Here is a 107,310-nt window from a genome sequence, read left to right as displayed (position 1 = left end):
CTTGAGTTTCGCCTGACCCAAAGCTGGCATGGATCGGGCGTTCGTCAAACGAAAAAATCCGTGCGTTTACGCCGCGGAAGGGGATTGTTGCCGAAGCCTGACAATCAGGCGGAACGGCAGCAGGGCGATCAAGGTGAGGGCGATCTTCACACACCAGTCGGCCACGGCGAGCGACACCCAGAGCGGCGCCAGCGGCCCCGCGGTCAGGAAGGGCACCGCCTCCTGCGCCCAGGTCACATGCGCGTCGGCGCCGGGCACGATGCCGTTGAAGACGCCGGCGAAGGCGATCGAGAAGAAGAGCGCGGTGTCCACCGTGGCGCCCGCCACCGACGACACCAGAGGCGCGCGCCACCAGCTGCCCTCGCGCAGGCGGTCGAACACGCCGATGTCGAGAAGCTGCGCCACCAGGAAGGCGGTGGCCGAGGCGACGGCGACGCGCAGCGTCACGGCGGGCCCGTATTCGAGCATGACCTGCGTGCCGATCAGCGAGCAGGCGATGCCGGTTACGAAGCCGGCCAGCACGACCTTTCGCGCGTCCTGCGCGCCGTAGAAGCGGTTGGTCAGGTCGGTGACGAGAAAGGCGAAGGGGTAGGTGAAGGCGCCCCATGTCAGCAGACCGTCGAGGATCAGGAACTGCACGAGGATGTTGGAGGCCAGCACGATGGCGGCCATGGCGATGATGCCGGGAAGAAGTCGCATTGCAGGGGTCCGTTTTGGCAAGGGTGCGGCACTTGGCCCCCGCGCGCGGGGACAAGGGCAGCTACACCCCCGGACCCCGCGCGTCAATCTTGCCGCTCAACGGCCCCTCACTCGGCCGGCAGCGCGTATTCCACGAACTCGGTGGTCTGGAAGAAGCGGAAATTGTCGTCGGAGACCATGGTGAGGCGGATCCGGCCGGCCGCGTCCTGCCAGACCGACAGCCCCTCGAGGTTGTCATGCACGCCCACGCCGGTCTCGAGCAGCACCTCCTCGTTCGAGCCGTCCAGCGCGAAGCGGCGCACCCGGCTGCGGAAGCCGACCCCGACGAAATCCCGCTCGAGCAGGTAGAACCGCCCGTCCGGCCCGATATCGGCCCCGGTCACCAGGAAGGCGTCGCGCCGCGGGACCTGGAAGGCCTCGTCCCAGGCGCCGGCGCGCCAGCGATAGACCGGGAAGGGCCGGTCGACCCGGCCGGAGCGTTCGGGGATGGTGTAGAGCGCGCCGTCAGAGCCCACCGCCAGCGCCTCGAGCGCGCTGTTGAGCTGCATCTCGCGGAAGGCCGCGGGCTCGGGCAGAAGCTCCGGCCCGTCGCGGCCGGTCTCGGCCCGCACCCGGGCGCGGCCCTCGAAGGAGATCCAGCGCCGGCCCGAGGCGTCGATCGCCAGCCCCTCGCTGTCGGCGTGCGGCCCGCTCATCAGCCCGTCGGGCCCGTTGCGCAGCGGGCCCTCCTCCTCGATCTCGACGCCGGTAATCCGGCCCTGTTCGTCGCGCAGGAAGCGCCCGTCGAGCATCCGGGCGCGGTCGCTCAGCATCACGAAGCCCTGTCCCTGCGCGTCGGTCTCGAGCGCCGAGAAGCCGCCCAGGCCATGCGCCTCCTCGGGCCAGGTGTAGCTGCCCAGATAGGTCGCCGGCTGCTGCGACGGCGCGCCGCCGAGCAGCATCGCGGCCAGTACGAGTGGTTTCATCGGGTCAGTCGCTCGTCAGCACGGAGGCGCATTGCGCGGGCAGGTCGGACATGCGGGTCTCGCGCTTGGGCGCGGGCGGCGGCGCGTCGGGGTCCGGCGGCGGCGGGTTGAGGATGTTGCGCTGCCATTCCCGCGCCTCCTCGCAGCCGTCGCCCGGCGGCGGCGGCTCCTGCCCCTCGCAGGACGGGTCGCCCGGCAGGCAGTTCAGCCGCACGTGGAAATGCGTGTTGTGCCCGTACCAGGGCCGGATCTTGCCGAGCCACGACCGGTCGCCCGTGGCGCTGTCGCACATCGCGACCTTGGCGCCGGGGAAGATGAAGATCCGCGCGGTGCGCGGGTCCGAGGCCGCGGCCTTCAGAAGCGCCTCATGCGCCGGCGTCCAGTTGTCGTTGGTGTAGGCGCCGCCGCGCGCCTGCATGTCGATCGAGGAGATGGATTCGCGCTCGGCCACCGAAAGGTCGAGCCGGTCGGCGGGGCGCAGCCAGATGTCGATGTCGATCCCGGTCTGATGGCTGGCATGGCCGGTCAGCATCGGGCCGCCGCGCGGCTGGCTCATGTCGCCGACATAGATGCCGTTCCAGCCGGGCAGGGTGGCGGCGACGCGGCTCAGGTCCTGCACGTAATCGAGCGTTTCGGGCTGGGCCCAGTTGCGGTTGCGCGACAGCCGCATCGCCTGCCAGGTCGGGCCGGTCTCGGCCAGCTGCGCGCCGCCGGCCATGCAGCCCTTCGAGTAGAAGCCGATCGATTCGGAGCGCTGCGACGAGGCGGTCGAGATTCGGCCGAACAGCTCCTTGGCGACGCGCTGGTCCTGCGCGTTCTGGGTCGAGATCATGGCGCGCGGGGCCGGATCCTCGCGCCCGCAGGCAACGAGGCCGAGCGCCAGTAGGGCGGCGGCGAGGGGGCGGATCATGCTGCTCGATCTCCGTTTCTATCCACCCAGCGTAGCAGAAACAGCCCAAGGGCGAACAGCACGATCACCGGGATCAGCCCGGCGCGCGTCGATCCGCTCATCCATGTGGCGAGCCCGATGCTCATCGGCGCGAGAAAGGCCGTGGCGCGGCCCGACAGCGCGAAGAGACCGAAGGCCTCGGTGGCGCGCGTCGGGTCGGCATGGCGCACCATCAGGCTGCGCGAGGCCGCGTAGAGCGCCCCGCCCGCGCCGCCGATCAGCGCGCCGCAGAGGTAGAACAGGATGTCGGGCAGGCGCGAGCCCTCGGCCAGCGTGACGCCGAACAGGCTATCGCGGCTCATCGACACCACCAGCACCGAGACGCCGATCAGCACCCAGCAGCAGAAGCGGATCACCGGCTTGGGGCCGAGCCGCTGGTCGGCCAGGCCGCCGGCCCATGTCAGCACCGCCGCCGCGATCGCGCCGATGATGCCGAACACGCCGATCTGGATCACCGACCAGCCCAGCACCAGCGTCGCGTAGATGCCGCCGAAGGCGTAGACCGCCGCCAGCGCGTCGCGATAGAGCATCGAGGCGCCGAGAAAGGCCGCGAGGCTGGGCCGCCGCATCACGTCGCGCAGCACCTCGCCGAGCCGCGACATGACCACGCGCGGCGTCACCTTCGCCCGCGCCACCGGCCCCGCGTCGCGCACCCAGGCGAAGAAGGGGATGATGAAGACCGCGTACCAGATCGCGATCACCGGCCCGACCGCGCGGGTGCCCTCGCGCGCCTCGGGGTCGAGCCCGAAGGCCGGCGGGCGACCGAGCAGCGTCACGCCCCGGTCGTTCTCGGCCAGAAGCAGAAGCATGATGATCAGCGAGGCGACGCCGCCCCAGTAGCCCAGCGCCGCGCCCGAGCCCGAGATCCGGCCGATCATCGGCCCGGTGGCGAGCGAGGGCAGCAGCGCGTTGTTGACGTTGGTGGCGCTCTCGGCGGCGACGAAGCCCGCGAAGAACAGCGCCAGCGCCGGCACCAGCATCGACCCGTCTGGCGTGAGCATCCACAGCAGCGCCGCGCAGATCACGGTGATCACCGAGAAGCCCGCGATCCACGGCATCCGCCGCCCCGAGGCGTCGGCCATCGCGCCCAGCACCGGCGCGGTGAAGGCGATCACCAGCCCCGCCACGGTCTGCCCCGAGGCCCAGAGCGACTGCGCGCGGGCATCCGCCAGGCCGGGGTCGAGCCCCTCGCGGGCGAAGCGCTCGGTCGCCACGGCGGCGAAATAGGGCGCGAAGATGAAGGTGAGGCCGAGCGTGGCATAGGGCTGCTGCGCAAGGTCGAAGATCATCCAGCCCCAGATGCGTTTCCTGCTCGCCATGCTTCGTCCCCGCGCCTCTCGTTGCCGCGGATCAGACAGGCGGACGGGCCGGGGGGCAACCGCCGGCGGGGTGCAAGGGGGCAGATCGCGGCCGGGCTGCGGCAGCCGTGCCGCCCTCTCGGGACGCTTGCGGGAAGATCGGGGCGCGCCTAGCATCCTCATTGCGCGGAACGGCCCCGACTCGGGCCAGAGTCGGACCGGGCCGCGCCCTGCCAGAATCACCGCCCTGACGAAGGTCAGGCAACCTTGATTTGCATCGGGAACGGTCCGTCCGGCCTGTCGCCGGGCGGAGATGTCAGCATGCGGGATCACGATGGGCAAAGGCGACCACAGACGCGGCAATCGCGAAGCGAAGAAACCCAAGCAGGAAAAACCGAAGGTCCTGGCCACCGCCAATTCCGGCGCGGCCAAGCCGGTTTCGCTCGGGGAGAAGAAGGGCCGCTAGGGGCCCCGTGCCGGGCGGGGGCGTCGCGCCCGCCCGGCCGTTCCCTATTCCGCCGCCATCGCCTGCGCCGCGTCGTCGGCCATCGGCGGCCAGGGGCGCTCGTTCTCGGCGCGCACCCAGTCGGCGATCCAGCCCGGCATCGGCGGCGAGACCGGGTCCAGCCCCATCGATTCCATCAGACGCGCCGGGGCGACGGTGCCGCCCTTCTTGCGGTCGGTGACGGCGAGCCGGACCATGGCATGGCTGGTCGCCTCGCCATCGGCGCGGAACATCGCCTGCTCGGTGTAGACGAAGCGCTCGTCCCAGCAGACCGCGCGGCTCTTCATGGTGATGCGCGCGAAGCCCTGCACCCGGCGGCGGTAGCGCACCGAGACCCCGGCCACCACCATGCCCCAGCCCTCGCGCCTCAGCGCCGGGATGATGCCGGCGCGCTGCGACAGCGGCATCCGGCCCATGTCGTAGAGCGTCAGCGTGCGGCCGTTGTTCAGCTCGTTCCAGAAGTCGAGATCCCAGGGCAGGACGATGTGCCGGCTGACATGCGTGCCCGTCACCGGCAGCGCCGCGTCGTCGCGATGCCGCCAGAACTGCCAGATCATGCGGATGAAGGGATACATCGAATACTCCGGGCCTTGGGTCGCGGCGAAACTGGGCGAGGCTGACGCCAAGGTCAACATTGACGCGGGGGACGGCGCGTCGCGGATCACGAGGATTGCCCTTGGGCCGGCCGATCCTTACCTGTCTAGGCGACCAAAGCCGGACGGGACCGCCGATGACCTCGCTCTACCAGATCCTGATGTTGATCCTCGACATCGCCACCTTCCTCATCTTCGCGCATTTCATCATGAGCTGGCTGATCAGCTTCCAGGTGCTGAACCTGCGCCAGCCGCTCGTGGCGCAGATCTGGGACGGGCTGTCGCGCCTGCTCGAGCCGCTCTACGGCCCGGTGCGCCGCATCCTGCCGCAGATGGGCGGGCTCGACCTCGCGCCGCTGGTGGTGCTGGTCGGCATCTACGCCATCGAGATCGTGCTGAGGAACAACGCCGCCGCGTTCTACTGACGCGGCGCGCGGGCCCCGCCGCCGGGGCCATGAGTATTTTCAGAGCAAAGTAACCAGATGCCGCGCCCCCTGCGAGCGGCATGACCCAGCCCGAGGTGACGCCCAAGATGAGCCCGGTGAGCTTCCTGCGCGACGTGTTCGGCTTCGACGCCTTCCGCCCCGGGCAGGAGGAGATCGTCGACGCCGTCACCGCCGGGCGCGACACGCTGGCGATCATGCCCACGGGCGGCGGCAAGTCGTTGTGCTACCAGCTGCCCGCGCTGGCGCGCGACGGCGTCACGGTGGTGATCTCGCCGCTGATCGCGCTCATGCGCGACCAGGTGCGCGGCCTGCGCGAGGCCGGGGTCGAGGCCGGCGCGCTCACGTCGGGCAACACGCCCGAGGAGACCGACGCGGTGCTCGAAAGCCTGCGCGAGGGCCGGCTGAAGCTCCTTTACATGGCGCCCGAGCGGCTGGCCTCCGGCGCGACGGTGCCGCTCTTGCAGCGCGCCGGCACCTCGCTCATCGCCGTCGACGAGGCGCATTGCGTCAGCCAATGGGGCCACGATTTCCGCCCCGACTACCTGCGCATCGGCGAGCTGAAGCGCCAGCTCGGCGTGCCGCTCGCCGCCTTCACCGCCACCGCCGACGCCGAGACCCGCGAGGAGATCGTGCAGAAGCTCTTCGGCGGCACCCAGCCCGAGACCTTCCTGCGCGGCTTCGACCGGCCGAACATCCACCTCGCCTTCGCGGTGAAGGACAGCCCGCGCCGGCAGATCCTCGACTTCGCCGCAGCCCGGCGCGGCCAGTCCGGCATCGTCTATTGCGGCACCCGCGCCAAGACCGAGAGCCTCGCCAAGGCGCTGTCGGAGGCCGGGCATTCGGCGCTGTACTACCATGGCGGCATGGAGGCCGACGCCCGGCGCGAGGCCGAGACCCGCTTCCAGCGCGAGGACGGGCTAATCGTGGCGGCGACGGTCGCCTTTGGCATGGGCATCGACAAGCCCGACATCCGCTGGGTCGCGCATGCCGACCTGCCCAAGAGCATCGAGGCCTACTATCAGGAGATCGGCCGCGCCGGGCGCGACGGCGCGCCGTCGGAAACGCTCACGCTCTACGGCCCCGACGACATCCGCTACCGCCGCCAGCAGATCGACGAGGGGCTGGCCCCGCCCGAGCGCCGCGCCGCTGATCACGGCCGGCTCAACGCGCTGCTGGGCCTCGCCGAGGCGCTGGATTGCCGCCGCAAGGTGCTTCTGGGCTATTTCGGCGAGGCGCCGGGCGAGCCCTGCGGCCATTGCGACCTCTGCGACAAGCCGCCCGAGACCTTCGATGCCACCCAGCCGGTGCGCATGGCGTTGTCGGCGGCGCTGCGCACGGGCGAAAGCTTCGGCGCGGGCCATCTGATCGACATCGTCATGGGCAACGAGACCGAGAAGGTGCGCCAGCGTGGCCATGACGGCCTGCCGACCTTCGGGGTGGGCAAGGGCCATTCCAAGGCGCAGTGGCAGGCGATCTTCCGGCAGATCATGGGCCGCGACCTGATGCGCCCCGACCCCGAGCGCCACGGCGCGCTCAGGATGACCGAGGCCGCGCGCCCGATCCTGCGGGGCGAGGAAAGCATCGTGCTCCGCAAGGACACGATCAAATCCGCACGCTCCGGCCCGAAGGTGCGGGCCATGGTGTCAGAAGAGGATGCTCCGCTGCTTTCCGCGCTCAAGGCCAAGCGGCGCGCGCTGGCCGAGGCGGCGAACCTGCCGGCCTACATCATCTTCACCGACCGCACGCTGATCGAGATGGCCGAGACGAAACCTTCGACGCTCGACCAGATGGCGCGGATCGGCGGGGTGGGGGCGAAGAAGCTCGAAAGCTACGGGCGCGAGTTCCTCGCCGTGATCACCGGCGCCGAGGAAGAGGTGCACCCGGCGCGGCGCAGGCTGGCGGGGCGCGAGGCGGGCTCGCTCTACGACCGGCTGATGGCGGCGCAGGCCGACCTGCATCGCGGACCGGACGGGATGGAGAAGCCGATGAGTTGCTCGGCCAAGGAGCTGGCCCGCGTCGCCAGCGCCAAGCCGCGCGACATGGCGGCGCTGGAGCGGCTGATCGGCCCGCGCCATGCCGAGCGCTTCGGCCGCGCCTTCCTTCAGCTTTTGGAGGACAGCTCCGAGGCGTCGTAGGCCACGAGTTCCACCGTGTTGCCCTCGGGGTCGGTGATGAACACGCCGCGCCAGCCGATCCAGCCGAAATGCTCGACCCGGTAGGGCTGGCCGATCTCGTCGTACCACGCCATGGCCTGCTCCTGCTCGGCATGGTCCATCGACAGCGCGAGGTGATGCAGCGACGAGCCCGCCCCGGTCGCGGGGCGGCCGCCGGGCGCGGGGACCGCGACACCGCCCGCATCGAACCGGAACAGCGCCACCACGGCCGTGTGACCCGCATATCCGTCGGCCACCTTCAGGAAGATGATCGGGGCGTCGTCTTCGCCGGACAGGCGCTCGAGACCGATCACCTCCTCGTAGAAACGCGCCATGCGCGTCGGATCGGCGCAGCGGATCGCGATCTCGCCGATCGCGCGGGGGCGGAACGGGCGGGGGCGGAGCGGGGGTGCCATGGCGCGACGTTACGGGACGGCCACAGGCCCGGCAAGCAGCGGCGTGGACAGGCGCGCATGGGCCGTGCCACCATTTCGCAAGGCGAAAAGCGAGTCTTTCCATGCCTGTGGAGCGTTCCGCATGACCGGCACCACCGTCGCCAGCGTGATCTGGCACCGTCTCGACCGCGATGGCACCGACCGTTGCCGCATGGCCCGGGTCGAGGGCGGCTGGCTGCTGGTGGGACATGCCCGCTGGGACGAGGCGGGCGAGGTGGTCGCGCTCGACTACGCGCTGCGCTGCGACGTGGGCTGGCGCTGCACCGGCGCCGACGTGACCGGTTTCCGCGGCGAGCGGCCGGTGGCCTACCGGATCGCGCGGCGCGACGGCGGCTTCGCGCTCGACGGGCAGGAGGCGGTGCCGGGCGAGGATCTCGATCTCGGCTTCACCCCGGCCTGGATGGCGGTGCCGCTCAACCGGCTCGACCTGCCCGAGGCGCGGCCGCTCGAGGTGGCGACGGCGCGGCTGCGCGCGGCCGATGGCGGCCGGCTCGTGGCGCTGGAGCACGGCTTCTGCCGGGTGCGCGGCGGGCTCGACCACGCGATTCCGGGGCTCGGGCGCGACGCCCGGCTCGGGCTGCACGAATCGGGCTTCGTGACCGAGGATCCGGGCCTGTGGCACGGCGCGGTCCACCCCGGCGACTGAGCCGCGGCGCAATTTCGCGTGTGCCGTGCAACCGGCCCGGCGCCGGGGGATTGGAAGCCGTGCCCGGTCGCGATATCACCGCGTCGACTGGGGCAACGGTCATCGGGATATCCAGGGAGACATCCATGCAATCGCTGAAACGCGCGGTCATCGCCGCGCTGGCCGCGCTGGCCGCCGCACCGGCCCTGGCCCAGGACATCGCCAATGGCGAAACCCAGTTCAGCCGGCAATGCGTCGCCTGCCACGTGGTCCGCGACCCCGGCGGCGCGGTGCTGGCCGGGCGCACCGCTCGCACCGGCCCCAACCTGCACGGGCTCGAGGGCCGGGTGATCGGCGATGTCGAGGAGTTCCGCTACGGCGAGGCGATGGACCGGATGCGCGAGCGCGGCGTCACCTGGACCGCCGAGCGCTTCACCGGCTACCTGCAGGATCCGACCGGCTGGCTGCGCGACGAGCTCGACGACCGCCGCGCCCGCGGCAAGATGGCCTACCGGGTGCGCGACGCCCAGACCGCGGCCGACATCTGGGCCTATCTGCAGAGCCTGTCGGCCCGGTGAGCCGCGGGGCCCACGGGGCTCATGGGGCCTGCGGGGCTCAGCCCAGCAGCCCCTCGGTCGCGGCGTAGATCCGGAGCCAGGGCGTGTAGCGTTCGGGGCGGGCCGCGATGTCGGCCCGCAGATCCGCCAGCGCCATCCAGGCCGTGTCCTGCACCTCTTCGGGGTTGGGGCGCGGCTCGGGCGGCACGGGGCAGTCGGCCACGAACAGCGTCACCACCTCGTGCTCGGTCATGCCGCCGCCGACATCGGCGCGGTATTCCAACTCGCCCGCCGGGCGCAGCTCGAGCCCGTCGAGGCCCAGCTCCTCGCGCAGCCGCCGACGCGCGCAGTCGAGCGGCGCCTCGCCCCAGAGCGGATGGGTGCAGCAGCTGTTGGCCCACAACCCGGGCGTGTGGTACTTGCCGGCCGCCCGCCGCTGCAGCAGCGTGCGCCCCTGCGACATCACGAAGACGCTGACCGCCGGGTGGCGCAGGCCGCGCCGGTGCACCTCGACCTTGCCCACCGGGCGCAGCTCGTCCTCGACCCAGGCCGGGATGGCGATGTCCCGGTCCGCCGGCATCGGCGCCGCCTCGGATCGTTGCGCCATGCCTAGAAGGTCGCCGGGGCGGGGCGGGTCTTGACCACCATCTGGCTCATCAGCGCGTCGCAGGTCACGGTGACCGTCTCGGCGCCGTCGATGAAGCGCACCATGCGCTGCTCGGAGGTCTCGACCAGCACCGCCGGGGCCTGGCCGATCCGGTCGGCGGTGGCGTCGATCCGCTCGAGGCATTGCCCGAAGGGCATCGCCACCGCCTGGTCGGGGGACGTGGCGGGGGCGCAGCCCGCCAGCGCCAGAACGAGCGCCGCAGCCGCGGGCGCGAGGGGGGAATGCATCGTCGTCTCCTTCAGTCCATCGGGTCGCGCGCATCCGCCGACGGCGACAGCAGCCGGGTGAAACCGGCCTGCAGGCTGCGCTTGGTATAGGGTTTCTTGATCACCGGCGCGCCGGGAAAGGCCTCGGCGATCGCCTCGGTCGCGCCGTAGCCCGTGGCCAGCACGAAGGGCACGCCATGGGCGGTCAGCGCCTCGGCCACCGGGGTCGAGGTCTCGTTGCCGAGATTGACGTCGAGCAGCGCCAGATCGAAGCCGTTGCTCTCGATCAGCCGCAGCGCCTCGCCCACGCCGTTGGCGGTGACCGCCTCGGCGCAGCCCAGCTCGGTCAGGATGTCGGCGCCGTCGAGCGCGATGATCATGTTGTCCTCGACCACCAGCGCCCGGCCCGAGAGCCGCTGCTGCGCGGGGGCCTCGGCCGCGGGCGCCGCGTCGCCGGCCTCGGGCGCGTCGCTGACATGGCGGGCCGGGATCACGAAGCGCGCCTCCACCCCGGTCAGCGCGAAGCGCAGCTCCGCCTCGCCGCGCAGCTCGAACGGCACCGAGCGCTCGATCACCGTGGTGCCGAAGCCGCGCCCCTCGGGCGCCTTCACCGGCGCGCCGCCGCTCTCGCGCCAGCCGATCACGAGCGCGCCGTCGGTGCGCCGGTCGAGCGTCACCTCGACCCGGCCGTGCGAATCCTGCAGCGCGCCGTATTTCGCGGCGTTGGTGACCATCTCGTGCAGCACCAGCGCCAGCGTCGCATAGGCCTCGGCCGAGAGCAGCACGTCGGCGCCCGTCAGCTTCACCCGGTCGCGCTTGCCCGACAGGAAGGCGTCGATCTCGGTCTCGATCAACCCCTTGAGCGAGGCGGCGCGCCAGTCGGTCTCGGTCAGCTGGTCATGCGCGCGCGCCAGCGCCTCGACCCGGCCGTCGAGGATGCGGACATACTCGGCCACCGAGCGCGCGCCGGGCCGGCTCTGGGCGATCAGGCTGCGGATCAGGTTGAGCACGTTGCGCATGCGGTGGTTCAGCTCGGCGATCACCAGCTCCTGCCGCTCCTGCGCGCGCTTGCGCTCGGCGATGGAATCGTCGGCGATCTTCAGCACCGTCTCGATCAGCGCCACGCGCAGCGTCTCGGCGGCGGCGATCTCGCCGCGGCGCCACGGCGCGCTGCGGCCGCGCACCGTCTCGGACCAGGCCTCGAAGCTCTGGCGCGGGCTGACGCGCAGGCCGTTCGGCCCCTGCGTGACCGCCTTGCGCGGGTCGCCCGCCCAGTTGACCGTCTCGACCTGCTCGCGCCGGAACAGCACGAGGTAGTCGCCCGGCCCCTGGCTGATCGGCAGGCTCAGAAGCCCCGCCGCGCGGTCGGCGAAGCCGGTGCCGGCGGGGTGGATGTCGGTCAGGCAGTCGCTGGCGAAGGCGCGGCCGTCATCGGCGGCGCGCAGCGGCCCCAGAAGCCCCATGAACTCGTCATGGCTCGGCGTCGCGCCGTGGCGCAGGTAGCGCCCGCCGATCCACATCGCGATGCCGTCGCAGGGCACCACGGCGGCGATGTCGCGCGCGATCGTCTCGAACTCGCGAGCGATGGTCGCGCCGTCGCTCATGCGCGCGGGCAGCGTGCCGTGCAGCGCGCGGGCGCGCTCGGCCTGATCGCGCTCGGCCGCGCTCTCGACGGCGGCGATCTCGTAGGCGAAGAGCTGGGTGAACAGCTCCGCCGCCGAGCGGGTCTCGTAATCGACGTAATGCGCGGCGCCGTGGTGGCAGGCGATCAGCCCCCAGAGCCTGCCGTCGCGCAGGATCGAGACCGACATCGAGGCCGCGACGCCCATGTTGCGCAGGTATTCGAGATGGATCGGCGAGACCGAGCGCGTCACCGACAGCGACAGGTCGAGCGGCTCGCCCTCGGGGTCGAGCGCCGGGCGCACCGGGCAGGGCACGGCGTCCACGTCCATGATCAGCCGGATCGGGTTGCGGATGTAGAGCGCGCGCGCCTGGGGCGGGATGTCGCTGGCCGGGTAGCGCAGCCCGAGGAAGGGCTCCAGGCCGGGGCTCGCGGCCTCGGCGATCACCTCGCCGCTGTCGTCGGGGTGGAAGCGGTAGATCATCACCCGGTCGAAGCCGGTCATCGCCTTGACGGCGCGCGCCGCCTCGCGCGCCATCGCCGGGATCTCGCGCCGCCGCCGCACCCGCGCCATCAGCGGCTGCACCAGCGTCATCTCCTGCCGGTTGCCGTTGCGGGTGCGGTGCTCGGCCTCGATCAGGTAGCCGTGCCCGGTGGCATGCACCGAGACGTCGAAGCGCGGCCCGTCGCCGATCAGGTCGATCCCGTAGAGCCGGGCCGGGCCGCTGTCGGGGCCGATCATCTGCACCCGGCCGCGCAGGTCGTGCACCGCATCGCGCGGCAGCAGCTCCGACAGCCGCGCGCCGATCGCCGCCTCGGGGTCGAGGCCGAGCATCTCGTCGAGATTGGCCGAGACGTGGCGCACCTCCCACTGGTTCGACACCGCGATCAGGCAGCCATAGGGCTGGACGTGGCCCAGCAGGTGGATCGGCTCGCGCGCGCAGCTGTCGAGATCGGTGCCGGGATCGGGGAGGGTGTCGCTCATGCCGCCCTCCGGGCCTGCGCCCCCGCCGCTTCGCCGGCGGCGTGGAACAGCGCGAAGAGCGCGGCCGCCTCGGCCAGCACGGCCGCCGCGCGGGCGTCGTCGCCGGGCAGGCGGTCGGCCATCTCGCAGAAGCCGCGCCATTCGGCGGCCATCGGCGGCAGCGACAGGTAGCGCCCGGCTGTGCGGGCGCGCGGGTCGCGGCCCTCCGCCCAGCGCCGGGCCAGCACCTGCGTGCCGAGCCGCGAGCCGAGCAGCACGTAGTCCTGCGCCAGCGGCTCGCGCAATTCGAGCAGCGGCAGGGCGGGGCCGGGGGCGCGGCCCAGCGCGGCGAGATCGGCGTCGAGCGCGGCGGTCATCCGGTCGAGCAGCGCCCCTCCGGTTGCGCCGCCCGGCGCCGGGCGGATTGCCGCGAAGGCCAGCCGGTGCGCGGCGAGAAAGCCGCCGAGATCGTCGGGGTCACGCAGGTCGAAGCCCGAGAACAGCGCGTCCAACCGGTCGTGGACCGGGGCAAGATCGCTCTTCAGTCGCCGCCGGAGCGGCATCGCGGGCAAGTCCAATGTCGTGCGGTCCCTCGTGGCGGAGGCGCCAAGCCCCCGTATTGTTGTAAGGAAACTCAACGTGCCCGGGAAGGGGGCGGTTCCCTCCCGGCAGCGTACCCTGCGACTGCGACGATCTGGTGGCGGCGGCGCCATTTCCCCGGCCGATCTTCGGTTTAGCTTGGACCCCATGCTGATGCGACTGCGCGACATCCACAAGAGTTTCGCCGGGGCCGAGGGGCCGGTGCCGGTGTTGCGCGGCGTCGATCTCGAGCTCGCGGCGGGCGAGACCCTGGCGCTGACCGGCGAGAGCGGCTCGGGCAAGTCGACGCTTCTGCATCTCGTCGGCGGTCTCGACCGGCCCGATTCGGGCCGGATCGAGGTGGCCGGGACCGAGGTGACGGCGCTCGACGACTCGGGCCGCGCGAAGCTCCGGCGCGGCACGGTCGGCGTGGTGTTCCAGCAGTTCAACCTGATCCCCTCGCTGAATGTCGGCGACAACATCGCCTTCCAGGCCCGCCTCGCCGGGCGGCACGAGCCCGAGCAGGCGCAGGCCTTGGCCGAACGGCTGGGTCTCGCGGCGCATCTGTCGAAATACCCCGAGCAGCTGTCGGGCGGGCAGCAGCAGCGTACCGCCATCGCCCGCACGCTGGCGGCGAGGCCCGATCTCGTGCTGGCCGACGAGCCCACCGGCAATCTCGACGAGGCCACCGCCGAGGAGGTGCTGGGGGCGATGCTGGCGCTGGTCGAGGAGACCGGCGCGGCGCTGATGATGGTCACCCATTCCGAGCACCACGCCGCCCGCATGGCGCGGCGGCTGCATTTGTCGGGCGGGCAGGTCGCGTGACCCGGGCGGTGCTTGCGGCGCTTCTGTCGCACTGGAAGCGCGCGCCGCTGCAGCTCTTCACCCTGATCGCCGGCCTGGCGCTGGCCACGGGGCTCTGGTCCGGCGTGCAGGCGATCAACGCCGAGGCGCGGGCGAGCTATGACGCGGCAGCCGCGACGCTGGGCGAGGGGCGCTTCGACCGGATCGAGGCGGCGGCGGGGGGCGGCGTCGCGCTTTCCGACTACGTCGCGCTGCGCCGCGCCGGCTGGCAGGTGAGCCCGGTGGTCGAGGGGCGGCTCGCGGGCGTGCGCGTGGTCGGGCTGGAGCCGCTGACCGCGCCGGGCGGGCTCGGGCCGGTGGCGAGCGAGGACGCCGACGTCGCGGCCTTCCTGACCGGCGGCGGGCAGCTCTTCGGCCGGGCCGAGGTGCTGGACGCGCTGCCGGCGGACGGGCCCGAGAAGGTCGTCTCGCCCGACGTCGCGCCCGAGACCGCGATCACCGACATCTCGGTGGCGCGGCGGCTGCTGGGCCGCGAGGATCTCAGCTTCCTGCTGGTCGCGCCGGAGCAGCCGCTGGGCCGGCCGGACCTTGCCGAGATCGCCCCGGACCTCGCGCTGCGCCCGGCGCAGGCGGGCTCCGAGGTCGGGCGGCTGACCGACAGCTTCCACCTCAACCTCACCGCCTTCGGCCTGCTGTGCTTCGCGGTCGGCATCTTCATCGTGCACGGCGCGGTCGGCCTCGCCTTCGAGCAGCGCCGCCCCGTGCTGCGGACCCTGCGGGCGCTGGGCGTGCCGCTGAACCGGCTGGTGGTGCTGATGGCGGTGGAGCTGCTGGGCTTCGCGCTGATCGCGGGCACCATCGGCGTGGGCTTGGGCTGGCTGCTGGCGGCGAGCCTGCTGCCGGACGTCGCCGCGACCTTGCGCGGGCTCTACGGCGCCGAGGTGGCGGGCGGGCTGCAGCTGCGTCCGGTCTGGTGGCTCTCGGGCCTCGGCATCGCGCTCTTCGGCACGGCGGTCGCCGCGGGCGCGGCGCTGTGGCGGCTCGCCACCATGCCGCTTCTGGCCGCGGGCGGGCGGCGGGCCTGGGCGATGGCGGATGCGCGCTCGGCCCGGGTGCAGGCGGTGGCGGCGCTGGGGCTGCTGGCGCTGGCCGTCGGACTCGCGGTCTGGGGCGAGGGGCTGACGGCGGGCTTCGCGCTCTTGGGCACCGGCCTCGTCGGCGCGGCGCTGTTGCTGCCCGTGGCGCTGGGCGCGGTGATGCGGCTCGGGGCGCGCATGGCGCGCGGGCCTCTGGCGCAGTGGTTCTGGGCCGACACCCGCCAGCAGCTGCCGGGGCTGTCGCTGGCGCTGATGGCGCTTTTGCTGGCCATGGCCGCCAATATCGGCGTCTCGACCATGGTGTCGTCCTTCCGCGAGACCTTCACCGGCTTCCTCGACCAGCGCCTCGCGCCCGAGCTCTACATCGAGACCGCCGACGAGGATCAGGCCCGCGAGGTCGTGGCCTTTCTCGAGCCGCGCGTCCGCGCGGTGCTGCCGCTCGCCTCCGTCGAGACCGAGGTGGCGGGGATGCCGGCCTCGCTCAACCTCGCCCGGCCCGACCCGACCTACCCGGAGAACTGGCGCTTCCTGCAGGCGGTCGAGCGCCCTTGGGAGAAGCTCGCCGCGCAGGAGGGGCTTCTGGTCAACGAGCAGCTGTCGCGCCGCGCCGGTCTGGGGCTGGGCGATGCGGTGCGGATCGCGCCGGGGGTCGAGCTGCCGGTGCTCGGCGTCTATGGCGATTACGGCAACCCGCAGGGCGAGGTGATCGTCACCGAGGCGCTGTTCGGCGCGCTCCATCCCGGCATCGAGCCGCGCCGCTTCGGCCTGAGGCTCGAGCCCTCGGAGGTGCCGGCGCTGCGCGAGGCGCTGGTCGGGCAGGGGCTGCCGGCCTCGGCGATCACCGACCAGGCGGCGGTGAAGCGCTTTTCGCTGCAGGTGTTCGAGCGCACCTTCGCGGTGACGGCGGCGTTGAACGTGCTGACGCTGGCGGTGGCGGGCTTCGCGATCCTGATGTCGCTGCTGACGCTGGCGGCATTGCGCCTGCCGCAGCTCGCCCCGGTCTGGGCGCTGGGCCTGACCCGCCGCCGCCTCGCCGCGCTGGAAATGGCGCGCGCGGTGCTGCTGGCGGCGCTGACCGCGCTCTTCGCGCTGCCGCTGGGCCTCGCGCTGGCCTGGGTGCTGCTGGCGATCGTCAACGTCGCGGCCTTTGGCTGGCGGCTGCCGATGTTCCTGTTTCCGGCGGATTACGCGCTGCTCGGGCTGTTCGCGCTGCTGGCGGCCGGCCTCGCCGCGCTCTGGCCGGCGCTGCGGCTGGCGCGCACCCCGCCCGCCGCGCTGCTGGGGGTCTTCGCCAATGAACGCTAGATGGCTCGCCCCGCTTCTGCTGCTCTGCCTGCCGGGCCTCGCCCAGGCGCAGGGCTTCGCGGGCCTGGGCGGCGAGGCCGAGGCCTTCGCGCTGCCCGAACGCGGCGCGCCGCCCGTCTTTCCCGAGGATCACGGGCCGCATCCCGAATTCCGCATCGAGTGGTGGTACGTCACCGCCAACCTGAGCGGCCCGGATGGCACGCCCTACGGGTTGCAATGGACGCTGTTCCGCTCGGCCATCGCGCCGCGCGAGGCGGCGGGCTTCGACAGCCCGCAGGTCTGGCTCGGCCATGCCGCCGTCACCGGGCCGGACACGCATCTCTTCACCCAGCGGCTGGCGCGCGGCGGAATCGGGCAGGCGGGCGTGACCGCCCAGCCCTTCGAGGCCTTCATCGACGACTGGCGCATGGCGGGACCCGACTTCGACGACCTGCAGCTTTCGGCGACCGGCCCGGACTTCGCCTACGACGTGTCGCTCGCGGCGCAGGGGCCGCTCGTTCCGCACGGCGAGGAGGGCTACTCGGTCAAGTCGGCCGAGGGGCAGGCGAGCTACTACTATTCACAACCCTACTTCGCGGTGGAGGGCGTTCTGACCCTGCCCGAGGGCGAGGTGCCGGTGACCGGCACCGCCTGGTTCGACCACGAATGGTCCTCGCAGCCCTTGTCCGAGCGGCAGACCGGATGGGACTGGTTCTCGCTCTCCTTCGCGGGCGGCGAGAAGCTGATGGGCTTCCGGCTTCGCGAGGGCGAGGCGGGCGGTTACACTTACGCCAGCTGGATCGAGCCGGGCGGCGCGCTCACCCCCTATGTCGGGGCCTTCGAGGCCGAGCCTCTGGACCGTGTCGATCTCGACGGGATATCGGTGCCGGTGCGCTGGCGGGTGCGGCTGCCGCAGGAGGGGCTCGACGCCGAGGTGGCGGCGCTCAACCCCGAAAGCTGGAACGCGCTCTCGCCGCCCTACTGGGAGGGCCCCGTGACGGTGAGCGGCAGCCATGAAGGGCGGGGCTATCTGGAGATGACGGGCTATGAGTGAGCACGATCACACGACACTGGCGGGGCTTCTGGAGCTGGCGCGCGACCGGCTCGAGGCCGGGCTGCACGACAAGGACGCCGCCGCGCGGCTGCCGGTGCTGGCGACCCGCGACGCGCAGGGCTGGCCCTCGGCCCGGACCATGGTGCTCAGGGGCTTCGATCCGCGGGAATGGACGCTCGACATCCATTCCGACGCCGACGCGGCCAAGGTGCTGCAACTCACCGACGGGCCGCGCGCCGCGATCCATGTCTGGGACGCCGAGGCGAGCCTGCAGATCCGGATGCGCGCCCATGTCGTGCGCCTGCCGCACGAGGAGGAGAAGGTGTTCTGGGAGGACGTGCCCGAGCCCTCGCGCGCGCAATACGGCGCGGTGCCGCCGCCCGGCACCCCGATCGCCGCCGCCGACGCCTGGCGCCCGAACCCGCGGCCGGCGCGCTTCGCGGTGCTGCGCGCCCGCATCCTGCGGATCGAGGCGCTGCATATCGGCGAGATCCATCGCCGCGCCCGCTACGAGCGCGAGGAGGGCTGGCAGGGCAGCTGGCTGGTGCCGTGAGCCCGCGCGCTCTGGCAAGGCGCGGCCCGGAGGGGTAGATCGCCGCGCATGACGCCCCTCATCCCCCTGACCCGCGACCTCGTTCTGATCGGCGGCGGCCACGCCCATGCGCTTTTGCTGCGCCGCTGGGGCATGGACCCGCTGCCCGGCGTGCGCGTCACGCTGATCGATCCCGGCCCGCTCACCGCCTATTCCGGCATGCTGCCGGGGCTGGTGGCCGGGCATTACGACCTGCCCGAGACGCAGATCGACCTCGTCCGCCTCGCGCGCTTCGCCGGCGCGCGGCTGGTGCTGGGCCGGGCCGAGGAGATCGACCTCGCCGCGCGCGAGGTGGTGGTGGCCGGACGCCGCATCGGCTTCGACGCGGCCTCGATCGATGTCGGCGTGACCTCGGCCATGCCGCAGCTCGAAGGCTTCGAGGAACACGGCGTGCCCGCCAAGCCTTTGGGCCGCCTCGCGCGCGACTGGACCGCCTATCGCGACGGCGCGGGCCCGGCCCGCGTCGCGGTGATCGGCGGCGGCGTGGCCGGGGCGGAACTGGCCATGGCCGCCGCGCATGGCCTGCGACACCGCGAGGCCAAGGTCACCGTGATCGATCGTGAACGGCTCCTGTCCGAGACCTCGGAGGAGGCGCGCCGGCTGGTGAGGGACCGCATGGCGGGTCTCGGGGTCGAGGCGGTCGAGGGCACCGATGTCGCGCGGGTCGAGGCCGGGCGGGTGGTGCTTGCCGACGGGCGCGAGGTCGCCTCCGACTTCACCATCGGCGCGGCCGGGGCGAAGCCGCAGGGCTGGCTCGCGGAGACCGGCCTCGCCCACGAGGACGGCTTCGTCACCGTCGGCCCGACGCTGGAGACGAGCGCGCCCGGCATCTTCGCCGTGGGCGACTGCGCCCACATGGCGCACGACCCGCGCCCCAAGGCCGGGGTCTACGCCGTGCGGCAGGCACCGGTGCTGTTCGACAACCTGCGCGCCGCGCTCTCGGGCGGGCGGCTGCGCGACTACCGGCCGCAGAAGGACTACCTCAAGCTGGTCTCGCTCGGCGGCAAGGCGGCGATGGCCGAGAAATGGGGCCGCACCTACGCCAACCCGCTGCTCTGGCAGTGGAAGGACCGGATCGACCGCAAGTTCATGCGCAAGCTCTCGGACCTGCCGGAGATGAAGGCTCCGAAGCTGCCCGACCCGGTGGCCGAGGGCGTGATCGAGGCGCTGGGCGACAAGCCGATGTGCGGCGGCTGCGGCGCCAAGGTCGGGCGCGGCGCGCTGCGCGAGGCGCTGGCCGGTCTGCCGCCCGTGACCCGCGACGACGTCGTGCCGCTGCCCGGCGACGACGCCGCCGTGATCCGCACCGGTGGCGCGCGGCAGGTGATCTCGACCGACCACCTGCGCGCCATGGTCGAGGATCCGGCGCTGATGACAAGGATCGCCGCGATCCACGCGCTGGGCGACGTCTGGGCCATGGCCGCGCGGCCGCAGGCCGCCACGGTCAGCCTGATCCTGCCGCGCATGAGCGCCGAGATGCAGCGCCGCACCATGGCCGAGATCATGGCAGCGGCCCGCGAAGTGATGGACGAGGCGGGCGCCGCGATCCTTGGCGGGCACAGCTCGCTCGGCTCGGAGCTGACGGTGGGCTTCACCGTGACCGGTCTGTGCGATGCCGAGCCGGTGACGCTCGCGGGCGCGCAGCCCGGCGCGGCGCTGATCCTGACCAAGCCGATCGGCTCCGGCACGATCATGGCGGCCGAGATGGCCCGCGCCGCACCCGGACCGGTGGTGGCCGAGGCGTGGGAGGCGATGGTGCAGCCGCAGGGCCGGGCGTCCGGGATCCTCGCCGGCGCGCAGGCGATGACCGACGTCACCGGCTTCGGCCTCGCCGGGCATCTTGCGGGCATCTGCGAGGCCTCCGCCTGCGGCGCCGAACTCCGCGTCGCCGACGTGCCCTTGATGCAGGGCGCGCTGGAGCTGGCCGAGGCGGGCACGCGCTCGACGCTCTTCGCCGACAACCTTGCGGGCGCCGGCGCGGTGATCGCCGGTTCGGGCGGCGCGCGCCACGACCTCATGTTCGACCCGCAGACGGCAGGGGGATTGCTCGCGGCGGTGGCGGCGGATCAGGCCGAGGCGCTTCTGGCGCGGTTGCGGGCGGCGGGCTATCCGGCCGCGATCGTCGGGCGGATGACCGAGGGCGGCGGGCTGCGGCTGGTCTGAGGCGCGGTGGCCGGCCTGGGGGCGAGTATTTGAAGAGCGAAGTCGCCCATGGCCGGGCGCGGGCGCTGCCCCGGCTTGCGCCCGCGCCGTCCCCGGCGTAAGGCCGCGCGCCATGTTCACCGTCGCCGCCCTCTACCATTTCGCCCCGCTGCCCGACGCCGCGCTGCGCCGTGACGCGCTCTTCGCCTTCTGCGAGGCGCGCGGCATCGCCGGCACGCTGATCCTCGCCCATGAGGGCATCAATGGCACCGTCGCCGCGCCCGGGCGCGACGCGATCCTCGAACTGGTCGCGCATCTGCGCGGTTGGCCCGGCTTCGAAGCGCTGGAATGGAAGGAGAGCGCCGCCGACACCGCGCCCTTCCGCCGCCTCAAGGTGCGGCTCAAGCGCGAGATCGTCACCATGGGCCAGCCCGATGTCGACCCGCTGGGGCAGGTCGGCACCCACGTGCCGCCGGCCGAGTGGAACGCGCTGATCTCGGCCCCCGACGTCGTCACCATCGACACCCGCAACGACTACGAGGTGGAGATCGGCAGCTTCGCCGGCGCGGTTGACCCGGGCACCGGCAGCTTCCGCGAATTTCCCGGCTGGTGGGCGGCCAACCGCGAGCGGCTGCAGGGCAAGCGCGTCGCCATGTTCTGCACCGGCGGCATCCGCTGCGAGAAGTCCACGAGCTTCCTCAAGGCGCAGGGCGTCGAGGAGGTCTACCACCTGCAGGGCGGCATCCTGAAATACCTCGAGGAGGTGCCCGAGGAGCAAAGCCTGTGGCAGGGCGAATGCTTCGTCTTCGACGAGCGCGTCGCGGTGCGGCACGGGCTCGAGCAGGGCAGCCACGATCTCTGCCGCGCCTGCCGTCGCCCGGTCGCGCCCGGGGCCAAGGCCGACCCGGCCTATGTGGCGGGCGTGTCCTGCCCGGCCTGCGCGGGCGAGACCTCGGAGGAGGACAAGGCCCGCTTCGCCGAGCGCCAGCGCCAGATCGAGCTGGCCCGCGCCCGCGCCGCGCAATCGGGCTGACCCCCTACACCTTGACCCGGGGTCGGGCTAAGTGGGGCGACATGGATGTTGTCGTCACGTATCTGCGCGGCCTCGTGCCGGGCCGCCGGGCGCTGTTCGCGCTGGCCATCGGCGCGGTCTGCGGCTGGCTCGCCGCATTGGCCGGGATGCCGCTGCCCTGGATGCTCGGGCCGATGATCGGCAACACGCTGGCCGCGGTGCTGGCGCTGCCGGTGCGCGGGCCCGACCGGCTGCGCCCGCTGGTGATCCCGGTGATCGGCGTCATGCTCGGCTCGGCCATGTCGCCCGAGATGTTCGGCGCCGCCGGCCGCTACGCCGCGAGCTTCGCGCTGCTATTGCCCTTCCTCGGGCTGACGGCGCTGGTCTCCTACGCCGTCTATCGCCGGCTCGGGCGCTACGACCCGGTCACGGCCTTCTTCTCGGCCATGCCGGGCGGGCTGAACGACATGCTGATCCTCGGCGGTGCGGCGGGCGGCAACGAGAAGCGCATCGCGCTGGCCCATGCCGCGCGGGTGCTGCTGGTGATCCTCTTCGTGGTGCTGTTCTACGGCTACGCGCTCGACGTGACCTCGGACGAGGTGTCGCGCGGCACCGCCGCCACGGCGCTGGCGCCGCTCGACTGGCTGCTCCTGGGCGCGGCGGCGGTGGCGGGCGTGCCGCTGGGCAAGCTCATGCGGATGCCGGCGCCGCAGATCGTCGGGCCGATGCTCCTGAGCGGGGCGATGCACGTCACCGGCCTCGTCACCGTCGCGCCGCCGGGCTTCCTGATCGTGGTGGCGCAGGTGGTGATCGGCACGGTGATCGGCTGCCGCTTCCTCGGCACCACGGCGCGGCAGATCGGCCGCGACCTGAGCCTCGGCGCGGTGTCGTCGCTCGCCATGATCGCGGTGGCGGTGGGCTTCGCCACGGCGCTCACCGCGCTCACCGGCATCCCGCTGTCGCTGAGCTTCCTGGGCTATTCGCCGGGCGGGCTGACCGAGATGAGCCTGCTCGCGCTCGCGATGGGGCAGGACGTGGCCTATGTCTCGGTGCTGCACCTGGTGCGGATCATGCTGGTGATCTTCGCCGCGCAGCCGGTGTTCCGGCTGACGCGGCCCAGATCCGGACGGCCGGCTCAGAGCGGCGCGAAGCCGCCGCGCTCGGGGTCGTAGCACTCGAGGCTGCCGCCGCCGATATCGGTCCAGAGCCCGTGCAGCGTCAGCCGGCCCTGCTCGACCGCCTCGGCCACGAAGGGGAAGGTCATCAGGTTCTCGAGCGAGACCAGCACGCCTTCCTTCTCCAGCGCGGCGAGACGCTCTTCGGGCGTGCCCTCGGGCAGCCGGTCGTAGCCGGGGCGCAGCAGGTCCATCCAGCGGCCGACGAAGCTCGAGGTCTCCTCCAGCGCCGGGGCGTGGCCCTCGCACATGTCGTAGCAGCCCTTCACGCCGCCGCAGCTCGAATGGCCGATCACGATCAGATGCGGCACCTTGAGCGCGGTCACCGCGTATTCCACCGCCGCCGAGGTGCCGTGCTGCTGCCCGTCGGGCGCGTAGGGCGGCACGAGGTTGGCGATGTTGCGGTGCAGGAAGAACTCGCCCGGATCGGCGCCGAAGATCGAGGTGACATGCACCCGGCTGTCGCAGCAGGAGATCACCATGGCGCGCGGGTGCTGGCCTTCGCTGGCGAGCTTCTGGAACCAGCTGCGGTTCTCGGCGTAGGACGTGGCTTTCCAGCCGTGATAGCGCTTCACGAGGTAGTCCGGCAGCGGCCTTGCGACGGTCATTGGCGTCTCCTTGCGTCGGTTCGTTCTGAAATAGGCAAATTCGCGCCTTCTTTCGAGCCTTTTCCACGCCGGTCTCAACCCTTTTGCAAGCCCTCCGGCCGAAGCATCGGTCGCATGGACCACGCCTACCCGACATTCTCCGCCTCGGTCTGCGACCTTCTCGCCCGCCTGCCGGTGCCGCCGCCCCCGGCCGCGCCGCTGCCGCGCCCCGGCGCCCTGCGGCTGGCGCGCCGGCTCGCGCGGCTGCACGCGGCGCTGGACGGCGGCGCCTTCGCCCGGCTGGAGGCCGAGGCCCGCGCGATCGAACGGCTGGCCCGGTCGGCCGGCCATGCCGAGATGGCCCGCCTCGCGGCCCGGGTGACGGGCGGCATCGCGGCCGCGGACGCGGCGGCGCTGGCCGCGCTGGTGGCGCGGCTGTCGCGCAGCGGCCGGGCGGCGCTGGCCGCGCCCGAGGCACCGCGCGGCCGGCGGATCTGAGCCTTCCGGCTTGCGGCGGCGCGCGGCGCGGCTAGTCTCTGCGCCGACCCCAGCAGACGCACAGGACGCCCGCCATGCCGCATGCCGATTTCGCCCCCGCCAGCGCCGAGGCGCGCCCGCTGCATCTTGTCGCCGCCGACCGGCTCGACGCCGCTCTGGCCGCGCTGCCGGCGCCGGCCCGCGCCTGGGCCGAGGCGCAGGGCTTCAAGGCCGCCGCCGGCGCCGTGCTGCCGCTGCCGGACGGGGCGGGCGGCCTGTGGGGCGCGCTGGTGGGCCTCGGCGACGCCAAGGCGCGGGCGCGCGGCCGTTTCATCGCCGCCGGCGCCGCCTCGAAGCTGCCCGAGGGCGACTGGCGGCTCGACGGCGAGACCGACCCGGCGCTGGCCGAAGAGACCGCTCTGGGCTGGCTGATGGAGAGCTACCGCTTCGACCGCTACGCCAGGCAGGGCGCGGCGAAGGCCCGCCTCGTCGCGCCCGAGGGCGTCGACGCCGACCGCATCCGCGCCATCGCCGCCGGCGAGGCGCTGACCCGCGATCTGATCAACACGCCGGCCGCCGACATGGGCCCGGCCGAGCTGGAGGAGGCGGCCGAGGATCTGGCGGAGGCCTATGGCGCGCGGCTCGCGGTCACGCAGGCGGGCGACCTGATCGCCGCCAACCTGCCGCTCATCCACACCGTCGGCCGCGCCGCCGCGCCGCACCGCGCGCCGCGGCTGATCGACATGCGCTGGGGTGACGCGGGCCCGACGCTGACGCTGGTCGGCAAGGGGGTCTGCTTCGACACCGGCGGGCTCAACCTCAAGCCCGGCGCCTCGATGGGGCTGATGAAGAAGGACATGGGCGGCGCGGCCACCGTGCTCGGCCTCGCGCAGATGATCATGGCGCTGGGGCTGAAGGTCCGGCTGCGGGTGCTGATCCCGGCGGTGGAGAACGCGGTCTCGGGCGACGCCTTCCGCCCCGGCGACATCCTGCAAAGCCGCAAGGGGCTGACGGTCGAGGTCAACAACACCGACGCCGAGGGGCGGCTGGTGCTCGCCGACGCGCTGGCGCTCGGGGCCGAGGAGAACCCCGACCTGATGATCTCGATGGCGACGCTGACAGGCGCTGCGCGGGTCGCGGTGGGCGCCGATCTCGCGCCGTTCTACAGCGATGCCGACGCCGATGCCGAGGCGATCGCGCGCGCTGCGCGCAAGGTGGCCGACCCGGTCTGGCGGATGCCGTTCCACGACCCCTACGAGCCGATGATCGAGCCCGGCATCGCCGATCTCGACAACGCGCCCTCCGGCGGCATGGCGGGCTCGATCACCGCCGCGCTGTTCCTGCGCCGCTTCGCCGAGGGCACGCGCTACGCGCATTTCGACATCTACGGCTGGAACCCCAAGCCCGCCCCGGCGCGGCCCAAGGGCGGCGTCGGCATGGGGGCGCGGGCGCTTCTGGAGGCGATGCCCGAGCTGCTGGGCCTCGGGGCATGAGCGCGATGGACCGCCGCCTCACCCCCGCCAATGGCCGCGTCGCGGCGCTGGAGCTGCAGGGCCGGGTCGAGGCCGAACGCTTCGTCGCGCCGATGGCGGCGCGGGTGGCGCGCCCGGTGCTCGACCTTCTGGCCGCGCCCGGCGGCGCGCGCGAGCGGCAGCTCTTGTCGGGCGAGGCGGTCGAGCTGTTCGAGACGCGCGAGGGCTGGGCCTTCGTCCGCGCCGCGCGCGACGGCTATTGCGGCTATGTCGCGGCCGAGGCCCTGGCCGAGCCGCGCGATGCCACCCACATCGTCGCCACCCCCGCCACGCATCTCTATGCCGAGGCCGACATCAAGTCGCCCGACCTCGCGCATCTGAGCTTCGGCAGCCGTGTCACCGTGACGAACGAGCTGAAGACGCTCTTCGAGACGCCAGAGGGTTTCATCCCCAAGAAGCACCTGCGCGAGGTCGACCGGCCGTTCCAGGACCCGGTGACGGTGGCGCAGATGTTCTTCGGCACGCCGTATCTGTGGGGCGGCAACTCCAAGCTCGGCATCGATTGCTCGGGGCTGGTGCAGGCGGCGCTTCTGGCCTGCGGCATCCCCTGCCCGGGCGACAGCGACCTGCAGCAGGCGCTGGGCCGCGACGTGGACGGCGAGGCGCCCGAGCGCGGCGATCTGTGGTTCTGGAAGGGGCACGTGGCGATGCTGGTCGATCCCGAGACCATCATCCACGCCAACGGCCACGCCATGGCGGTGACCTACGAGGATGCGCGCAAGGCCGCGCTCAGGATCGAGGCGCAGGGCGACGGGCCGGTGACCCACCGCCGCCGGCTCTGATCTACTCGATCACCCGGAAGCGGCGCGCGTCGAAGACCTTGAGCACCTGCGCGATGTCGTCGCCGCGCCGCAGCACCTGTCCCTCGGGGCCGACCACCGAGAACTGGCCCTGTTTCAGCCGCAGCTTCGGGCGCTTCTCGATTCGGTAGAGCGGGATCTCGGCGGTGCGGCGGAAGATCGAGAACACCGCCATCTCGCGCAGGCTGGCGATCGCGTAGTCGCGCCACTCGCCGGCGGCGACCATGCGCCCGTAGACCGACAGGATCGGCCCCAGCTCGGTCCGGTGGAAGGCGACCTGCTCGTGGGGGCGCGCCGGGAACGGCGTTGGGGGCTGCAGCGTCATGGCTCCAGAGTTACGCGGGCCGTGCGTCATTTCAAGGGCGAGGCGTCCGCCACGCGATTGCCGCGAAATCACCCCCGGCCCGACCGTGGCGCACCGCATCGCCGCCGCGCGGGGCCGGCAAGAAGGGGTCAGCGGCAGGCTCCCGCCCCGGCGCGGCGATCATCAGCCCCCACCTGACCCGCGAAGGGACGGGGCCTGCTTGCGCATTTTCACGGCCCGGACGCCCCGGCGTCCGGGCCGTCTCGCGTTCAGCCGCAGAAGATCCGCGCGATGCGCCCGGCGGCGTCGATCTCGAAGTTGAGCCGCGTCGGCAGGAAATCCATCGTCACCGCGTCGCCGGGGCGGATCACCCGCACCGGGCGCAGGATCAGCTCGCGTTCGAGCGCGGTGGCGTCCTGCCCGATCAGCCGGGCATAGGGCGCGGCGGCGCAGCTGTCCTCGACCGGCATCTGCGGCCTGTCGGGCGGCGGCGGGGCCGCGGGCGCGCTGGCGCAGGCGGCGGCGAGAAGCGGGGCGAGGAGCAAGAGGCGATGCATGGCCGGAGCCTGCCGCGCCGCGCGGACCCGCGCAAGGGCGCACAGAGGCTGCGCAGGGGCTGCGCGGGGCCTCTTCGACGCGGATGCGCGGCGCCGCTCCCATTGATCTTCCTGCGCCTTTCCGCGACGCTTCGCCCCGACGCGCGCCGCTCTTCGGCGCGCAGCCATTCCCGGAGGTATCCCATGCGCACACGTGCCGCCGTCGCGACCGAGGCCGGAAAGCCGCTCGAGATCATGGAGGTGAATCTCGACGGCCCGAAAGCCGGCGAGGTCATGGTCGAGATCAAGGCCACCGGCATCTGCCACACCGACGAGTTCACGCTCTCGGGCGCCGACCCCGAGGGGCTGTTCCCGGCGATCCTCGGCCATGAGGGCGCGGGCGTGGTGGTCGAGGTGGGCGAGGGCGTGACCTCGCTCAAGAAGGGCGACCACGTCATCCCGCTCTACACGCCGGAATGCCGGCAATGCCCCTCCTGCCTGAGCCAGAAGACCAACCTGTGCACGTCGATCCGGGCCACGCAGGGCCAGGGCCTGATGCCCGACGGCAGCTCGCGCTTCTCGACGCTCGATGGCGACCCGATCCTGCACTACATGGGCTGCTCGACCTTCGCCAACCACACCGTGCTGCCCGAGATCGCGCTGGCCAAGGTGCGCGAGGACGCCCCTTTCGACAAGATCTGCTACATCGGCTGCGGCGTCACCACCGGCGTCGGCGCGGTGATCCACACCGCGCAGGTCGAGATCGGCTCCACGGCGGTGGTGTTCGGGCTGGGCGGCATCGGCCTCAACGTGATCCAGGGCCTGAAGCTCGCGGGCGCCGACATGATCATCGGCGTCGACATCAACGACGACAAGAAGGAATGGGGCGAGCGCTTCGGCATGACCCATTTCGTCAACCCCAAGGAGATCGGCGAGGACATCGTGCCGTATCTCGTCAACCTGACCAAGCGGCGCGGCGACCTGATCGGCGGGGCGGACTACACCTTCGACTGCACCGGCAACGTCACGGTGATGCGGCAGGCGCTGGAAAGCGCGCATCGCGGCTGGGGCGTGTCGGTGGTGATCGGCGTGGCGCCGGCGGGGGCCGAGATCTCGACCCGGCCGTTCCAGCTGGTGACGGGCCGCACCTGGAAGGGCACCGCCTTCGGCGGCGCGCGCGGCCGCACCGACGTGCCGAAGATCGTCGACTGGTACATGGAGGGGAAGATCGAGATCGACCCGATGATCACCCACAAGCTCAAGCTCGACGACATCAACCAGGGCTTCGACCTGATGCACAAGGGCGAGAGCATCCGCTCGGTCGTGGTCTACTGACCCCTTGCCGGTGGCCGGCCCGGGGCCGGCCACCGCGCGTCTCTCAGGCCTCGACCACGGTCTCGAAGCCGCCGAAGATCATCCGCTTGCCGTCGAAGGGCACCTTGTCGGGGGCGAAGACCTCCCAGCGCGGATCGCTCTCCATGTTGGCCATGCAGGCGTCGCGCGCCGCGCGGTCGGGCCATTCGATCCACGAGAACACCACCGTTTCCTCGGGCGTCTTCTTCACCGCCATCGGAAACGAGGTGACCTCGCCGTCGGGCACGTCGACGCCCCAGCATTCGCGCATCGAGACCGCGCCGTATTCCTTGAACAGGGGCCAGCAGTCGCGCGACAGCGCGATGTAGTCGTCCTTGCGGGCGTTCGGCACCGCGACGACGAATCCGTCGATGAAGCTCATGGGTCCGTTCCTCCTTGCCGGTCCGCCGGGACCGCGCGGCAAGCCTACGCCCGGCCACCTGAGTCCCGCAAACGAAAAGTTCACCATTCGTTCCGGTGCGGCGCATGGCTTCGGCTTGACGCGCGGCGTCAGGGGGGCGATGGCCGAAGGCAACCATTGATGGAGGCCCGCGATGCCCGAGACCCGCCCGCTCTACGCCGTGCTGATCGACGCCGACAACATCCCGGCGCGCTTCGCCAAGCCGATCCTCAAGGAGATCACCTCCTTCGGCGAGCCGGCGCTGCGCCGGGTCTATGGCGACTGGTCGGCCGAGCGGCTGCGCGGCTGGGCCGAGAACGTGCGCGCGCTGGGCCTCGTCGCGCATCAGGAGACCGCCAACACCAAGGGCAAGAACGCCTCCGACATCGGGCTGGTGATCGACGCGATGGACATCCTGCACACGGGCCGCTTCGACGGTTTCGTGCTGGTCTCGTCCGACAGCGACTTCACGGCGCTCGCCAACCGCATCCGCGAGCAGGGGCTCGACGTGATCGGCATCGGCGAGGCCAAGGCGCCGGAGAGCCTGCGCAAGGTCTGCAACCGCTTCGTGCTGATCGAGAACCTGGTCGACGAGCCGGCGCCGCAGAAGACCGGCGAGCCCGCCGGCGAGACGCCCGCCCCCTCGGGCAAGAAGCCGCCTCTGGAGGCGGTGCCGCTGATCCTGCGGGCGATGGACAAGATCGAGCAGGACGACGACGAGTGGTACCCGCTCGGGCCGATCGGCCAGTACATCACCGCCGACAACCCGGATTTCGACGTGCGCAGCTACGGCAAGCGCAAGCTGTCGGACCTGGTGCTGGACCTGAAGCGCTTCGAGACCCGCCGGGTCGGCAACCAGCTGCAGGTCCGGCGCAAGGACTGATCAGGCGCCGTAACGCGCGAGGAAGGTCTCGACCGCGCCGCGGGTGACGCGCTGGCATTCCTCGGGCGTGAAGTCCTGCGTGACGTTGAAGATCGCGCGGTAGAACAGGTCGGCGCGGCACAGCTCGTGGAACTGGTCGGCGGCAAGCGCGAAATCCTCGATCTCGACCTCGCCGCGGGCGGCGGCCTCCTCGAGGTAGCCCACCATGTGGCCGCGCGCCATCTCGGGACCCGAGCGGTGGAAGGCGCGGCCGATGTCGGGAAAGCGCGCGCTCTCGGCCACGAAGACGCGGAACATCCGCAGGCCGAACTCCGAGGTGTAGAAGGCGACCATGCGCTCGGCCGCGTCGGTGAGCACCTCGGCCACCGGGCGCGAGGTGTCGATCTTGGCCATGGCGTTGGTGGCGCGCTCCGAGCATTCGGTGCGCGCGACCTCGAGGAACAGCAGCCGCTTGTCGGGGAAGTAGCTGTAGAGCGTGGCCTTCGAGACCCCGGCGGCACGGGCGATGTCGTCGACGCTCGCGCCTTCGAAGCCTTCGCCCATGAACACCTCTCGGGCGCCGGCCAGCACCTGATCGTATTTGCGACCCTTGCGGATCTCTTGCGGTTGCGCGGTCATCGCCTCTCCCGGTTGCGCGGACAAGTCTAGCGCGGTGCCGCGCGCTCCGCCAGCAATGGGGCTTGTCACGACGGTGCGCTCTGGTAGTTTGGAATCATTCTAAAGTGCTGGAGTTGCCATGATCCCCGGTTTCTCGTCCCGTCGCCGGTTCAACGATCTGTCGGAACAGGAGGTCCTGGCGCTCGCGATTTCCTCGGAGGAAGACGACGCGCGGATCTACCGGCTCTATGCCGAGCGGCTGCGCGCGGGCTACCCGGCCTCGGCGGCGGTGTTCGACGGCATGGCTGCCGAGGAGGACGGGCATCGCCGGCAGCTGATCGACCTGCACCGGTCGCGCTTCGGCGAGGTGATCCCGCTTCTGCGGCGCGAGCATGTCGCGGGCTTCCACGCCCGCCGCCCGGTCTGGCTGGTCGAGAATCTGAGCCTCGACACGATCCGCGCGCAGGCGGCCGAGATGGAGCGCGAGGCCGGAGCCTTCTACGCCCGCGCCGCCGCCCGCGCCGGCGACGCGGCGACGCGGCGGCTGCTGGGCGATCTCGCCGCCGCCGAGGCCGGCCACCAGGACACGGCGCAGGCGCTGGAGGAGGAGCACCTGACCGACGGCGCGCGCGCCGACGAGGACCACGCGGCGCGGCGGCAGTTCGTGCTGACCTACGTGCAGCCGGGGCTCGCCGGGCTGATGGACGGCTCGGTCTCGACGCTGGCGCCGATCTTCGCCACCGCCTTCGCCACGCAGGACACGCACACCACCTTCCTCGTCGGCCTCGCCGCGAGCGTCGGCGCCGGCATCTCGATGGGCTTCACCGAGGCGGTGTCCGACGACGGCCAGCTCTCGGGGCGCGGCTCGCCGATCAAGCGCGGCTTCGCCACCGGCATCATGACCACCATCGGCGGTCTGGGCCACGCGCTGCCCTACCTGATCCCGCATTTCTGGACCGCGACGATCACCGCCATCGTGATCGTCTTCATCGAGCTCTGGGCGATTGCCTGGATCCAGAGCCGCTACATGGACACGCCGTTCTTCCGCGCCGCCTTCCAGGTGGTGCTGGGCGGCGCGCTGGTCTTCGCCGCGGGAGTGCTGATCGGCGGCGGCTAGGGTTCACTTCACTCCGCAAATACGCATGGCCCGCCGCCCCGGGGTTCGCGCCGCGCTTCGCCTTGCGCCCGTCCGCGCCATTGGCGAGAGTGCCCGGCAAGAGGGGGAGGGACCGATGACCGCGATGGAGATCAGCTACAGGCCGCTGCCGCTGCCCGACCGGCGCGAGATGAGCGACGACGAGATGGTGGCCGCCGCGCGGGACCATTTCGCGGCGATGGCGACGCGCCACAGCGTGCGCGACTTTTCCGACCGCCCCGTGCCGCGCGAGGTGATCGAGACCGCGATCGCCACCGCCGGGCGCGCGCCCTCTGGCGCCAACCAGCAGCCCTGGCACTTCGTGGCGATCTCGGACCCGGCGATGAAGGCGAAGATCCGCGCCGCCGCCGCCGAGGAGGAGGAGAAGTTTTACGGCGGCGGCGCGCCCGACGAGTGGATCGCCGCGCTCGAGCCCATCGGCACGGGTGCCTCGAAGCCGCATCTCGACATCGCGCCCTGGCTGATCGTGGTCTTCGCCCAGCGCTGGGGCGAGCGCGACGGCGAGAAGGTCAAGCACTACTACGTCCCCGAGAGCGTCGGTCTCGCCACCGGCTTCCTGATCGGCGCGCTGCATTTGTCGGGGCTGTCGGTGCTGACCCACACCCCCAACCCGATGAAGTTCCTGACCGGGCTCTGCGGCCGGCCCGAGGCCGAGAAGCCGGTGATGATCCTCGCGGTGGGCCACCCGGCCGAGAGCGCTACCGTCCCGGCGGTGGCCAAGATGAAGAAGCCGCTCGACGAGATCATGACCGTGATCGGGGCGGGAACGGAGAACGCATGAAGACGATCAGCGAGAACACCTGTTTCGGCGGCGTCCAAGGGGTCTACTCGCACATGAGCGAGGCGACCGGCACCGAGATGACCTTCGGGCTCTACCTGCCCGAGGAGGCGCAGGAGGGGCCGGTGCCGGTGCTGTGGTTCCTGTCGGGGCTGACCTGCACGCATGAGAACGCGATGACCAAGGCCGGCGCGCAGCGCTGGGCGGCCGAGCAGGGGATCGCGCTGGTCTTTCCCGACACCTCGCCGCGCGGGGCGGGCGTGGCCGATGACGACGCCTTCGACATGGGGCAGGGCGCGGGGTTCTACCTCAACGCCACCGAGGAGCCGTGGGCCGCGCATTACCGGATGTGGGACTACGTCGCCGAGGAGCTGCCGAGCCTGCTCGAGGGGCAGTTCGCCATCGACGAGGGGCGGCAGTCGATCACCGGGCACTCGATGGGCGGGCATGGCGCGCTCACCATGGCGATGCGGCTGCCGGGGCGGTTCCGCTCGGTCTCGGCCTTCGCGCCGATCTGCCACCCGACGCAGAGCGAGTGGGGCCGCAAGCAGTTCACGGCCTATCTGGGCGCGGACGAGGCCGCCTGGGCGCGGCACGACGCGACGCTGCTGATGACCAAGACCGGCTTCGACGGCCCGCTGCTGATCGACACCGGCACCGCCGACCAGTTCGGCGACAAGCTCGGGACGGAAGCCTTCGCCCGCGCCATGGCCGAGCGGCGCCAGCCCGGCACGCTCAGGCTGCAGCGGGGCTACGACCACAGCTACTTCTTCGTGTCGTCCTTCATCGAGGATCACGTGGACTTCCACGCGAACGCGCTCTGGTCGTGATCTATGTCGACGCCGATGCCTGCCCGGTGAAGGCCGAGGCCGAGCGGGTCGGCACCCGCCACGGGCTGCGCGTGGCCTTCGTCTCGAATGGCGGGCTGCGCCCGTCGCAGAACCCTCTGGTCGACACGGTGATCGTGCCCGAGGGGCCGGACGTGGCCGACATGTGGATCGCCGAGCGGGCCGGCCCCGGCGACGTGGTGGTGACGGGCGACATCCCGCTCGCGGCGCGCTGCGTCGAGGGCGGCGCGCTGGTGATCAAGCCCAATGGCGAGACGCTGGATGCGCGCAATGTGGGCCAGGCGCTGGCGGTGCGCGACCTGATGGCCGACCTGCGCGCCGCCGACCCGTTCCGGCAGGGCGGCGGCCGCGCGTTTTCGAAGGCCGACCGCTCGCGCTTTCTCGACGCGCTGGAGCGGCTGGTACGCAAGGCGAAGGGGGCGGCATGAGCAGCATCGCGGCGGTGGTGTTCGACATCGGCAACGTGCTGATCGAGTGGAACCCCGAGCGGGTCTACGACCGGCTGATCGGGCCTGCGCGCCGCGCGGCGCTGTTCGACGCGGTCGACCTGCACGGCATGAACGCCCGGGTCGATCTGGGCGAGGCGCTGGGCGAGGCGGTGGCGCATCTGGCGCGGGCCGAGCCCGACTGGGCCGACGAGATCGCGATCTGGCACGACCGCTGGATCGAGATGGCGAGCCCGGCGATCCCGCGCTCGGTGCGGCTCTTGCGGGCGCTGCGCCGGGCCGAGGTGCCGGTCTTCGCGCTGACCAATTTCGGCGCCGACACCTTCGCGCTGGCGGGCGAGCATTACCCGTTCCTGACCGAGTTCGACGCGAGCTTCGTCTCGGGCCGGCTGCGGATGGCGAAGCCCGAGCCCGAGATCTACGCCGCGCTGGAGCAGGGCACCGGCGTCGCGCCGGGGCGGCTCCTGTTCGCGGACGACCGGGCCGAGAACGTCGCAGCCGCCGCCGCGCGCGGCTGGCGCACCCATCACTTCACCGGCCCCGATGGCCTGGCCGAGAGGCTGGTCTCCGAGGGGCTTCTGACCGAGCAGGAGGCCGCATGACCGAGATCGTCCCCTTCGAGGCCGAGGAAAAACTCGACTGGATCGCGCTCAGCGACGCGATCTGGGAGGGCCACCGCCTGCCGCCGGCGCAGGTCAACGACAGCTTTCTCTACCGCGGCGACGACACGCTTCTGAACCGCTCGGCCTGGATCGACGGGCTGGGCATCGCGGTGAAGGTCGCGGCGATCTTTCCGGGCAACAAGCAGGCCGGCAAACCGAGCGTCAATGGCGCGGTGACCCTCCTGTCTGACGTGGACGGCACGCTCGAGGCGGTGGTCGACTTCGCGCTGGTGACCAAGTGGAAGACCGCGGGCGACAGCCTGCTGGCGGCGCGCAGGCTCGCGCGCCCCGACAGCCGCGAGATCCTGATCGTCGGCGCGGGCAACGTCGCGGCCTCGCTGCGCGAGGCCTATGGCGCGGCCTTTCCGGAGGCGCGCTTCACCGTCTGGAACCGCTCGCGCGAGGGGGCGGAGCGGCTGAAGGAGCGCCACCCGGACATCGAGATCGCCGAGGATCTCGAGCAGGCGGTCGGCCGGGCCGACATCGTCACCTGCGCGACCATGGCCAAGCAGCCGGTGATCCGCGGCGACTGGCTGAGGCCCGGTCAGCATCTCGACCTGATCGGCGCCTTCACGCCCGAGATGCGCGAGGCCGACGACCGGGCGCTGCAGCGGGCGCGGGTCTTCGTGGATTCGAAGGCGACCACCTTCGACCATATCGGCGAACTGAAGATCCCGCTGGAGAGTGGCGCGATCCGCCGCGAGGACGTGGTGGCGGAGTACACCGACCAGGACCGCTTCGCGCGGGGCGGCGAGGACGAGATCACGCTGTTCAAGAACGGCGGCGGCGCGCATCTCGACCTGATGGTGGCGCGGCACATCCTCGAACGCTGGCGTTCGGCCTGAAGGATTTGCGCTGGCGTTCGGCCTGAAGGATTTGCGCTGGCGTTCGGCCTGAAGGATTTACGCTGGCGTTCGGCCTGAACGTCTTACGCCGGCGTTTGGCCCGAGCGTCCTGCGCCGGCGCGCGGCCCGGCGGCCCCGCGCCGGTTCAGTCCGCGAGCCCCGGCTGGTCGAGCAGGGTCCGGCCTTGCCGGTCCTCGACCTCGATCACCCAGAGATCGGGGTCGAAGCGCTTTTGCCGGTCGATCGCGGCGTCGACCTCGGGCTCTTCCCCCTCGGCCAGCACGATCCAGGTGCGCGCGCCGCTCATCAGGTCGAGGCTGCGCTGGTGGCAGCGCGCCTGACCGTCGAGCGTGTTCGACTTGACCAGCACCGCGCCCGCCGTCTCGTCGCCCCGGGCGGTGACGAAGGCGGGGATGTCGTGCAGGCGCAGCCGGGCGAGATAGGCCGAGACCCAGATGCCGGCGGCGAGCCGCGGCTCAGCCATTCCCGTCCTTGTAGTCGAGCCCCATCTCGGAATAGCGCTCCTTCTCCTCGAGCCAGTTCGGGCGGACCTTCACCTGCAGGAAGAGATGCACCTTGCGGCCCAGGAACTCGGTCAGTTCCTCGCGCGCGGCCTTGGAGACGGCCTTGATGGTCTCGCCGCCGCGGCCCAGCACGATGCCCTTGTGGCCCTCGCGGGCGACGTAGATCATCTGGTCGACCCGGGCCGAGCCGTCCTCGCGCTCCTGCCAGCTCTCGGTCTCGACGGTGAGCTCGTAGGGCAGCTCCTGATGCAGGCGCAGCGTCAGCTTCTCGCGCGTCATCTCGGCGGCGATCATCCGGAGCGGCAGGTCGGCGAGCTGGTCCTCGGGGTAGAGCCAGGGGCCCTTGGGCATTTCCTGCCCGAGCCATTCCTTGAGATCGGCCGCGCCGTGGCCGCGCTCGGCCGAGATCATGAAGGTCTTCACGAAGGGGTGCGCGTCGTTGAGGTCCTGCGCCAGCTTCAGGAGCTGCTCGGACTTCACCTTGTCGATCTTGTTGATCGCGAGCGCCACCGGCTTGCGGCCCAGCCGCTCGGGCAGCGCGTCGAGGATGGCGCGCACGCCGTCGGTGATGCCGCGATGCGCCTCGACCAGAAGCACCACCATGTCGGCATCGGCCACCCCGCTCCAGGCGGCGGCGACCATGGCGCGGTCGAGCCGGCGGCGCGGGCGGAACAGGCCCGGCGTGTCGACGAAGACGATCTGGCTCTGCTCCTCCATCGCGACGCCGCGGATGCGGGCGCGGGTGGTCTGCACCTTGTGCGTGACGATCGAGACCTTGGCCCCGACCATGCGGTTCAACAGGGTCGACTTGCCGGCATTGGGCTCGCCGATCAGCGCCACGTAGCCGGCGCGGGTCTCGCCCTCGGGGCCGCCGATCGGGGCGGCCGGTGTGATGTCGTCGTTATCGCTCATTCGCTCACCCGTTTCAGCAGCGCGGCCGCCGCCGCCTGTTCCGCCTGCCGCTTGGAGCCGGCGGTGGCGCTCTCGGCCGGCCCGGAGGCCAGTTTCACTTCGATCGTGAAGACCGGCGCGTGGTCCGGTCCTTCGCGCGCGGTCTCGGCGTAGGAGGGCGGCGGCTCGCCGCGCGCCTGCGCCCATTCCTGCAGCGCCGTCTTGGGGTCGCGGGCATCCACCTCGACCCGCTTCACCCGGTCGCCCCAGAGCCGGCGCACCACGGCGCGCGCCGTCTCGAAGCCGGCGTCGAGATAGACCGCGGCGATCACCGCCTCCATCGCGTCGGCCAAGAGCGCCTCCTTGCGGCGACCGCCCGACTTCATCTCCGAGCGGCCCAGCCGCAGCACGGTGCCGATCTCGATCTCGCGCGCCACCTCGGCGCAGGTCTCGCGGCGCACCAGCGCGTTGAAGCGCGGCGCGATCTGGCCTTCGGTCGCGGCACGGTCGGCCTCGAGCAGCGCCTCGGCCATCACCAGCCCCAGCACCCGGTCGCCCAGAAACTCGAGCCGCTGGTTGTCGTCGCGCATCGGCCCGGAGATCGAGCCATGCGTCACCGCGCGCGACAGCAGGTCGGGCCGCGAGAACTCGTGGCCCAGACGCGCCGCGAAGGCCTTCATCTCGGCCGAGAGCTTCATTCCACCGCCTTGAAGAAGCGGTCGCCGCGCCAGGTCCAGAAGGCCAGCATCGAGCGGCCGGCCGAGGAGAACATGATCCGGTCGGCGCGGCCGACGAGATCGGCGAAGGGCACGAAGCCGACGCCGCGGGCGTTCTGCGGCACCCGGCTGTCGGTCGAGTTGTCGCGGTTGTCGCCCATGAAGAACAGGTGATCCTCGGGCACGGTGTAGACGCCGGTATTGTCGGAAGACTGCGGCGCGATGTCGAGCACCGAGTGCGAGACGCCGTTGGGCAGGGTCTCGACATACTTGGTCTTCTCGCAGGCCGCGCCCATGCCGACCGCGCCGTTGCGGCAGCGCGGCATCAGGCCCTGCGGCCCCTGCCGCTCCATCACCTCGGTGAAGGTGCCGTCGGGCTCGTAGCCCACCGCCTCGTCGTTGAGATAGAGCTGGCCGCCCTGCATCTGGATGCGGTCGCCCGGCAGGCCGATCACCCGCTTGATGAAGTCCTCGCCGGTGACGGGGTGGCGGAACACCACCACGTCGCCGCGCTCGGGGTACTCGCCCCAGAGCCGGTCGCCGTCGCCGCCCTTGGCCCAGCCGCAGACATCCTCGGCCGAGACGTCGATGCCGAGCGCGCCGATCCGCACCGAGGGGCAGGAGGCGTAGGAGTAGCCATAGGCCATCTTGTTGACGAACAGGAAGTCGCCGATCAGCAGCGTGTCCTTCATCGAGCCCGACGGAATCCAGAAGGGCTGGAAGAACAGCGTGCGGAACACGCCCGCGATCAGGAGCGCCCAGAACACGGTCTTCACCGTTTCCCAGATGCTGTGGACGATGCCGTGCTTCTCGGCGTCGGGTCTGCTGGCCATGCGTCGGTCCTTCGGGGTTTCGGCGCTACATGCGGGGGGGCGGGGGGCGAGTCAAGGAAACGCCCCGCGGGACGCCCCGCCGAAGCGGTCTAGCGCGACCGGAGCCGCAGCGACAGCCCCAGCGCCACCAGCGCGATCACCAGCGTGACCGATCCGCCCGCCACGAAGGCGGCCCCGACCGAGATCGCCTCGGCCAGCGCCGCGCCGAGAAAGGGCGCGGTCAGCAGCGCCACGGTGTTGGCGGCCTCCGACAGCGCCGAGACCCGGCCGATGCCATGCGCCCCGGCATGCGACTGGATCAGCGCCCGGTAGGGCACGAGCGAGAAGGACGAGACCAGCCCGGCGAGGCCGAACAGCGCCGCCAGCAGCCACAGCGGCGCGATCCAGCCGGCGATCTCGGCCAGCCCGATGCCGCCCAGGATCAGCGCGGCGGCGGCGTTGCCCGCGGCGATGGTGGCGAAGGCGCCCCCGGTGCCGCGCGCGCCGCCCATCAGGAGCCCGCGCAGCACCCCGCCCGCGCCCAGCGCGGCAAGGCAGAGCCCGAGCGCGGTCTCGTCCTGCCCCAGCGCCTTGATCAGCGGCGCGATCAGCGTGTCGTAGAAGAAGATCGCGAAGAAGCCCGCCGCCATCAGAGACAGGGTGGAGCGCAGCACGAGGCTGCCGCGCACCAGCGCCAGCCCTTCCGCGACGTCGCGCAGGATCGGGCGCGGCGCGCGGGCCGGGCCCTCGCGCTCGAACCGGTCGAGCCGCGACAGCACCAGCGCCGCCAAAAGCGACACGGCAGCGTTGATCGCGAAGACGCCCTGCGGGTCGAGAAAGGCCAGCAGCGCACCGCCCAGCGCCGGGGCGACGATCTTGCTCGACTGGTTGATCGAGTGGCTGAGCCCGTTGGCGAAGATCAGGTCCGGCTCCGTCGTGCGCGCCTGCAGCGCCGCCTGCTTGGCCGGGCTGAAGAAGGCGTCGGCGCAGCCGCGCAGGAAGACGATCCCGACCAGCATCTGCCAGCCCGGCGCGAAAATCATAAGCGCGGTCGCCGCGGCGCGGCCGATGTTCGACCAGACCAGCACGCGGTTCAGGCTCAGCCGGTCGACCAGCGCGCCGGCGAAGAGCCCGACCGTCAGGTAGGGCAGGCCGAGGCCGACCGCGAGCCAGGCGAAGGCGTGGGTCGGCGCCGACCACGTGAAGGCCAGAAGCGCGCCGATGGCGACGAAGTCGAGCCAGTCGGCGAAATCGGCGGGCACCTGCGCGGCGAGCAGCGGGCCGAGGCCGGGATTGCCGCCGAGCCGGGCGCGCGTCGCCGCGAACATCAGCGCCCCGCCAGCGGGCGCGCCTCGATCAGCACGAAGGCCTGCGCCCAGGGGTGGTCGTCGGTCAGGGTGACGTGGATGATCGCCTCGTGGCCCGGCGGCGTCATCGCGTCGAGCCGCTCCTTGGCCCAGCCGGTCACCTCCATCACCGGCTGGCCGGTGCGCAGGTTCGACACCGCCATGTCCTTCCACGCGATGCCCATCCTGAGCCCGGTGCCGAGCGCCTTGGAGCAGGCCTCCTTGGCGGCCCAGCGCTTGGCATAGGTGCCGGCGACGTCGCGGCGGCGCTCGGCCTTGCGCTGCTCGGTCTCGGTGAAGACGCGGTTGCGGAAGCGGTCGCCATGGCGTTCGAGCACGCCGGCGATGCGGTCGATATTCGCGAGGTCGGTGCCGATGCCGAGGATCATGTCACATCGCTAGACGATCGGCAGGGAGGCGGCAACCGGCACGAGAAAAGGCGCCGCCCCGCCGGGACGACGCCTTCGGAACCGAAAGGGCCGCGGCTCAGGCGGCGCGGGCCTTGGCCTCGGTCAGCGCCTTCTCGACCTCGGCGCGCTGGGTCGGCAGGAAGCTCCATTCCGGCAGGCCGGAGGTCGCCTTGATGGCGTCGTCATAGACCTCGAGCAGCGCCTCCTCGCCGTTGACGATCTCCTGGTAGACGGCCTTCTCGTCGCTGCCGGTCACGGCGTCCTTGAGCGACAGGAAGCCGCGATGCGCGGCGGCGGCGGTCGAGCCGCTCTCGCTCACCTCGACGCCCTCGGCGCCGAGCTGGCGGTGGATCTGGGTGTGGAACTGCTCGCGCTCGGAGATGCGGCGGTCGAACAGCGCGGTGAAGCCGTGGTCGTCGGCGATCTGCTCGCGTGACTGCTTGTAGCCGTCGCGGCTGTCGATGACGCGGGTGTGCAGCTTCTTCACGGTGTCGGCGTGGTGGCTCATGAGAGTCCTCCAATCGTTGCGTGCGGCCCCGTCGGGGGCTTCGGGGCGACAACGCATGGCGGCGGCCCGCGATCCTGATTCGGGGCGGAAAATCCGGTCGCGGGTACGCTTGTGCACACGCAAAACGCCCGGCCATGGGGCCGGGCGTCCGCGGGGCCGGGAAAGGGGGGGGGGAGGGAGGGATCCCGGCCGTTGCAGCCTACAACGCGGCACCCCGGCCCGCGTTTCGGGGCGGCGGCGGACCTCGGCGGAAAGCCGCGCGGCTCAGTCCTGCCGCAGCACCCGGCGCGCGGCCTCCATGCGGCGGCGCATCTCGGCGATGGCTGGGGACAGGCCGCGGAACACCGCCTCGCCGATCAGGAAATGGCCGATGTTGAGCTCGCGCATCTCGGGCAGGGCGGCGATCGGGCCGACCGTGTCGTAGGTCAGCCCGTGGCCGGCATGGACCTCGAGCCCGAGCGACTGCGCCAGCGTCGCCATCTCGGTGATGCGGGCCAGTTCCGCGTCGCGCGCGGCGGTGTCGCCCTCGGCATGAGCGTCGCAATAGCCGCCGGTGTGCAACTCGATCACCTGCGCGCCGACCCGGGCGGCGGCCTCGACCTGCGCGGCCTCGGCGGCGATGAACAGCGAGACCCGGCAGCCCGCCGCCGTCAGCGGCGCGATGAAATCGGTGAGCCGCGCGGCGTCGCCCGCCACCTCGAGCCCGCCCTCGGTGGTGCGCTCCTCGCGCTTCTCAGGCACGAGGCAGACCGCGTGCGGCCGGTGGCGCAGCGCGATCGCCTGCATCTCCTCGGTGGCGGCCATCTCGAAGTTCAGCGGCACCTTCAGCGCCGCCATCAGCGCCTCGATGTCGGCGTCGCGGATGTGGCGGCGATCCTCGCGCAGATGCGCGGTGATGCCGTCGGCCCCGGCCTCTTCGGCGAGCTTGGCCGCGCGCAGGGGCGAGGGCAGCGCGCCGCCGCGGGCGTTGCGCAGCGTCGCCACGTGGTCGATGTTCACGCCTAGTCTGAGGTCCGTCATGGGCAAAGGTCTCCTTCGCCCGGGATCCTAGCCCGGCCCCTGCCCGTCGTCAGCCGTTTCCGGAAGGTTTTTGCCCAGTTGCTGGAGCTTGGCGCGCAGCTTGCGGCGGCGGCGGTTCTGGTAGGCGGTGATCACCGGCACGAACAGCCAGTAGCAGGCGGTGGCCGAGATCAGCCCGGGCAGGATGCCGCCCACGAGATAGGGCAGGAACACCTCGTGATAGAACAGTCCGAGCCCGGCCCAGTCGGTGCGGGCCGGCGTGAACAGCGCCCCGAGATTGTGCCACAGGTCTTGCCCGGCGGCGCCGAACTTGCCCATCAGGGAGGTCTCGATCTCGCGGCCGGGCGGGCGGCCGAGCATGAAATGCCCGGTCTGCAGCGCCACCACGCCGATCGGCACGTAGGTGAGCGGGTTGCCGAAGAAGGTGCCCAGCAGCGCCGCCAGCATGTTGCCGCGGCCGATCTTGGCGAAGATCAGCGCGATCACGAAATGCAGGCCGTAGAAGGGGGTCCAGCTGGCCAGCACCCCGGCAAAGATGCCGCGGCCGATCTTCTCGGGGGTGTCGGGCAGGCGCTGCAGCCGGTGCTTGACGTATTCGAAGGCGCGGCGCCAGCCGCCACGGGGGTAGAGCGTCTCGGCCATCGCGCGGCCGACCGATCGCCGGTCGCGGCGCTTGAAGACCACGGCGCCGCCTCAGGCGCCCGCGGGCGCCGCGGCGGTGGCGGGCAGGGCGCGCGCGGGGTCGCTGTGGCGGGCGATCGAGGAGACCTGGGTCTCGGCCTCGAGCGCCGTCATCACCCGGTGCAGATGCTCGGCGTCGCGCAGGTCGACATCGACGAGGATGCGGTAGAAGTCCGGCTTGCGGTCGAGGAAGGCCATGTCCGAGATGTTGGCCGACTGCTCGCCGATCAGGGTGCAGATCCGGCCCAGTACGCCCGCGTCGTTGGTCAGCGTCAGGTCGAGGCTCACCGTGTTGACCGGGGCGTGCGTGCCCTCCTGCCAGCGCAGGTCGAGCCAGCGCTCGGGCTGTTCCTCGTAATGCTCGAGCGCGGGGCAGTCGATCGCGTGGACCACCACGCCCTGGCCGCGGAAGGTGATGCCGACGATGCGTTCGCCGGGCACCGGCTGGCAGCAGGGCGCGCGGCGGAAGGACTGGCCCTCCGACAGGCCGGCCACGGCGCGCTCCTGCGCCACTTCCTGGGCGTGGCCCTGCTCGGCCAGCTCGGGGTAGATCGCCTGCACCACCTCGCGGGTGGTCATGTCGGCCGAGCCGAGCCGCGCCAGAAGCTCGGTCATGCCGTCGAGCCCCAGCGCCCGCGCGGCGGTCCTGAGCGCCTTGTCGGTGGCGCGCCGGCCGACATTCTCGAAGGCCACGCGCACCAGCTCGTAGCCGAGCTTGACGAAGCGCTCGCGGTCCTCCTCGCGCAAACTCCGGCGGATCGCGGCCTTGGCGCGGCCGGTGACGGCGATCTCGAGCCAGCTGGCCTGCGGGCGCTGGCCGTCGGCGGTGATGATCTCGACCGACTGGCCGTTCTTCAGCCGGGTCCAGAGCGGCACGCGCAGCCCGTCCACCTTGGCGCCGACGCAGGCGCTGCCGATGCGGGTGTGGATCGCGAAGGCGAAGTCGATCGGCGTGGCGCCGCGCGGCAGCTTGATCACCTCGCCCTTGGGCGTGAAGCAGAACACCTGGTCCTGGTACATCTCGAGCTTGACCGCCTCGAGGAAGTCCTCGTCGTCATGGCCCGTTTCCAGCCGCTCGGTCAGCTGCGCGATCCAGCGCGCCGGGTCGACCGCGAAGCGGTTCTCGACCCGCAGGCCGTCGCGGTAGGACCAGTGCGCCGCCACCCCGGTCTCGGCCACCTCGTGCATCTCGCGGGTGCGGATCTGCACCTCGACGCGCTTGCCGTCGCGGCCCGAGACGGTGGTGTGGATCGAGCGGTAGCCGTTCGACTTGGGCTGGCTGATGTAGTCCTTGAACCGGCCCGGCACGGCGCGCCAGCGCTGGTGGATCACGCCAAGCACGCGGTAGCAGTCGGCCTCGGTCTCGGTGATGACCCTGAAGCCGTAGATGTCCGACAGCCGCGAGAAGCCCTGGTCCTTCTCCTGCATCTTGCGCCAGATCGAGTAGGGCTTCTTGGCGCGGCCGAACAGGTCGGCGCGGATGTCGGCGCGGTCGAGCTCGAGCCGCATGTCGGCGGTGATCCTCTCGACCACGTCGCCGGCTTCCTTCTGCAGCATGATGAAGCGGCGGATGATCGAGTTGCGGGCCTCGGGGTTGAGCACTTGGAAGGCCAGGTCCTCGAGCTCCTCGCGCATCCACTGCATGCCCATGCGGCCTGCCAGCGGCGCGTAGATCTCCATCGTCTCGCGCGCCTTCTGCGCCTGCTTCTCCGGCTTCATCGAGCGGATGGTGCGCATGTTGTGCAGGCGGTCGGCGAGCTTCACCAGCGTCACCCGCAGGTCGCGCGAGGTCGCCATGAACAGCTTGCGGAAGTTCTCGGCCTGCTTGGTGCGGATCGACGACAGCTGCAGGTTGGTCAGCTTGGTGACGCCGTCGACCAGCTCGGCGATCTCGCGGCCGAAGCGCTTCTCGACCTCGGAGAAGGAGGCGCGGGTATCTTCGATCGTGTCGTGCAGCAGCGCGGTGACGATGGTGGCGTCGTCCATCTGCTGCTTGGCGAGGATCTCGGCCACGGCGACCGGATGCATGAAGTAGGGCTCGCCCGACTTGCGGAACTGCCCCTCGTGCATCTCGGCGCCGAAGGCGAAGGCGTCGCGGATCAGCGCGTCGCGCGTGGCGGGGTTGTAGCTGCGGACAAGAGCGATCAGCTCGTCTGCCGTCATCATCGGACCTGTCGCACCCCCGTCGGTCTGTCGGGCGGGCCTCAGCCCTCTTTCTGGACCTGCATCAGCTCGCGCAGCAGGCGCTCCTCGCTCATGTCGTCCTCGGCCGGCTTGTCGGCCTCCTGGCTCATCAAGAGCGACATCGAGTCGGCCTCGGGCTCGTCGACCTCGATCTGGGTCTGGTGCGCCTCGATCATCCGCTCGCGCAGGTCGTCGGCCTGCTGTGTCTCGTCGGCGATCTCGCGCAGCGCCACGACCGGGTTCTTGTCGTTGTCGCGCGCCACGGTCAGCGGCGCGCCCGAGGTGATCTCGCGGGCCCGGTGCGCGGCGAGCATCACCAGCTCGAACCGGTTCGGAACCTTGTCAACGCAATCTTCGACTGTCACGCGGGCCATCGGACGACTCCCATTCGGCTTGGCAAGGGGCCGCCGCACGCGGAATCGCGCAGCCGGCCTCGAAAGGGCATAGCTACAGCCCATCGCCGGGATTGACAAGGCGGCGCGCGCCGCCTTCCGGGGCTAGAGCGGCCGCACCGCGGCGCGGTCCGCCTCGGGCAGCGCGTCGCGCATCGCCCGCACGCTGAGCCCGGTCGCCGGGTGGCGCCAGTCGGCGGCCACCTCGCACAGCGGCACCAGCACGAAGGCCCGGTCCTGCAGCCGCGGATGCGGCAGGATCAGCCGGTCGGGCGCCTCGCGCGCCTGCCGCTCGGGGGCGAGGTCGCGCCAGGCGCTCCAGCCGGCGAGATCCGGCAGGATCAGCCCGTCGAGCGCCAGCAGGTCGAGGTCGAGGCTGCGCATCCCCCAGCGCGCCAGCCGCTCGCGGCCGAAGCGGGCCTCGATCGCGTGCAGCTCGGCCAGAAGCGCCTCGGGGGCGAGGCGGGTCTCGAAGGCCATCGCGGCATTGACGAAGTCGGGCCCCGCCCCGGCCGGGAAGGCGGGGGTGGTGAAGAGCGGGCTGCAGCGCGCCGCGCGGCCGAGATCCGCCACCGCCGCCATCGCCGCCCGGACCGTCGCGGCCGGCGGCCCGGCCGGCGAGGCGGCATTGCCGCCAAGTGCCACCAGGGCGCGGCAAAACTGACCTTGGGAGTTGTCGATTTGGCCGAGTTGCGGCATGGGGGGTGTCCCTTGATAAAATGAAAGGGCCCCTCGGGGCTAACAAGAACGGGCGGCGGCGGTCGCCGGATTTTGGACCGCGCCGGCGATATTTGAAGAAAAGGATTTCCGCAATGTTCTACCGCGACGAACGTCTCGCGCTCTTCATCGACGGCGCCAACCTGCACGCCGCCGGCAAGGCGCTGGGCTTCGACATCGACTACAAGCTGCTCAAGCAGGAGTTCCTGCGCCGGGGCCGGCTGGTCCGGGCCCATTACTACACCGCGCTGCTCGACGGCGACGAGTACTCGCCGATCCGGCCGCTGGTGGACTGGCTGCAGTACAACGGCTTCACCATGCGCACCAAGCCCGCGCGCGAGTTCACCGACGCGCAGGGCCGCCGCAAGATCAAGGGCAACATGGATGTCGAGCTGACGATCGACGCGATCGAGCTGGCCGATCGGATCGACCACGCGGTGCTGTTCTCGGGCGACGGCGACTTCCGCGCGCTGGTCGAGGCGCTGCAGCGGCGCGGGGTGCGGGTCTCGGTGGTCTCGACCATCCGCTCGAGCCCGCCGATGATCGCCGACGAGCTGCGCCGGCAGGCCGACAACTTCATCGAGCTCGAGGATCTGCGCGAGGTCGTGGGCCGCGCGCCGCGGCCCGAGCGCGGCGCCGAGCGCGAGGAGTGACGTGGCGTCCGCGGCTGGACCTCGGGGCCTGCAGGGCTTAGCTGTCGGGGACGACCCCTCCCCGACAGGCCAGACAGCCGAGGCCCGTATGACCGACCGCCTTCCGCCGCTCACGCTCCATCTCGCCGCGCCGCGCGGCTTCTGCGCCGGCGTCGACCGCGCGATCAAGATCGTCGAGATGGCGCTCGAGAAATGGGGCGCCCCCGTCTATGTGCGCCACGAGATCGTGCACAATCGCTACGTGGTCGAGGACCTGCGCGCCAAGGGCGCGGTCTTCGTCGAGGAGCTGGACGAGGCGCCCGACGACCGCCCGGTGATCTTCTCGGCGCATGGCGTCGCCAAGGCGGTGCCCGCCGAGGCGACCCGGCGCGGCATGATCCAGGTCGACGCGACCTGCCCGCTGGTGACCAAGGTGCACAACGAGGCGGCCCGGCACTCGACCGAGGGGCTGCAGCTGATCATGATCGGCCATGCCGGCCACCCCGAGACGGTCGGCACGATGGGCCAGTTGCCCGAGGGCGAGGTGCTGCTTGTCGAGACCGAGGCCGACGTCGCCACGGTCGCGGTGCGCGACCCCGAGCGGCTGGCCTACGTCACCCAGACCACGCTCTCGGTCGACGACACCGCGGGCATCGTCGCGGCGCTGAAGGCGCGCTTCCCGGCGATCAAGGGGCCGGGCAAGGAAGACATCTGCTACGCCACCACCAACCGGCAGGAAGCGGTCAAGGCGATGGCGCCCGACTGCGACGCGCTTCTGGTGGTCGGCGCGCCGAACTCCTCGAACTCCAAGCGGCTGGTCGAGGTCGCCGCCAGGGCGGGCTGCTCCTACGCGCAGCTGGTCCAGCGCGCCGCCGAGATCGACTGGCGCGCGCTCGAGGGCATCCGCTCGCTCGGCCTGACCGCCGGGGCAAGTGCGCCCGAGGTGCTGGTCGAGGAGGTGATCGAGGCCTTCCGCGCCCGCTACGACGTGACCGTCAAGCTGGTCGAGACGGCGCGCGAGACGGTCGAGTTCAAGGTGCCCCGCATCCTGCGCGAGCCCGCGTGATCCCGCGCGCGGCGCTGCTGCTCGGGCTGGCGGGCGTCCTGCCCTTCGCCTGGGGCGCGCTGAGCTCGTGGCTGCCCGGCCTCGCGCCGGGCTGGCTGCCGCAGCGGCTGGTCGGGCCCTACGTGCAGGTCTTCTACGGCAGCGTCATCCTGAGCTTCATGTCCGGCGTGCTGTGGGGCTTCGCCACCAGGGCCGAAGGCCGCCGCGCCGCGATCGGCTACGCCGTCTCGGTGCTGCCGGCGCTCTGGGTCGCCTTCCTGGTGGGGGGCGGCTGGGAGCGGTCGAGCGTCGTGCTGATCGCGGGCTTCGTCGGCCTTCTGGCGCTGGATCGCGGCTTCCAGAGGCAGGGCCTCGCGCCGGGCTGGTGGCTGCGGCTGCGGCTCTTGCTGACCGCGTTCGTGGTGGCCTGCCTGGCGCTGCCGCTGCTCTGAGCGCTGCTACTTTACTCCGCAAATACTCATTCCTTGGTGGAGGCACGCGCCGGACCGCGGGTCGGCGGACGCCGCCGGCCATGAGTATTTGAAGAGTGAAGTCCGAAGAGGCGCGCCACGTTGCCGAACGGCGGTGCTTGGCCTAAAGCGGACGCCCGAGCGATCCGAGGAGCCCCGCCATGCCCGACATCTTCGCCTTCACCGACGGCGCCTGCTCCGGCAATCCCGGGCCCGGCGGCTGGGGCGCGCTGCTGCAGGCCAAGGACGGCGAGACCGTCACCAAGGAGCGCGAGCTCAAGGGCGGCGAGGCGGTGACCACCAACAACCGCATGGAGCTGATGGCGGCGATCTCGGCGCTGGAGGCGCTGGGCAAGCCCTCGACGCTTACCGTCGTGACCGACAGCGCCTATGTGAAGGGGGGCATCACCGAGTGGATGGCGGGATGGAAGCGCAAGGGCTGGAAGACCTCGGCCGGCAAGCCGGTGAAGAACGAGGACCTGTGGCGCCGGCTCGACGAGGCGGCGGCGCGGCACCGCGTGCGCTGGCAATGGGTCAAGGGCCATGCCGGCCATCCCGAGAACGAGCGCGCCGACGCGTTGGCCCGCGCCGGCATGGCGCCGTTCAAGCCGGGCCGCGCCAAGGCCTGAGCCCGGAGCGGTCCGCGCCGTGATCGAGTGGCGCGAGGAGGGGGCGCTTTTGCGGGTGCGCCGGCACGGCGAGGGCTCGGCCATCGTCGAGGTCTTCACCCGCGGCCACGGGCTTCATGCGGGCGTGATCCGCGGCGGCGGCTCGCGCCGCATCGCGCCGCTCCTGCAGCCCGGCGCGCAGCTCGACCTGACATGGCGCGCCCGGCTGGCCGAGCACATGGGCAACTTCACCTTCGAGCCGGTCCGCTCGCGCGCCGCGCAGGTCATGGACGACCGGCTGGCGCTGGCCGGGCTGAACGCGGTGGCGGCGCTTCTGGTCTCGGTGCTGCCCGAGCGCGACCCGCACGCGCCGCTCTACGACCGAACCATGGCGCTGCTCGACCTCTTGGGCGAGGACGAGCTCTGGCCGCTGGCCTACCTGCACTGGGAGCTGGCGCTCTTGGAGGAGATGGGCTTCGCGCTCGACCTTTCGGCCTGCGCGGTGACCGGCGCGACCGAGGGCCTCGACCTCGTCAGCCCGAAATCCGGCCGCGCCGTGAGCCGCGCCGGCGCGGGCGAATGGGCCGACAGGCTCCTGCCGCTGCCGCCGGTGCTGCGCGGCGAAGGCGAAGCTGGCCCCGGCGACATCGCCGCCGCGCTGGCCACAACCGGCTGGTTCATCGAGCACCGGCTGCTGCCCGGATCGGGCGAGCGGCCCCTGCCGCCGGCGCGGGCGCGGCTGGTCGAGGCGATCGCCCGGCAGGGCTGACGGCGAAGCCCCGCCGCATTGGCCGAAACACCCCGTTGCGACACGGCGATGTCGCGTTCGGCACAGCCCGGCCCCCGGGTCGGGGCGCAAGGAGGAGGTGTCCCCGGCCTTCACGAGTCGCCTCATGGTCACGCCACGCGCCCCCATATACCTCACCCATTCGCCGACCCCGAGGATCGCCGATTTCGCGCGGCTGGCGGCGCTCGAGGCCGGGGTGCGGGCGCTGATGCTGTCGGTGATGCCGCTGGCGCTCTACCGCGCCTTCGGCGACGCGGCGCTGATCAGCGCGATCTACCTCGCGGTGGGGGTCTCGTCGCTTTGCGCCGGGCTCATGCTGCCCTGGATCAACCGCCGCGTGGCGCGGCGCTGGCTGTTCAGCGGGGTGGGGCTGTTCTACGGCCTTGGCTGCGGGCTGGCGCTGACCGGGCGGCCGGGCCTTCTGGCGCTGGGGCTCGCGGCCAACGCGCTGGCCACGGTGCTGTGGATGGTCTGCTTCAACGCCTACGTGCTCGACCACATCGCGCGGGTCGATCTCGGGCGCACCGAATCGACGCGGCTGGTCTATTCGGCGGGCTCGTGGATGGTCGGCCCGGCGCTCGGCGTGCTGCTGCTCGACTGGTGGTACCCGGCGCCCTTCCTGCTGGCCGGCGCGCTGGCGCTGGTGGTGGTGGCGGTGTTCTGGCGGATGCGGCTCGGCAACGGCCGGCAGATCGCGCGGGCGCGCGGACCCGCGCCGAACCCGCTGGCCTTTCTCGGGCGGTTCCGGGCGCAGCCGCGTCTGGTGGCGGGCTGGCTCTTCGCGGTGATCCGCTCCTGCGGCTGGTGGGTCTACATCGTCTACCTGCCGATCTTCTGCATCGAGGCGGGGCTGGGTGACCGGCTGGGCGGGATCATGCTGTCGGTGTCGAACGCGCTTCTGTTCACCACGCCGCTGATGCTGCGGATGGTGCAGCGCACCAGCGTGCGCTTCGCGGTGCGCGCCTCCTTCGCCGCGAGCGCGGTGCTGTTCGTCGCGGCCGCGCTGGTCTCGGGCGCGCCATGGGCGGCGCTCTCGGCGCTGATGGCGGGCTCGGTCTGCCTCGTCATGCTCGACGTCTGCGGCGGGCTGCCCTTCCTGATGGCGGTGAAGCCGTCGGAGCGGACCGAGATGGCGGCGGTCTATGCGAGCTTCCGCGACGTGTCGGGCATCCTGACGCCGGCGGTGGCGGGGCTCTTGCTGACCGTGGCGCCGGTGGCGGCGGTCTTCGCGGCCTGCGGCGCGGGGATGGGCGTGGCCTCGGCCATCGCGGCGAAGCTGCATCCCCGGCTCGGCGCGCCGCGGCCCCTGAACGCCTGAGCGCGAACCCGGGGCCTGGAGAGGGCCGCCCGCGATGCGCGCGGCCCTTGCGTGTCTCAGCCGACGAAGACCCGGCTGGGGTGCAGTTCCGGCCCCATCACCCGGCCCACCGCCACGGCGCGGCCGTCGAGCGCGGCCCAGGCCTCCTCGCCGTAGTCGAGCCCCTGCGAGACCACCGGCGCGGGGTTGCCGTTGCGGAGCCGCGTCGCGGCGGCTTCGTTGCAGGTCACCTTCGGCAGGTCGGCCAGACCGTCCTCGAGCGGGCGCAGGAAGCGGTCGAGCGCCTCTGACTTGGCCTCGGCCTCGATCTGCTCGAGCGTCACGCCCTCGGCGGCGGTGAAGGGACCGGACCAGACCCGGCGCAGCCTGAGCACATGGCCGAGGCAGCCCAGCGCCTCGCCGAGATCGCGGGCGATCGAGCGGACATAGCCGCCCTTGCCGCAGACCATCTCAAGCACGGCGTGGTCGGCGTCGGGCCGCTCCATCAGGATCAGGCTCTCGACCCAGAGCGGCCGGGCGGCCAGCTCCACCTCCTCGCCGGCGCGGGCCTTGGCATAGGCGCGCTGGCCGTCGATCTTCACCGCCGAGAAGGCCGGCGGCACCTGCTCGATGTCGCCGACGAAGCGGTTCAGCGCCTCCTTGATCTCGGCGTCCGAAGGCCGGGCGTCGGAGCGCGCGATCACCTCGCCCTCGGCGTCGTCGGTGTTGGTCGCCGCGCCGAATGTCACGGTGAACTCGTAGGCCTTGAGCGCATCGGTGACGAAGGGCACCGTCTTCGTGGCTTCGCCCAGCGCCACCGCGAGCACGCCGGTGGCGTCCGGGTCGAGCGTGCCGGCATGGCCCGCCTTCTTGGCGTCGAAGGCCCATTTCACCTTGTTGACCACGGCGGTCGAGGTCATGCCGGCGGGCTTGTCCACTACCAGCCAGCCCGAGACGTCGCGGCCCTTGCGCTTGCGTGCCATGCGGCCCTCCTGTGCTATGCGAGGCGCGCGGCCTAGCCGCCGGGGCGATCCCCGTCAACGGGGGCCAGCACGCCGACGATCGGCCCCATCGCGAAGCCGAAATCCGAGCGCCCGAGCGCGGGGGCGTGCAGCCGCGAGACGTTGCCGTCGAAATAGAGCGCCTGCGGCAGCTCGAGCCGGTCGCGGAACAGCCGGCCGAACTCGTGGAAGGAGACCGGCTCGTTCGAGATCGCGAAGACCGCGCGGTCGCCGCCGGCGCTGGTGCCGACGCCGTTGCGGATGTGGCGCGAGGTGCTGTCGGGCAGGAAACGCGGATGCAGCTCGCCGTCGATCACCAGCATCGGGCCGGATTGCGTGGCGTAGCGGCATTCGGGCGTCTCGGCCTCGTAGTCGAGCGTCTCCCAGACCTCGGCGCTGTCCTCGCCGATGCAGAACACGCCGTTGGGCAGCAGGCCGAAATTACCGGGGCCGGGATTGGTGACGAGGCGCATCACCTCCTCGCCCTCTTCGAGGTAGTGGCCCACCGGGCGGCGGTCGGGGTGGTACATGCCCGCGTTCATCGCGAAGGAGAGCTTGGCCGCGCCCGCGGCCTCCCGGTCGATCGCCTGGAAGCTGCCGTAGAGCCCGCCATTGTCGTCGGTCAGGAACAGCCGCAGGTCGTCCGCGGCCGGGTCGACCTCGCAGATCGTGTAGGCGATGCCGTCATGGGTGACGTCCTCGCAGGGCCCGGCGCCGGAGGCGGCCGGCAAGGTGCAGCCCGCCGCGGCGAGGCCCAGCGCGGCGAGCGCGGGTCTCATTCGTCCTCGTCCTCCGCCCGCCCGGCGGCGACGTCGCGGCGCACGGTCTCGTCCGACAGCAGCCGCCGCGTCTCGTCCATGCGGTCGAAGCTGCGGTCGATCTCGAACTTCAGGTCGGGCGCGTGCTTGAGCTTCATGCTCCGCGCCAGCTGGTGGCGGATCTCGGGCTTGGCGCGCCTCAGCGCCGCCAGCATCCGCTCCTCGCCGCCGCCGCCCAGCGGCAGCACGAAGGCGGTGGCGAGCTTGAGGTCGGGCGTGGCGCGCACCTCGCCCACGGTGATCGACAGGCCCGACAGCTCGGGCTCGTGCAGGTCGCCGCGGGTCAGCAGGTCCGACAGGCTGCGGCGGATCAGTTCGCCGACGCGCAGCTGGCGCTGCGAGGGGCCACGGGGCTCGGAGGAACGGGATTTGCTCATGCGCTCCCATCTAGTCCCGGCGCGCGGGCTTGCCAAGCGGGACCGGCTCGCGCAGGGAGGGGGAAGACCTAGCGGAAAGGGCAGTCGCATGACCGAAAGCGCACCGGGGATCGTGATCATGGGGGCCGCCGGCCGGATGGGCCGGATGCTGGTGCAGGCCGTGGCCGAGAGCGAGCGCGCCAAGCTCGTCGGCGCGGTGGTGCGCCCGGGCCACGACTGGGTGGGCGAGGATCTCGGCCACGCCATGGGCGGCCCGGCGATGGGCGTCACGGTGAGCGACGACCCGCTCGAGGCGATGGCCCGCGCGCAGGCGGTGATCGACTTCACCAGCCCCGAGACCACGCTCGAGGTCGCGCATCTCGCGGCGCAGGCGCGCGCGGTGCACGTGATCGGCACCACCGGCTTCGACGATGGCCAGATCGAGCGGCTGGTGCCGGCGTCGCGGCATTCGGTGCAGGTGCGGGCCGGCAACATGAGCCTCGGGGTGAACCTGCTGACCGGCTTGACCAAGATGGTCGCCGCCGCGCTCGAGGATGGCTGGGACATCGAGGTGGTCGAGGCGCATCACAACCGCAAGGCCGACGCGCCCTCGGGCACCGCGCTGATGCTGGGCGAGGCCGCGGCCGAGGGGCGCGGCGTGACGCTGGCGGAGGTGGCCGATCGCGGCCGCGACGGGCTGACCGGGCCGCGCGAGGCCGGGCATATCGGTTTCTCGGCGATCCGCGGCGGCGACATCGTCGGCGAGCACGACGTGATCTTCGCGGGCCAGGGCGAGCGGATCGTGCTGCGCCACGTCGCCTCCGACCGGGTGATCTTCGCGCGCGGCGCGCTGCGGGCCGCGCTCTGGGGGCAGGGCCGCTCGCCTGGCGCCTACGACATGATCGACGTGCTGGGGCTCGACCGCTGAGGCCGGCCCGGCCGCGCCCGGCCTAGAAGTCGATGGCGAGGCCCTGCTTTTCCCAGTCGCCGTAGCGCACGGGCTCGGGGCCGTCGCGGCCGCCGAGCTCGGTCGGCATCTTCGCCGCCGCCTCGTCCAGCGCGCGGCGGCGGGCCTCGGCCTCGGCCAGCGCGCGCTGCGCGGCGGGGGGCAGGTCGGTGCGGGGGGTGTCGTCGGCCATGGCGGGCGCTCCCGAAGCTTGTGCGGCGGTTGCCGAAGATATACGTGGCCTCGGGTTCGCAACAAGCCCCGGAGCCGACATGTCACAGGCCCAGACCCCGGCCGCCGATGACGGCATGGCGGCCCGCCGCGCCGCGCTCTTCCTGATCGACGAGGCGGTCTCCGGCCGCCGCCTGCTGTCAGAGAGCATCGCGCAGGGCGCGCTGGAGCGGCTCTCGCCCGCCGACCGCGCCCGCGCCCAGCGGCTGGCCACCGAGACGCTGCGCCAGCTGCCGCGCGCCGACCGCTGGCTCAAACCGTTTCTCGTGAAACAACCGCCCGTCGCGGTGCGCAACGCGCTGCGGCTCGGCGCGGTCGAGATCGGGCAGGGCGCCGCCCCGCACGGCGTGGTCAACGCCATGGTCACCCTCGTTTCCAAGGGCAAGCGCACCCAGAGCTACAAGGGCCTCGTCAACGCCGTGCTGCGCAAGCTGGGCGAACAGGGGCCCGAGGGCTTCGCCAGGCAACCGGTGCCGAAGCTGCCGAACTGGCTGCGCGGGCCGCTGGTCGAGGCCTGGGGCCGAAAGACCGTCGAGGCGATGGAGGCCGTGCACGCGCAGGGCGCGCCGCTCGACATCACCGCAAAGGGCGACGCCGCCGCTCTGGCCGAGCGGCTCGGGGCGGAGCTTCTGCCCACCGGCTCGCTGCGGCTGCGCGAGGCCGGGCAGGTCTCGGCGCTGCCGGGCTACGACGAGGGCGCGTGGTGGGTGCAGGACGCCGCCGCCGCGATCGCCGCCAAGGCGCTGGCGCCGCGCCCGGGCGAGCGGGTGCTCGACATGTGCGCCGCACCCGGCGGCAAGACGCTGCAGCTCGCGGCGATGGGCGCCGAGGTCACCGCGCTCGACCTGTCGGAGGCCCGTCTCGGCCGGCTGCGCGAGAACCTCGAACGCACCGGGCTCGGCGCCGAGGTGGTGCAGGGCGACGCGCTGGACTTCGCGGCCGGCGGCTTCGACGCCATCCTTCTGGACGCGCCCTGCTCGGCCACCGGCACGATCCGCCGCCATCCCGACCTGCCGCACGCCAAGGACGGCGCCGAGTTCGGCGCGCTGATCGCGCTGCAGGCCGAGATGATCGACCACGCGCTGGGGCTGCTGAAGCCCGGCGGGCGGCTGGTGTTCTGCACCTGCTCGCTCCTGCCCGACGAGGGCGAGGTGCAGGTCGAGGAGGCGCTGGCGCGCCACCCCGGCCTCGCGCTCGAGCCCGAGGCGCTGCGGCTGCCGGGGATCGAGGCGGAGTGGATCGGCCCCGAGGGGCTGCGGCTGCGCCCCGACCTCTGGGCCGACCGCGGCGGCATGGACGGCTTCTTCATCGCCTGCCTGCGCAGCTCGTCCGAGGCGTGACAGCGCCGCCCGCGCTGCCTAGCATGGCGCGAGGCGGGCGGGTGACCCGCGGAGGGACGGGGTGAAGCTCAGCGGGATCACGCATGCGCCGGGGCGGCTGGGCCGCTGGCTGACGGGCCGGCGCGACCGGCTCGCCGTGCCCGAGACCTTCCGCTGGACGCCCGAGCCCGAGGGCAGCGGCGATGCCGGGCGCGGCCAGGCGCTCTTGGCCGGGCGGGTGGCCTATGGCGGGCAGATCGTCGAGGCGCGCGGCCGCGCGCCCTGGAGCCTGGGGCCCGAGGACGGCCCGCACGCGGCGCGGCACCACGATTTCGCATGGCTCGACGACCTCGCGGCGCTGGGCGGGCCGCAGGCGCGCGGCCTCGCGCGCAGCTGGGTCGCGGACTGGATCACCCGCTACGAGGGCGGGCGCGGCCCGGGCTGGGCGCCCGAGACGGTCGCGCGGCGGATCGGCCGGCTGATCGGCCATGCGCGGTTCCTGATCGAGCCCGACGGCGCGGCGCTGCAGGCCTCGCTGATGGGCAGCCTCGCGGCGCAGGCCGACTGGCTGTCGCGGCGCTGGCCCGAAACGACCCCCGGGGTCGAGCGGGTGGTGACGCTGGCCGGGCTGATCGAGGCGCTGGCGGCGCTCGGGGCGCCGGCGGCGCGGCTCGGCCGGCTTTCGTCCGCGCTCGACCGCGCGGCGGCCGAGGCAGTCGCCGAGGATGGCGGCGTCGCCGCGCGCTGCCCCGAGCGGCTGCTCGACACGCTCGTGGCGCTCACGGCCGCGGCGCGGGCGCTCGAGGCGGTGGGGCTCTCCGCCGGCGCGCCGGTCCGCGACGCCGCGGCGCGGATGGTGCCGGCCCTGCGGGCGCTGCGCCACACGGATGGCGCGCTGGCGCGGTTCCATGGCGGCGGGCGCGGCGCGCCGGGCCGGCTCGATCGGGCGCTGGCCGACAGCGGCGAACGCGCCGGGCCGCGGCAGGCCACGGCGCGGATGGGGTTCTGGCGGCTCGCCGCCGGGCGCAGCAGCGTCGTGCTCGACGCCGCGCCGCCGCCCGGCCCGCCGCACGCCACCGAGGCGCATGCCTCGACGCTGGCCTTCGAGCTGACCTCCGGGCTCTGCCCGGTCGTGGTCAACAGTGGCTCGGGCGTGCATCACGGGCCCGACTGGCGCCGCGCCGGCCGGGCGACGCCGAGCCATTCGACCCTGTGCCTCGACGGCGTCTCGTCGGCGCGGCTGGGGCCGCCCACCGCCGCCGGGGCCGAGCCGATGGGCGACGGCCCGCGCGACGCCACCGCGCACCGCACCGACGACGCGGCCGCCTGGGGGGTCGAGGCCTCGCATGACGGCTGGCGGCTGAGCCACGGGCTGACCCATGCGCGGCGGCTGGCGCTGGCGCGCGACGGCGCCTGCCTCGCGGGCGAGGACCTGCTGACCACGCTCGGCCCGGCCGACGAGCGCCGCTTCGACGCGGCGATCCGCGCCGACCCGGAGGGCGGCATCGCCTTCACCCTGCGCTTCCACCTGCATCCCGAGGTCTCGGCCGAGGCCGACCCGGATGGCTGGTGGGTGGCGCTCGATCTCGGCTCGGGCGAGCGCTGGGTGTTCCGCCATGACGGCGGCGCGCATCTGGCGCTGGCCCCTTCGGTCTATCTCGAGGCGACGCGGCCGCGGCCGGTGCCGTCGCGGCAGGTGGTTTTATCCGGCCGCGCGATGGCCTATGCGACGCGTGTTCGCTGGTCTCTGGAAAAGGCCGGCGCCGCGGCCGGCACGCCGCCCCAGATGGATCAGGAAGGACCTCACACATGACCGAGCTTGCCCCGCTGCGCCGCGCGCTGCTTTCCGTGTCCGACAAGACCGGCCTGATCGATCTGGCGCGCGCGCTCGACGCGCGCGGCGTCGAGCTGCTCTCGACCGGCGGCTCGGCCAGGGCGCTGCGCGAGGCGGGGCTCGCGGTGCGCGACGTCTCAGAGGTCACGGGCTTCCCCGAGATGATGGACGGCCGCGTCAAGACCCTGCACCCGAAGGTGCATGGCGGCCTGCTCGCGGTGCGCGGCGACGAAAGCCACGTCGCGGCGATGGACGAGCACGGCATCCCGGCGATCGACCTGCTGGTCGTGAACCTCTACCCCTTCGAGGAGACGGTCGCGAAGGGCGGCGACTACGAGACCTGCATCGAGAACATCGACATCGGCGGCCCGGCGATGATCCGCGCCGCCGCCAAGAACCACGCCGATGTCTGCGTCGTCACCGATGTCGAGGATTACGACGCGCTGCTCGCGGAGCTCGACGCCCATGACGGGCAGACCGGCCTGCCGTTCCGCAAGCGGCTGGCCCAGACCGCCTATGCCCGCACCGCCGCCTACGACGCCGCCGTCTCGACCTGGATGGCCGCCGCCATCGGCGAGACCGCGCCGCGCCGCCGCGCCTTTGCCGGCAGCCTCGCCCAGACCCTGCGCTACGGCGAGAACCCGCATCAGAAGGCGGCTTTCTACACCGACGGCTCGGACCGCCCCGGCGTCGCCACCGCGCGGCAGATCCAGGGCAAGGAGCTGAGCTACAACAACATCAACGACACCGACGCCGCCTACGAGCTGGTGGCCGAGTTCGGCGGCGACGCGCCCGCCTGCGCGATCATCAAGCACGCCAACCCCTGCGGCGTCGCCACCGGCGGCTCGCTGAAGGAGGCCTATGCCCGCGCCTTCGACTGCGACCGCACCTCGGCCTTCGGCGGCATCGTCGCGCTGAACCGCCCGCTCGACGGCGCCACCGCCGAGGAGATCGCCAGGATCTTCACCGAGGTGGTGATCGCGCCCGGCGCCGATGACGACGCCCGCGCCGTCTTCGCCGCCAAGAAGAACCTGCGGCTGCTGGTCACCGACGCGCTGCCCGATCCGCGCGCGCCCCGCCTCGCCTACCGCCAGGTGGCGGGCGGCCTGCTGGTGCAGGACCACGATTCGGGCTTCGTGTCGCGCGACGACCTGAAGGTCGCGACCAAGCGCGCGCCCACCGTGCAGGAGCTCGACGACCTGATGTTCGCCTGGACCGTGGCGCGGCACGTGAAGTCGAACGCCATCGTCTACGCCAAGGGCGGCCAGACCGTCGGCGTCGGCGCGGGCCAGATGAGCCGGCTCGATTCGGCGCTGATCGCGGCGGCCAAGGCCGGCCGCATGGGCGAGGCGCTGGGCCTCGCCGAGAGCCCGGCCAAGGGCTCGGTCGTGGCCTCCGACGCCTTCTTCCCCTTCGCCGACGGCCTGATGGAGGCGGCGGGCGCCGGCGTCACCGCGGTGATCCAGCCCGGCGGCTCGATGCGCGATGACGAGGTGATCGCGGCGGCCGACGAGGCCGGCCTCGCGATGGTGCTGACCGGCATGCGGCACTTCCGGCACTGATGGAGTCGATGATGCGCCTCACCCTCTGGACCGGCTTCTGGGTCTTCCTGATCGACCAGCTCTCGAAGTACCTCGTGGTGCACGCCATGGGGCTGATGGAGCGGCTGCAGATCGAGGTGATCCCGGGCATCCTCAGCTTCCGCATGGCCTGGAACGAGGGGGTGAATTTCGGCCTGTTCTCGCAGTTTGACATGCGCTGGGCGCTGGTGGCGCTGGCGCTGGCGATCTCGGCGGCGGTGCTGGTCTGGGTCGCCCGCGAGGGCGGCTCGCGCATCATGCGGCTCTCGGCCGGGCTGCTGGTCGGCGGCGCGCTGGGCAACGTCATCGACCGGGTGCTCTACGGCGCGGTGGCCGATTTCCTCAACGTCAGCTGCTGCGGCATCGAGAACCCCTACGCCTTCAACGTCGCCGACATCGCGATCTTCGCGGGCGCGCTGGGGCTGGTGCTCTTCGGCGGCGGCGGCTCGACGCCGGTGCGCAAGCCGAAGCCCGGGCGCGGGCAGGGCGACAAGCGGGACGCGAAGACCCGTGACCTGCGCCGCGCCATGCGCTAGTCAGGGGGCCGGTTCGGGCAAGATGGGACGACAGATGCGACAGGCGATGGCCGCGGGGCTGACCGCGCTGACACTCGCGGCCTGCGGTCCGGGCGACGGCCCGACCGGGCCGAACGAATACAATGTGGTGCCGCAGCGGCCGCTCGAGATCCCCGCGACGGCGACGCTGCCGCCGCCCGCGCCGGGCGCCGCCAACCGCGCCGACCCCGCGCCCGCCGAGATCGCGCTGCGCGCCGGCGGCCGCCCGACCCCGGTGCCGCGCCCGTTCTGAGGCCGCGCGCGGGTAAGGCGAAGTCAGGGGCGAGGGCAGGGGCCGCGGCATGTCGCCCCGCTCACAACCGCGTGGCGGCGCTTGCCCCGTCCGATCGCGACCGTAGGTTGGTCGCGACAGGACGGAGGACTTGATGCTGCGCAGACCCGCCATCGCCGCCGCCGCCTCGTTCGCGCTTGCCGCCCCCGCGGCCGCGCAGGACGACGCGGTGACCAGCTACACGCTCGACAACGGGCTCGAGATCGTGGTGATCGAGGATCACCGCGCCCCGGTGGTCACACACATGCTGTGGTACCGCGTCGGCTCGGCCGACGAGCCGGTCGGCGCCTCTGGCGTCGCGCATTTCCTCGAGCACCTGCTGTTCAAGGCCACCGACGACCTCGAGGCGGGCGAGTTCTCGGCCACGGTCGCGGCCAATGGCGGCTCCGACAACGCCTTCACCTCGACCGACTACACCGCCTATTTCCAGCGCGTCGCCGCCGACAGGCTCGGCCTGATGATGGAGATGGAGGCCGACCGGATGAACGACCTCGCGCTCACCGACGAGGACATCGAGACCGAGCGGCAGGTGATCGTCGAGGAGCGCAACCAGCGGGTCGAGAGCAACCCCGGCGCTCTGGCGCGCGAGCAGATGGCCGCGGCGCAGTACATCAACCACCCCTATGGCCGGCCGGTGATCGGCTGGATGCACGAGATCGAGGGGCTGGGGCGCGAGGAGGTGCGCGACTTCTACGAGACCTTCTACTCGCCCAACGACGCGGTGCTGGTGGTGGCGGGCGACGTCATGCCCGAAGAGGTGCTCGCACTCGCCGAGGAACATTACGGCCCGATCCCGGCCGAGCCCGACCTGCCCGAGCGCGTGCGCCCGCAGGAGCCGCCGCAGCGCGCCGAGCGGCGGCTGACCTATGCCGATCCGCGCGTCTCGCAGCCCTATCTCGTGCGCAGCTACCTCGCCCCCGAGCGCGACCCCGGCGCGCAGGAGGAGGCCGCGGCGCTGACCTATCTCGCCGAGATCCTCGGCGGCTCCTCCTTCACTTCGGTGCTGGCCGAGGCGCTGGTCTTCGAGCAGGACATCGCGCTCTATGCGGGCGCGGGCTATGACGGCAAGTCGCTCGACGACACCACCTTCAACCTCTCGGTCGCGCCGAAGCCCGGCACCGACCTCGCGGCGGCCGAGGAGGCGATGGACGCGGTGATCGCCGAGTTCGTCGAGGCCGGCCCGACCGAGGAGCAGATGCAGCGGGTGCGGGCGCGGCTCAATGCCTCCGAGATCTACGCCCGCGATTCGGTCGAGGGGCTCGCCCGGCGCTACGGCGCGGCGCTGACCCAGAGCCTGACGGTCGAGGACGTGCAGGCCTGGCCCGACATCCTGCGCGCCGTCACCGCCGAGGAGGTGCAGGCCGCCGCCCGCGCGCTGTTCGACCCCGACCAGAGCGTCACCCTCAACGTCATTCCCGAGCGCGAGGAGGAAACCGAATGATCCGCCTGCTGAGCCTGTCCCTCGCCCTCGGCCTGTCGCTGACCGGGGCGGCCCGCGCCGCGATCGAGATCGAGGAGGTCACCTCGCCCGGCGGCATCGAGGCCTGGCTGGTCGAGGACCACTCGATCCCCTTCACCGCGCTGGAGATCCGCTTCATGGGCGGCACCTCGCTCGACGAGGCCGGCAGCCTCGGCGCGGTCAACCTGATGACCGGTCTGATCGAGGAGGGCGCGGCCGATATGGACGCGCGCGCCTTCCAGGCGGCGCGCGAGGATCTCGGCGCCAGCTTCTCCTTCGATGTCGGGCCCGACACGCTCAGGGTCTCGGCGCGGATGCTGAGCGAGAACCGCGACGAGGCGGTGGACCTTCTGCGCGACGCGCTGGTCGAGCCGCGCTTCGACGACATCGCGCTCGAGCGGGTGCGCGGGCAGGTGCAGGCCGGCCTGCGGCAGGACGCGCAGAACCCGCGCCGCATCGGCAACCGCGCCTTCTACGAGATGGCCTTCGAAGGCCACCCCTACGGCCGGCCCGACAAGGGCACCGACGAGAGCGTCGCGGCGCTCACCCGCGAGGACATCGTCGCCGCGCATCGCCGCGCGCTGGTGCGCGACCGGGTCTATGTCGGCGCGGTGGGCGACATAACCCCCGACGAGCTCGGCGCGCTGATCGACGAGCTTCTGGGCGACCTGCCCGAGAGCGAGGCCGCGCTGCCCGGCCATGTCGATTTCGGGCTGGAGGGCGGCACCACGGTGATCGACTTTCCGACGCCGCAATCGGTGGCGCTGTTCGGCCAGCCGGGGATCGAGCGGCACGACGATGATTTCTTCGCCGCCTACATCCTCAACCACATCCTCGGCGGCGGCGGCTTCGAGAGCCGGCTGATGCAGGAGGTGCGCGAGAAGCGCGGCCTTACCTACGGCGTCGGCACCTCTCTTGTCCCGCTCGAGAACGCCGAGTTCTGGGTCGGCTCCGTCGCGTCGTCGAACGCCAGCATGGCGCAGGCGATCGAGGTGATCCGCGACGAGTGGACCCGCATCGCCGAAGGCGGCGTGACCGAGAAGGAGCTCGAGGACGCCAAGACCTTCCTCACCGGCGAATACCCGCTGCGCTTCGACGGCAACGGCCCGATCGCCGAGATCCTCGTCGGCATGCAGCTGACCGGCCTGCCCGAGAGCTACGTCACCGAGCGCAACGCCATGGTCGAGGCGGTGACGCTCGAGGAGATCAACCGCGTCGCGGCCGAGCTGGTCGAGCCCGAGAAGCTGCATTTCGTGGTGGTGGGCCAGCCCGAGGGGCTGTCGGAGGGCGCGCCGCGCGTGGTGGCGCCCGAGGTGCTGCTGCCGGAGGTGACTCTCGCCGAGTGACCCCTCGCGGCGCGGGGGGCGCCCGTGCTAGTCTCGCGGCCATGACCCTGCAGGACCGGACATTGCCCACCCGCCCCGTGATCCGCCAGCTCGACGAGGCGGCGATCAACCGCATCGCCGCCGGCGAGGTGGTCGAGCGCCCGGCCTCCGCCGTCAAGGAGCTGGTCGAGAACGCGCTCGACGCCGGCGCCACCCGCGTCGCGGTGGTGATCGCGCATGGCGGCAAGAGCCTGATCCGCGTCACCGATGACGGCTGCGGCATGACCGCCGAGGACCTGCCGCTGGCGCTGTCGCGCCACGCCACCTCGAAGATCGACGGCTCGGACCTTCTGGCGATCACCAGCTTCGGCTTTCGCGGCGAGGCGCTGGCCTCGCTCGGCGCGGTCGGGCGGCTGAGCCTGACCAGCCGGGTCGAGGGGCAGGACGCGGCCACCGTCTCGGTCAGCGGCGGGCGGATGGGCAAGGTGGCCCCCGCCGCGCTCGACTGCGGCACGGTGGTCGAGCTGCGCGACCTGTTCCACGCGACGCCGGCGCGGCTGAAGTTCATGCGCACCGACCGCGCCGAGGCGCAGGCCGTGGCGGACGTGATCCGCCGCCTCGCCATGGCCGAGCCGAAGGTCGCCTTCTCGCTGCACGACGCCACCGACGGGCGCGACCGCGAGGTGTTCCGCGCAGACCCCGAGCCCGGCGACGCGATCACCGCGCTGGGCGCGCGCCTGGCACGGGTGCTGGGGCGCGACTTCGCCGACAACGCGCTGCCGCTCGCCGGCGAGCGCGAGGGGCTGCACCTCACCGGCTTCGCGGCGCTGCCGACCTATTCGCGCGGCGCGGGCGTCAGCCAGTACGTCTTCGTCAACGGCCGCCCCGTCACCGACCGCCAGCTCACCGGCGCGCTGCGCGCGGCCTACAACGACTTCCTGTCGCGCGACCGCTTTCCCGCCGCCGCGCTCTTCGTCGAATGCGAGCCGCGGCTGGTCGACGTCAACGTCCACCCCGCCAAGTCCGAGGTGCGCTTCCGCGACCCGCAGGCGGCGCGCGGGCTGATCGTCTCGACCATCCGCGCCGCGCTGACCGGGGCGGGGCACCGCGCCTCGACCACGGTGGCGGCCGAGACGCTGCAGGCGATGCGGCCCGGCCCCGCGCCGATCCGCCCCGGCCCGGCCGCCGCGCGCGGCGATGCGGGCGGGCTGATCGACGAGGGCGACGCGCCGGGGCGGGCGCCGCCGCCGCGCCACTACCAGATGGAGCGGCCCACGCCCCGCGCCCTGCAGGTCGCCCGCGCCGGGCAGGCGCCGGGCTTCGCCGAGAGCAGCTTCGGCTTCGAAAGCTCGCACGGCCTGCCCGGCACCGGCCTGCCCTCGGCCCGGGTCGAGACGGCCGAGCCCGCGCAGGAGGCCGAGGCGCTGCCATTGGGCGCGGCGCGGGCGCAGCTGCACGAGAACTGGATCGTCGCCCAGACCGAGACCGGCCTCGTCATCGTCGACCAGCACGCCGCGCATGAGCGGCTGGTCTATGAAAAGCTCAAGCGCCAGATGGCCGAGACCGGCGTCGCGGCGCAGGCGCTGCTGGTGCCCGAGATCGTCGATCTCGGCCCCGGCGCCGATCGCCTGCTGGAAGTGGCCGACGAGCTGTCGAAGCTCGGCCTCACCATCGAGGGCTTCGGCCCCGGCACGGTGGCGGTGCGTGAGACGCCGGCGCTGCTGGGCCGGGTCGATGCGGGCGCACTCCTGCGCGACATCCTCGACGAGCTGGAGGCGGGCGACGCCAGCACCGCGCTGCCCGACCGGCTCGACGCGATCCTGAGCCGGGTCGCGTGCCACGGTTCGGTGCGCTCGGGGCGAAGGATGCGGGCCGAGGAGATGAACGCGCTTCTGCGTGAGATGGAGGCGACGCCGGGATCGGGCCAGTGCAACCACGGCCGCCCGACCTATGTGGAGCTGCAGCTGAAGGACATCGAGCGGCTGTTCGGCCGGCGCTGAGGCGTTTGCCCGGACCCGGATCGCCGCTAGCTGATGTGGGGATTGGTGCGAGGAGGCGTGACGATGCGAGTGACCCCGATACTGGCCGCGGCGGCGGCGACCCTTTTGGCGGGCTGCGAGGTGGCGCCGCCCAGCGCGCCCGTGGCGGTGCTGCCCGAGCCGCAGCCCTTCGCGGCCGAGTACCGCGAGACCCCGTTCAGCCGGGGCATCGTCTCGGTCGTCTCCGCCGACCCCGACGGCGAGATGGGCGCCTACCGGCTGCTGCCCTGCCGGCAGGGCACCGCGGTCTGCCTCGGCCACAGCGCCGGCACGATCAGCACGGCGGGCGGCACCTACGTGGTGGGCGGCCTGCCGCATGGCCGCAGCTTCCATCTCGATCATGGCGGCGGCGGCTTCATGACGCTGGGCGGCGCGCAATACCCGGTGGCGTGGGAGCACTTCCCCGAGATCGAGCTGCACGCGCTGCGGCGCTGAGAACCCCGGCGCCGGGTCGCTCGGGCGACCCGGCCTGCCGCTTCCGGGGGTTTCGCCGCGCCGCGCGGACCGCTATGGAGGGGCCTGACGAAGCCCAGCGTGGCCGGAACGGTTGGCGGGGCGGCGGTCGACCCAGACAGGGGACCATAGCCTCGCGTCGTCTTTGACCCCGCCGCATCCCGCGGCGGTCTCCGGCCATTGCCAGATCGAGAGGTCCGCGATGCGCCGAACTGCCCTCCTGACGATCCTGTCCCTGGCCGCGCCCGGCATGGCGGCGGCTCATCCCGGCCACCTGGCCGACGCCGCCGGCCACGACCACTGGGTCGCCGGCGCGGCGATCGGCCTCGCCATCGCGCTCGGCCTCTGGGGCGCGCTGAAGGGGCGCGGCAAGGGCGAAGAGGCCGAGACGGCCGAGGCCGACGAGCCGGCCGACGAGGCCCGGGCATGAACGCCGCCCCCAAGACCGGCGTGATGATCTGCGGCCACGGCTCGCGCAGCCAGTCGGCGGTCGACGAGTTCGCCGTTCTGGCCGAGAAGCTGCCCGCCCTGCTGCCGCCCGACTGGCCGGTGGAATACGGCTATCTCGAGTTTGCCAACCCGGTGATCCGCGACGGTCTCGACAAGCTGCGCGAGCAGGGCTGCACCCGCATCCTCGCCGTGCCCGGCATGCTCTTCGCGGCGATGCACGCCAAGAACGACATCCCGACCGTGCTCAACACCTATGCCGCCAAGCACGGCATCGAGATCATCTACGGCCGCGAGCTCGGGGTCGACCCGCGCATGGTCGCCGCCGCCGCCGACCGCATCCAAAGCGCGCTCGACGCCAACCCGTCCGACGTGCCGATGCACGAGACCTGCCTCGTGGTGATCGGGCGCGGCGCGTCGGACCCCGACGCCAACGGCAACGTCGCCAAGATCGCGCGGCTCTTGTGGGAGGGCATGGGCTTCGGCTGGTGCGAGACCGGCTATTCCGGCGTCACCTTCCCGCTGGTCGAGCCCTGCCTCGACCACGTCGCCAGGCTCGGCTACCGCCGGGTCGTGGTGTTCCCCTATTTCCTGTTCTCGGGCATCCTGATCGACCGGATCTACGGCTTCACCGACCGCGTCGCGGCCGCCCATCCCGAGCTGGAATTCGTCAAGGCGGGCTATCTCGGCGACCACCCGGAGGTGCTCGGCACCTTCTCCGAGCGCGTCACCGAGCTGGTGGGCGAGCAGGTGCCGCCGACCTGCGGCATGTGCAAGTACCGCACGCAGGTGCTGGGCTTCGAGGCCGAGGTCGGCGCGGTGCAGGAAAGCCATCACCACCATGTCGAAGGGCAGGGGGCCAACGCGCCCGGCTCCAACGTGGCCGACTGCGCGCTCTGCGACACGTTCTGCACCGGGATGTGCCGGCTCGACGCCGCCGACCGCCATGCCTATGCGCATGAGCACGGCCTGCCGCACGATCATGCGCACGACCACGACCATCATCACCACGGGCATGGCCACCATCACCACCATCATGGCCACGGGCACGATCACGACCACCACCACGCGCCCTATCCGCAGGCCGACCACCCGCTCGGGCCGAAGAGCGTGCTGAAGTCGAAATGAGCCTGTTTCACACCCATGTCGCGGTGGACTGGTCGGCGGCGGGCAGCCCGAGGACCGGCCGCGACAGCCTCTGGATCGCGATCCTGCGCGACGGCGCGCTGCGGCTGGTGAACCCGGCCACGCGCGGCGAGGCGATGGCGGTGCTGACCCGGCTTCTCGACGAGGAAAGCGCGGCGGGCCGGCGGGTACTGGCGGGCTTCGACTTTCCCTTCGGCTACCCGCGCGGGCTGAGCCAGGCCATCCGTCCGGGCGGCGACTGGCGCGACGTCTGGGCGCGGATCGCCCAGCTGGTCGAGGACGGCCCGGCCAACGCCAACACCCGCTTCGACGCCGCCGCGCGGCTGAACGCGCTGTTCGGGGCCGAAGGCCCCTTCTGGGCCAACGGGCTGCAGCGCGACATCGACGGGTTGCCGCGCACGAAACCCGAAGGCTGGGACGAGACGCTGCCCGCCAACCTGCGCGCCTGCGACCGCGACGCCAAGGGCGCGCAGGAGGTCTGGAAGCTCTCGGGCGCGGGCTCGGTCGGCGGGCAGGCCCTGACCGGCATCGCCGCGCTGCAGGGGCTGCGCGCCCGCGACGACGTCTCGATCTGGCCCTTCGAGCCGCATGACCGCGGCCACGTGCTGGCCGAGGCCTTCCCCTCGCTGCTGCCGGTCGCCGTGCCAGAGGGGCAGGTGAAGGACGCCGTGCAGGTCGAGACTCTCGCCCGCGCCTTCGCCGCGCTCGACGCGTCGGGCCAGCTTGCCGCCATGCTCGGCGCCGAGCTGACGGCCGAGCAGAAGAGCGACGAGGCGACGATCCTCGGGTTGAGCCATCTCGACGCGCTGCGCGCCGCCGCGCCGGACCTCTCGGCCAGGCCCGCCCCCGGCGCGCCGACCCGGCCGATGCGGCCCTACGAGAAGGACCCGACGAAGATCTACGCCCAGAGCTTCGCCACCGTGCGCGCCGAGGCGCGGCTCGGCCGCTTTCCCGAGGACCTGCAGCCCATGGCGATCCGGCTGATCCATGCCTGCGGCATGGTCGAGATCGCCGACCGGCTGGCCTTCTCGCCCGGCGCCATGGCGGCGGGGCGGGCGGCGCTCGCGGCCGGCGCGCCGGTGATCTGCGACTGCGAGATGGTCGGCGCGGGGCTCATCCGCCGCCGCCTGCCGGGCACCGAGATCATCGTGACGCTGAACGACGCGCGCGTGCCGGACATGGCGCGCGATCTCGGCACCACCCGCTCGGCCGCCGCGGTCGAGCTGTGGCGCGAGCACATCGAGGGCGCGGTGATCGCCATCGGCAACGCGCCCACGGCGCTGTTCCACCTGCTGGAACGGCTCGACGAGGGTTGGCCGAAACCGGCGCTGATCCTCGGCTTCCCGGTGGGCTTCGTCGGCGCGGCCGAATCCAAGGCGGAGTTGGCCGCCAACCCGCGCGGCTGCGACTTCGTCGCGCTGAAGGGCCGCCGCGGCGGCTCGGCCATGGCGGCGGCGGCGGTGAACGCGCTCGCGGGCGGCATTTCGGAGGAACGCGCATGACACCGGTGAACGCGGCCGAACCCTGGCTCCACGTCGTCGGCATCGGCGAGGACGGGCTCGACGGGCTGATGCCCGCCACCCGCGCCGTGGTCGAGGCGGCCGAGGTGATCGTCGGCGGTGAGCGGCACCACGCGCTGGCCGAGGGCGTCGGCGCCGAGCGGATCGAATGGCCGAGCCCCTTCGACGCGCTGCTGGGCCGGCTCGAGGCGATGAAGGGCCGCCGCGTCGTGGTGCTCGCCACCGGCGACCCGCTCTGGTTCTCGGTCGGGTCGCGGCTGCGCCGCGCCTTCCCGGCGGGCGAGATCGTCTACCACCCGCAACTCTCGGCCTTCCAGCTCGCCGCCGCGCGGATGGGCTGGAGCCTTTCCGATGTCGAGACGCTGACCGTGCATGGCCGCCCGGTCGAGCAGATGATCGCCTTCATCCAGCCGCAGGCGCAGCTGCTGATCCTGACCACCGGCTCCGAGACGCCGGGCCAGATCGCCCGCTTCCTGACCGAGCGCGGCTTCGGCCAGAGCCGGATGACCGTGCTCGCCAACATGGGCGGCAAGGACGAGGCGCGCTTCGACGGGCTGGCCGAGGGCTGGGACCACGAGGTGCCGCCCTTCAACACGCTGGCCGTCGACTGCGTCGCCGCCCCCGACGCAGCGCTGATCCCGCGCGTGCCGGGGCTCGACGACGCGCTCTTCGTCTCCGACGGCACCATGACCAAGCGCGAGCTGCGCGCCGCCACCCTGGCCAAGCTGATGCCGATGCGCGGCGCGCTTCTGTGGGACGTCGGCACCGGCTCGGGCTCGGTCGCGATCGAGTGGATGCGCGCGGCGCGCTACGCCGGCGCCATCGGCATCGAGCCGCGCGCCGACCGCCGCGCCATGGCCGCCGCCAACGCGTTGGCGCTCGGAACGCCGCGGCTGAAGATCGTCGAGGGCCGCGCGCCCGACGCCTTCGCGAACCTGCCCGCGCCGGACGCGATCTTCATCGGCGGCGGATTGTCGGAAGAGGTGTTCGACGCCGCATGGGCGGCGCTGCGCCCGCTGGGGCGGCTCGTGGCCAACGCGGTGACGCTGGAAAGCGAGGCGGCGCTGATCGGGCTGCACAAGCGCCATGGCGGGTCGCTCGTGCGCATCTCGGTGCAGCGGGCCGAGCCGGTGGGCCGGCTGACCGGCTGGCGCCCGGCCATGCCGGTGATGCAGTGGAGCCTGATCAAGCGATGACCACTCCCGCAACGGGCACGCTTTACGGCGTCGGCCTCGGCCCCGGCGCGCCCGACCTGATCACGCTGCGCGCCGCGCGCCTGATCGAGGCCGCGCGCGTCGTCGCCTACCCGACGCTCGCGGGCGGCGCGAGCTTCGCCCGCTCCATCGCCGCGGACCTCATCCCTCGGGGCGCGCGCGAGATCGCCATGGACGTGCCGATGACGGTCGAGCGCGGCCCGGCGCAGGCCGCCTATGACGACGGCGCGGCGAAGATCGCCGAGGCGCTGGAGGCGGGCGAGGACGTCGTCTGCCTCTGCGAGGGCGACCCGTTCTTCTACGGCTCCTTCATGTATCTCTTCGCGCGTCTCTCGAGCCGCTTCCGGGTCGAGATCGTGCCCGGCGTCACCTCGCTCACCGCCGCCGCCGCCGCCGCGCGCAGCCCCTTGGCCGCGCGCAACGAGCGGCTGACCGTACTGCCCGGCCCGCTGCTAGAGGCCGAGCTGCGCGCAAGGATCGAGGGCGCCGAGAGCGTCGCGATCATGAAGCTCGGGCGGCATTTCCCGAAGGTCCGCGCCGTGATCGAGGATCTCGGCCTGACCGACCGCGCCACCTACGTCGAGCGCGCCACGCTCGCGGCGGAGATCGTCCGCCCGCTGGCCGAGGCGCCCGACACCGCCCCCTATTTCTCGATGATCATCCTCACGAAGGGAGCCGACCCTTGGCTGTGACCCCCGTTGTTCTCGCGCTCTCCCGCTCGGGCGAGGCCGTCGCCCGCCGCATCGCCGAGGCGCTGGGCGCGCCGCTGCATGGCCGCGAGGGCCGGGTCGAACGGGCCGACGCCGTCTTCGCCAACGCGCTCGACCATGCCCGCGACCTCTTCGCCGCCGGGCACGCCGTGGTGGGCGTCTGCGCGTCGGGCATCCTGATCCGCGCCGTGGCGCCGATGCTGTCGGACAAGCGCGCCGAGCCGCCGGTCATCTCCGTCTCCGACGACGGCCGGGTGGTCGTGCCGCTGCTCGGCGGCCATCGCGGCGCCAACCGGCTGGCGAAACGCATCGCGGAGGTGCTGCAGGCCGAGGCCGCCGTGACCACCGCCGGCGACGTCGCGCTCGGCGTGGCGCTGGACGAGCCGCCGGTGGGCCACCGGCTGGTGAACCCCGACGACGCCAAGGGCGCGATGGCCGCGCTGCTCTCGGGCGGCGGCGCGACGGTGGCGGGCAAGGCCGCGTGGCTCGACGGCCTGCCGCAAGGCGACGCGTTGAAGATCACCGTCTCCGAGGCGCCGCAGCAGGGCCTCGGCCCCGACCACCTGCATTTCGCGCCGCAACGCGCCGTGCTGGGCCTCGGCTGCGCCCGGAACTGCCCGCCCGAAGAACTCGCCGCGCTGGCGCGCGAGGTGCTGGCCGAGGCCGGGATCGCGCCCGAAGCCGTGCAGGCCGTGGCCTCGATCGACCTCAAGGCCGACGAGCCCGCCATGATCGACCTCGCCCGCGATCTCGGCGTGCCGTTCCGGCTGTTCACGGCCGAAGAGCTGGAGGCCGAGGCGCCGCGCCTCGCCACCCCCTCCGAGGTCGTCTTCGCCGAGGTCGGCTGCCACGGCGTCTCGGAAGGCGCGGCGCTGGCGCAGGCCGGGCCGGACGCTTCGCTCGCCGTGACCAAGCGCAAGACCGCCAACGCCACCTGCGCGCTGGCGCTCGCGCCCGAACCGATCACCGAACTCAAGGGCCGCCGCCGCGGCCGCCTCTCGGTCGTGGGCATCGGGCCGGGGCAGGCGGGCTGGCGCACGCCCGAGGCCTCCCGCCTCATCGCCGAGGCCGAGGAGCTGGTGGGCTACGGGCTCTACATCGACCTGCTCGGGCCGCTCGCCGCCGGCAAGCCGCGCGCCGACTTCCCGCTGGGCGGCGAGGAGGATCGCTGCCGCTACGCGCTGGAACGCGCCGCCGAAGGCCGCGACGTGGCGCTGATCTGCTCGGGCGACGCCGGCATTTACGCCATGGGCGCGCTGGTCTTCGAACTCTTGGGCCGCGAGGCGGGCAATGGCGGCGTCACCGACGCCGCGCGCCGCGTCGAGGTGGTCTGCACCCCCGGCGTCTCGGCCCTGCAGGCCGCCGCCGCTCGCGCCGGCGCGCCGCTCGGCCACGACTTCTGCGCCATCTCGCTGTCGGACCTGCTGACCCCGCGCGAGGACATCGTGAAGCGGTTGCACGCGGCTGCTGAGGGCGATTTCGTCATCGCCTTCTACAACCCGGTCTCCAAGCGCCGCCGCACGCTCTTGGCCGAGGCGCGCGACATCCTGCTCGACCACCGCCCGGCCGACACGCCGGTGTTGCTGGCCTCCTCGCTGGGCCGCCCGGAGGAGGAGATCCGCTACCGCCGCCTCGACGAGCTGCAGGTCGACGAGGTCGACATGCTGACCGTCGTGCTCGTGGGCTCCTCGCAGTCGAAGCTGGTGCAGCTGGGGGAGGGGCCGCGCATGGTCACGCCGCGCGGCTACGCCAAGAAGATCGATGCGCGCTGACCGCCACGGCGGCGCGGCCGGGGCCGGTCGCCTTGAGTATTTCGAGAGTAAAGTAGCAGGACACGCGCCATGACCGTCTATTTCATCGGGGCCGGGCCGGGCGACCCGGAGCTTCTGACGCTCAAGGGCGCGCGGCTGATCGGGCACTGCCCGGTCTGCCTCTACGCGGGCTCGCTGGTGCCCGAGGAGGTCGTCGCCGGCGCGCCCGAGGGCGCGCGGGTCATGGACACCGCGCCGATGACGCTCGAGGAGACCCATGCCGAGATCGTCGCGGCGCATGGGCGCGGCGAGGACGTGGCGCGCGTCCATTCCGGCGACCCCTCGCTCTACGGCGCCATCGCCGAGCAGATCCGCAGGCTCAAGGCCGACGCCATCCCCTACGAGATCGTGCCCGGCGTGCCGGCCTACACCGCCGCTGCCGCCGCCCTCGGGCAGGAGCTGACCATCCCCGAGCTGGCGCAGTCGATCGTGCTCACCCGCATGTCGATGAAATCGACCGCCATGCCCGCGGGCGAGACGCTCGAGAACTTCGCCGCCACCGGCACCACGCTGGCCATCCATCTCGGCATCCGGGCGCTCAGGGACATCGAGCGGCGGCTGACGCCGTTCTACGGCGCCGACTGCCCGGTCGCCGTGGTCTACCGCGCCAGCTGGCCCGACCAGATGGTGATCCGCGGCACGCTGGCCGACATCCACGGCCGCGTGCGCGAGGCCAAGCTGACCCGCACCGCGCTGATCCTCGTGGGCCCGGCGCTGGGCCGCGAGCAGGGCTTCCCCGACAGCGCGCTCTACGACGCGGCGCGGCCGCACGTGCTGCGCCCGAGGGTCAAAACCGACTGAAATCGCGGCCGAACGTCGGGGCGTTGCTTGAATTTCACACTTCTCCGGTCAGACTGGGAATCGGGGAGGATGCGAGATGACCGAATACCTGACGAGGGAAATGCGCGAAGCCATGGAAGCGGCCCGGCGGGCCGCGCAGCGCCGCTCCGGGCGGCTGTGCATCCATGACGGCGAGGACGTGCACCCGGTGCTGCGGATGTGGGAGGACGGCTTCGCGCTCGCCGCGAAGGACGCGCCGATCCTGCACGGCTTCGTCGATCTCTACGACGGGCCGCGCCATCTCTACCAATGCCTCGTCATGACCTCCCGCGTCGAGGAGGGCGAGCGGGTCTACGAGTTCAAGCGCCACAGCCGCGTGAACGAGACGCCGCCCGTCGATTTCGAGCGCGCGGAGGAGGAGGAGCCGCTCCGCCTGCCGCCGCTCTGAGCCTCACTGCAGGTCGGCGAAGGCCGCCTGCAGCCGCTTTACCGCCTCTTTGACCCGCGCCCGCGGCGTGGCGAGGTTGAAGCGCAGGAAGTGATCGCCGCCCTTGCCGAAGGTCGGGCCGTGGTTCACCGCGATCCGCGCCTGCGTCTCGACCCGCTCCAGCACCTCGTCGCGCGACATGCCGAGCCCCTCGAAATCCACCCAGGACAGGTAGGTCGCCTCGAGCGGCATCGAGCGCAGCCCCGGGATCGCGGCGATGCCCTCGTCGAAGAGCCGCCGGTTGCCGTCGAGATAGGCCCGCAGCTCGTCGACCCAGGCCGCGCCCTCAGCCGACATCGCCGCCGTCGCCATGGCGAGGCCGAAGCTCGAGGGCGAGATCCCGAGCGCGCCCATCCGCGACGCGAAGCGCGCGCGCAGCTCCGGGTCGGCGATGATGACGTTGCCGATATGCGCGCCCGCGATGTTGAAGGTCTTGGTGGTCGCGGTCAGCATCACCAGCCGGTCGGCCACGCCCTCGATCCGGGTCATGGCGAGGTGCTCTTGCCCCGGCATGGTCAGGTCGCAATGGATCTCGTCCGAGACCAGCACGAGGTCGTGACGCTTCGCGAAGGCGGCCCAGCCCTCCAGCTCGGCACGGGTCCAGACCCGGCCGCCCGGGTTGTGCGGCGAACACAGGATCATCATCCGCTCGCGCCCGGTCATCTGCGCGTCCCAGGCCTCGAAATCCGGCACGTAGCTGTCGCCCTCGAGCGTCAGCTCGCATTCCACCACCTCGCGCCCGGCGGCGCGGATCACCCGGGCGAAGGCGTGGTAGACCGGGGTGAACAGCACCACCCCGTCGCCCGGGTCGGTATAGGCGTCGACGCAGATCCCGGTGCCGTTGACGAGGCCATGCGTGGTGAAGACGTGGTCCGGATCGGGCGTCCAGCCATGCCGCTCGGTCATCCAGCGCGACACCGCCTCGTCCTGCGCCCGCGTGCCGGCCGGGTAGCCGTAGATCCCGTGCGCGGCCAGCCTCTCGAGGGCCTGCTGCACCACGCGCGGCGGGCGGAAATCCATGTCCGCCACCCACATCGCGAGCCCGTCCTCGGCCGGCACGCCGTAGACCGGCTCCATCAGGTCCCACTTGGCACAATCGGTGCCGCGCCGTTCGACGATCTCGTCGAAACGCGATGGGGTATGGGGCGTCTGTCGGGTCATGCCGGTCTCCTTGGTTCCGGCGCGAGGCTGCACGCGGCGCGCGGCACGCGCAAGGCCCCGGCTGTTGCAAGCCTCGGCGCTTGGCCCTAGATCGGCGCCATGACCCTGCGCCCCATCCTCATCCACCCCGATCCGCGTCTCAAGACCGCCGCCCAGCCGGTCGCCGAGATCACCGACGAGATCCGTCGCCTCGCCGACGACATGCTCGAGACCATGTACGACGCCCCCGGTATCGGGCTGGCCGCGCCGCAGGTCGGGCAGCTGCACCGGCTCCTGGTGATGGACGCCGTCAAGGAGGAGGACGCCGCGCCGCGGCCGATGGTGCTGATCAACCCCGAGGTCACATGGGCCTCCGAGGACCGCTCGGTCTACGAGGAGGGCTGCCTGTCGATCCCCGAGCAGTTCGCCGAGGTCGAGCGCCCGGCCGAGGTCGAGGTCCGCTGGCTCGGGCTCGACGGCGAAACCCATGCCGAGCGCTTCGAGGGGCTCTGGGCGACCTGCGTGCAGCACGAGATCGACCATCTCGATGGCCGGCTCTTCATCGACTACCTCAAGCCGATGAAGCGGCAGATGATCACCCGCAAGATGCAGAAGCTCAAGCGCGAGCGGGCGCGCGGCTGATGGCGCTGCTGCCGATCCGCAGGCACCCCGACGCGGTGCTGCGGGCCACGGCCCGGCCGGTCGCGCTGTTCGACGCCACGCTGTCGCAGCTGGCCGCCGACATGATCGAGACCATGTACCACGCCACCGGCCGCGGCCTCGCCGCGCCGCAGGTCGGCCTGCCGCTCAGGCTCTTCGTCACCGATGTCCGCTGGCGCGAGGGCGATCCCGAGCCCAAGGTCTTCGTGAACCCCGAGCTGGTCTCGGCCTCGGACGAGACCGTGCTGCGCGAGGAAGGCTGCCTGTCGATCCCCGACACCCCCTGCCGCGTCCGCCGCCCCGCCCGCGTGGTGCTGAAATGGCAGGACCTGCAGGGCGCGGGCCACGAGGCCGCCTTCGAAGGGATCGAGGCGACCTGCGTGCAGCACGAGCTCGACCATCTCGACGGCGTGCTCTGCATCGACCGTCACGAAGAGGAAAACCTCGCATGACCCGTCCCTTCCTGCGCTGGCCGCACGCCATGCTGCGCAAGCCCGCAGCCCCGGTCGAGGCGATCACCGACGAGATCCGCGCGATCTGGGACGAGATGATCGCCGCGATGGACGCGATGCCGGGCGTCGGCCTCGCCGCGCCGCAGATCGGCGTCGGCCTGCGCCTCGCCGTGGTCGACGCCTCCGACGCGCGCGGGCAGGCGGTGCGCATGGCCAACCCCGAGATCCTGCACGCCAGCGCCCAGCTGCGCGAGCACGAGGAGGCCTCGCCCAACCTGCCCGGCGTCTCGGCCGTCATCTCGCGGCCCCGTGCTGTCACGGCGCGCTTCCTCAACGAGGGCGGCGAGATCGAGGAGCGCGACTTCGTCGGGCTCTGGGCCACCTCGCTGCAGCACCAGATCGATCATCTGGACGGCAAGATGTATTTCGACCGGCTGAGCCGGCTCAAGCGCGACCGGCTGGTCGCCAAGGCGAGGAAGTTCTCCTGATGCGCGTCGTCTTCATGGGCACGCCGGACTTTTCGGTCCCCGCGCTCGACGCGCTGGTCCGGGCCGGTCACGAGGTGGTCTGCGCCTACACCCAGCCGCCGCGCCCCGCCGGCCGCGGCAAGAAGCCCCGCCCCTCGCCGGTGCAGGCCCGCGCCGAGGAACTGGGCATCGAGGTGCGCCACCCGGTATCGCTCAAGGGCGAGGAGGCGCAGGCGGAGTTCGCGGCTTTGAACGCCGAGATCGCCGTGGTGGTGGCCTACGGGCTGATCCTGCCGCAGCCGGTGCTCGACGCGCCCGCGCGCGGCTGCCTCAACATCCACGCCTCGCTGCTGCCGCGCTGGCGCGGCGCCGCGCCGATCCAGCGCGCGATCATGGCCGGCGACACCGAGACCGGCATCTGCATCATGCAGATGGAGGCCGGGCTCGACACCGGCCCGGTGCTTTTGCGCGAGGCGACCCCGATCGCGCCGACCGACACCGCCGCCGACCTGCACGACCGGCTGGCCGGCATGGGCGGGCGGCTGATCGCGGACGCGCTGGGCCGGATCGACGATCTGCGCCCCGCGCCGCAGCCCGAGGCCGGCGTCACCTACGCCGCCAAGATCGACAAGGCCGAGGCGCGGATCGACTGGACCCGCGCCGCCGCGCATGTGGCACGGCACATCAACGCGCTTTCGCCCTTTCCGGGCGCGTGGTGCATGGCGGGTGACGAGCGGCTGAAGCTCCTGCGCGCCGCCGCCGGGCCGGGCGAGGGCGCGCCGGGCGCGGTGATCGGTGCGGGCGTGGTCGCTTGCGGCGACGGCGCGGTCGAACTCATGGAGATCCAGCGCGAGGGCAAGCGCCCGCTGCCCACCGCCGAGGCGCTCAGGGGCCGGGCGCTGCCGGACCGGCTCGACTGACCGGCGGCCCGTTTGGGGCCGGCGTCGGGTTTGCGTATTTCTGGAGAGAAGTGATCAGCGCACGATCAGCCGCGCGCCGGGCAGGATATGCCGGGCGAGCCAGATCAGGTGGGCGCGCGAAAACGCCACGCAGCCCTCGGTCGGAAAGCCCGGCCGCCGGCGCTGGTGCAGGAAGATGGCCGAGCCCGCGCCGGGCTTTCCGTCCTCGTTCCAGTCGGTGACCAGCACGATGTCGTAGAGCGGATCGGCCCGGCGCAGCACCTCGTGGCTGGCGGGGTAGGGCGCGCGCACGAGGCTGTTGTAGGCGGCGTAGCCGCTTGCGTCCGACCACAGGTCGCCCGGCCGGATCGGCTCGGCCCATGGCTGCGGCCGGGCCACGCGGTCGGGGCGGTAGAGCATGCCGGTGATGCGGTGTTCGCCCACCGGCGTCGCGCCGTCGCCCTCGCGCTTGTCGGCCCGAATGCCGCCCTTGCCGATCGAGCAGGGCAGGTGGCGGCCCATGAAGCGCAGGCCCCGGCGGGTCAGGACGAGATCGGCGGGAGAGTAGCTCACAGCAGATGCCCCGACTTGGCGGCCTTGGTGGCGAGGTAGTGGTGGTTGTGCAGCCCTTCGCCGGCCTTCAGCGGCACCCGCTCCTCGACCGCGATCCCGGCCTCGGTCATGCGCGCGACCTTGTTGGGGTTGTTGGTGAGCAGCCGGATGCGCCGGAAGCCGAGCCGCTTCAGGATCTCGGCGCCGATCCGGAAATCGCGCTCGTCATCCTCGAAGCCGAGCCGGTGGTTCGCCTCGACCGTGTCGAAGCCCTGGTCCTGCAGGGAATAGGCGCGCATCTTGTTGGCGAGCCCGATGCCGCGGCCCTCCTGGTTGAGGTAGAGCAGCACGCCCTCGCCGGCCTCGCCCATCTGGTCGAGCGCGGCATGAAGCTGCGGCCCGCAGTCGCATTTCAGCGAGCCCAGCACGTCGCCGGTGAAGCAGGCCGAGTGCAGCCGCACCAGCGGTGCCGCGTCGCGGGCGGGGCGGCCGATCTCGACCGCGTAATGCTCCTCGCCGCCATCGCCGGGGCGGAACACGTGCAGCCGGCCGCGCTCGGCCGCCTCCATCGGCAGCCGGGCGGCGGCGACGGGGGCGTAGGCCGGCGTCACCTGCGGCGGCAGCGGCAGGTCGAGCCGGGTGAGGTCATGCGCGGCGGCGAAGCCCGCGGCGTCCTCGATCTCGAGCACCAGCGCGGCGGGCAGAAGCCGCGCCGCCTTGGCCAGCTGGATCGCGGCGCGGTGGATGCCGGCATCGCCCTCGCGCAGCGTCTTCAGCGGCCCCTTCATCGGCGTGGCGAGATCGCCGGCCGGGTCGGCCACGGCGCGCAGCCAGCGCGCATCGGCATCCGCCGGCAGCGCCACGCGCGCGAGATCCTCGTCATAGGCCCGCGCGCGGAGCGTCTCGGCCCGCCGCCCGGTGATCGCCAGAACCGGGATGCCGCCGAGCGACCGCAGGTCGGCCAGCCGGTCGGGCGTCGCGGCCTCCGCCGCGAGCACCAGCGCACCGCCCCGCGCCCCGGTCAGCGCCACCGGCACGCCGAGCCTGAGATCGGCCAGCGCCCGGGCGCGGCGTTCGACGGGGTCGGGGGAAAACGGCATCGGCAGATCCTTCGCGGCGCCGGAGACCCCCGGCGCGGAAGCGAACTGTAACATTTCCCCGGGTGGCGACAACTCGGCGTGACCGGCTGTTGGGAAACTTGCGGCACACGAGAACGTTACACATCTGCAGATAGGCAGCGATCTGCATCACAGCACGGAGGCGGCGCGATGGCACAAGTGAAGAAGATCCTACTGGTCGATGACGAGGACGACCTGCGCGAGGCGCTGAGCGAACAGCTGGTCATGACCGAGGATTTCGACGTGTTCGAGGCCGCAAACGGCCACGACGCCATGGCGCAGGTCAAGGCCGGTCTGTTCGATCTCGTGATCCTCGATGTCGGCCTGCCCGACACCGACGGGCGCGAGCTGTGCCGGGTGATGCGCAAGCAGGGCGTCAAATGCCCGATCATCATGCTGACCGGCCATGACAGCGACAGCGACACCATCCTCGGCCTCGACGCGGGCGCGAACGACTACATCACCAAGCCGTTCAAGTTCCCGGTGCTGCTGGCGCGCATCCGCGCCCAGCTTCGGACGCACGAGCAGTCCGAGGACGCGGTGTTCCAGCTCGGGCCCTACAGCTTCCGGCCCGCGCAGAAGCTTCTCGTCACCGAGGACGACCGCAAGGTGCGGCTGACCGAGAAGGAGACGAACATCCTCAAGTTCCTCTACCGCGCCTCGGAAGGCGTGGTGCCGCGCGACGTGCTGCTGCACGAGGTGTGGGGCTACAACGCGGGCGTCACCACCCACACGCTCGAGACCCACATCTACCGGCTGCGCCAGAAGATCGAGCCCGATCCCTCGAACGCGCGGCTGCTGGTCACCGAATCCGGCGGATATCGGCTGGTCGCCTGAACCGCGCGCGTTTTGCGGGGAACCTCCCCGCAGGACGCGCGTTCCGCCGCCGAAGCCCCTGATGGCGGGGTCATGCCATCACCTCCCTGTTGGACTTGCGCCGGGCCTCTGGCCCGGCCTTTTTTTGCCCGTGACGCGGCGAAGCCCCTGTGGTGTGAGGCGGACGCGGCCTAGACTGGGGCCGAGCCGCCGCAGGAGGAGCCGCCATGATCACCCGCATCGCCCTCCTTCTCGCCCTGCTCGCCGCGCCCGCCGCGCAGGCGCAGGGCCGGACCGAGACGCTCCGGGTCGAGAACCGCTCGGGCATCGTGCTGGTGCGGCTCTTCGCCTCGCCGGTCACGGACGAGTACTGGCGCGACGATCTCCTGGGCGAATACGTCCTGCCCTCGGGCCAGAGCGCCGACGTCACCATCCGCAATGTCGGCGAATGCCTCTACGACCTGCTGATGATGTTCGAGGATGGCGACGTGATCGCGGGGCAGGTCGATGTCTGCACCGCCACGCGCTACACGATCCGGCCCTGAGGCAGGGGGGCGGGCGCCACGGGTGGCGTCCGGGCAGGTAAGGCATTAGTCAGGCGCGGCCCGCAACGGAGACCGCCCATGCCCTTCACCCTCGCCACCTGGAACATCAACTCGGTCCGCCTGCGCGAGACGCTGGTTGCGCGGCTCTTGCAGGAGGAGGGGCCCGACGTGCTCTGCCTGCAGGAATGCAAGAGCCCGGTCGAGAAGATCCCGCTCGAGGCGTTCCGGGCGCTGGGCTACGACCACATGATCGCGCGCGGCCAGAAGGGCTACAACGGCGTCGCGATCCTGTCGCGCCTGCCGATCGAGGAGGTCGCGGCGCATGACCACGCGCAGCTTGGCCATGCCCGCCACATCGCCGGCCGGCTCGAGAACGGCGTGACGATCCACAACTTCTACGTCCCGGCCGGCGGCGACGAGCCGGACCGCGAGAAGAACGAGAAGTTCGGCCAGAAGCTCGACTACCTCACCCACATGCGCGACGACTTCCATGCCAACCGGCCCGAGCGCGCGATCCTCGTGGGCGACCTCAACATCGCGCCGCGCGAGGACGACGTCTGGAGCCACAAGCAGCTCCTGAAGGTCGTGAGCCACACGCCGATCGAGGTCGAGCATCTCGCGCAGGTGCAGGACAGCGGCTCTTGGGTCGACGTGACCCGTCAGGACATCCCCGAGGGGCAGCTCTATTCGTGGTGGTCCTACCGGGCGAAGGACTGGGAGGCCGCCGATCGCGGCCGCAGGCTCGACCATGTCTGGGCCACGCCCGACATCGCCGGGGCCGCGCATGGCAGCCGCATCCTCAAGGCGGTGCGCGGCTGGGAGAAGCCCTCCGACCACGCGCCGGTCTTCGCCAGCTTCGACCTCTGAGCTTTCGCCCTTGGCGCGGCCCGGCCGCGTCCACATATAGTCCGTTCAGGACACAGCCCGCCCCGCCGGGCCGCAATTCAACGACAGGAGCCCAAAATGCTCGGCCTTCAGGACAGTTCCGCCGCCCCCGGCCCCGCCGCCGATCTCGTCATCGACGGCTCGGACGCCACCTTCATGCAGGACGTGGTCGAGGCCTCGAAGACGGTGCCGGTGATCGTCGACTTCTGGGCGACCTGGTGCGGGCCCTGCAAGACGCTCGGCCCGGCGCTCGAGGCGGCGGTGCAGAAGGCCGGCGGCAAGGTGAAGATGGTCAAGATCGACGTCGACCGGAACCAGGCCTATGCCGGCCAGCTGCAGGTCCAGTCGATCCCCACCGTCTACGCCTTCTGGCAGGGCCAGCCGGTCGACGGCTTCCAGGGCGCGCTGCCGGGCTCCGAGATCGAGAAGTTCGTGAACAAGCTCGTAGCACTTGGCGGCGGCGAGGAGGATGGCGGGCTCGCCGAGGCGGTCGAGGCGGCCGAGACCATGCTGGGCGAGGGTGACGCCGAGGGCGCGATCGAGGTGTTCCAGGCGATCCTGCAGGAGGACGGCAGGAACGCCGCCGCCTATGCGGGGCTGGTGCGCGCGCATCTGGCGCTCGACCGGGTGGACGAGGCCGAGGCGATCCTGAACGGCGCGCCCGCCGACATCGCCCGCACCCCCGAGCTCGACGCCGCGCATGCCCAGATCGCGCTGGCGCGGCAGGCCTCGGCCGCCGGCCCCGTGGCCGAGCTGCGCGCCAAGGTGGAAGCCGACCCGGCCGACCTGCAGGCCCGCTACGACCTCGCCACGGCGCTGCACGCCAAGGGCGAGACCGCCGAGGCGGTGGACGAGCTGCTGGAGATCTTCCGCCGCGACCGCGAGTGGAACGAGGCCGCCGCGAAGACCCAGCTCTTCACCATCTTCGAGGCACTTCCGGCCAAGGACCCCGTGGCGCTGTCCGGGCGGCGCCGGTTGTCCTCGATGATATTTGCCTGACCGTCCGGCCACGCTAGGTCGCCGGACATGATCACAAGCGCGGACCTCCCCGATACGATCCCCGTGTTCCCCCTGCCGGGGGCGCTGCTCTTGCCGCGCGCCCGGTTGCCCCTGCACATCTTCGAGCCGCGCTACCTCGCCATGCTCGAGGACGTGATGAAGACGCCGGAACGGCTGATCGGGATGATCCAGCCCCATGAGGGCCCCGACAACCGGCTGCAGGCCATCGGCTGCGCCGGCCGGCTCACCGCATTCTCGGAGACCGAGGACGGGCGCTACATGATCACGCTCTCGGGCGTGTCGCGCTTCCGGGTGCGCAAGGAGGTGGACGGCTTCACCCCCTACCGCCGCTGCGAGGTGAGCTGGGAGGGTTTCGCCCGCGACCTCGGCCCGGTCGAGACCGATCCGGGCCTGAACCGCGACAGCTTCCTCAAGCTCCTGGCGCGCTTCTTCGAGGAGCGCGGCCTCTCGACCGACTGGGAAAGCCTGAACGAAGCCGAGGACGAGCTTCTGATCAACTCGCTGTCGATGCTCTGCCCCTTCGACAGCGAGGAGCGCCAGGCGCTGCTCGAGGCGCCGGACCTGTCGAACCGGCGCGAAAGCCTCGTGGCGCTGATCGAGTTCGCCCTGCACGGGGGCGGCCCGGGCGAGGAGATGATGCAATGAGCGACGATCCCGACCTGCCGCCCGACAGCCCGCCGCCGGTGCCGCCGCTCGATCCGATCCCCGAGCCCGACCCCGATCCGCGCGCCGGGCGCGCCGCCTTCGACCGGCGGATGCTCGAGGCGCTGGTCTGCCCGCAGACGCAAGGCCCGCTGAGCTACGATGCCGAGCGGCAGGAGCTGGTCAGCCGGGCCGCGAACCTCGCCTTCCCGATCCGCGGCGGCATCCCGGTGATGCTGGCCGACGAGGCGCGTACGCTGGACTAGGCCGGGGTGCCCGCCGGGGACCCCAGCGCGTCAGCGCATCAGTTCCGGCAGCTCGCCCGTCAGCCCCGCCGCTTCGCGGATCATCGCCCGGCGCAGCGGCGCCACGGCGTTGATGGCGCCCATGCCGGCGTCGCGGGCCAGCCGCAGGAGCGGGTTGTCGTTCGAAAACAGCCGCGTCGTGAAATCGGTCGTCGCCGCCAGCGTCGCGGTGTCGAAGCGCCGCCAGCGCGCGTAGCGCTCGAGCACCGGCCCGGTGCCGACATCCTCGCCGCGCCGCCGCGCCTCGCCCAGCACCTGCGCCAGCGCCGCGACGTCGCGCAGGCCCGCGTTCAGCCCTTGCCCCGCCACCGGGTGCAGCCCGTGCGCCGCGTCGCCCACCAGCGCGACGCGCGCCGCGACGAAGCGCTCGGCGAGGCTGAGGCCCAAGGGGTGCAGCCCCCGCGCGCCCTCGAGCCGGATCTGCCCGAGGAAGTTGCCGAAGGCCGGGCGCAGCGCCGCGAGAAAGGCCTCGTCGGGGCCGGCCACGATCTTCTCGGCCCGCTCGGTCCGTTCGCTCCAGACCACCGAGGAGCGGTTGCCCTTCAGCGGCAGGATCGCCAGCGGCCCGCCGGGCATGAAGAACTGGTGAGCGACGCCCTTGTGCGGCAGCTCGTGCGCCACGGTGCAGGTGATCGCGCTCTGGCCGTAGCCGTGGCCGGCGCGGCGGATGCCGGCGCGGGTGGCGGTGCCGCTCTGCCGGCCGTCGCAGCCCGCCAGCAGCAGCCCCGTGAGCCGCTCGCCCGAATCGAGCGTCACCGTGACGCCGCCGGGGCCGGCCTCCTGCGCCACCACACGGACCGGGGCCTTCAGCGTCACCCCCTCGGCCGCGCCCAGCGCCTCGGCCAGCGCGGCGCGCAGGTGCCGGTCCTCGACCATGTGGCCCATCGGGCCGTTCTCGATCTCGGCCGAATCGAAATGCAGCATGCCGCGCGCCGGGCCTTCGCCGGCGCGGCCGTCGGTGACCTTGATCTCGGCCATCTCCTGCGCGTCGGGGGCGAGCGCCGCCCAGAGCCCGAGCCGCGCCAGCATCCGGCGCGAGCCGGCGGCGATGGCATAGGCGCGGCTGGCGGCGGCCGACGCGTCCGCCTCGGGCGGCGCCGCGTCGATCAGGGTCACGGTGAAGCCCGCCCGCGCCAGCGCGAGCGCGAGCACCGGGCCGTTCAGCCCGCCGCCGGTGATCAGGATGTCGCTGTCTCGGTTCATGGCGCTGACTATGGGGCCGGGGGCGGGATTGTCCATGCGCCGCACCGCCGCTAGCGTCGCAGGCGCGAGACGGGCAGGGGGACGCGATGACCGATTGGCGGCGGATGACGGCGGCGGCGCTGGGGCAGGGCATCGGCGCGGGCGAGATCGACCCGGTGGAGCTGACCGAGCATTTCCTCGACGCGATCGATGCGCATCCCGACGGCGCCCGTATCTACGCCCGCACCACGCCAGACCGCGCGCTGGCCGAGGCTGCGTCGGCGCGCGAACGCGCCCGGCTCGGGCTGCGACGCGGCCCGCTCGACGGCGTGCCGGTAAGCTGGAAGGATCTCTTCGACAGCGCCGGGGTCGAGACCGGGGCCGGGACGCGGCTGATGGCGGGCCGGGTGCCCGGGAGCGATGCCGAGATCCTGCGCCGGGCGACGGCGGCGGGCCTCGTCTGCCTCGGCAAGACCCACATGACCGAGATCGCCTTCTCGGGGCTGGGGCTGAACCCGCGCACCGCGACGCCGCCCAACATCTTCGACCCGGAGACCGCGCCGGGCGGCTCCTCCTCGGGTGCCGCGGCCTCGGTGGCGCATGGCCTCGCGCCGGTGGCGATCGGCTCGGACACCGGCGGTTCGATCCGGGTGCCGTCGGTCTGGAACGGCCTCGTCGGGCTGAAGCCCACCCATGGCGCGCTGCCGATGCAGGGCGCGGTGCCGCTCTGCACCAGCTTCGACACCGCCGGGCCGCTGGCGCGGACGGTCGCGGACGGGGTGCTGGCGCTGGAGGCGCTGGGCGGCCCCGCGGCCGATCTGCGCGGCGCATCGCTTTCGGGCGCGCGGCTCCTGGTGATCGACACGGTCGTCACCGAGGATTTCGACCCGGCGGTGTCGCGCGGCTTCGACGCGGCGCTGTCGCGGCTCGACGGCGAGGGGGCGGAGATCGTGCGCCGCGCGCATCCGCCGCTCGAGGAGGCCTACGCGCTGTCGGGCCCGCTCTACACCGCCGAGGCCTGGGCCTGGTGGCGCGAACGGATCGAGGCCGCGCCCGACACGCTCTACCCGCCGATTCTCGACCGCGTCCGGGCCGGGCGCGACGTGTCCGCCGCCGACTGGATCGCCGGCTGGGACCGGCTGCGCGCGCTGCGCGCGGGCTTCCGCGCCGCCACGGCGAGCTTCGACGCGGTGATCTGCCCCGGCGTGGCGATCCGGCCGCCCAAGGTCCAGCCGCTGCTCGATGATTCGGAGGCGTTCCGTCTCACCAACCTCAAGACGCTGCGCAACACGCGGCTCGCCAACCTGATGGGGCTGTGCTCGGCGGCGCTTCCGGCGGGCGATCCGGGCTGCGGCGTGCTGCTGAACGGGCCGGCGGGGGCCGATAGGCGGCTCTGGCGGCTCGCGGCGGCGGTCGAGGCGGCCTTGGCCTGAAAGCCACAAGACCGGCGGGGGCGGGGCGAAAGCTGGACATCGCTCTGCCCGCGCGGGTAGTTTCGTGGCAAAACGGGGCAGCCACGACCCCGGATCATGAGGCAGCGATGGATTTCCCCGAGCGGTTCTCGGACCTACCGGAGTATGCGTTTCCGCGTCTGCGGGCGCTGCTCGATTCGCACGCGCCCGGCGGCGCGCCGCTTGCCATGACCATCGGCGAGCCGCAGCACCGCTACCCGGACTGGGTCGCCCCCACCATCGCCGAGGCGGCGGCGGGATTCGGCAAGTACCCGGTCAACGAGGGCAGCGAGATGCTGCTCGGCGCGATCTCGGGCTGGATCGGCCGGCGCTACGGCGTCGCGGCCGCGCCCGAGCGGCTCCTGGCGCTGAACGGCACCCGCGAGGGGCTCTACAACGCCGCCATGGCGCTCTGCCCCGAGACCAAGGCCGGCGCGCGGCCGCTGGTGCTGATGCCCAACCCCTTCTACCAGGTCTACGCGGTGGCCGCGCTTTCGGTCGGGGCCGAGCCGGTCTACCTGCCGGCGACGCGCGAGACCGGCTTCCTGCCCGATCTCGACGCGATTCCCGCGAAGACGCTCGACCGCACGGCGATCTTCTACCTCTGCTCGCCCTCGAACCCGCAGGGCGCGGTGGCCTCGGAAGCCTATCTGAAGCGGCTCATGGATCTGGCCGAGCGGCACGATTTCCGGGTCTTCGCCGACGAGTGCTATTCCGAGATCTGGCGCACCGCGCCGCCGCCGGGCGCGCTTGCCGTGGCCGAGGCGATGGGCGCGGACCCCGAGCGGCTGGTGGTGTTCAACTCGCTGTCGAAGCGCTCGAACCTGCCGGGTCTGCGCGCGGGCTTCGCGGCCTCGGGCCCCGAATCGACCCGCCGGATGCGGCAGCTTCGGAACTATGCCGGCGCGCCGCTGCCGCTGCCCTTGCAGGCGGTCGCCGCGAAGGCGTGGTCGGATGAGGCGCATGTCGACGAGAACCGCGCGCTCTACGCCGCGAAATACGACATCGCCGACCGTGTGCTGGGCGGCGTTCCGGGCTACGCCGCGCCCGAGGCCGGCTTCTTCTTGTGGCTGCCGGTCGATGACGGCGAGGCGGCGGCGCTGAAGCTGTGGCGCGAGACCGGCGTGCGGGTGCTGCCCGGCGCCTATCTCGGTCGCGACGTCGGCGGCGAGAATCCGGGGAACGGCTATGTCAGGGTCGCCATGGTGGCCCCGGCGGACGACATGCAGCGCGGGCTCGAGACGCTCCGCGGCTGTCTCTACGACTGAGAAGGACGAGGGGACGATGGCGTATCAGACGAGGGGGCGCGAGCCTTTGCTCGACAGCAACATGCAGGCGGCGCTGGAAAAGCGCGGCAAGGAGCTGCTCGGCCTGGCGCTGATCGCGGTCGGACTGATGGTGGCGATGCTGATCGGCTCCTACCACCCCGACGATCCGAACTGGATGCTGGCCTCCGACGCGCCGGTGCAGAACTGGCTCGGCCGCTTCGGCGCCTCGGTGGCGCAGCCGATCGTGATGATCGTCGGCCGCGGCGCGTGGATGCTGCCGCTGGTCTTCCTGGTCTGGGGCGCGCGCCTGGCGCTGCACCGCGGTGACGAGAAGGCGGTCTCGCGGCTGATGTTCGCGCCGATGGTGGTCGCGCTCGCGGCGGTGTTTTGCGCCACGCTTACCCCGCCGGACGGCTGGAGCCACAGCTTCGGGCTGGGCGGTCTGTTCGGCGACACGGTGCTGGGCGTGCTGCTGACCATGCTGCCCTTCGGTGCGGGCTTCGCGGTGAACCTGCTGGCGATGCTGCTGGGCCTGGGCGTGCTGGCGGCCGGGGCCTTCGTGACCGGCTTCACCCGCGACGAAACCCGCGGGCTTGGCCGCCTGCTGCTTCTGGGGCTGGTCTTCGCCTATGCGCTCGGCCTGCGGCTGATGGGCCGGGGCGCCTCGGTGTCGATGCGCGCCGCCGACGTGCTGCGCGCCCGGATCGGCGACGGGATCGAGGCCCGGCGCGACCAGATGCGGCGCGACCGCGCCTGGCAGGACGAGGAAGAGGCCGCGATGCGCGCCGTGCCCGAGCCGAGCCAGGCCCAGCGCGTGGCCGCCGCGGTGCGCGCCTCCGCCGCCCGCCGCCTCGCCGCGGCCAGCGCCGCGATGGCCCCCGCCCCGAAGGCCGAGGCCGAGGACGATGCGCTGATCGACGATGGCTGGGAGGCCGAGCCCGCCCCCGCCGCGCCGCGGATGCCGCCACCGCCGCCGCCGGGCCAGGGCCTGGTGCGGCGCGCCGCCATGCCGCCCGCGCCCGAGCCGATCGAGGAGGATCTCGACTGGGCCGAGGAGCCGTACGAGCCGGAGGAGGCCGTCGAGGCCCCCGCCCGCCGCCTGCCGCCGGCACCGCCGAGCACCCTGGCCGCGCCGCCGCGCCCGGACCGGGCCGAGGAGCCCGCGGGCGGGCTGCTGTCGCGGGTGCTGCGGCGCACCGAGACGCGCGCCGAGCCGCGCGGCCTGCCGCAGGCCGAGCTGCCCGAGCCGCCGCTCACCGCCGCCGCCGCCCGCGCCGAGCGGCCCGATGACGACCGGATCCGCTCGCGCATCTCGGACGCGATCCGCGCGCGCACCGGGTCGGGCGCGGCGATGCCGCCGTTCCAGAACGGCCGGATCGAGCCCTCGCTGACGCAGGGCCGCGGCCCCAAGCCGCTGATGATCTCCAAGACGCCGCGCACCGTCGCGGGGGCCGGTCTCGCCGCCGCGGGCGCGGGGCTGGCCGCGGCCGGCCAGGCGCTGGTCGGCGCACCGCGCGCCGCCGCCGAGCCGCCGCGCGCCGAGCCGCCCCTGAGCCGCGACGCGGCGCCGGGGCACGACCTGTTCGGCACGCCCCCGGCCCCCGAGGAGACGCTGATCGAGGAGCCGCAGGCCGAGGAGCACTACGCCCCCGACGCGGCCTTCGCGGCCGCCGAGGAAAACTGGGGCGAGCCGCAGTCGGACTGGGACGCGGCCGCCGATCTCGATGCCGAATGGGCCGAGCCGGAGCCCGAAGCCGAGCCCGCGCCGCAGCCCGCCCCGGCGGCGCCCGTCGCGCCGCGCGCCGCCGCGCCGCTGGTGGCGCAGCGGGCCGAGCCCGCCGCACCCGCGCCGCGCGTGCCCGCGCCCGAGGCATCGCGGCCGCAGCCCGCCCCGGCCGCCCAGCCCGCCCCCCAGCCGGCCCCGCAGGCGCCGCAGCCGCGCGCCACGGAGGCCCCGGACGCCCCGGCGGCGGTGAACCGTGCCGCGCCGCAGCCCGCCGAGGCGCCGCGCGCCGCGCCCGAGGTACCGGCGCAGAGCTGGCCGGACTACGAGTACCCGCCGATCGACCTTCTGGCCGATCCGGGTTCGATCCAGCGCCATCACCTGCCCGACGCGCAGCTCGAGGAGAACGCCCGCCGGCTCGAGGGCGTGCTCGAGGATTACGGCGTGAAGGGCGAGATCGTCAGCGTCCGCCCCGGCCCGGTGGTGACGATGTACGAACTCGAGCCCGCGCCGGGCCTCAAGGCCAGCCGGGTGATCGGCCTCGCCGACGACATCGCGCGCTCAATGACGGCGCTCTCGGCGCGGGTCTCGACCGTGCCGGGCCGCTCGGTGATCGGCATCGAGCTGCCCAATTCCAACCGCGAGATGGTGGTGCTGCGCGAGATCCTCTCGGCGCGCGACTACTCGGACCAGCAGATGAAGCTGCCCTTGGCGCTCGGCAAGGATATCGGCGGCGAGCCGGTGATCGCCAACCTCGCCAAGATGCCCCACCTGCTGATCGCCGGCACCACCGGCTCGGGCAAGTCGGTGGCGATCAACACCATGATCCTGTCGCTGCTCTACAAGCTGACGCCCGAGGAATGCCGGCTGATCATGATCGACCCGAAGATGCTGGAACTCAGCGTCTATGACGGCATCCCGCACCTGCTCTCGCCCGTCGTGACCGACCCCAAGAAGGCGGTCGTCGCCCTGAAATGGGTCGTGGGCGAGATGGAGGAGCGCTATCGCAAGATGTCGAAGATGGGCGTGCGCAACATCGACGGCTACAACGGCCGGGTGAAGGAGGCGCTGTCGAAGGGCGAGATGTTCTCGCGCACCGTGCAGACCGGCTTCGACGACGAGACCGGCGACCCGATCTTCGAGACCGAGGAGTTCCAGCCCGAGCTTCTGCCCTACATCGTCGTCATCGTCGACGAGATGGCCGACCTGATGATGGTGGCGGGCAAGGAGATCGAGGCCTGCATCCAGCGGCTGGCGCAGATGGCGCGGGCGAGCGGAATCCACCTGATCATGGCCACGCAGCGCCCCTCGGTCGACGTCATCACCGGTACCATCAAGGCCAACTTCCCGACCCGGATCTCCTTCTCGGTCACCTCGAAGATCGACAGCCGCACCATCCTGGGCGAGCAGGGGGCCGAACAGCTCCTTGGCATGGGCGACATGCTCTACATGGCGGGCGGCTCGCGCATCACCCGCCTGCATGGCCCGTTCTGCTCGGACGAGGAGGTCGAGGAGATCGTCACCTACCTCAAGGGCTTCGGCCCGCCGGACTATGTCGGCGGCGTGATCGAGGGACCCGACGAGGAGAAGAGCAGCGACATCGACGCGGTGCTCGGCCTGTCGGGCGGCGGCTCATCGACCTCCGGCTCGGACGGCGAGGACGCGCTCTACGACCAGGCGGTGCAGATCGTCGCCAAGGACCGCAAATGCTCGACCTCCTACATCCAGCGCAAGCTGGCGATCGGCTACAACAAGGCGGCACGGCTGGTCGAACAGATGGAGGACCAGGGCGTGGTCTCGGCCGCCAACCACGTGGGCAAGCGCGAGGTGCTGGTGCCCGAACCGCATTGACGTCGCCGTGAGGGGGCTTCCCCCTCGCGTGATTTCAAGGGCTTAAGCCCCCTGCCCCGCCGGGCAGGGGGCTTTTCATGGCCCGGTCATCGGCTTGCGGCGGGCGCGATATCGCCTAGCGGCGGACAATCGGCCATGCCGGTCCTATATCGAGTACCGAGGGCCCGTTCCGGGGCCGCAACACTAAGGACCAAGCGAGAATGACCATGATCCGACGCAGCTTCCTCGCCTCCCTCGCCGCCGCCGGTCTCGCGCTGGCGGCGCAGCCGGCGCTGGCGCGGCAGCTTTCGCTGGGCGAGATCTCCAGCTACCTCAACCAGCTGCAGACCGGGACCGCGGGCTTCACCCAGATCAACGGCGACGGCTCGATCCAGACCGGGCAGATGTACATCAAGCGCCCCGGCCGAATCCGCTTCGAATATGCCGGCGACCGCTCGATGATGATCGCCGGCGGCGGGCAGGTGGCGGTGTTCGACGCCCGCTCCAACACCGGACCCGAGCGCTACCCGCTCAACCAGACCCCGCTCAGCATCATCCTCGAGCGCAACGTCGATCTCGGCCGCGCCGGGATGGTGACCGGCCACACCTCCGACGGCACCACCACCACGGTGACCGCGCAGGACCCGGCCCGGGCCGAGATGGGCTCGATCCAGATGGTCTTCACCGCCGACCCGGTCGAGCTGCGGCAATGGGTGGTGACCGACGATGCCGGGCAGAAGACCACCGTGGTGCTGAACGACCTGCGTTCCGGGGTCGGGATCTCCGACCGGCAGTTCAACATCCAGGCCGAGATGAGCGACTGGTGAGCTGACCCAACGGCCTACATCCCAAGGGCGAGTTTCCACATCCGCCTTCCGGCCGCATGCTGAAAGGGCCGCCCCAGCCGGGCGGCCCTTTCTACGAGATGTGTCATGGCCCGGGATCTCACCGAGCCGCCGCGGCCGCCGTGGCGGATGTCGCCACCCGAGGATGCCGGGCCGGACCCGCCGGTCCGGGGTCCGGTGCCGCGCATCTCCGGGCTGCCGGCGGGCTGGGGCGTCACGGCCGCCCGCTGCCTCTACTGGACGGGGTTGCTGCGCGGTCGCGAGCGACCGCGCAGGCCGCCCGAGCGGTGAGGCTCAGCGCTTGCCGCAGGCGCGCAGCTGGCTGTCGTAGAGCAGCGTGCGCCGCGCCAGCTTGTCGGAGACGTCGATCAGCCAGCCCTTGGACTTCCAGGTGCCGCGCCGGAAGCCCGCGCGCCCGTCGTGATAGGCGAGGTACTGGTTGCGCGTGTCGTAGAGCGGGATGCCCAGCTCGCGCTGGGTGCCGGTCATGTACCAGCCCATGAAGTTGGTGGCGTGGTGGATGTTGTCGCGCTTGTGCCGCCAGCCGCCTTCCTGCTCGAGATACTCCTCCCAGGTGCCGTCGAGCGCCTGGCTGTAGCCATAGGCCGAGGATTGCCGCCCCACCGGTATCACGCCGAGCTTCCACTGGAACGGCGTGCGCGCGTTGCCGACGAACTTGCTCTCCTGGTAGATGATCGCCATCTGGACCGGGACCGGCACGCCCCATTTGCGCTCGGTCTTCTTGAAGGCCCGCAGGTAGTCGGGATGCTGGCGCACGATGCTGCAGGCGTCGTCCAGCTCGCGCGGGGCGGCGAAGTCGCGCGGCCCGCAGCTCGCCAGCAACGCCAGCAGAATCATGGTGCGAAAGAGTCTGCTCATCTGCCCCTCGCGTTTCTGGTTTTTTCGCGGGTTTGCCACCCGCGTTTGAGGCGAGCCTAGCCGAAGCCGCGCGGGCTGGGAACAGGGGGCGGGGGCTCAGGCGATCACGATTGCCAGGATGAGCGGCAAAGCGACCACCGACATCAGGGTCGAGGCCACCACGAGCCCGGCCACCGCCTGCGCGTCGGCGCCGTATTTCTCGGCCAGCAGGTAGGAGGTGACGGCCACCGGCGTGGAGATCTGCAGCACCAGCACCGCGAAGGCCACGGGGCCGAGGCCGAAGGCCGCCCCCGCCGCCGCCGCGATCAGCGCGCAGGCCAGCACCTTGATCGCCGACAGCAGGCTCGCCCGGGCCAGCATCCCCGGCCGCAGCCGCGCCACCGCCACGCCCAGCGTCACCAGCATCAAGGGGATCGCCATCTGCCCCACGAGATCGAGCGTGTTGGTGACGAATCGCGGCGTCTGCCAGCCCTGCCACAGGAACAGCGCGCCGCCGAGCGTGCCCCAGACCAAGGGCTCGCGCAGCACCCGGCCGAGCGAGCCGCGCCCGGCGACCAGCCAGATCCCGAAGGTGAAGGAGCCGATCGCCATCACCGCGAAGACCACCACCGCGTAGCCGAACCCCTCCTCGCCGAAGGCGAAGAGCGCCAGAGGCAGGCCGAGATTGCCGGTGTTGCCGAAGATGAGCGGTGCCAGATAGGTCGGCAGGTCCAGCCGTCCGAGCGCCAGCACCGCGAGGAACAGCAGCGACAGCGCGGCGTAGCTCGCGAAGGCGGCCATCGAGAGGCCGGCCAGCGCGGCGGGCTCGATCTCGGTCTGCATGAGGGCCACGAAGATCAGGCAGGGGATCGAGACCGTCATGGTCAGGCGGGTGACGAAGGGGATGTCGTAGGCGAAGCCCAGCCGCACCCAGACATAGCCGATCAGGCCGAGCAGGAAGACGGGCGCGGTGATCTCCAGCACTGTCAGGGCAAGGTTCACGGACTGTTTCTCCCCATCTTGACCCCCCCGCATGGACCTGTAGGGGGCGTTGCGGGTAATACTGGTGGAAAGGATGGTCTGCCATGCTGAAGACGCGCGCGAAATATGCCCTCGGTCAGGTGGTGCGCCACCGCAATCATCCGTTCCGCGGCGTGGTGTTCGATGTCGATGCGACCTTCTCGAACACCGAGGAATGGTATCAGGCGATCCCCGAGGACAGCCGGCCGCACAAGCAGCAGCCCTATTACCACCTGCTCGCCGAGAACGAGCAGAGCTACTACGTGGCCTATGTTTCCGAACAGAATCTCGTGGCCGACCATTCCGGCGAGCCGGTCGACCACCCCGATCTCGACGACCTCTTCGGCCCGTTCGAGGACGGCCACTACCCGCTGCAGGTCCAGCTGAACTGAGCCCGTGGGCGGCCCCCGGTCCCGGCTTGCGGTCGGGCTCGGACGGCGCGAGAACGGGGCGAATCCATCCGCTCCGGAGACCCCATGACACTTCCCAGAGACGAGTTGCGCGCGCGAATCGTCGCCCTGACCGAGGGCGAAACCGATGCCGTGGCGCTGATGGCCACCATGGCCTGCGAGCTGCACCACGCCGATGACCGCTTCGACTGGACCGGCTTCTACCGCGTCACGGAGCCCGGCCTGCTGAAGATCGGCCCCTATCAGGGCGGCCATGGCTGCCTCGTGATCCCGTTCGATCGCGGCGTGTGCGGGGCCGCGGCACGGACCGGCGAAACCCAGCTGGTGCCGGATGTCGAGGCGTTTCCCGGCCATATCGCCTGCTCCTCCTCGACCCGCTCCGAACTGGTGCTGCCGGTGCGCGATGCCGGCGGTGCCGTGATCGGCGTGCTCGACATCGACAGCGACCGCCCCGACGCCTTCGACGCGACGGACGCGGCATTCCTGGAAGATCTTCTGCAAACCGTGTTTGCCAAGGTACAATCGCAACCGTGATGGCCGAGAAACGAGTCCGGTGATTGCGCATCTCCGGGGATTCTGGCCAGAAGACGTTGTGACCTGTACTTAAGGCCAGGGTTTTTGTATGCATGACCAGTCGCCGGATGGCGGGAGCCTGGGGGCCGATCTGCGGCGGCACAGGCAGGCCCGCGGAATGCGGATCGCGGATCTCGCCGCACTCATCGGTCGCTCCACCGGCTGGATCAGCCAGGTGGAGCGCGGACGCTCCCACCCCGGCTACGCCGATCTCGTGGCCATCGCGCGGGCCCTCGACATGCCGCTGGCGCAGCTGTTCCGCAACGGCACCACCATGGACGAGAGGCAGGACGTTCTGCGCCCCGAGCAGCGCCGCATCCTCTATGCCGACAACACCGGGGCGACCGACGACCTGCTGGCGCCGGTGGTGGGCGGCATCGAGGTGTATCGCAGCGTGCTGATGCCGAACTCGGTCTCGGACCGGCCGACCGACTGGCACCGGCTCGAGATCGGCTACGTGATCAGCGGCGCGGCCGAGATCCGGATCGGCGGGCGGGCGCATTCGGTGGCCGCCGGCGACAGTTTCGTGAACCGGGGCGAGAGCCAAAGCTGGCTCAACCCGCACGACACCCCTTGCGTGCTGATCTGGGTGCTGGCACCGCTGCCGGATGACCCCGCCGACTGACGCCGCCTACGACCCGCCGACCGACCCCCTTTCGGTGATCCATGCCGACCACGAGATCGTGGTCGTCGACAAGCCCTCGGGCCTTCTGTCGGTGCCGGGCAAGGGCGAGCACCTGTCCGACTGCCTGATGGCGCGGGTGCAGGAGGCCTTCCCGACCGCGCTGCTGGTGCACCGGCTCGACCGCGACACCTCGGGCGTGATGGTCTTCGCGCTTTCGCCGCACGCCCAGCGCCATCTCGGCCTGCAGTTCGAGAAGCGGCAGACCAAGAAGACCTACGTGGCGCGGGTCTGGGGCCGGCTCGAGCCCGCGCGCGGCACGGTCGACCTGCCGCTGATCGTCGACTGGCCGAACCGGCCGCGCCAGATGGTCGACCACGAGAACGGCCGGGCCGCGGTGACGGATTGGCGCGTGGTGCGCGCCTCGGATGCCGAGAGCCGGGTGCGGCTGATGCCGAAGACCGGGCGCAGCCACCAGCTCAGGGTGCACATGCTGGCGCTCGGCCACCCGATCCTCGGCGATCCGTTCTACGCCGAGGGCGCGGCGCGGGACTTCCCGCGCCTGATGCTGCATTCCGAGACGCTGCAGCTGCGCCACCCCGATGGCGGCAAGGGCATGCGCTTTACCGCCAAGGCGCCGTTCTAGGCCGGACCCCCGGCCAGGAAGGCGCGCAGCGCCTCGATCTCGGCCGGCCGGACCTCGTGGCCGCCGGGATGCCAGGCGGTCGTCACCTCCATGCCCTGCATCTCGAACCAGTCGATCAGCTCGGTGGTCTGCGGCGCCGGGCAGATCGGGTCGCGCTCGCCCGCGGTGACGAGAACGCGGCGCCCGGAGAGGCCCGGCTGCGGCTCGGGCCGCCACGGGATCAGCGGGTGCAGGAGTGCCAGGTCGGTGAAGAGGTCGGGCCGCATCATCGCCATGGCGGCGAGGATGTTGGCGCCGTTGGAATAGCCCAGCCCGATCACCCGCTCCGCACCGCTGCGGGAAATTTCGCCTTCGACGAAGCGGATCATCGCGGTGCGGCGCTCGGCGAGGTCCTCCATGTCGTAGACGCCCTCGCCCTTGCGGCGGAAGTAGCGCAGCGCGCCGGCCTCGCTGACGTCGCCGCGCGGCGAGACGACATGCGCGCCGGGCAGAAGCTCCTGCCCGAAGCGGTGGAACTGGTGCTCGTCGCCACCGGTGCCGTGGAAGGTGATGAGCAGGGGCGCGCCGGGCGCCCCCGCATGACGTGCGGCGTGGTAGGCCATGCTCAGCCCCCGATCGGCTCGAGCGTGCGCTCGAGCCGGTCGCGCAGGTGCTCGTGCTGCGAGGGCAGCTTCAGCGCCTCGCCCAGATGCGCGCGATCCTCGTCGCGGTCGAAGCCCGGCTCGTTGGTGGCGATCTCGAACAGCACGCCGCCGGGGCTGCGGAAGTAGATCGCGAAGAAGTAGTCGCGGTCGATCTGCGGCGTGGTCGGCCAGCCGGCTTCCGCGAGGCGCTGCGCCACCTCGGCCTGCACCTTGCGGTTCTCGACCGCGAAGGCGATGTGATGCACCGAGCCCGCCCCCGGCGCGGCGCGATGCGCGGCCGGGTCGACGCGGATGTCGACCGCGTCGGCGGGGTTGCCGCCCTCGACCACGTAGCGGGTCGTGTCGCCTTCGCTTGCGGCCTCGCGGTAGCCCATGAACCCGAGCAGCTCGACCGTGGCGGCCTTGTCGCGCAGCAGCATCTCGACCGCGCGGAAGCCGCGGATGGCGATGGCCGCATCCACGCCGCCGCCGGTCCAGGGCGCGCGGTCGTCGCCCTCGGTCTCGACCAGCGCGAGGCGTTCGCCGTCGGGGCCGTCGAGCAGCAGCCGCGCCTCGCCGAAAGCGGTGTCGCGGGCGATGTTGGCCACGCCGCGCCCCTCCAGCCGCTCGGCCCAGGCGTCGAGGCTGCCCTTCGGCACCGAGAAGGCGGTCAGCCCGACCTCGCCCGCGCCGCGACGGCCGCGCGCGGCGTCGGGAAAGGGGAAATAGGTCATCACCGTGCCCGGCGTGCCGATCTCGTCGGCGTAGTAGAGGTGGTAGACGTCGGGCGCGTCGAAATTGACGGTCTTCTTCACCCGGCGCAGCCCGAGCGTGTCGGTGTAGAAGGCGTTGTTGGCGTGGGCCCCGGACGCCATGGCGGTGACGTGGTGCAGGCCCCGGATCTGGTTCAGCATGATGCGGCTCCGGTTGATCTTCGCGACAAAGATAGCGCTGGAACGGGCGCACAAAAGACGCCTCAGAGCGCCGATTGCGTGCATGGGCGCACGAAAAAGGGCGACGCGATGCGCCGCCCTTGCCTTGCCGGTCCCGGACCTTCGATCACTCGGCGGCGTCGAGACCCCAGCCGGAGATCGCCTTGGCCTCGAGGAACTCCTCGAGCCCCCAGGCCCCGCCCTCGCGCGCGCGGCCCGAGAGCTTGACGCCGCCGAAGGGCGCGCCCGCGCCGCGCGGCTTGCCGTTCATCTCGACCATGCCGGAATGCAGCGCCAGCGCCAGCCGGTTGCGCCGCGCCGGGTCGGCCGACTGCACGTAGTTGGTCAGGCCGTAGGGCGTGTCGTTGGCGATCTCGATCGCCTCCGCCTCGTCCTCGAAGGGCATGATCGACAGCACCGGCCCGAAGATCTCTTCCTTGGCGATGGTCATGTCGCGGGTCACGTCGGCGAAGACGGTGGGCCGGACGAAGAAGCCGCGGTTCACGCCCTCGGGCAGGCCGGGGCCGCCCGCGACGAGGCGCGCGCCTTCCTTGATGCCGGTCTCGATCAGGCCCTGTACCTTCTCCCACTGCGCCTTGTTGACCAGCGGGCCGATATGCCGGCCGGGCTCGCTTGCCGGGCCCACGGCGGTCTCCTGCGCGGTGCGGGCCGCGATCTCGACCGCCTCGTCGTAGAAGCCGCGCTCGACCAGCATCCGGGTCGGCGCGTTGCAGGACTGGCCGGTGTTCTGCATGCAGTGCCGCACGCCGCGCACCACCGCCTTTTCGCCGGCATCGGCGAAGACGAGGTTGGCGCCCTTGCCGCCCAGCTCCAGCGTCACGCGCTTGAGCGTCTCGGCCGCGGCCTTGGAGATCGCCTTGCCGGCGCGGGTCGAGCCGGTGAAGGAGATCATCTCGACATCCGGGTGGGTGGAAAGCTGCGTGCCCACGCCCGCGCCGTCGCCGTTGACGAGGTTGAACACGCCCGCCGGCACGCCGGCGGCGTCGAGCATCTCGGCGAAGACGATCGACGAGAGCGGCGCCTCCTCGGACGGCTTCAGCACCACGGTGCAGCCGGCCAGCAGCGCCGGGATCACCTTCAGCGTGACCTGGTTCATCGGCCAGTTCCACGGGGTGATCAGCCCGACCACGCCGATCGGCTCCATCGAGATCATCGTGTCGGGGGCGTGGTCGCCCAGGGGGCGCAGCCACTCGACCTCGTCGAAGGCGCGCAGGAAGTTCTTCAGGTGGTAGGGCAGCGCGGTGGCCTGGCTGTTGCGCGCCAGGTCGATCGGCGCGCCCATCTCGCGGCTCATCGCCTGGGCGAGATCCTCCTCGCGGGCCTCGTACTGTTCGAGGATGCGCTCGACCACGGCGCGGCGCTCGGCCGGCGGCGTGGCGCGCCAGCCGGGCAGGGCGCGCTTGGCGGCGGCGACGGCGGCGTCGGTGTCGGCCTGGTCGCCCAGCGAGATGACGGCGCAGGGCTCCTCGGTCGAGGGGTCGATCACCTGGCAGTCGCGGGGCCGTGCGGGCGCGCTCCAGCGCCCGTCGATGTAGAAGTCGCGTTTCTCGATCATGGAATGTCCTCCGTCTTGGCGGGGAGAGTGTCACCGGCGCAGGGCACCTTCAAGCGGGTGGCACCTGCTCCGGCGCGGGCCTATGGTCCGCACGTAATCAGTGTCGCAGGAGGATGAAATGGGACTGCGCATCAACGACGAGATTCCGAATCTCGAGGTCGAGACCGATCAGGGCCGCTACAAGCTGCACGACTTCGTCGGCGACAAGTGGACGATCCTGTTCAGCCACCCGAAGGACTTCACACCGGTCTGCACCACCGAGTTCGGCGCCGTGGCCCGGCTCGCGGACGAGTGGAAGAAGCGCGACACCAAGGTGATCGGCGTTTCCGTGGACGGAGTCGAGGACCACAAGCGCTGGAAGAAGGACATCGAGAAAGCCGGCGGCGCCGCGCCGGATTTCCCGATCATCGGCGATGACGGGCTCGAGGTGTCCAAGGCCTTCGACATGCTGCCGGCCGAGGCGCATCTGCCCGAGGGCCGCACTCCCGCCGACAGCGCCACGGTGCGGGCGGTGTTCATCATCGGGCCGGACAAGCAGCTCAAGCTGTCGATGACCTACCCGATGACGGTGGGCCGCAACTTCGCCGAGGTGCTGCGCGCGCTCGACGCGCTCAAAACCTCGGTGGGCAAGGGCGTGGCGACGCCGGCCGACTGGCAGCCGGGCCAGGACGTGGTGATTCCCGCCACCGTCTCGGACGAGGACGCCAAGGCCAAGTTCGGCGAGTTCACGACCGTGCTGCCCTATCTGCGGATGACCAAGGAGCCGAAGTGAGGCTCGAAGGGCGCCCCTCGGGGCGCCCTTTTCTCAGGCGACCGTGACGACCGTGCCGACCGGCACCCGGTCGTAGAGATGCTCCGCGTGCTCGTTGATCAGCCGCACGCAGCCCGACGAGAACTTGCGCCCCATGGTCCAGGGCTGAGGCGTGCCGTGGATGCGGTAGTAGGTGTCGCGCCCGCCGCGGTAGAGGTAGAGCGCGCGCGAACCCAGCGGGTTCATCGCGTGGCCGCCCGGCAGGCCCCCGGCGAAGCGGCCATAGACCTCGGGCTCCTGCCGGATCATGTTGGCGGTCGGCATCCATGACGGCCACTCGGCCTTGCGCGCCACCACGGCGCTACCCGAGAAGTTGCGCCCGGCCGCGCCCAGCGCCACGACGTAGCGGATCGCGCGCCCCTCTCCCAGCGTCCAATAGAGCCGGTTTTCGGCGATCCGGACATGGATCTGCCCGGCGGGCAGGGCGGGGTTCACCGCGATCTCGGTGGGCAGCCAGTCGCGCGGGATCTTCACGACCCGTTTCGGGGCGGCGAGCGCGGGGGCGGCGGCGAGGCCGATGGCGCCCGCAAGGGCGGCGCGGCGCGTCAGTGACATGTCGGGGTCCCTCCGGTTCGGTTGCGGCGTCTCGTGGAATGCAGAATTCCATGCCGGGGCGGGATTCGGGTTAAGGGCGCGCAAAAAAGGGCGACGCGTTGCCGCGCCGCCTCTCCGGGAATGCAGTCCGGAGTTCAGAACCGGTAGGTCACACCGATCGACAGCCACGGCCAGACGGGCAGGCTCTCGCCCATGTCGTTGGCATCGGCCTCGACCGCGGCGAGGTCGCTCTGGAACTGCGCCTCGCGCGCGCCGGCTTCGCCGCTGGTGCCGTCGAGATCGACCTCGACGCTGCCGATGGCGATGACGCCGATCTCGGTCTCGAAGCCCCAGCCGCCGCCGAGGCCGCCCTGGTAGCCGATGGCCAGCGCCGGGGCGACGTCCTGCTCGAACCGCGCCGAGGCGGTCACGGTGGCGGCGTCGTAGCTGGTGCCGTCATCGGCCTCGAAGCCGCTGCCGGTGCCGTCGAGCGTGTTCTCGGCGAGGAAGAACACCCCGCCGCTGACGCGGAAGCCGTTGGCATAGGGGAAGTAGTCGGCCAGCGCCGCGACGCTCACGAAATTGCCGTCGAGGGTGATCTCGGTGCCGGCCTCGTCCTCGTCGCCCTCGTACTGGAGGTCCGGCGCGCCGGCCACGACGCCGCGCAGACGCAGCTTCGGCATCACCTCGTAGCTGCCCGAGGCATAGAGGCCGAGGCTCGAGACGCCCGCGCCGAAGGCCGCGCCTTCGAGGGATTGGGCGGCGGCGGGCCCCGCGACGGCGAAGGCGAGCGGGGCGAGGAGGGCGAAACGGATCATGGGGGGCAGGTGTCCTTGCTGGTTGTGCAAGGACATCTGTACTTTGGTGAAGGTGCCCTGCAACCGAAAGGAGATGGGCCACGGATTGGTCACAATTCCGTGTGGCGAATTCGCCGCGCTGCGGCGTCGGCCCGGATCCGGCATGGCGGCAACGAAAAAGGGCCCCGGCATCGCCGGGGCCCTTTCCTGTGATCTGCGGCTGGCGGCGGGCCTCACTCGGCCTGCGCGCCCTCCTTGGCGATCTCCTCGCCGGTCTCCTGGTCGACCACCTTCATCGACAGGCGCACCTTGCCGCGGTCGTCGAAGCCCAGAAGCTTGACCCAGACCTCCTGGCCTTCCTTCAGCACGTCGGAGGGGTGGTTCAGGCGGCGGTTCTCGATCTGGCTGACATGCACGAGGCCGTCGCGCTTGCCGAAGAAGTTCACGAAGGCGCCGAAATCGACGAGCTTCACGACGGTGCCCTTGTAGACCTTGCCCTCTTCCGGCTCGGCCACGATCGAGTAGATCATGTCGTAGGCCTTCTGGATCGCTTCGCCGTTGGCGGAGGCGATCTTGATCACGCCGTCGTCGTTGATGTCGACCTTGGCGCCCGAGACCTCGACGATCTCGCGGATCACCTTGCCGCCCGAGCCGATCACTTCGCGGATCTTGTCGGTCGGGATCTGCATGGTCTCGATGCGCGGGGCGTGGACCGAGAATTCCGCGGCGCCGGAGAGCGCCTTGTTCATCTCGCCCAGGATGTGCATCCGGCCGTCCTTGGCCTGCGCCAGCGCCTTCTCCATGATCTCGGGGGTGATGCCCGCGACCTTGATGTCCATCTGCAGCGAGGTGATGCCGTTCTCGGTGCCGGCGACCTTGAAGTCCATGTCGCCGAGGTGGTCCTCGTCGCCCAGGATGTCGGTCAGCACGGCGTAGGAGCCGTCATCTTCCAGCACCAGGCCCATCGCCACGCCGGCGACCGCGCCCTTGAGCGGCACGCCCGCATCCATCATGGCGAGCGAGCCGCCGCAGACCGAGGCCATCGAGGACGAGCCGTTCGACTCGGTGATCTCGGAGACCAGGCGGATGGTGTAGGGGAAGTCGGTCGCCGCCGGCAGCACCGCCTGCAGCGCCCGCCAGGCGAGCTTGCCATGGCCGATCTCGCGACGGCCCGGGGAGCCGACGCGGCCCACTTCGCCCACCGAGTAGGGGGGGAAGTTGTAGTGCAGCAGGAAGTTCGATTTGAAGTTGCCGTGCAGCGCGTCGATGAACTGCTCGTCATCACCGGTGCCCAGCGTGGTCACGACCAGCGCCTGGGTCTCGCCGCGGGTGAACAGCGCCGAGCCGTGGGTGCGCGGCAGCATGCCGGTCTCGGCCACGATCGGGCGGACCTGGTCGAGCGCGCGGCCGTCGATGCGGCGGCCGTTCTTGACCACGTCACCGCGCAGCACGGTCGATTCGAGCTTCTTCAGCGCCGAGCCGAGATTGGCGTCCTCGAGCTGCTCCTCGGTGAGCTGCGCCTTGATCTCCTCGCGGGCGTTCGCCACGGCGGCGGTGCGCTCCTGCTTGTCGGTGATCGCGAAGGCGGCGCGCATCTTCTCCTCGCCGGCGGCCTTCACGGCGTCGTAGAGCGCCGCGTAGTCCGGGGGCGTGAAGTCGAAGGGCTCCTTGGCGGTCTCCTCGGCGAGGTCGATGATCAGGTCGATCACCGGCTGGATCTGCTCGTGCGCGAAGTTCACCGCGCCCAGCATCTCGGCCTCGGTCAGCTCGTAGGCCTCCGATTCGACCATCATCACCGCGTCCTTGGTGCCGGCGACCACGAGGTCGAGGCGCTGCTCGGGGTTGGTGCGGATGTCCTGCAGGTCGTCGATGGTCGGGTTCAGCACGTACTCGCCATCGGTGTAGCCGACGCGGGCGCCGGCGATCGGGCCCATGAAGGGCGCGCCCGAGATGGTCAGCGCGGCCGAGGCCGCGATCATCGCGACGATGTCGGGGTCGTTGACGAGGTCGTGGCTGAGAACGGTGCACATCACGAGCACTTCGTTCTTGAAGCCCGGCACGAACAGCGGGCGGATCGGCCGGTCGATCAGGCGCGCGGTCAGCGTCTCCTTCTCGGTCGGGCGCGCCTCGCGCTTGAAGAAGCCGCCCGGGATCTTGCCGGCGGCGTAGTATTTTTCCTGGTAGTGGACGGTCAGGGGGAAGAAGTCCTGACCCGGCTTCGGCGCCTTGGCGAAGGTGACGTTGGCCATCACCGAGGTCTCGCCCAGCGTGGCGATGACCGAGCCGTCGGCCTGGCGCGCGACCTTGCCGGTTTCCAGCGTCAGGGTCTCTTCGCCCCACTGGATCGATTTTTTCACATTGTGAAACATCGTCTTTTCCATTCTGGCCCGCCTTCGGGCCCTTGTGCCCCCCTTCGTGCGTACAGTCCCCGGGGGCGGGTTGCGGAGGGGCCGGATGCCCCTGGCTCTGGGTATTTTCCGTGGCGCGGGGCGAGCCTGGTCCGCGCCATCCCGGATACGAAAGGGACCGCGCCGTGGCGCGGTCCCTGAACATTCAGCGGCGGATGCCGAGGCGACCGATCAGGTCCTGATAGCGCTGCACGTCCTTGCCCTTGACGTAGTCGAGCAGCTTGCGGCGACGCGCCACCAGCTTGAGCAGGCCGCGGCGGCCGTGGTTGTCCTTGGTGTGCGTCTTGAAGTGCTCGGTCAGGGTGGCGATGCGGTTGGTCAGGATCGCGACCTGCACCTCCGGCGAACCGGTGTCGCCGTCCTTGACGGCGAAGTCCTTCATGACGCGGGCTTTTTCTTCGGCAGTGATCGACATCGGGGTCTCCTTCATAATGTCGGTGTGGCATGGCGCAGGCCGGGATGTCGTCCAGCTCAGGCCCATGGAGCATCCGCCCCCCGTGAGGGCGACGGATGCGTGCACATAGGAGAAAATGGCCCGAAAGGAAAGCGCCTTGTGCCGCCGCCGCGGGGGGCGCGGCGATCGGTCCCGGCGGCATGATCCGGGGCGCGGCGAGGCCGCCGGGGCGACGGCGGGGGCCGGCGCGAACGCCCCCGCGGTCAGGGCCGGATCAGCGGTTGGCGCCGGGCTGCCAGAGCACGTCCGAGCGGCCGTCGTCATTGGCGATGCGCGCCGCGACGAAGAACCAGTCCGACAGCCGGTTGAGATAGCGCAGCGCGTGCTCGTTCACCGCCTCCTCGCGCGCCAGCGCCACGGCGAGCCGCTCGGCCCGGCGCGACACGGTGCGGCAGTGATGCATGTGCGCGGCAAGCGGCGAGCCGCCCGGCAGCACGAAGGAGCGCAGCGGCTCGAGCGCGTCGTTCATCGCGTCGATCTCGCGCTCCAGCCGCTCGGTCTGGGCCTCGACCATGCGCAGCACCGGGTGCTTGGCCTCATGGTCCTTCTCGGGATCGGGGCGGCACATGTCGGCGCCGAGGTCGAACAGGTCGTTCTGGATGCGGCCCAGCGCGGCGTCGGCCTCGCCTTCGGCATGCTGGCGGGCCAGCCCGATCGCGGCGTTCACCTCGTCGACCGTGCCGTAGGCCTCGACCCGCAGGCTTTCCTTCGGCACCCGCGTGCCGTTGCCCAGAGCGGTTTCGCCCTTGTCGCCGGTGCGGGTGTAGATGCGGTTCAGCACGACCATCAGCCCGTTCCCCTCAGATAGACGTAAAGCAGGATCAACAGCACCGCGATGAACTGCGCGCCGATGCGCCAGCGCATGATCTTGTTGGCGTATTTGCGGTTGAACTCGCCGCCCTTGCCGAAGGTGCCGATCCCGAAGAGCAGGATCGCCAGCACGATCAGCGCGGCGAAGATGACCAGTAGCAGCAAGGGGTCTTGAAGCATGTCGGGCCTTTCTCGATTGCGCCCCGATCTAGCCGAAAGCGGGGGGAAGGAAAGCGGACGTCCTGTCGCGCCCTCAGCCGCGCGCCACCACCCGGTCGAGCGCGCGGGTGGGCAGGAGCCGCTTCAGCGTGCCGGAGAGGTAGGTGGGCGTGGTGACGTAGTAGCGCGGCCGCGGCCGCCGGGCTTCGAGCGCGTGGACCAGCTTGGCGGTCACCGCCGAGGGCGGCAGCTCGAAGCGGTCGGGCGCGCGCTCCTCGTAGAGCCGGTGCAGCAGGCCCTCGTACTCCTCGCGCCGGGCCGAGCGCTTCCAGTCGATCCAGCGCTCGAAATGCGGGATCGAGTTGGCGCGGATGCGCGAGGTGACGGGGCCGGGCTCGATCAGCGCGACATGGATGCCGGTGCCGGCCATCTCGAGGCGCAGCACGTCCGTCAGCCCCTCAAGCGCGAACTTGGTCGCGACATAGGCGCCGCGCCACTTCACGCCGACGAGGCCCAGCACCGAGGAGCAGTTGACGATCCGCCCGTGCCCCTGCGCCCGCATCACCGGGATGACGCGGCGGGTCAGGTCGTGCCAGCCGAAGAGGTTGGTCTCGAAGATCTCCGACAGCGCTTCGCGCGGCAGGTCCTCGAGCGCGCCGGGGCAGGCGAAGGCGCCGTTGTTGTAGAGCGCGTCGAGCCGCCCGCCGGTCGCCTCCAAGACTTCCGCGAGGCCGGCGGCGACGCTGTCGGGGTCGGCGTAGTCGAGCCGCGGCGCCTCGAACCCCTCCGCGCGCAGCCGGTCGCAATCGGCCTCCTGCCGGCAGGAGGCGAGGACCCGCCAGCCCCGCTCGCGCAGGCCGCGGGCGGCGTCGAGGCCGATGCCCGAGGAGCAGCCGGTGATCAGCAGGGTGCGTCGCGTGTCCATCCCCGCCTGATGGCCCGCCCGGCGCGGCCCCGCAACGAAAAAGACGCCGCCCGGGGTGGGGGCGGCGCCTTCGGGGACGTCGCAGCAGACGCGGTGGCTCAGCCCTCTGCGGGGGCGAGCAGCCGCTCGGACATCCAGCCGGTCTCGCCGGTCGCCGTGATCTCGATCCGGGCCCAGCCGCCGGCGCTCTCGAGCACCTTGGCCTCGGTGCCGCGCGGCAGCGTGTCGAGCACCGAGTGCGAGGTGCCGGGACCCTGCCGCATGTTGACCCAGTCGCCCGCGATCAGCCGCAGATCGAGCGGCGCATCGCTCGCGGCGGGGGCGGCGGCGGCGGTCTGCTCCGCCGTCTCGGCGGGTTCCGGCTCGGCGGCGGGCTTGGGCATGAAGCTCGCGGAGATCAGCTCGACGTTTTCGGGAAACTCGCGCATGGCGGTGACGGGAATGCCGGATTCGGTGCGCTCGACATCGCCGCGGGCCAGGATATCGGGCTTGTCGGCCTCGACCTGTGCCGCCATGGCCATGGTCTGCGGTTTGAAGTCGGCGCCGCCGGACATCTGGTAATATCCGACGCCGAGCAGGAGAAAGGTGGCTGAGATACCGAGAACGTGTTTCATGACAACCTCTTGTTCTGCTCGGATTACCGCGACCGAAAACTATGCGAGTTCTTGCTGACCTCGTGTCTCCTTAACCGCGGCTTTACGCCGATGGTTCCCGCCGCTAGAGAGCCTTTCCATGTCCGACACCACCGACGATCTCGATCCGGTGCCCGAAGCGGGCCTGCCGGACCTCACCGAGCCGCTGCGCCGCGCCATCGGCGAGCGCTATCTGAGCTACGCGCTCTCCACGATCATGAACCGCGCGCTGCCCGACGCCCGCGACGGTCTGAAGCCGGTGCATCGCCGCATCCTTTACGCGATGCGCGAGCTGAAGCTGTCCTCCTCGGGCGGTTTCCGGAAGTCGGCCAAGATCTCCGGCGACGTGATGGGCAACTACCACCCGCATGGCGACGCGGCGATCTACGACGCGATGGCCCGCCTCGCGCAGGATTTCGCGGTGCGCTACCCGCTCGTGGACGGGCAGGGCAACTTCGGCAACATCGACGGCGACAACCCGGCCGCCGCGCGCTACACCGAGGCGCGGCTGACGCCGGCCGCCGAGGCGCTGATGGAGGGGCTCGCGGAGAACGCGGTCGACTACCGCGCCAATTACGACGGCACGCTCGAAGAGCCGGTCGTGCTGCCCGCCGCCTTCCCGAACCTTCTCGCCAACGGCGCGTCGGGCATCGCGGTTGGCATGGCCACCAACATCCCGCCGCACAACCTGCACGAGCTGATCGAGGCCTGCCTCTACATGATCAAGACCCCCGGTGTCTCGGACGAGAAGCTGGTGGATCTCGTGCCGGGGCCGGACTTCCCCACGGGGGGCGTGCTGGTCGAGCCGCGCGAGAACATCCTGCAGGCCTACCGCACCGGGCGCGGCAGCTTCCGGCTGCGCGCGCGCTGGGAGGTCGAGGAGCTGGGCCGCGGCCAGTGGCAGGTGGTGGTCACCGAGATCCCCTACCAGGTGCAGAAGTCGAAGCTGATCGAGCGGATCGCCGAGCTGATCCAGACCCGCAAGATCCCGCTGCTGGCCGACGTGCGCGACGAGAGTGCCGAGGACGTGCGCATCGTGCTCGAGCCGCGCGCCAAGACGGTCGAGCCCGAGATGATGATGGGGATGCTGTTCAAGAACAGCGATCTCGAGATCCGCTTCGGGCTCAACATGAACGTGCTGGTCGACGGGCTGACGCCGAAGGTCTGCTCGCTCAAGGAGGTGCTGCGCGCCTTCCTCGACCACCGGCGCGACGTGCTGCAGCGCCGCTCGCAGCACCGTCTGGAGAAGATCGACCACCGGCTCGAGGTGCTCGAGGGCCTGATCACCGCCTTCCTCAACCTCGACCGGGTGATCGACATCATCCGCTACGACGACCAGCCCAAGCAGGCGCTGATGGCCGAGGACTGGGACCGCGACCATGTGCGCGCGATCTCCGAGCGCGACTACGTTTCGCCCCTCACCGAGAGCTTGGGCGGCGGCGGGCTGACCGAGCTGCAGGCCGAATCGATCCTCAACATGCGGCTGCGCAGCTTGCGCCGCCTCGAGGAGATGGAGCTTCTCAAGGAGCAGGACGCCCTGATGCAGGAGCGCGCCGGGCTCGAGGATCTCCTGGCCTCGGAAGAGCTGCAGTGGAAGTCGATCGCCGGCCAGCTGCGCGAGACCCGCAAGCTGATGGGCCACGGCACGCCCGGCGGCGACCGGCGCACCGGCTTCGCCGAGGGCACCGAGATCCCCGACGTGCCGATCGAGGCGATGATCGAGCGCGAGCCGATCACCATCGTCTGCTCGGAGATGGGCTGGATCCGGGCGATGAAGGGCCACATCGCGCTCGACAGCGAGCTGAAGTTCAAGGACGGCGACAAGGGCCGCTTCGTGATCCACGCCGAGACCACCGACCGGATCCTGGTCTTCGGCTCGAACGGGCGGTTCTACACCGTCTCGGCCACCAACCTGCCCGGCGGGCGCGGCATGGGCGAGCCGCTCCGGCTGATGGTCGACCTGCCGAACGAGGCGCAGATCGTGGCGCTGCATCTCTACCGCCCCGAGCGGCGGCTGCTCGTCGCCTCCTCGGCCGGCGACGGCTTCATCGTCAACGAGGACGAGGTCGTGGCCCAGACCCGCGCCGGTAAGCAGGTGCTCAACGTCAAGGACGACGTGGTGGCGAAGATCTGCAAGCCGGTCACGGGCGACGCGGTGGCGGTGGTCGGCGACAATCGCAAGGTGCTGGTCTTCCCGCTCGACGAGCTGCCCGAGATGACCCGCGGCAAGGGGGTGCGGCTGCAGAAGTACAAGGATGGCGGGATGTCGGATGCCACCACCTTCGTGCTGGAGGCGGGGCTGTCGTGGAAGGACCCGGCCGGGCGCACCCGCACCGAGAGCGACCTCACCGACTGGACCGCCAAGCGCGCCACCGCCGGCCGTATGGCGCCGCGCGGCTTCCCGCGCGACAACCGCTTCACCTGAGGCGGCGCGGCCGGTTCGGCTGGCGCGGATGCAGGCGCAGATGCGGGGGCAGGGGCGTGGCGCGGGCCGCGCCCCTGCTTCTGTGCTTGATTTCCCTTGCCGATGCCAATACATCGCCCGCGATGTCGAACCGGGCCGGAGGGCCCCCGAACACGCGAGGCGCCAGCGCAGATGGCAAAGGCTAAGTTTGAACGCACGAAACCGCATGTGAACATCGGCACCGTCGGTCACGTCGACCACGGCAAGACCACGCTGACCGCGGCGATCACCAAGTACTTCGGTGACTT

General features: G+C 71.8%; 117 protein-coding genes. 69 read left to right on the top strand and 48 right to left on the bottom strand.

Features of this window, described 5'->3' with window-relative positions:
• Window positions 1-66: 66 nt before the first annotated feature.
• The 4 genes from BLT43_RS08055 to BLT43_RS08040 form a co-directional block, all read right to left on the bottom strand.
• The gene (locus tag BLT43_RS08055; RefSeq protein WP_090111737.1) at window positions 67-699 is read right to left on the bottom strand and encodes a queuosine precursor transporter; all 633 of its coding nucleotides are present in this window, start codon (window positions 697-699) and stop codon (window positions 67-69) included.
• Between the two features lie 107 nt (window positions 700-806).
• A complete protein-coding gene (locus BLT43_RS08050) occupies window positions 807-1,664 on the bottom strand; it encodes an esterase-like activity of phytase family protein (RefSeq protein ID WP_090111735.1) in 858 nt (285 codons plus the stop codon).
• A 4-nt stretch (window positions 1,665-1,668) separates the two neighbouring features.
• Window positions 1,669-2,574, bottom strand: coding sequence for a penicillin-insensitive murein endopeptidase (mepA, locus tag BLT43_RS08045; protein ID WP_090111733.1), 906 nt, complete (start codon window positions 2,572-2,574; stop codon window positions 1,669-1,671).
• Complete coding sequence (locus BLT43_RS08040; RefSeq protein ID WP_341349837.1) at window positions 2,571-4,088, bottom strand: MFS transporter; 1,518 nt, start codon at window positions 4,086-4,088, stop codon at window positions 2,571-2,573. The genes mepA and BLT43_RS08040 overlap by 4 nt, the downstream gene beginning before the upstream one ends.
• 157 nt (window positions 4,089-4,245) lie before the next feature.
• Between BLT43_RS08040 and BLT43_RS19445 the strand changes: the two genes are divergently transcribed.
• Window positions 4,246-4,377, top strand: a complete 132-nt coding sequence (locus BLT43_RS19445) for a hypothetical protein (protein ID WP_278245650.1) — start codon at window positions 4,246-4,248, stop codon at window positions 4,375-4,377.
• Window positions 4,378-4,421: 44 nt separating this feature from the next.
• Here the strand turns inward: BLT43_RS19445 and BLT43_RS08035 are convergent, their stop codons facing one another.
• Window positions 4,422-4,991 carry an acyl-CoA thioesterase gene (locus BLT43_RS08035; protein ID WP_090111729.1) on the bottom strand — a complete coding sequence of 190 codons (570 nt, stop codon included), beginning with the start codon at window positions 4,989-4,991 and terminating at the stop codon, window positions 4,422-4,424.
• A gap of 155 nt (window positions 4,992-5,146) precedes the next feature.
• On the opposite strand from BLT43_RS08035, the gene BLT43_RS08030 reads away from it, so the two are divergent.
• Both BLT43_RS08030 and recQ read left to right on the top strand, forming a co-directional pair.
• On the top strand, window positions 5,147-5,434 hold the full coding sequence (locus tag BLT43_RS08030) for a YggT family protein (RefSeq protein ID WP_090111727.1): 288 nt from the start codon (window positions 5,147-5,149) through the stop codon (window positions 5,432-5,434).
• A gap of 107 nt (window positions 5,435-5,541) precedes the next feature.
• A complete protein-coding gene (gene recQ / locus BLT43_RS08025; protein ID WP_090112345.1) occupies window positions 5,542-7,590 on the top strand; it encodes a DNA helicase RecQ in 2,049 nt (682 codons plus the stop codon).
• On the opposite strand, the gene BLT43_RS08020 is transcribed toward recQ, so the two are convergent.
• Complete coding sequence (locus tag BLT43_RS08020) at window positions 7,557-8,024, bottom strand: VOC family protein (RefSeq protein WP_090112346.1); 468 nt, start codon at window positions 8,022-8,024, stop codon at window positions 7,557-7,559. The two genes, recQ and BLT43_RS08020, sit on opposite strands and share 34 nt — an antisense overlap.
• A 121-nt stretch (window positions 8,025-8,145) precedes the next feature.
• Between BLT43_RS08020 and BLT43_RS08015 the strand changes: the two genes are divergently transcribed.
• Together BLT43_RS08015 and BLT43_RS08010 are read left to right on the top strand one after the other, a co-directional pair.
• Window positions 8,146-8,709: a putative glycolipid-binding domain-containing protein gene (locus BLT43_RS08015; RefSeq protein ID WP_165612569.1), complete on the top strand. Its 564-nt coding sequence runs from the start codon at window positions 8,146-8,148 to the stop codon at window positions 8,707-8,709.
• 134 nt (window positions 8,710-8,843) lie between these two features.
• On the top strand, window positions 8,844-9,266 hold the full coding sequence (locus BLT43_RS08010; RefSeq protein ID WP_423222123.1) for a c-type cytochrome: 423 nt from the start codon (window positions 8,844-8,846) through the stop codon (window positions 9,264-9,266).
• 37 nt (window positions 9,267-9,303) lie between these two features.
• On the opposite strand, the gene idi is transcribed toward BLT43_RS08010, so the two are convergent.
• From idi to BLT43_RS07990, 4 genes are read right to left on the bottom strand one after another with little or no spacing between them, the layout of a single operon-like run.
• Complete coding sequence (gene idi, locus BLT43_RS08005; protein WP_242652247.1) at window positions 9,304-9,852, bottom strand: isopentenyl-diphosphate Delta-isomerase; 549 nt, start codon at window positions 9,850-9,852, stop codon at window positions 9,304-9,306.
• Window positions 9,853-9,854: 2 nt separating this feature from the next.
• Window positions 9,855-10,139, bottom strand: coding sequence for a hypothetical protein (locus BLT43_RS08000; RefSeq protein WP_090111721.1), 285 nt, complete (start codon window positions 10,137-10,139; stop codon window positions 9,855-9,857).
• Between the two features lie 11 nt (window positions 10,140-10,150).
• Window positions 10,151-12,724 carry an HWE histidine kinase domain-containing protein gene (locus BLT43_RS07995; protein WP_090111720.1) on the bottom strand — a complete coding sequence of 858 codons (2,574 nt, stop codon included), beginning with the start codon at window positions 12,722-12,724 and terminating at the stop codon, window positions 10,151-10,153.
• On the bottom strand, window positions 12,721-13,266 hold the full coding sequence (locus BLT43_RS07990; RefSeq protein ID WP_090111718.1) for a heme oxygenase-like domain-containing protein: 546 nt from the start codon (window positions 13,264-13,266) through the stop codon (window positions 12,721-12,723). The genes BLT43_RS07995 and BLT43_RS07990 overlap by 4 nt, the downstream gene beginning before the upstream one ends.
• A gap of 184 nt (window positions 13,267-13,450) precedes the next feature.
• Here BLT43_RS07990 and BLT43_RS07985 point away from each other — a divergent pair, with 184 nt between their 5' ends.
• The 7 genes from BLT43_RS07985 (at window position 13,451) to BLT43_RS07955 (ending at window position 22,439) form a co-directional block, all read left to right on the top strand.
• Entirely contained in the window at window positions 13,451-14,107 is a 657-nt protein-coding gene (locus BLT43_RS07985; protein ID WP_090111716.1) for an ABC transporter ATP-binding protein, read from the top strand.
• On the top strand, window positions 14,104-16,488 hold the full coding sequence (locus tag BLT43_RS07980) for an ABC transporter permease (RefSeq protein WP_090111714.1): 2,385 nt from the start codon (window positions 14,104-14,106) through the stop codon (window positions 16,486-16,488). Before BLT43_RS07985 ends, BLT43_RS07980 begins: the two co-directional genes overlap by 4 nt.
• Entirely contained in the window at window positions 16,478-17,521 is a 1,044-nt protein-coding gene (locus BLT43_RS07975; protein ID WP_090111712.1) for a lipocalin-like domain-containing protein, read from the top strand. The genes BLT43_RS07980 and BLT43_RS07975 overlap by 11 nt, the downstream gene beginning before the upstream one ends.
• Window positions 17,514-18,074, top strand: a complete 561-nt coding sequence (locus tag BLT43_RS07970) for a pyridoxamine 5'-phosphate oxidase family protein (RefSeq protein ID WP_090111710.1) — start codon at window positions 17,514-17,516, stop codon at window positions 18,072-18,074. The genes BLT43_RS07975 and BLT43_RS07970 overlap by 8 nt, the downstream gene beginning before the upstream one ends.
• Window positions 18,075-18,122: 48 nt before the next feature.
• A complete protein-coding gene (selD, locus tag BLT43_RS07965; RefSeq protein WP_090111708.1) occupies window positions 18,123-20,276 on the top strand; it encodes a selenide, water dikinase SelD in 2,154 nt (717 codons plus the stop codon).
• Between the two features lie 112 nt (window positions 20,277-20,388).
• Window positions 20,389-21,288, top strand: a complete 900-nt coding sequence (trhO, locus tag BLT43_RS07960; protein ID WP_090111706.1) for an oxygen-dependent tRNA uridine(34) hydroxylase TrhO — start codon at window positions 20,389-20,391, stop codon at window positions 21,286-21,288.
• Window positions 21,289-21,329: 41 nt separating this feature from the next.
• The gene (locus BLT43_RS07955) at window positions 21,330-22,439 is read left to right on the top strand and encodes an AbrB family transcriptional regulator (protein WP_090111704.1); all 1,110 of its coding nucleotides are present in this window, start codon (window positions 21,330-21,332) and stop codon (window positions 22,437-22,439) included.
• On the opposite strand, the gene BLT43_RS07950 is transcribed toward BLT43_RS07955, so the two are convergent.
• A complete protein-coding gene (locus tag BLT43_RS07950; RefSeq protein WP_090111702.1) occupies window positions 22,403-23,050 on the bottom strand; it encodes a carbonic anhydrase in 648 nt (215 codons plus the stop codon). The two genes, BLT43_RS07955 and BLT43_RS07950, sit on opposite strands and share 37 nt — an antisense overlap.
• Before the next feature lie 114 nt (window positions 23,051-23,164).
• Here BLT43_RS07950 and BLT43_RS07945 point away from each other — a divergent pair, with 114 nt between their 5' ends.
• The 3 genes from BLT43_RS07945 (at window position 23,165) to BLT43_RS07935 (ending at window position 25,820) form a co-directional block, all read left to right on the top strand.
• A complete protein-coding gene (locus BLT43_RS07945) occupies window positions 23,165-23,527 on the top strand; it encodes a hypothetical protein (RefSeq protein ID WP_090111700.1) in 363 nt (120 codons plus the stop codon).
• Between the two features lie 74 nt (window positions 23,528-23,601).
• Entirely contained in the window at window positions 23,602-24,999 is a 1,398-nt protein-coding gene (locus BLT43_RS07940) for a leucyl aminopeptidase family protein (protein ID WP_090111698.1), read from the top strand.
• Window positions 25,000-25,004: 5 nt separating this feature from the next.
• Entirely contained in the window at window positions 25,005-25,820 is an 816-nt protein-coding gene (locus BLT43_RS07935; RefSeq protein ID WP_090111696.1) for a C40 family peptidase, read from the top strand.
• A gap of 1 nt (window position 25,821) precedes the next feature.
• On the opposite strand, the gene BLT43_RS07930 is transcribed toward BLT43_RS07935, so the two are convergent.
• Together BLT43_RS07930 and BLT43_RS07925 are read right to left on the bottom strand one after the other, a co-directional pair.
• The gene (locus BLT43_RS07930; protein ID WP_090111694.1) at window positions 25,822-26,163 is read right to left on the bottom strand and encodes a DUF2794 domain-containing protein; all 342 of its coding nucleotides are present in this window, start codon (window positions 26,161-26,163) and stop codon (window positions 25,822-25,824) included.
• Between the two features lie 248 nt (window positions 26,164-26,411).
• A complete protein-coding gene (locus BLT43_RS07925) occupies window positions 26,412-26,699 on the bottom strand; it encodes an I78 family peptidase inhibitor (protein WP_090111692.1) in 288 nt (95 codons plus the stop codon).
• 183 nt (window positions 26,700-26,882) lie between these two features.
• Here BLT43_RS07925 and BLT43_RS07920 point away from each other — a divergent pair, with 183 nt between their 5' ends.
• Complete coding sequence (locus BLT43_RS07920) at window positions 26,883-28,013, top strand: S-(hydroxymethyl)glutathione dehydrogenase/class III alcohol dehydrogenase (protein ID WP_090111691.1); 1,131 nt, start codon at window positions 26,883-26,885, stop codon at window positions 28,011-28,013.
• A 43-nt stretch (window positions 28,014-28,056) separates the two neighbouring features.
• Here BLT43_RS07920 and BLT43_RS07915 read toward each other — a convergent pair whose 3' ends face one another.
• Window positions 28,057-28,413, bottom strand: coding sequence for a DUF1428 domain-containing protein (locus tag BLT43_RS07915; RefSeq protein ID WP_090111690.1), 357 nt, complete (start codon window positions 28,411-28,413; stop codon window positions 28,057-28,059).
• Window positions 28,414-28,585: 172 nt separating this feature from the next.
• Between BLT43_RS07915 and BLT43_RS07910 the strand changes: the two genes are divergently transcribed.
• Entirely contained in the window at window positions 28,586-29,314 is a 729-nt protein-coding gene (locus BLT43_RS07910) for an NYN domain-containing protein (protein ID WP_090111689.1), read from the top strand.
• Here the strand turns inward: BLT43_RS07910 and BLT43_RS07905 are convergent, their stop codons facing one another.
• Window positions 29,315-29,932 carry a TetR/AcrR family transcriptional regulator gene (locus BLT43_RS07905; protein WP_090111688.1) on the bottom strand — a complete coding sequence of 206 codons (618 nt, stop codon included), beginning with the start codon at window positions 29,930-29,932 and terminating at the stop codon, window positions 29,315-29,317.
• A 118-nt stretch (window positions 29,933-30,050) separates the two neighbouring features.
• On the opposite strand from BLT43_RS07905, the gene mbfA reads away from it, so the two are divergent.
• The 6 genes from mbfA (at window position 30,051) to BLT43_RS07875 (ending at window position 34,646) form a co-directional block, all read left to right on the top strand.
• Entirely contained in the window at window positions 30,051-31,028 is a 978-nt protein-coding gene (gene mbfA, locus BLT43_RS07900; protein ID WP_090111687.1) for an iron exporter MbfA, read from the top strand.
• A 115-nt stretch (window positions 31,029-31,143) separates the two neighbouring features.
• Complete coding sequence (locus BLT43_RS07895; protein ID WP_090111686.1) at window positions 31,144-31,848, top strand: nitroreductase family protein; 705 nt, start codon at window positions 31,144-31,146, stop codon at window positions 31,846-31,848.
• The gene (gene fghA, locus BLT43_RS07890; RefSeq protein WP_090111685.1) at window positions 31,845-32,675 is read left to right on the top strand and encodes an S-formylglutathione hydrolase; all 831 of its coding nucleotides are present in this window, start codon (window positions 31,845-31,847) and stop codon (window positions 32,673-32,675) included. The genes BLT43_RS07895 and fghA overlap by 4 nt, the downstream gene beginning before the upstream one ends.
• Window positions 32,666-33,121: a YaiI/YqxD family protein gene (locus BLT43_RS07885; RefSeq protein ID WP_090112343.1), complete on the top strand. Its 456-nt coding sequence runs from the start codon at window positions 32,666-32,668 to the stop codon at window positions 33,119-33,121. Before fghA ends, BLT43_RS07885 begins: the two co-directional genes overlap by 10 nt.
• A complete protein-coding gene (locus BLT43_RS07880) occupies window positions 33,118-33,741 on the top strand; it encodes an HAD family hydrolase (RefSeq protein ID WP_090111684.1) in 624 nt (207 codons plus the stop codon). The genes BLT43_RS07885 and BLT43_RS07880 overlap by 4 nt, the downstream gene beginning before the upstream one ends.
• The gene (locus BLT43_RS07875) at window positions 33,738-34,646 is read left to right on the top strand and encodes an ornithine cyclodeaminase family protein (protein WP_090111683.1); all 909 of its coding nucleotides are present in this window, start codon (window positions 33,738-33,740) and stop codon (window positions 34,644-34,646) included. The genes BLT43_RS07880 and BLT43_RS07875 overlap by 4 nt, the downstream gene beginning before the upstream one ends.
• 145 nt (window positions 34,647-34,791) lie before the next feature.
• Here BLT43_RS07875 and BLT43_RS07870 read toward each other — a convergent pair whose 3' ends face one another.
• From BLT43_RS07870 to folK, 12 genes are all read right to left on the bottom strand, one after another.
• Window positions 34,792-35,130 (bottom strand): DUF1491 family protein, encoded by a 339-nt coding sequence (locus tag BLT43_RS07870; RefSeq protein WP_090111682.1) that lies wholly within the window; start codon window positions 35,128-35,130, stop codon window positions 34,792-34,794.
• Window positions 35,123-36,082, bottom strand: coding sequence for a GTPase Era (gene era / locus BLT43_RS07865; RefSeq protein ID WP_090111681.1), 960 nt, complete (start codon window positions 36,080-36,082; stop codon window positions 35,123-35,125). The genes BLT43_RS07870 and era overlap by 8 nt, the downstream gene beginning before the upstream one ends.
• Window positions 36,079-36,759 carry a ribonuclease III gene (gene rnc / locus BLT43_RS07860; protein ID WP_090111679.1) on the bottom strand — a complete coding sequence of 227 codons (681 nt, stop codon included), beginning with the start codon at window positions 36,757-36,759 and terminating at the stop codon, window positions 36,079-36,081. Before rnc ends, era begins: the two co-directional genes overlap by 4 nt.
• Window positions 36,756-37,610 carry a signal peptidase I gene (gene lepB, locus BLT43_RS07855; protein ID WP_090111677.1) on the bottom strand — a complete coding sequence of 285 codons (855 nt, stop codon included), beginning with the start codon at window positions 37,608-37,610 and terminating at the stop codon, window positions 36,756-36,758. The genes rnc and lepB overlap by 4 nt, the downstream gene beginning before the upstream one ends.
• An 89-nt stretch (window positions 37,611-37,699) precedes the next feature.
• Window positions 37,700-38,917, bottom strand: coding sequence for an MFS transporter (locus tag BLT43_RS07850; RefSeq protein ID WP_090111675.1), 1,218 nt, complete (start codon window positions 38,915-38,917; stop codon window positions 37,700-37,702).
• Complete coding sequence (acpS, locus tag BLT43_RS07845) at window positions 38,917-39,324, bottom strand: holo-ACP synthase (protein ID WP_090111673.1); 408 nt, start codon at window positions 39,322-39,324, stop codon at window positions 38,917-38,919. Before acpS ends, BLT43_RS07850 begins: the two co-directional genes overlap by 1 nt.
• 97 nt (window positions 39,325-39,421) lie before the next feature.
• The gene (locus BLT43_RS07840; RefSeq protein ID WP_090111671.1) at window positions 39,422-39,853 is read right to left on the bottom strand and encodes a DUF2383 domain-containing protein; all 432 of its coding nucleotides are present in this window, start codon (window positions 39,851-39,853) and stop codon (window positions 39,422-39,424) included.
• 264 nt (window positions 39,854-40,117) lie between these two features.
• On the bottom strand, window positions 40,118-40,873 hold the full coding sequence (locus BLT43_RS07835) for a pyridoxine 5'-phosphate synthase (protein WP_090111669.1): 756 nt from the start codon (window positions 40,871-40,873) through the stop codon (window positions 40,118-40,120).
• A gap of 27 nt (window positions 40,874-40,900) precedes the next feature.
• Window positions 40,901-41,557, bottom strand: a complete 657-nt coding sequence (locus tag BLT43_RS07830) for a DUF2062 domain-containing protein (protein ID WP_090111667.1) — start codon at window positions 41,555-41,557, stop codon at window positions 40,901-40,903.
• Between the two features lie 9 nt (window positions 41,558-41,566).
• A complete protein-coding gene (locus BLT43_RS07825) occupies window positions 41,567-43,720 on the bottom strand; it encodes a RelA/SpoT family protein (RefSeq protein WP_090111664.1) in 2,154 nt (717 codons plus the stop codon).
• 38 nt (window positions 43,721-43,758) lie between these two features.
• Window positions 43,759-44,112: a DNA-directed RNA polymerase subunit omega gene (rpoZ, locus tag BLT43_RS07820; protein WP_017927945.1), complete on the bottom strand. Its 354-nt coding sequence runs from the start codon at window positions 44,110-44,112 to the stop codon at window positions 43,759-43,761.
• Between the two features lie 123 nt (window positions 44,113-44,235).
• Complete coding sequence (folK, locus tag BLT43_RS07815) at window positions 44,236-44,829, bottom strand: 2-amino-4-hydroxy-6-hydroxymethyldihydropteridine diphosphokinase (RefSeq protein ID WP_090111662.1); 594 nt, start codon at window positions 44,827-44,829, stop codon at window positions 44,236-44,238.
• A gap of 113 nt (window positions 44,830-44,942) precedes the next feature.
• On the opposite strand from folK, the gene BLT43_RS07810 reads away from it, so the two are divergent.
• The 6 genes from BLT43_RS07810 (at window position 44,943) to BLT43_RS07785 (ending at window position 49,707) form a co-directional block, all read left to right on the top strand.
• Window positions 44,943-45,500, top strand: a complete 558-nt coding sequence (locus BLT43_RS07810; protein WP_090111660.1) for a LabA-like NYN domain-containing protein — start codon at window positions 44,943-44,945, stop codon at window positions 45,498-45,500.
• An 88-nt stretch (window positions 45,501-45,588) separates the two neighbouring features.
• Window positions 45,589-46,545 (top strand): 4-hydroxy-3-methylbut-2-enyl diphosphate reductase, encoded by a 957-nt coding sequence (gene ispH / locus BLT43_RS07805; protein ID WP_090111658.1) that lies wholly within the window; start codon window positions 45,589-45,591, stop codon window positions 46,543-46,545.
• Window positions 46,542-46,976: a DUF3429 domain-containing protein gene (locus BLT43_RS07800; protein WP_090111656.1), complete on the top strand. Its 435-nt coding sequence runs from the start codon at window positions 46,542-46,544 to the stop codon at window positions 46,974-46,976. Before ispH ends, BLT43_RS07800 begins: the two co-directional genes overlap by 4 nt.
• 179 nt (window positions 46,977-47,155) lie before the next feature.
• The gene (gene rnhA, locus BLT43_RS07795) at window positions 47,156-47,623 is read left to right on the top strand and encodes a ribonuclease HI (RefSeq protein ID WP_090111654.1); all 468 of its coding nucleotides are present in this window, start codon (window positions 47,156-47,158) and stop codon (window positions 47,621-47,623) included.
• Window positions 47,624-47,645: 22 nt separating this feature from the next.
• Complete coding sequence (recO, locus tag BLT43_RS07790) at window positions 47,646-48,371, top strand: DNA repair protein RecO (RefSeq protein ID WP_090112342.1); 726 nt, start codon at window positions 47,646-47,648, stop codon at window positions 48,369-48,371.
• A 124-nt stretch (window positions 48,372-48,495) separates the two neighbouring features.
• Window positions 48,496-49,707, top strand: coding sequence for an MFS transporter (locus BLT43_RS07785; protein WP_090111653.1), 1,212 nt, complete (start codon window positions 48,496-48,498; stop codon window positions 49,705-49,707).
• 56 nt (window positions 49,708-49,763) lie between these two features.
• Here the strand turns inward: BLT43_RS07785 and truB are convergent, their stop codons facing one another.
• The 3 genes from truB to rbfA are packed head-to-tail and all read right to left on the bottom strand — an operon-like array spanning window position 49,764 to window position 51,882.
• Window positions 49,764-50,669: a tRNA pseudouridine(55) synthase TruB gene (gene truB, locus BLT43_RS07780; protein ID WP_090111651.1), complete on the bottom strand. Its 906-nt coding sequence runs from the start codon at window positions 50,667-50,669 to the stop codon at window positions 49,764-49,766.
• A gap of 32 nt (window positions 50,670-50,701) precedes the next feature.
• Window positions 50,702-51,466 (bottom strand): phosphodiester glycosidase family protein, encoded by a 765-nt coding sequence (locus tag BLT43_RS07775; protein WP_090111649.1) that lies wholly within the window; start codon window positions 51,464-51,466, stop codon window positions 50,702-50,704.
• Window positions 51,463-51,882: a 30S ribosome-binding factor RbfA gene (gene rbfA, locus BLT43_RS07770; protein ID WP_090111647.1), complete on the bottom strand. Its 420-nt coding sequence runs from the start codon at window positions 51,880-51,882 to the stop codon at window positions 51,463-51,465. The genes BLT43_RS07775 and rbfA overlap by 4 nt, the downstream gene beginning before the upstream one ends.
• An 88-nt stretch (window positions 51,883-51,970) precedes the next feature.
• On the opposite strand from rbfA, the gene dapB reads away from it, so the two are divergent.
• Window positions 51,971-52,789 carry a 4-hydroxy-tetrahydrodipicolinate reductase gene (dapB, locus tag BLT43_RS07765; protein WP_090111645.1) on the top strand — a complete coding sequence of 273 codons (819 nt, stop codon included), beginning with the start codon at window positions 51,971-51,973 and terminating at the stop codon, window positions 52,787-52,789.
• Window positions 52,790-52,811: 22 nt separating this feature from the next.
• Here the strand turns inward: dapB and BLT43_RS07760 are convergent, their stop codons facing one another.
• Entirely contained in the window at window positions 52,812-53,000 is a 189-nt protein-coding gene (locus tag BLT43_RS07760) for a DUF1674 domain-containing protein (RefSeq protein ID WP_090111643.1), read from the bottom strand.
• 79 nt (window positions 53,001-53,079) lie between these two features.
• Between BLT43_RS07760 and BLT43_RS07755 the strand changes: the two genes are divergently transcribed.
• The 17 genes from BLT43_RS07755 (at window position 53,080) to BLT43_RS07675 (ending at window position 71,969) form a co-directional block, all read left to right on the top strand.
• Window positions 53,080-54,378: an RsmB/NOP family class I SAM-dependent RNA methyltransferase gene (locus BLT43_RS07755; protein WP_090111641.1), complete on the top strand. Its 1,299-nt coding sequence runs from the start codon at window positions 53,080-53,082 to the stop codon at window positions 54,376-54,378.
• Window positions 54,379-54,439: 61 nt separating this feature from the next.
• Complete coding sequence (locus BLT43_RS07750) at window positions 54,440-56,170, top strand: heparinase II/III family protein (RefSeq protein WP_090111639.1); 1,731 nt, start codon at window positions 54,440-54,442, stop codon at window positions 56,168-56,170.
• On the top strand, window positions 56,167-57,753 hold the full coding sequence (gene purH / locus BLT43_RS07745) for a bifunctional phosphoribosylaminoimidazolecarboxamide formyltransferase/IMP cyclohydrolase (protein WP_090111637.1): 1,587 nt from the start codon (window positions 56,167-56,169) through the stop codon (window positions 57,751-57,753). The genes BLT43_RS07750 and purH overlap by 4 nt, the downstream gene beginning before the upstream one ends.
• Before the next feature lie 11 nt (window positions 57,754-57,764).
• Complete coding sequence (lspA, locus tag BLT43_RS07740) at window positions 57,765-58,307, top strand: signal peptidase II (protein ID WP_090112341.1); 543 nt, start codon at window positions 57,765-57,767, stop codon at window positions 58,305-58,307.
• A gap of 34 nt (window positions 58,308-58,341) precedes the next feature.
• Window positions 58,342-58,578, top strand: a complete 237-nt coding sequence (locus BLT43_RS07735) for a DUF3035 domain-containing protein (protein WP_090111635.1) — start codon at window positions 58,342-58,344, stop codon at window positions 58,576-58,578.
• A gap of 133 nt (window positions 58,579-58,711) precedes the next feature.
• Window positions 58,712-60,058, top strand: coding sequence for a M16 family metallopeptidase (locus BLT43_RS07730; protein ID WP_090111633.1), 1,347 nt, complete (start codon window positions 58,712-58,714; stop codon window positions 60,056-60,058).
• Complete coding sequence (locus BLT43_RS07725; RefSeq protein WP_090111631.1) at window positions 60,055-61,422, top strand: M16 family metallopeptidase; 1,368 nt, start codon at window positions 60,055-60,057, stop codon at window positions 61,420-61,422. The genes BLT43_RS07730 and BLT43_RS07725 overlap by 4 nt, the downstream gene beginning before the upstream one ends.
• A 41-nt stretch (window positions 61,423-61,463) precedes the next feature.
• Complete coding sequence (gene mutL / locus BLT43_RS07720) at window positions 61,464-63,401, top strand: DNA mismatch repair endonuclease MutL (RefSeq protein WP_090111629.1); 1,938 nt, start codon at window positions 61,464-61,466, stop codon at window positions 63,399-63,401.
• Window positions 63,402-63,464: 63 nt separating this feature from the next.
• Window positions 63,465-63,875, top strand: coding sequence for a hypothetical protein (locus tag BLT43_RS07715; protein WP_090111628.1), 411 nt, complete (start codon window positions 63,465-63,467; stop codon window positions 63,873-63,875).
• Between the two features lie 220 nt (window positions 63,876-64,095).
• Entirely contained in the window at window positions 64,096-64,323 is a 228-nt protein-coding gene (locus BLT43_RS07710; protein ID WP_090112340.1) for a DUF6732 family protein, read from the top strand.
• Window positions 64,320-65,468 carry a sirohydrochlorin chelatase gene (locus BLT43_RS07705; protein ID WP_090111627.1) on the top strand — a complete coding sequence of 383 codons (1,149 nt, stop codon included), beginning with the start codon at window positions 64,320-64,322 and terminating at the stop codon, window positions 65,466-65,468. The genes BLT43_RS07710 and BLT43_RS07705 overlap by 4 nt, the downstream gene beginning before the upstream one ends.
• An 884-nt stretch (window positions 65,469-66,352) precedes the next feature.
• A complete protein-coding gene (locus BLT43_RS07700) occupies window positions 66,353-66,988 on the top strand; it encodes a precorrin-8X methylmutase (RefSeq protein ID WP_090112339.1) in 636 nt (211 codons plus the stop codon).
• Window positions 66,985-68,202, top strand: coding sequence for a precorrin-6y C5,15-methyltransferase (decarboxylating) subunit CbiE (gene cbiE / locus BLT43_RS07695; RefSeq protein ID WP_090111626.1), 1,218 nt, complete (start codon window positions 66,985-66,987; stop codon window positions 68,200-68,202). Before BLT43_RS07700 ends, cbiE begins: the two co-directional genes overlap by 4 nt.
• Window positions 68,199-68,912, top strand: a complete 714-nt coding sequence (gene cobI / locus BLT43_RS07690; RefSeq protein ID WP_090111625.1) for a precorrin-2 C(20)-methyltransferase — start codon at window positions 68,199-68,201, stop codon at window positions 68,910-68,912. Before cbiE ends, cobI begins: the two co-directional genes overlap by 4 nt.
• Window positions 68,903-70,702, top strand: coding sequence for a precorrin-3B C(17)-methyltransferase (gene cobJ / locus BLT43_RS07685; protein ID WP_090111624.1), 1,800 nt, complete (start codon window positions 68,903-68,905; stop codon window positions 70,700-70,702). Before cobI ends, cobJ begins: the two co-directional genes overlap by 10 nt.
• A 69-nt stretch (window positions 70,703-70,771) precedes the next feature.
• A complete protein-coding gene (cobM, locus tag BLT43_RS07680) occupies window positions 70,772-71,542 on the top strand; it encodes a precorrin-4 C(11)-methyltransferase (protein WP_090111623.1) in 771 nt (256 codons plus the stop codon).
• A gap of 76 nt (window positions 71,543-71,618) precedes the next feature.
• Window positions 71,619-71,969: a hypothetical protein gene (locus tag BLT43_RS07675; RefSeq protein WP_090111622.1), complete on the top strand. Its 351-nt coding sequence runs from the start codon at window positions 71,619-71,621 to the stop codon at window positions 71,967-71,969.
• Window positions 71,970-71,972: 3 nt separating this feature from the next.
• On the opposite strand, the gene BLT43_RS07670 is transcribed toward BLT43_RS07675, so the two are convergent.
• Entirely contained in the window at window positions 71,973-73,169 is a 1,197-nt protein-coding gene (locus BLT43_RS07670) for a MalY/PatB family protein (RefSeq protein WP_090111621.1), read from the bottom strand.
• Between the two features lie 99 nt (window positions 73,170-73,268).
• On the opposite strand from BLT43_RS07670, the gene def (BLT43_RS07665) reads away from it, so the two are divergent.
• Genes def (BLT43_RS07665) through fmt form a run of 4 tightly spaced genes read left to right on the top strand, consistent with a single transcriptional unit; the run spans window position 73,269 to window position 75,647 of the window.
• On the top strand, window positions 73,269-73,790 hold the full coding sequence (gene def / locus BLT43_RS07665; protein ID WP_090111620.1) for a peptide deformylase: 522 nt from the start codon (window positions 73,269-73,271) through the stop codon (window positions 73,788-73,790).
• A complete protein-coding gene (def, locus tag BLT43_RS07660) occupies window positions 73,790-74,260 on the top strand; it encodes a peptide deformylase (RefSeq protein WP_090111619.1) in 471 nt (156 codons plus the stop codon). Before def (BLT43_RS07665) ends, def (BLT43_RS07660) begins: the two co-directional genes overlap by 1 nt.
• Window positions 74,257-74,748, top strand: a complete 492-nt coding sequence (gene def / locus BLT43_RS07655; protein WP_090111618.1) for a peptide deformylase — start codon at window positions 74,257-74,259, stop codon at window positions 74,746-74,748. The genes def (BLT43_RS07660) and def (BLT43_RS07655) overlap by 4 nt, the downstream gene beginning before the upstream one ends.
• The gene (gene fmt / locus BLT43_RS07650; protein ID WP_090111616.1) at window positions 74,748-75,647 is read left to right on the top strand and encodes a methionyl-tRNA formyltransferase; all 900 of its coding nucleotides are present in this window, start codon (window positions 74,748-74,750) and stop codon (window positions 75,645-75,647) included. The genes def (BLT43_RS07655) and fmt overlap by 1 nt, the downstream gene beginning before the upstream one ends.
• A gap of 54 nt (window positions 75,648-75,701) precedes the next feature.
• Here the strand turns inward: fmt and BLT43_RS07645 are convergent, their stop codons facing one another.
• Both BLT43_RS07645 and ribA read right to left on the bottom strand, forming a co-directional pair.
• Window positions 75,702-76,148 (bottom strand): L,D-transpeptidase family protein, encoded by a 447-nt coding sequence (locus BLT43_RS07645; protein WP_090112338.1) that lies wholly within the window; start codon window positions 76,146-76,148, stop codon window positions 75,702-75,704.
• Between the two features lie 47 nt (window positions 76,149-76,195).
• Entirely contained in the window at window positions 76,196-77,278 is a 1,083-nt protein-coding gene (gene ribA, locus BLT43_RS07640; protein WP_090111614.1) for a GTP cyclohydrolase II, read from the bottom strand.
• Between the two features lie 168 nt (window positions 77,279-77,446).
• On the opposite strand from ribA, the gene BLT43_RS07635 reads away from it, so the two are divergent.
• The 6 genes from BLT43_RS07635 to BLT43_RS19335 all read left to right on the top strand — a co-directional run bounded on the left by BLT43_RS07635 (window position 77,447) and on the right by BLT43_RS19335 (window position 81,470).
• Complete coding sequence (locus BLT43_RS07635) at window positions 77,447-78,133, top strand: response regulator transcription factor (RefSeq protein WP_090111612.1); 687 nt, start codon at window positions 77,447-77,449, stop codon at window positions 78,131-78,133.
• 206 nt (window positions 78,134-78,339) lie between these two features.
• Window positions 78,340-78,657, top strand: coding sequence for a hypothetical protein (locus BLT43_RS07630; protein WP_090111610.1), 318 nt, complete (start codon window positions 78,340-78,342; stop codon window positions 78,655-78,657).
• A 78-nt stretch (window positions 78,658-78,735) separates the two neighbouring features.
• Window positions 78,736-79,524: an exodeoxyribonuclease III gene (locus BLT43_RS07625; protein WP_090111608.1), complete on the top strand. Its 789-nt coding sequence runs from the start codon at window positions 78,736-78,738 to the stop codon at window positions 79,522-79,524.
• Window positions 79,525-79,620: 96 nt separating this feature from the next.
• Window positions 79,621-80,541, top strand: coding sequence for a thioredoxin (gene trxA / locus BLT43_RS07620; RefSeq protein WP_090111606.1), 921 nt, complete (start codon window positions 79,621-79,623; stop codon window positions 80,539-80,541).
• A gap of 27 nt (window positions 80,542-80,568) precedes the next feature.
• Window positions 80,569-81,207: an LON peptidase substrate-binding domain-containing protein gene (locus BLT43_RS07615; protein ID WP_090111604.1), complete on the top strand. Its 639-nt coding sequence runs from the start codon at window positions 80,569-80,571 to the stop codon at window positions 81,205-81,207.
• 110 nt (window positions 81,208-81,317) lie between these two features.
• The gene (locus tag BLT43_RS19335; RefSeq protein ID WP_110559014.1) at window positions 81,318-81,470 is read left to right on the top strand and encodes a Trm112 family protein; all 153 of its coding nucleotides are present in this window, start codon (window positions 81,318-81,320) and stop codon (window positions 81,468-81,470) included.
• A 30-nt stretch (window positions 81,471-81,500) separates the two neighbouring features.
• Here the strand turns inward: BLT43_RS19335 and BLT43_RS07605 are convergent, their stop codons facing one another.
• Entirely contained in the window at window positions 81,501-82,712 is a 1,212-nt protein-coding gene (locus BLT43_RS07605) for a UbiH/UbiF/VisC/COQ6 family ubiquinone biosynthesis hydroxylase (protein ID WP_207497457.1), read from the bottom strand.
• Between the two features lie 86 nt (window positions 82,713-82,798).
• Between BLT43_RS07605 and BLT43_RS07600 the strand changes: the two genes are divergently transcribed.
• The 5 genes from BLT43_RS07600 (at window position 82,799) to BLT43_RS18890 (ending at window position 90,099) form a co-directional block, all read left to right on the top strand.
• A complete protein-coding gene (locus BLT43_RS07600) occupies window positions 82,799-84,124 on the top strand; it encodes an amidase (protein WP_090111598.1) in 1,326 nt (441 codons plus the stop codon).
• Window positions 84,125-84,231: 107 nt separating this feature from the next.
• Entirely contained in the window at window positions 84,232-85,410 is a 1,179-nt protein-coding gene (locus tag BLT43_RS07595; RefSeq protein ID WP_090111596.1) for an aminotransferase class I/II-fold pyridoxal phosphate-dependent enzyme, read from the top strand.
• Window positions 85,411-85,426: 16 nt separating this feature from the next.
• Entirely contained in the window at window positions 85,427-88,984 is a 3,558-nt protein-coding gene (locus BLT43_RS07590) for a DNA translocase FtsK (RefSeq protein WP_090111594.1), read from the top strand.
• A gap of 200 nt (window positions 88,985-89,184) precedes the next feature.
• The gene (locus BLT43_RS07585) at window positions 89,185-89,790 is read left to right on the top strand and encodes a LolA family protein (protein ID WP_090111592.1); all 606 of its coding nucleotides are present in this window, start codon (window positions 89,185-89,187) and stop codon (window positions 89,788-89,790) included.
• Window positions 89,791-89,895: 105 nt separating this feature from the next.
• Entirely contained in the window at window positions 89,896-90,099 is a 204-nt protein-coding gene (locus BLT43_RS18890) for a hypothetical protein (protein ID WP_131802633.1), read from the top strand.
• Between the two features lie 3 nt (window positions 90,100-90,102).
• Here BLT43_RS18890 and BLT43_RS07580 read toward each other — a convergent pair whose 3' ends face one another.
• Together BLT43_RS07580 and BLT43_RS07575 are read right to left on the bottom strand one after the other, a co-directional pair.
• Window positions 90,103-90,687, bottom strand: coding sequence for a transglycosylase SLT domain-containing protein (locus tag BLT43_RS07580; protein WP_165612568.1), 585 nt, complete (start codon window positions 90,685-90,687; stop codon window positions 90,103-90,105).
• Between the two features lie 96 nt (window positions 90,688-90,783).
• Entirely contained in the window at window positions 90,784-91,668 is an 885-nt protein-coding gene (locus BLT43_RS07575) for an AEC family transporter (RefSeq protein ID WP_090111589.1), read from the bottom strand.
• An 83-nt stretch (window positions 91,669-91,751) separates the two neighbouring features.
• Between BLT43_RS07575 and hspQ the strand changes: the two genes are divergently transcribed.
• The 4 genes from hspQ to BLT43_RS07555 all read left to right on the top strand — a co-directional run bounded on the left by hspQ (window position 91,752) and on the right by BLT43_RS07555 (window position 93,937).
• Complete coding sequence (gene hspQ, locus BLT43_RS07570; RefSeq protein WP_090111587.1) at window positions 91,752-92,078, top strand: heat shock protein HspQ; 327 nt, start codon at window positions 91,752-91,754, stop codon at window positions 92,076-92,078.
• Between the two features lie 84 nt (window positions 92,079-92,162).
• A complete protein-coding gene (locus BLT43_RS07565; protein ID WP_090111585.1) occupies window positions 92,163-92,630 on the top strand; it encodes a GAF domain-containing protein in 468 nt (155 codons plus the stop codon).
• Window positions 92,631-92,718: 88 nt separating this feature from the next.
• Window positions 92,719-93,294 (top strand): helix-turn-helix domain-containing protein, encoded by a 576-nt coding sequence (locus BLT43_RS07560; RefSeq protein ID WP_090111584.1) that lies wholly within the window; start codon window positions 92,719-92,721, stop codon window positions 93,292-93,294.
• On the top strand, window positions 93,278-93,937 hold the full coding sequence (locus tag BLT43_RS07555) for an RluA family pseudouridine synthase (RefSeq protein WP_090111583.1): 660 nt from the start codon (window positions 93,278-93,280) through the stop codon (window positions 93,935-93,937). The genes BLT43_RS07560 and BLT43_RS07555 overlap by 17 nt, the downstream gene beginning before the upstream one ends.
• On the opposite strand, the gene BLT43_RS07550 is transcribed toward BLT43_RS07555, so the two are convergent.
• The 3 genes from BLT43_RS07550 to BLT43_RS07540 all read right to left on the bottom strand — a co-directional run bounded on the left by BLT43_RS07550 (window position 93,934) and on the right by BLT43_RS07540 (window position 97,068).
• The gene (locus BLT43_RS07550; RefSeq protein WP_090111581.1) at window positions 93,934-94,539 is read right to left on the bottom strand and encodes an alpha/beta hydrolase; all 606 of its coding nucleotides are present in this window, start codon (window positions 94,537-94,539) and stop codon (window positions 93,934-93,936) included. The genes BLT43_RS07555 and BLT43_RS07550 overlap by 4 nt on opposite strands.
• Before the next feature lie 2 nt (window positions 94,540-94,541).
• The gene (locus BLT43_RS07545) at window positions 94,542-95,474 is read right to left on the bottom strand and encodes a ring-cleaving dioxygenase (RefSeq protein ID WP_090111579.1); all 933 of its coding nucleotides are present in this window, start codon (window positions 95,472-95,474) and stop codon (window positions 94,542-94,544) included.
• Between the two features lie 145 nt (window positions 95,475-95,619).
• Window positions 95,620-97,068 (bottom strand): aldehyde dehydrogenase family protein, encoded by a 1,449-nt coding sequence (locus BLT43_RS07540; protein WP_090111577.1) that lies wholly within the window; start codon window positions 97,066-97,068, stop codon window positions 95,620-95,622.
• Between the two features lie 118 nt (window positions 97,069-97,186).
• Here BLT43_RS07540 and BLT43_RS07535 point away from each other — a divergent pair, with 118 nt between their 5' ends.
• Complete coding sequence (locus BLT43_RS07535) at window positions 97,187-97,840, top strand: peroxiredoxin (RefSeq protein ID WP_090111575.1); 654 nt, start codon at window positions 97,187-97,189, stop codon at window positions 97,838-97,840.
• Between the two features lie 33 nt (window positions 97,841-97,873).
• Here the strand turns inward: BLT43_RS07535 and BLT43_RS07530 are convergent, their stop codons facing one another.
• From BLT43_RS07530 to BLT43_RS07495, 8 genes are all read right to left on the bottom strand, one after another.
• Window positions 97,874-98,434 carry a L,D-transpeptidase gene (locus BLT43_RS07530; RefSeq protein ID WP_090111574.1) on the bottom strand — a complete coding sequence of 187 codons (561 nt, stop codon included), beginning with the start codon at window positions 98,432-98,434 and terminating at the stop codon, window positions 97,874-97,876.
• A gap of 134 nt (window positions 98,435-98,568) precedes the next feature.
• Window positions 98,569-99,231, bottom strand: a complete 663-nt coding sequence (locus tag BLT43_RS07525; protein WP_090111572.1) for a hypothetical protein — start codon at window positions 99,229-99,231, stop codon at window positions 98,569-98,571.
• A 212-nt stretch (window positions 99,232-99,443) separates the two neighbouring features.
• Window positions 99,444-101,579 (bottom strand): polyribonucleotide nucleotidyltransferase, encoded by a 2,136-nt coding sequence (gene pnp, locus BLT43_RS07520; RefSeq protein ID WP_090111570.1) that lies wholly within the window; start codon window positions 101,577-101,579, stop codon window positions 99,444-99,446.
• Window positions 101,580-101,763: 184 nt separating this feature from the next.
• Window positions 101,764-102,033 (bottom strand): 30S ribosomal protein S15, encoded by a 270-nt coding sequence (rpsO, locus tag BLT43_RS07515; RefSeq protein ID WP_090111568.1) that lies wholly within the window; start codon window positions 102,031-102,033, stop codon window positions 101,764-101,766.
• 253 nt (window positions 102,034-102,286) lie between these two features.
• Window positions 102,287-102,859 carry a cob(I)yrinic acid a,c-diamide adenosyltransferase gene (locus BLT43_RS07510; RefSeq protein WP_090111566.1) on the bottom strand — a complete coding sequence of 191 codons (573 nt, stop codon included), beginning with the start codon at window positions 102,857-102,859 and terminating at the stop codon, window positions 102,287-102,289.
• Window positions 102,859-103,062 carry a twin transmembrane helix small protein gene (locus BLT43_RS07505; protein WP_090111564.1) on the bottom strand — a complete coding sequence of 68 codons (204 nt, stop codon included), beginning with the start codon at window positions 103,060-103,062 and terminating at the stop codon, window positions 102,859-102,861. Before BLT43_RS07505 ends, BLT43_RS07510 begins: the two co-directional genes overlap by 1 nt.
• Before the next feature lie 73 nt (window positions 103,063-103,135).
• On the bottom strand, window positions 103,136-103,966 hold the full coding sequence (locus BLT43_RS07500; RefSeq protein WP_090111563.1) for an SDR family oxidoreductase: 831 nt from the start codon (window positions 103,964-103,966) through the stop codon (window positions 103,136-103,138).
• Between the two features lie 98 nt (window positions 103,967-104,064).
• The gene (locus tag BLT43_RS07495; RefSeq protein WP_090111561.1) at window positions 104,065-104,580 is read right to left on the bottom strand and encodes an SH3 domain-containing protein; all 516 of its coding nucleotides are present in this window, start codon (window positions 104,578-104,580) and stop codon (window positions 104,065-104,067) included.
• A 118-nt stretch (window positions 104,581-104,698) separates the two neighbouring features.
• Between BLT43_RS07495 and BLT43_RS07490 the strand changes: the two genes are divergently transcribed.
• Both BLT43_RS07490 and BLT43_RS07485 read left to right on the top strand, forming a co-directional pair.
• Window positions 104,699-107,023 (top strand): DNA topoisomerase IV subunit A, encoded by a 2,325-nt coding sequence (locus BLT43_RS07490; protein ID WP_090111559.1) that lies wholly within the window; start codon window positions 104,699-104,701, stop codon window positions 107,021-107,023.
• 171 nt (window positions 107,024-107,194) lie between these two features.
• Window positions 107,195-107,310: GTP-binding protein (locus BLT43_RS07485; protein ID WP_165612566.1), on the top strand; the 116-nt coding region annotated here is incomplete at its 3' end.

Origin of the sequence: Limimaricola pyoseonensis (assembly GCF_900102015.1) — a bacterium.
Taxonomy (GTDB): domain Bacteria; phylum Pseudomonadota; class Alphaproteobacteria; order Rhodobacterales; family Rhodobacteraceae; genus Limimaricola; species Limimaricola pyoseonensis.
This window is presented reverse-complemented; position numbering and strand designations above follow the sequence as displayed.

Excerpts from the sequence above, each read along its gene's own strand:
- BLT43_RS08055 (WP_090111737.1), bottom strand. The coding sequence starts at position 699 with ATGCGACTTCTTCCCGGCATCATCGCCATGGCCGCCATCGTGCTGGCC.
- BLT43_RS08050 (WP_090111735.1), bottom strand. The coding sequence starts at position 1,664 with ATGAAACCACTCGTACTGGCCGCGATGCTGCTCGGCGGCGCGCCGTCG.
- mepA (WP_090111733.1), bottom strand. The coding sequence starts at position 2,574 with ATGATCCGCCCCCTCGCCGCCGCCCTACTGGCGCTCGGCCTCGTTGCC.
- BLT43_RS08040 (WP_341349837.1), bottom strand. The coding sequence starts at position 4,088 with ATGCTAGGCGCGCCCCGATCTTCCCGCAAGCGTCCCGAGAGGGCGGCA.
- BLT43_RS19445 (WP_278245650.1), top strand. The coding sequence starts at position 4,246 with ATGGGCAAAGGCGACCACAGACGCGGCAATCGCGAAGCGAAGAAACCC.
- BLT43_RS08035 (WP_090111729.1), bottom strand. The coding sequence starts at position 4,991 with ATGTATCCCTTCATCCGCATGATCTGGCAGTTCTGGCGGCATCGCGAC.
- BLT43_RS08030 (WP_090111727.1), top strand. The coding sequence starts at position 5,147 with ATGACCTCGCTCTACCAGATCCTGATGTTGATCCTCGACATCGCCACC.
- recQ (WP_090112345.1), top strand. The coding sequence starts at position 5,542 with ATGAGCCCGGTGAGCTTCCTGCGCGACGTGTTCGGCTTCGACGCCTTC.
- BLT43_RS08020 (WP_090112346.1), bottom strand. The coding sequence starts at position 8,024 with ATGGCACCCCCGCTCCGCCCCCGCCCGTTCCGCCCCCGCGCGATCGGC.
- BLT43_RS08015 (WP_165612569.1), top strand. The coding sequence starts at position 8,146 with ATGACCGGCACCACCGTCGCCAGCGTGATCTGGCACCGTCTCGACCGC.
- idi (WP_242652247.1), bottom strand. The coding sequence starts at position 9,852 with ATGGCGCAACGATCCGAGGCGGCGCCGATGCCGGCGGACCGGGACATC.
- BLT43_RS08000 (WP_090111721.1), bottom strand. The coding sequence starts at position 10,139 with ATGCATTCCCCCCTCGCGCCCGCGGCTGCGGCGCTCGTTCTGGCGCTG.
- BLT43_RS07995 (WP_090111720.1), bottom strand. The coding sequence starts at position 12,724 with ATGAGCGACACCCTCCCCGATCCCGGCACCGATCTCGACAGCTGCGCG.
- BLT43_RS07990 (WP_090111718.1), bottom strand. The coding sequence starts at position 13,266 with ATGCCGCTCCGGCGGCGACTGAAGAGCGATCTTGCCCCGGTCCACGAC.
- BLT43_RS07985 (WP_090111716.1), top strand. The coding sequence starts at position 13,451 with ATGCTGATGCGACTGCGCGACATCCACAAGAGTTTCGCCGGGGCCGAG.
- BLT43_RS07975 (WP_090111712.1), top strand. The coding sequence starts at position 16,478 with ATGAACGCTAGATGGCTCGCCCCGCTTCTGCTGCTCTGCCTGCCGGGC.
- BLT43_RS07970 (WP_090111710.1), top strand. The coding sequence starts at position 17,514 with ATGAGTGAGCACGATCACACGACACTGGCGGGGCTTCTGGAGCTGGCG.
- selD (WP_090111708.1), top strand. The coding sequence starts at position 18,123 with ATGACGCCCCTCATCCCCCTGACCCGCGACCTCGTTCTGATCGGCGGC.
- trhO (WP_090111706.1), top strand. The coding sequence starts at position 20,389 with ATGTTCACCGTCGCCGCCCTCTACCATTTCGCCCCGCTGCCCGACGCC.
- BLT43_RS07955 (WP_090111704.1), top strand. The coding sequence starts at position 21,330 with ATGGATGTTGTCGTCACGTATCTGCGCGGCCTCGTGCCGGGCCGCCGG.
- BLT43_RS07950 (WP_090111702.1), bottom strand. The coding sequence starts at position 23,050 with ATGACCGTCGCAAGGCCGCTGCCGGACTACCTCGTGAAGCGCTATCAC.
- BLT43_RS07945 (WP_090111700.1), top strand. The coding sequence starts at position 23,165 with ATGGACCACGCCTACCCGACATTCTCCGCCTCGGTCTGCGACCTTCTC.
- BLT43_RS07940 (WP_090111698.1), top strand. The coding sequence starts at position 23,602 with ATGCCGCATGCCGATTTCGCCCCCGCCAGCGCCGAGGCGCGCCCGCTG.
- BLT43_RS07935 (WP_090111696.1), top strand. The coding sequence starts at position 25,005 with ATGGACCGCCGCCTCACCCCCGCCAATGGCCGCGTCGCGGCGCTGGAG.
- BLT43_RS07930 (WP_090111694.1), bottom strand. The coding sequence starts at position 26,163 with ATGACGCTGCAGCCCCCAACGCCGTTCCCGGCGCGCCCCCACGAGCAG.
- BLT43_RS07925 (WP_090111692.1), bottom strand. The coding sequence starts at position 26,699 with ATGCATCGCCTCTTGCTCCTCGCCCCGCTTCTCGCCGCCGCCTGCGCC.
- BLT43_RS07920 (WP_090111691.1), top strand. The coding sequence starts at position 26,883 with ATGCGCACACGTGCCGCCGTCGCGACCGAGGCCGGAAAGCCGCTCGAG.
- BLT43_RS07915 (WP_090111690.1), bottom strand. The coding sequence starts at position 28,413 with ATGAGCTTCATCGACGGATTCGTCGTCGCGGTGCCGAACGCCCGCAAG.
- BLT43_RS07910 (WP_090111689.1), top strand. The coding sequence starts at position 28,586 with ATGCCCGAGACCCGCCCGCTCTACGCCGTGCTGATCGACGCCGACAAC.
- BLT43_RS07905 (WP_090111688.1), bottom strand. The coding sequence starts at position 29,932 with ATGACCGCGCAACCGCAAGAGATCCGCAAGGGTCGCAAATACGATCAG.
- mbfA (WP_090111687.1), top strand. The coding sequence starts at position 30,051 with ATGATCCCCGGTTTCTCGTCCCGTCGCCGGTTCAACGATCTGTCGGAA.
- BLT43_RS07895 (WP_090111686.1), top strand. The coding sequence starts at position 31,144 with ATGACCGCGATGGAGATCAGCTACAGGCCGCTGCCGCTGCCCGACCGG.
- fghA (WP_090111685.1), top strand. The coding sequence starts at position 31,845 with ATGAAGACGATCAGCGAGAACACCTGTTTCGGCGGCGTCCAAGGGGTC.
- BLT43_RS07880 (WP_090111684.1), top strand. The coding sequence starts at position 33,118 with ATGAGCAGCATCGCGGCGGTGGTGTTCGACATCGGCAACGTGCTGATC.
- BLT43_RS07875 (WP_090111683.1), top strand. The coding sequence starts at position 33,738 with ATGACCGAGATCGTCCCCTTCGAGGCCGAGGAAAAACTCGACTGGATC.
- BLT43_RS07870 (WP_090111682.1), bottom strand. The coding sequence starts at position 35,130 with ATGGCTGAGCCGCGGCTCGCCGCCGGCATCTGGGTCTCGGCCTATCTC.
- era (WP_090111681.1), bottom strand. The coding sequence starts at position 36,082 with ATGAGCGATAACGACGACATCACACCGGCCGCCCCGATCGGCGGCCCC.
- rnc (WP_090111679.1), bottom strand. The coding sequence starts at position 36,759 with ATGAAGCTCTCGGCCGAGATGAAGGCCTTCGCGGCGCGTCTGGGCCAC.
- lepB (WP_090111677.1), bottom strand. The coding sequence starts at position 37,610 with ATGGCCAGCAGACCCGACGCCGAGAAGCACGGCATCGTCCACAGCATC.
- BLT43_RS07850 (WP_090111675.1), bottom strand. The coding sequence starts at position 38,917 with ATGTTCGCGGCGACGCGCGCCCGGCTCGGCGGCAATCCCGGCCTCGGC.
- acpS (WP_090111673.1), bottom strand. The coding sequence starts at position 39,324 with ATGATCCTCGGCATCGGCACCGACCTCGCGAATATCGACCGCATCGCC.
- BLT43_RS07840 (WP_090111671.1), bottom strand. The coding sequence starts at position 39,853 with ATGAGCCACCACGCCGACACCGTGAAGAAGCTGCACACCCGCGTCATC.
- BLT43_RS07835 (WP_090111669.1), bottom strand. The coding sequence starts at position 40,873 with ATGACGGACCTCAGACTAGGCGTGAACATCGACCACGTGGCGACGCTG.
- BLT43_RS07825 (WP_090111664.1), bottom strand. The coding sequence starts at position 43,720 with ATGATGACGGCAGACGAGCTGATCGCTCTTGTCCGCAGCTACAACCCC.
- rpoZ (WP_017927945.1), bottom strand. The coding sequence starts at position 44,112 with ATGGCCCGCGTGACAGTCGAAGATTGCGTTGACAAGGTTCCGAACCGG.
- folK (WP_090111662.1), bottom strand. The coding sequence starts at position 44,829 with ATGCCGCAACTCGGCCAAATCGACAACTCCCAAGGTCAGTTTTGCCGC.
- BLT43_RS07810 (WP_090111660.1), top strand. The coding sequence starts at position 44,943 with ATGTTCTACCGCGACGAACGTCTCGCGCTCTTCATCGACGGCGCCAAC.
- ispH (WP_090111658.1), top strand. The coding sequence starts at position 45,589 with ATGACCGACCGCCTTCCGCCGCTCACGCTCCATCTCGCCGCGCCGCGC.
- rnhA (WP_090111654.1), top strand. The coding sequence starts at position 47,156 with ATGCCCGACATCTTCGCCTTCACCGACGGCGCCTGCTCCGGCAATCCC.
- BLT43_RS07785 (WP_090111653.1), top strand. The coding sequence starts at position 48,496 with ATGGTCACGCCACGCGCCCCCATATACCTCACCCATTCGCCGACCCCG.
- truB (WP_090111651.1), bottom strand. The coding sequence starts at position 50,669 with ATGGCACGCAAGCGCAAGGGCCGCGACGTCTCGGGCTGGCTGGTAGTG.
- BLT43_RS07775 (WP_090111649.1), bottom strand. The coding sequence starts at position 51,466 with ATGAGACCCGCGCTCGCCGCGCTGGGCCTCGCCGCGGCGGGCTGCACC.
- rbfA (WP_090111647.1), bottom strand. The coding sequence starts at position 51,882 with ATGAGCAAATCCCGTTCCTCCGAGCCCCGTGGCCCCTCGCAGCGCCAG.
- dapB (WP_090111645.1), top strand. The coding sequence starts at position 51,971 with ATGACCGAAAGCGCACCGGGGATCGTGATCATGGGGGCCGCCGGCCGG.
- BLT43_RS07760 (WP_090111643.1), bottom strand. The coding sequence starts at position 53,000 with ATGGCCGACGACACCCCCCGCACCGACCTGCCCCCCGCCGCGCAGCGC.
- BLT43_RS07755 (WP_090111641.1), top strand. The coding sequence starts at position 53,080 with ATGTCACAGGCCCAGACCCCGGCCGCCGATGACGGCATGGCGGCCCGC.
- purH (WP_090111637.1), top strand. The coding sequence starts at position 56,167 with ATGACCGAGCTTGCCCCGCTGCGCCGCGCGCTGCTTTCCGTGTCCGAC.
- lspA (WP_090112341.1), top strand. The coding sequence starts at position 57,765 with ATGCGCCTCACCCTCTGGACCGGCTTCTGGGTCTTCCTGATCGACCAG.
- BLT43_RS07735 (WP_090111635.1), top strand. The coding sequence starts at position 58,342 with ATGCGACAGGCGATGGCCGCGGGGCTGACCGCGCTGACACTCGCGGCC.
- BLT43_RS07730 (WP_090111633.1), top strand. The coding sequence starts at position 58,712 with ATGCTGCGCAGACCCGCCATCGCCGCCGCCGCCTCGTTCGCGCTTGCC.
- BLT43_RS07725 (WP_090111631.1), top strand. The coding sequence starts at position 60,055 with ATGATCCGCCTGCTGAGCCTGTCCCTCGCCCTCGGCCTGTCGCTGACC.
- mutL (WP_090111629.1), top strand. The coding sequence starts at position 61,464 with ATGACCCTGCAGGACCGGACATTGCCCACCCGCCCCGTGATCCGCCAG.
- BLT43_RS07715 (WP_090111628.1), top strand. The coding sequence starts at position 63,465 with ATGCGAGTGACCCCGATACTGGCCGCGGCGGCGGCGACCCTTTTGGCG.
- BLT43_RS07710 (WP_090112340.1), top strand. The coding sequence starts at position 64,096 with ATGCGCCGAACTGCCCTCCTGACGATCCTGTCCCTGGCCGCGCCCGGC.
- BLT43_RS07705 (WP_090111627.1), top strand. The coding sequence starts at position 64,320 with ATGAACGCCGCCCCCAAGACCGGCGTGATGATCTGCGGCCACGGCTCG.
- BLT43_RS07700 (WP_090112339.1), top strand. The coding sequence starts at position 66,353 with ATGCGGCCCTACGAGAAGGACCCGACGAAGATCTACGCCCAGAGCTTC.
- cbiE (WP_090111626.1), top strand. The coding sequence starts at position 66,985 with ATGACACCGGTGAACGCGGCCGAACCCTGGCTCCACGTCGTCGGCATC.
- cobI (WP_090111625.1), top strand. The coding sequence starts at position 68,199 with ATGACCACTCCCGCAACGGGCACGCTTTACGGCGTCGGCCTCGGCCCC.
- cobM (WP_090111623.1), top strand. The coding sequence starts at position 70,772 with ATGACCGTCTATTTCATCGGGGCCGGGCCGGGCGACCCGGAGCTTCTG.
- BLT43_RS07675 (WP_090111622.1), top strand. The coding sequence starts at position 71,619 with ATGACCGAATACCTGACGAGGGAAATGCGCGAAGCCATGGAAGCGGCC.
- BLT43_RS07670 (WP_090111621.1), bottom strand. The coding sequence starts at position 73,169 with ATGACCCGACAGACGCCCCATACCCCATCGCGTTTCGACGAGATCGTC.
- def (WP_090111620.1), top strand. The coding sequence starts at position 73,269 with ATGACCCTGCGCCCCATCCTCATCCACCCCGATCCGCGTCTCAAGACC.
- def (WP_090111619.1), top strand. The coding sequence starts at position 73,790 with ATGGCGCTGCTGCCGATCCGCAGGCACCCCGACGCGGTGCTGCGGGCC.
- def (WP_090111618.1), top strand. The coding sequence starts at position 74,257 with ATGACCCGTCCCTTCCTGCGCTGGCCGCACGCCATGCTGCGCAAGCCC.
- fmt (WP_090111616.1), top strand. The coding sequence starts at position 74,748 with ATGCGCGTCGTCTTCATGGGCACGCCGGACTTTTCGGTCCCCGCGCTC.
- BLT43_RS07645 (WP_090112338.1), bottom strand. The coding sequence starts at position 76,148 with ATGGGCCGCCACCTGCCCTGCTCGATCGGCAAGGGCGGCATTCGGGCC.
- ribA (WP_090111614.1), bottom strand. The coding sequence starts at position 77,278 with ATGCCGTTTTCCCCCGACCCCGTCGAACGCCGCGCCCGGGCGCTGGCC.
- BLT43_RS07635 (WP_090111612.1), top strand. The coding sequence starts at position 77,447 with ATGGCACAAGTGAAGAAGATCCTACTGGTCGATGACGAGGACGACCTG.
- BLT43_RS07630 (WP_090111610.1), top strand. The coding sequence starts at position 78,340 with ATGATCACCCGCATCGCCCTCCTTCTCGCCCTGCTCGCCGCGCCCGCC.
- BLT43_RS07625 (WP_090111608.1), top strand. The coding sequence starts at position 78,736 with ATGCCCTTCACCCTCGCCACCTGGAACATCAACTCGGTCCGCCTGCGC.
- trxA (WP_090111606.1), top strand. The coding sequence starts at position 79,621 with ATGCTCGGCCTTCAGGACAGTTCCGCCGCCCCCGGCCCCGCCGCCGAT.
- BLT43_RS07615 (WP_090111604.1), top strand. The coding sequence starts at position 80,569 with ATGATCACAAGCGCGGACCTCCCCGATACGATCCCCGTGTTCCCCCTG.
- BLT43_RS19335 (WP_110559014.1), top strand. The coding sequence starts at position 81,318 with ATGCTCGAGGCGCTGGTCTGCCCGCAGACGCAAGGCCCGCTGAGCTAC.
- BLT43_RS07605 (WP_207497457.1), bottom strand. The coding sequence starts at position 82,712 with ATGAACCGAGACAGCGACATCCTGATCACCGGCGGCGGGCTGAACGGC.
- BLT43_RS07600 (WP_090111598.1), top strand. The coding sequence starts at position 82,799 with ATGACCGATTGGCGGCGGATGACGGCGGCGGCGCTGGGGCAGGGCATC.
- BLT43_RS07595 (WP_090111596.1), top strand. The coding sequence starts at position 84,232 with ATGGATTTCCCCGAGCGGTTCTCGGACCTACCGGAGTATGCGTTTCCG.
- BLT43_RS07590 (WP_090111594.1), top strand. The coding sequence starts at position 85,427 with ATGGCGTATCAGACGAGGGGGCGCGAGCCTTTGCTCGACAGCAACATG.
- BLT43_RS07585 (WP_090111592.1), top strand. The coding sequence starts at position 89,185 with ATGACCATGATCCGACGCAGCTTCCTCGCCTCCCTCGCCGCCGCCGGT.
- BLT43_RS18890 (WP_131802633.1), top strand. The coding sequence starts at position 89,896 with ATGGCCCGGGATCTCACCGAGCCGCCGCGGCCGCCGTGGCGGATGTCG.
- BLT43_RS07580 (WP_165612568.1), bottom strand. The coding sequence starts at position 90,687 with ATGAGCAGACTCTTTCGCACCATGATTCTGCTGGCGTTGCTGGCGAGC.
- hspQ (WP_090111587.1), top strand. The coding sequence starts at position 91,752 with ATGCTGAAGACGCGCGCGAAATATGCCCTCGGTCAGGTGGTGCGCCAC.
- BLT43_RS07565 (WP_090111585.1), top strand. The coding sequence starts at position 92,163 with ATGACACTTCCCAGAGACGAGTTGCGCGCGCGAATCGTCGCCCTGACC.
- BLT43_RS07560 (WP_090111584.1), top strand. The coding sequence starts at position 92,719 with ATGCATGACCAGTCGCCGGATGGCGGGAGCCTGGGGGCCGATCTGCGG.
- BLT43_RS07555 (WP_090111583.1), top strand. The coding sequence starts at position 93,278 with ATGACCCCGCCGACTGACGCCGCCTACGACCCGCCGACCGACCCCCTT.
- BLT43_RS07550 (WP_090111581.1), bottom strand. The coding sequence starts at position 94,539 with ATGGCCTACCACGCCGCACGTCATGCGGGGGCGCCCGGCGCGCCCCTG.
- BLT43_RS07545 (WP_090111579.1), bottom strand. The coding sequence starts at position 95,474 with ATGCTGAACCAGATCCGGGGCCTGCACCACGTCACCGCCATGGCGTCC.
- BLT43_RS07540 (WP_090111577.1), bottom strand. The coding sequence starts at position 97,068 with ATGATCGAGAAACGCGACTTCTACATCGACGGGCGCTGGAGCGCGCCC.
- BLT43_RS07535 (WP_090111575.1), top strand. The coding sequence starts at position 97,187 with ATGGGACTGCGCATCAACGACGAGATTCCGAATCTCGAGGTCGAGACC.
- BLT43_RS07530 (WP_090111574.1), bottom strand. The coding sequence starts at position 98,434 with ATGTCACTGACGCGCCGCGCCGCCCTTGCGGGCGCCATCGGCCTCGCC.
- BLT43_RS07525 (WP_090111572.1), bottom strand. The coding sequence starts at position 99,231 with ATGATCCGTTTCGCCCTCCTCGCCCCGCTCGCCTTCGCCGTCGCGGGG.
- pnp (WP_090111570.1), bottom strand. The coding sequence starts at position 101,579 with ATGTTTCACAATGTGAAAAAATCGATCCAGTGGGGCGAAGAGACCCTG.
- rpsO (WP_090111568.1), bottom strand. The coding sequence starts at position 102,033 with ATGTCGATCACTGCCGAAGAAAAAGCCCGCGTCATGAAGGACTTCGCC.
- BLT43_RS07510 (WP_090111566.1), bottom strand. The coding sequence starts at position 102,859 with ATGGTCGTGCTGAACCGCATCTACACCCGCACCGGCGACAAGGGCGAA.
- BLT43_RS07505 (WP_090111564.1), bottom strand. The coding sequence starts at position 103,062 with ATGCTTCAAGACCCCTTGCTGCTACTGGTCATCTTCGCCGCGCTGATC.
- BLT43_RS07500 (WP_090111563.1), bottom strand. The coding sequence starts at position 103,966 with ATGGACACGCGACGCACCCTGCTGATCACCGGCTGCTCCTCGGGCATC.
- BLT43_RS07495 (WP_090111561.1), bottom strand. The coding sequence starts at position 104,580 with ATGAAACACGTTCTCGGTATCTCAGCCACCTTTCTCCTGCTCGGCGTC.
- BLT43_RS07490 (WP_090111559.1), top strand. The coding sequence starts at position 104,699 with ATGTCCGACACCACCGACGATCTCGATCCGGTGCCCGAAGCGGGCCTG.